Origin of the sequence: Yoonia ponticola, from assembly GCF_014199395.1 — a bacterium.
Taxonomy (GTDB): Bacteria; Pseudomonadota; Alphaproteobacteria; order Rhodobacterales; family Rhodobacteraceae; genus Yoonia; species Yoonia ponticola.
In genome coordinates, this window is sequence record NZ_JACIJM010000006.1 from 110,874 (window position 1) to 226,216 (window position 115,343).

At 54.8% G+C, this 115,343-nt stretch carries 108 protein-coding genes, 3 tRNA genes and 2 pseudogenes (1 of these 113 only partly in view); 67 read left to right on the forward strand and 46 right to left on the reverse strand.

Annotated features, from left to right (window positions below; genetic code table 11):
• Positions 1–53: 53 nt before the first annotated feature.
• Positions 54–137: transfer RNA gene (locus tag FHS72_RS11840), tRNA-Tyr, on the reverse strand.
• A 123-nt stretch (positions 138–260) separates the two neighbouring features.
• Here FHS72_RS11840 and rlmB point away from each other — a divergent pair.
• The 3 genes from rlmB (at position 261) to FHS72_RS11855 (ending at position 2,037) form a co-directional block, all read left to right on the forward strand.
• Positions 261–1,052 (forward strand): 23S rRNA (guanosine(2251)-2'-O)-methyltransferase RlmB, encoded by a 792-nt coding sequence (gene rlmB / locus FHS72_RS11845; protein ID WP_183529354.1) that lies wholly within the window; start codon positions 261–263, stop codon positions 1,050–1,052.
• An 18-nt stretch (positions 1,053–1,070) separates the two neighbouring features.
• A complete protein-coding gene (locus FHS72_RS11850) occupies positions 1,071–1,382 on the forward strand; it encodes a hypothetical protein (RefSeq protein WP_183529357.1) in 312 nt (103 codons plus the stop codon).
• A gap of 187 nt (positions 1,383–1,569) precedes the next feature.
• Complete coding sequence (locus FHS72_RS11855; protein ID WP_183529359.1) at positions 1,570–2,037, forward strand: CoA-binding protein; 468 nt, start codon at positions 1,570–1,572, stop codon at positions 2,035–2,037.
• A gap of 58 nt (positions 2,038–2,095) precedes the next feature.
• On the opposite strand, the gene FHS72_RS11860 is transcribed toward FHS72_RS11855, so the two are convergent.
• The gene (locus tag FHS72_RS11860) at positions 2,096–2,401 is read right to left on the reverse strand and encodes a phosphoribosyl-ATP diphosphatase (protein WP_183529360.1); all 306 of its coding nucleotides are present in this window, start codon (positions 2,399–2,401) and stop codon (positions 2,096–2,098) included.
• Complete coding sequence (gene hisF, locus FHS72_RS11865) at positions 2,398–3,159, reverse strand: imidazole glycerol phosphate synthase subunit HisF (RefSeq protein ID WP_183529362.1); 762 nt, start codon at positions 3,157–3,159, stop codon at positions 2,398–2,400. Before hisF ends, FHS72_RS11860 begins: the two co-directional genes overlap by 4 nt.
• 78 nt (positions 3,160–3,237) lie before the next feature.
• Here hisF and FHS72_RS11870 point away from each other — a divergent pair, with 78 nt between their 5' ends.
• Positions 3,238–3,684, forward strand: a complete 447-nt coding sequence (locus tag FHS72_RS11870) for a DUF302 domain-containing protein (protein WP_183529364.1) — start codon at positions 3,238–3,240, stop codon at positions 3,682–3,684.
• Between the two features lie 63 nt (positions 3,685–3,747).
• Here the strand turns inward: FHS72_RS11870 and hisA are convergent, their stop codons facing one another.
• Positions 3,748–4,467, reverse strand: a complete 720-nt coding sequence (hisA, locus tag FHS72_RS11875) for a 1-(5-phosphoribosyl)-5-[(5-phosphoribosylamino)methylideneamino]imidazole-4-carboxamide isomerase (protein ID WP_183529366.1) — start codon at positions 4,465–4,467, stop codon at positions 3,748–3,750.
• Between the two features lie 135 nt (positions 4,468–4,602).
• On the opposite strand from hisA, the gene FHS72_RS11880 reads away from it, so the two are divergent.
• Positions 4,603–4,998 (forward strand): DUF2147 domain-containing protein, encoded by a 396-nt coding sequence (locus tag FHS72_RS11880; RefSeq protein ID WP_183529368.1) that lies wholly within the window; start codon positions 4,603–4,605, stop codon positions 4,996–4,998.
• Positions 4,999–5,001: 3 nt separating this feature from the next.
• On the opposite strand, the gene FHS72_RS11885 is transcribed toward FHS72_RS11880, so the two are convergent.
• The 8 genes from FHS72_RS11885 to FHS72_RS11920 form a co-directional block, all read right to left on the reverse strand.
• Positions 5,002–5,526 carry a transglycosylase SLT domain-containing protein gene (locus tag FHS72_RS11885; protein ID WP_183529370.1) on the reverse strand — a complete coding sequence of 175 codons (525 nt, stop codon included), beginning with the start codon at positions 5,524–5,526 and terminating at the stop codon, positions 5,002–5,004.
• A gap of 88 nt (positions 5,527–5,614) precedes the next feature.
• On the reverse strand, positions 5,615–6,253 hold the full coding sequence (gene hisH / locus FHS72_RS11890; protein WP_183529372.1) for an imidazole glycerol phosphate synthase subunit HisH: 639 nt from the start codon (positions 6,251–6,253) through the stop codon (positions 5,615–5,617).
• 24 nt (positions 6,254–6,277) lie between these two features.
• On the reverse strand, positions 6,278–6,865 hold the full coding sequence (gene hisB, locus FHS72_RS11895) for an imidazoleglycerol-phosphate dehydratase HisB (RefSeq protein ID WP_183529374.1): 588 nt from the start codon (positions 6,863–6,865) through the stop codon (positions 6,278–6,280).
• 167 nt (positions 6,866–7,032) lie between these two features.
• Positions 7,033–7,107 (reverse strand) — tRNA-Gly (locus tag FHS72_RS11900).
• A gap of 101 nt (positions 7,108–7,208) precedes the next feature.
• Positions 7,209–7,613 carry a VOC family protein gene (locus FHS72_RS11905; RefSeq protein WP_183529376.1) on the reverse strand — a complete coding sequence of 135 codons (405 nt, stop codon included), beginning with the start codon at positions 7,611–7,613 and terminating at the stop codon, positions 7,209–7,211.
• Positions 7,610–7,996: an MAPEG family protein gene (locus tag FHS72_RS11910; RefSeq protein WP_183529378.1), complete on the reverse strand. Its 387-nt coding sequence runs from the start codon at positions 7,994–7,996 to the stop codon at positions 7,610–7,612. The genes FHS72_RS11905 and FHS72_RS11910 overlap by 4 nt, the downstream gene beginning before the upstream one ends.
• A 120-nt stretch (positions 7,997–8,116) precedes the next feature.
• The gene (gene pyc, locus FHS72_RS11915; RefSeq protein ID WP_183529380.1) at positions 8,117–11,560 is read right to left on the reverse strand and encodes a pyruvate carboxylase; all 3,444 of its coding nucleotides are present in this window, start codon (positions 11,558–11,560) and stop codon (positions 8,117–8,119) included.
• Between the two features lie 138 nt (positions 11,561–11,698).
• Positions 11,699–12,448: an SDR family NAD(P)-dependent oxidoreductase gene (locus FHS72_RS11920; protein ID WP_183529383.1), complete on the reverse strand. Its 750-nt coding sequence runs from the start codon at positions 12,446–12,448 to the stop codon at positions 11,699–11,701.
• A 257-nt stretch (positions 12,449–12,705) separates the two neighbouring features.
• Here FHS72_RS11920 and FHS72_RS11925 point away from each other — a divergent pair, with 257 nt between their 5' ends.
• Positions 12,706–15,099, forward strand: a complete 2,394-nt coding sequence (locus FHS72_RS11925) for an ATP-dependent helicase (RefSeq protein WP_183529385.1) — start codon at positions 12,706–12,708, stop codon at positions 15,097–15,099.
• On the opposite strand, the gene FHS72_RS11930 is transcribed toward FHS72_RS11925, so the two are convergent.
• Both FHS72_RS11930 and FHS72_RS11935 read right to left on the reverse strand, forming a co-directional pair.
• A complete protein-coding gene (locus FHS72_RS11930) occupies positions 15,096–15,695 on the reverse strand; it encodes a LysE family translocator (RefSeq protein WP_183529387.1) in 600 nt (199 codons plus the stop codon). The genes FHS72_RS11925 and FHS72_RS11930 overlap by 4 nt on opposite strands.
• A 352-nt stretch (positions 15,696–16,047) precedes the next feature.
• Positions 16,048–16,260: a DUF1127 domain-containing protein gene (locus tag FHS72_RS11935; RefSeq protein WP_183529389.1), complete on the reverse strand. Its 213-nt coding sequence runs from the start codon at positions 16,258–16,260 to the stop codon at positions 16,048–16,050.
• 252 nt (positions 16,261–16,512) lie between these two features.
• On the opposite strand from FHS72_RS11935, the gene FHS72_RS11940 reads away from it, so the two are divergent.
• From FHS72_RS11940 to murD, 9 genes are all read left to right on the forward strand, one after another.
• The gene (locus FHS72_RS11940; RefSeq protein ID WP_183529391.1) at positions 16,513–17,595 is read left to right on the forward strand and encodes an Mrp/NBP35 family ATP-binding protein; all 1,083 of its coding nucleotides are present in this window, start codon (positions 16,513–16,515) and stop codon (positions 17,593–17,595) included.
• Between the two features lie 659 nt (positions 17,596–18,254).
• Positions 18,255–18,749, forward strand: coding sequence for a cell division/cell wall cluster transcriptional repressor MraZ (locus FHS72_RS11945; RefSeq protein ID WP_183529393.1), 495 nt, complete (start codon positions 18,255–18,257; stop codon positions 18,747–18,749).
• Between the two features lie 6 nt (positions 18,750–18,755).
• Entirely contained in the window at positions 18,756–19,739 is a 984-nt protein-coding gene (gene rsmH / locus FHS72_RS11950) for a 16S rRNA (cytosine(1402)-N(4))-methyltransferase RsmH (protein WP_183529395.1), read from the forward strand.
• On the forward strand, positions 19,739–20,101 hold the full coding sequence (ftsL, locus tag FHS72_RS11955; RefSeq protein ID WP_183529398.1) for a cell division protein FtsL: 363 nt from the start codon (positions 19,739–19,741) through the stop codon (positions 20,099–20,101). Before rsmH ends, ftsL begins: the two co-directional genes overlap by 1 nt.
• Complete coding sequence (locus tag FHS72_RS11960) at positions 20,098–21,882, forward strand: peptidoglycan D,D-transpeptidase FtsI family protein (protein ID WP_183529400.1); 1,785 nt, start codon at positions 20,098–20,100, stop codon at positions 21,880–21,882. Before ftsL ends, FHS72_RS11960 begins: the two co-directional genes overlap by 4 nt.
• Before the next feature lie 15 nt (positions 21,883–21,897).
• Entirely contained in the window at positions 21,898–23,406 is a 1,509-nt protein-coding gene (locus FHS72_RS11965) for a UDP-N-acetylmuramoyl-L-alanyl-D-glutamate--2,6-diaminopimelate ligase (RefSeq protein ID WP_183529402.1), read from the forward strand.
• A complete protein-coding gene (locus tag FHS72_RS11970) occupies positions 23,403–24,824 on the forward strand; it encodes a UDP-N-acetylmuramoyl-tripeptide--D-alanyl-D-alanine ligase (protein ID WP_183529404.1) in 1,422 nt (473 codons plus the stop codon). Before FHS72_RS11965 ends, FHS72_RS11970 begins: the two co-directional genes overlap by 4 nt.
• A 27-nt stretch (positions 24,825–24,851) precedes the next feature.
• Positions 24,852–25,934, forward strand: coding sequence for a phospho-N-acetylmuramoyl-pentapeptide-transferase (gene mraY / locus FHS72_RS11975; RefSeq protein WP_183529407.1), 1,083 nt, complete (start codon positions 24,852–24,854; stop codon positions 25,932–25,934).
• A gap of 182 nt (positions 25,935–26,116) precedes the next feature.
• The gene (murD, locus tag FHS72_RS11980) at positions 26,117–27,520 is read left to right on the forward strand and encodes a UDP-N-acetylmuramoyl-L-alanine--D-glutamate ligase (RefSeq protein WP_183529409.1); all 1,404 of its coding nucleotides are present in this window, start codon (positions 26,117–26,119) and stop codon (positions 27,518–27,520) included.
• On the opposite strand, the gene FHS72_RS11985 is transcribed toward murD, so the two are convergent.
• Positions 27,509–28,165: a hypothetical protein gene (locus FHS72_RS11985; RefSeq protein WP_183529411.1), complete on the reverse strand. Its 657-nt coding sequence runs from the start codon at positions 28,163–28,165 to the stop codon at positions 27,509–27,511. The two genes, murD and FHS72_RS11985, sit on opposite strands and share 12 nt — an antisense overlap.
• Complete coding sequence (locus FHS72_RS11990) at positions 28,162–29,346, reverse strand: BaiN/RdsA family NAD(P)/FAD-dependent oxidoreductase (RefSeq protein ID WP_183529580.1); 1,185 nt, start codon at positions 29,344–29,346, stop codon at positions 28,162–28,164. The genes FHS72_RS11985 and FHS72_RS11990 overlap by 4 nt, the downstream gene beginning before the upstream one ends.
• Before the next feature lie 190 nt (positions 29,347–29,536).
• Between FHS72_RS11990 and ftsW the strand changes: the two genes are divergently transcribed.
• From ftsW to FHS72_RS12065, 15 genes are all read left to right on the forward strand, one after another.
• Positions 29,537–30,703 carry a putative lipid II flippase FtsW gene (gene ftsW, locus FHS72_RS11995; RefSeq protein WP_183529413.1) on the forward strand — a complete coding sequence of 389 codons (1,167 nt, stop codon included), beginning with the start codon at positions 29,537–29,539 and terminating at the stop codon, positions 30,701–30,703.
• Entirely contained in the window at positions 30,703–31,800 is a 1,098-nt protein-coding gene (locus tag FHS72_RS12000; protein WP_183529415.1) for a UDP-N-acetylglucosamine--N-acetylmuramyl-(pentapeptide) pyrophosphoryl-undecaprenol N-acetylglucosamine transferase, read from the forward strand. Before ftsW ends, FHS72_RS12000 begins: the two co-directional genes overlap by 1 nt.
• A gap of 21 nt (positions 31,801–31,821) precedes the next feature.
• Complete coding sequence (murC, locus tag FHS72_RS12005; RefSeq protein WP_183529417.1) at positions 31,822–33,222, forward strand: UDP-N-acetylmuramate--L-alanine ligase; 1,401 nt, start codon at positions 31,822–31,824, stop codon at positions 33,220–33,222.
• Positions 33,223–33,322: 100 nt separating this feature from the next.
• Entirely contained in the window at positions 33,323–33,577 is a 255-nt protein-coding gene (locus FHS72_RS12010) for a DUF2484 family protein (RefSeq protein WP_183529419.1), read from the forward strand.
• The gene (locus FHS72_RS12015) at positions 33,574–33,825 is read left to right on the forward strand and encodes a DUF2484 family protein (RefSeq protein WP_183529422.1); all 252 of its coding nucleotides are present in this window, start codon (positions 33,574–33,576) and stop codon (positions 33,823–33,825) included. Before FHS72_RS12010 ends, FHS72_RS12015 begins: the two co-directional genes overlap by 4 nt.
• Positions 33,826–33,828: 3 nt before the next feature.
• Positions 33,829–34,125 carry a UDP-N-acetylmuramate--alanine ligase gene (locus tag FHS72_RS12020; RefSeq protein WP_183529424.1) on the forward strand — a complete coding sequence of 99 codons (297 nt, stop codon included), beginning with the start codon at positions 33,829–33,831 and terminating at the stop codon, positions 34,123–34,125.
• Positions 34,126–34,127: 2 nt separating this feature from the next.
• Positions 34,128–35,057, forward strand: a complete 930-nt coding sequence (murB, locus tag FHS72_RS12025) for a UDP-N-acetylmuramate dehydrogenase (protein ID WP_183529426.1) — start codon at positions 34,128–34,130, stop codon at positions 35,055–35,057.
• A 68-nt stretch (positions 35,058–35,125) separates the two neighbouring features.
• Positions 35,126–36,052 carry a D-alanine--D-alanine ligase gene (locus FHS72_RS12030; RefSeq protein ID WP_183529428.1) on the forward strand — a complete coding sequence of 309 codons (927 nt, stop codon included), beginning with the start codon at positions 35,126–35,128 and terminating at the stop codon, positions 36,050–36,052.
• The gene (locus tag FHS72_RS12035) at positions 36,040–36,951 is read left to right on the forward strand and encodes a cell division protein FtsQ/DivIB (RefSeq protein ID WP_183529430.1); all 912 of its coding nucleotides are present in this window, start codon (positions 36,040–36,042) and stop codon (positions 36,949–36,951) included. The genes FHS72_RS12030 and FHS72_RS12035 overlap by 13 nt, the downstream gene beginning before the upstream one ends.
• 3 nt (positions 36,952–36,954) lie before the next feature.
• On the forward strand, positions 36,955–38,286 hold the full coding sequence (gene ftsA, locus FHS72_RS12040) for a cell division protein FtsA (RefSeq protein ID WP_183529432.1): 1,332 nt from the start codon (positions 36,955–36,957) through the stop codon (positions 38,284–38,286).
• Between the two features lie 177 nt (positions 38,287–38,463).
• Positions 38,464–40,029 (forward strand): cell division protein FtsZ, encoded by a 1,566-nt coding sequence (ftsZ, locus tag FHS72_RS12045; RefSeq protein ID WP_183529434.1) that lies wholly within the window; start codon positions 38,464–38,466, stop codon positions 40,027–40,029.
• A 230-nt stretch (positions 40,030–40,259) separates the two neighbouring features.
• The gene (gene lpxC / locus FHS72_RS12050; RefSeq protein ID WP_183529435.1) at positions 40,260–41,180 is read left to right on the forward strand and encodes a UDP-3-O-acyl-N-acetylglucosamine deacetylase; all 921 of its coding nucleotides are present in this window, start codon (positions 40,260–40,262) and stop codon (positions 41,178–41,180) included.
• A 188-nt stretch (positions 41,181–41,368) separates the two neighbouring features.
• Positions 41,369–42,223, forward strand: coding sequence for an outer membrane protein assembly factor BamD (locus FHS72_RS12055; RefSeq protein ID WP_183529437.1), 855 nt, complete (start codon positions 41,369–41,371; stop codon positions 42,221–42,223).
• A gap of 23 nt (positions 42,224–42,246) precedes the next feature.
• Positions 42,247–43,908: a DNA repair protein RecN gene (gene recN / locus FHS72_RS12060; RefSeq protein WP_183529439.1), complete on the forward strand. Its 1,662-nt coding sequence runs from the start codon at positions 42,247–42,249 to the stop codon at positions 43,906–43,908.
• Between the two features lie 78 nt (positions 43,909–43,986).
• Positions 43,987–45,675, forward strand: coding sequence for a chloride channel protein (locus FHS72_RS12065; RefSeq protein ID WP_183529441.1), 1,689 nt, complete (start codon positions 43,987–43,989; stop codon positions 45,673–45,675).
• A gap of 80 nt (positions 45,676–45,755) precedes the next feature.
• Here the strand turns inward: FHS72_RS12065 and FHS72_RS12070 are convergent, their stop codons facing one another.
• From FHS72_RS12070 to cobS, 5 genes are all read right to left on the reverse strand, one after another.
• The gene (locus tag FHS72_RS12070; RefSeq protein ID WP_183529443.1) at positions 45,756–46,097 is read right to left on the reverse strand and encodes a DUF427 domain-containing protein; all 342 of its coding nucleotides are present in this window, start codon (positions 46,095–46,097) and stop codon (positions 45,756–45,758) included.
• A gap of 66 nt (positions 46,098–46,163) precedes the next feature.
• Positions 46,164–47,948 (reverse strand): aminopeptidase P family protein, encoded by a 1,785-nt coding sequence (locus FHS72_RS12075; protein WP_183529445.1) that lies wholly within the window; start codon positions 47,946–47,948, stop codon positions 46,164–46,166.
• Positions 47,949–48,056: 108 nt separating this feature from the next.
• Positions 48,057–49,937 (reverse strand): cobaltochelatase subunit CobT, encoded by a 1,881-nt coding sequence (gene cobT / locus FHS72_RS12080; protein ID WP_183529447.1) that lies wholly within the window; start codon positions 49,935–49,937, stop codon positions 48,057–48,059.
• A 66-nt stretch (positions 49,938–50,003) separates the two neighbouring features.
• A complete protein-coding gene (locus FHS72_RS12085; protein ID WP_183529449.1) occupies positions 50,004–50,366 on the reverse strand; it encodes a hypothetical protein in 363 nt (120 codons plus the stop codon).
• A gap of 136 nt (positions 50,367–50,502) precedes the next feature.
• Entirely contained in the window at positions 50,503–51,489 is a 987-nt protein-coding gene (cobS, locus tag FHS72_RS12090) for a cobaltochelatase subunit CobS (RefSeq protein ID WP_183529451.1), read from the reverse strand.
• Between the two features lie 208 nt (positions 51,490–51,697).
• On the opposite strand from cobS, the gene FHS72_RS12095 reads away from it, so the two are divergent.
• Positions 51,698–52,183: a hypothetical protein gene (locus FHS72_RS12095; RefSeq protein WP_183529453.1), complete on the forward strand. Its 486-nt coding sequence runs from the start codon at positions 51,698–51,700 to the stop codon at positions 52,181–52,183.
• Between the two features lie 65 nt (positions 52,184–52,248).
• On the opposite strand, the gene FHS72_RS12100 is transcribed toward FHS72_RS12095, so the two are convergent.
• Positions 52,249–52,890 carry a DnaJ domain-containing protein gene (locus FHS72_RS12100; RefSeq protein WP_183529455.1) on the reverse strand — a complete coding sequence of 214 codons (642 nt, stop codon included), beginning with the start codon at positions 52,888–52,890 and terminating at the stop codon, positions 52,249–52,251.
• 78 nt (positions 52,891–52,968) lie between these two features.
• On the opposite strand from FHS72_RS12100, the gene FHS72_RS12105 reads away from it, so the two are divergent.
• Positions 52,969–53,223 (forward strand): BolA family protein, encoded by a 255-nt coding sequence (locus FHS72_RS12105; protein WP_183529457.1) that lies wholly within the window; start codon positions 52,969–52,971, stop codon positions 53,221–53,223.
• Positions 53,224–53,228: 5 nt separating this feature from the next.
• Here the strand turns inward: FHS72_RS12105 and FHS72_RS12110 are convergent, their stop codons facing one another.
• The 5 genes from FHS72_RS12110 to gatB form a co-directional block, all read right to left on the reverse strand.
• Positions 53,229–53,678, reverse strand: a complete 450-nt coding sequence (locus FHS72_RS12110) for a DUF4177 domain-containing protein (RefSeq protein ID WP_183529459.1) — start codon at positions 53,676–53,678, stop codon at positions 53,229–53,231.
• 113 nt (positions 53,679–53,791) lie between these two features.
• Positions 53,792–54,100: a hypothetical protein gene (locus FHS72_RS12115; protein ID WP_183529461.1), complete on the reverse strand. Its 309-nt coding sequence runs from the start codon at positions 54,098–54,100 to the stop codon at positions 53,792–53,794.
• Positions 54,097–54,408: a helix-turn-helix domain-containing protein gene (locus FHS72_RS12120; protein ID WP_183529463.1), complete on the reverse strand. Its 312-nt coding sequence runs from the start codon at positions 54,406–54,408 to the stop codon at positions 54,097–54,099. Before FHS72_RS12120 ends, FHS72_RS12115 begins: the two co-directional genes overlap by 4 nt.
• Before the next feature lies 1 nt (position 54,409).
• The gene (locus FHS72_RS12125) at positions 54,410–54,667 is read right to left on the reverse strand and encodes a hypothetical protein (RefSeq protein WP_183529465.1); all 258 of its coding nucleotides are present in this window, start codon (positions 54,665–54,667) and stop codon (positions 54,410–54,412) included.
• Positions 54,668–54,834: 167 nt separating this feature from the next.
• Positions 54,835–56,346, reverse strand: coding sequence for an Asp-tRNA(Asn)/Glu-tRNA(Gln) amidotransferase subunit GatB (gatB, locus tag FHS72_RS12130; protein ID WP_183529467.1), 1,512 nt, complete (start codon positions 56,344–56,346; stop codon positions 54,835–54,837).
• A 130-nt stretch (positions 56,347–56,476) separates the two neighbouring features.
• Here gatB and FHS72_RS12135 point away from each other — a divergent pair, with 130 nt between their 5' ends.
• Positions 56,477–57,304, forward strand: coding sequence for a transglycosylase SLT domain-containing protein (locus FHS72_RS12135; protein WP_183529469.1), 828 nt, complete (start codon positions 56,477–56,479; stop codon positions 57,302–57,304).
• 80 nt (positions 57,305–57,384) lie between these two features.
• Here the strand turns inward: FHS72_RS12135 and FHS72_RS12140 are convergent, their stop codons facing one another.
• Positions 57,385–58,248: a 1-acyl-sn-glycerol-3-phosphate acyltransferase gene (locus tag FHS72_RS12140; RefSeq protein ID WP_183529471.1), complete on the reverse strand. Its 864-nt coding sequence runs from the start codon at positions 58,246–58,248 to the stop codon at positions 57,385–57,387.
• Between the two features lie 59 nt (positions 58,249–58,307).
• A pseudogene (pepN, locus tag FHS72_RS12145) lies at positions 58,308–60,865 on the reverse strand (aminopeptidase N).
• Between the two features lie 79 nt (positions 60,866–60,944).
• Here pepN and FHS72_RS12150 point away from each other — a divergent pair.
• The 5 genes from FHS72_RS12150 to FHS72_RS12170 all read left to right on the forward strand — a co-directional run bounded on the left by FHS72_RS12150 (position 60,945) and on the right by FHS72_RS12170 (position 65,669).
• Entirely contained in the window at positions 60,945–61,196 is a 252-nt protein-coding gene (locus tag FHS72_RS12150; RefSeq protein ID WP_183529473.1) for a hypothetical protein, read from the forward strand.
• Between the two features lie 166 nt (positions 61,197–61,362).
• Positions 61,363–63,495 (forward strand): malate synthase G, encoded by a 2,133-nt coding sequence (locus FHS72_RS12155; RefSeq protein ID WP_183529475.1) that lies wholly within the window; start codon positions 61,363–61,365, stop codon positions 63,493–63,495.
• Positions 63,496–63,521: 26 nt separating this feature from the next.
• Positions 63,522–63,950, forward strand: coding sequence for a heme-binding protein (locus FHS72_RS12160; RefSeq protein WP_183529477.1), 429 nt, complete (start codon positions 63,522–63,524; stop codon positions 63,948–63,950).
• Between the two features lie 259 nt (positions 63,951–64,209).
• On the forward strand, positions 64,210–64,986 hold the full coding sequence (locus FHS72_RS12165; RefSeq protein ID WP_183529479.1) for a gamma-glutamyl-gamma-aminobutyrate hydrolase family protein: 777 nt from the start codon (positions 64,210–64,212) through the stop codon (positions 64,984–64,986).
• Positions 64,987–65,345: 359 nt separating this feature from the next.
• Positions 65,346–65,669, forward strand: a complete 324-nt coding sequence (locus tag FHS72_RS12170) for a DMT family transporter (protein WP_183529481.1) — start codon at positions 65,346–65,348, stop codon at positions 65,667–65,669.
• Between the two features lie 71 nt (positions 65,670–65,740).
• Here FHS72_RS12170 and FHS72_RS12175 read toward each other — a convergent pair whose 3' ends face one another.
• From FHS72_RS12175 to FHS72_RS12190, 4 genes are all read right to left on the reverse strand, one after another.
• Positions 65,741–69,406 carry a Hint domain-containing protein gene (locus FHS72_RS12175; RefSeq protein WP_183529482.1) on the reverse strand — a complete coding sequence of 1,222 codons (3,666 nt, stop codon included), beginning with the start codon at positions 69,404–69,406 and terminating at the stop codon, positions 65,741–65,743.
• Between the two features lie 70 nt (positions 69,407–69,476).
• A complete protein-coding gene (locus FHS72_RS12180) occupies positions 69,477–69,704 on the reverse strand; it encodes a hypothetical protein (RefSeq protein WP_183529484.1) in 228 nt (75 codons plus the stop codon).
• 213 nt (positions 69,705–69,917) lie between these two features.
• Positions 69,918–72,152, reverse strand: a complete 2,235-nt coding sequence (locus tag FHS72_RS12185; protein WP_183529486.1) for a xanthine dehydrogenase family protein molybdopterin-binding subunit — start codon at positions 72,150–72,152, stop codon at positions 69,918–69,920.
• A gap of 3 nt (positions 72,153–72,155) precedes the next feature.
• Positions 72,156–72,620: a (2Fe-2S)-binding protein gene (locus FHS72_RS12190; protein WP_183529488.1), complete on the reverse strand. Its 465-nt coding sequence runs from the start codon at positions 72,618–72,620 to the stop codon at positions 72,156–72,158.
• A 237-nt stretch (positions 72,621–72,857) separates the two neighbouring features.
• On the opposite strand from FHS72_RS12190, the gene FHS72_RS12195 reads away from it, so the two are divergent.
• From FHS72_RS12195 to FHS72_RS12220, 6 genes are all read left to right on the forward strand, one after another.
• The gene (locus FHS72_RS12195; protein WP_183529490.1) at positions 72,858–73,487 is read left to right on the forward strand and encodes an ATP-dependent Clp protease proteolytic subunit; all 630 of its coding nucleotides are present in this window, start codon (positions 72,858–72,860) and stop codon (positions 73,485–73,487) included.
• A 148-nt stretch (positions 73,488–73,635) separates the two neighbouring features.
• Positions 73,636–74,907, forward strand: coding sequence for an ATP-dependent Clp protease ATP-binding subunit ClpX (gene clpX, locus FHS72_RS12200; RefSeq protein WP_183529492.1), 1,272 nt, complete (start codon positions 73,636–73,638; stop codon positions 74,905–74,907).
• 3 nt (positions 74,908–74,910) lie between these two features.
• Positions 74,911–75,282, forward strand: a complete 372-nt coding sequence (locus tag FHS72_RS12205; RefSeq protein WP_183529494.1) for a RidA family protein — start codon at positions 74,911–74,913, stop codon at positions 75,280–75,282.
• A 125-nt stretch (positions 75,283–75,407) separates the two neighbouring features.
• Positions 75,408–75,791, forward strand: coding sequence for an NADH:ubiquinone oxidoreductase subunit NDUFA12 (locus FHS72_RS12210; protein WP_183529582.1), 384 nt, complete (start codon positions 75,408–75,410; stop codon positions 75,789–75,791).
• Between the two features lie 24 nt (positions 75,792–75,815).
• Positions 75,816–76,268 carry an outer membrane lipid asymmetry maintenance protein MlaD gene (mlaD, locus tag FHS72_RS12215; protein ID WP_183529496.1) on the forward strand — a complete coding sequence of 151 codons (453 nt, stop codon included), beginning with the start codon at positions 75,816–75,818 and terminating at the stop codon, positions 76,266–76,268.
• The gene (locus tag FHS72_RS12220; RefSeq protein ID WP_183529498.1) at positions 76,265–76,624 is read left to right on the forward strand and encodes a DUF2155 domain-containing protein; all 360 of its coding nucleotides are present in this window, start codon (positions 76,265–76,267) and stop codon (positions 76,622–76,624) included. Before mlaD ends, FHS72_RS12220 begins: the two co-directional genes overlap by 4 nt.
• Here FHS72_RS12220 and aat read toward each other — a convergent pair.
• The 9 genes from aat to FHS72_RS12265 form a co-directional block, all read right to left on the reverse strand.
• A complete protein-coding gene (aat, locus tag FHS72_RS12225; protein ID WP_183529500.1) occupies positions 76,588–77,235 on the reverse strand; it encodes a leucyl/phenylalanyl-tRNA--protein transferase in 648 nt (215 codons plus the stop codon). The two genes, FHS72_RS12220 and aat, sit on opposite strands and share 37 nt — an antisense overlap.
• Positions 77,236–77,244: 9 nt before the next feature.
• Entirely contained in the window at positions 77,245–78,591 is a 1,347-nt protein-coding gene (gene accC, locus FHS72_RS12230) for an acetyl-CoA carboxylase biotin carboxylase subunit (protein ID WP_183529502.1), read from the reverse strand.
• 10 nt (positions 78,592–78,601) lie between these two features.
• Positions 78,602–79,090, reverse strand: coding sequence for an acetyl-CoA carboxylase biotin carboxyl carrier protein (gene accB, locus FHS72_RS12235; RefSeq protein WP_183529504.1), 489 nt, complete (start codon positions 79,088–79,090; stop codon positions 78,602–78,604).
• Between the two features lie 137 nt (positions 79,091–79,227).
• Positions 79,228–79,500 carry a hypothetical protein gene (locus FHS72_RS12240; protein WP_183529506.1) on the reverse strand — a complete coding sequence of 91 codons (273 nt, stop codon included), beginning with the start codon at positions 79,498–79,500 and terminating at the stop codon, positions 79,228–79,230.
• Positions 79,501–79,598: 98 nt separating this feature from the next.
• The gene (locus tag FHS72_RS12245) at positions 79,599–80,348 is read right to left on the reverse strand and encodes an ABC transporter ATP-binding protein (RefSeq protein WP_183529508.1); all 750 of its coding nucleotides are present in this window, start codon (positions 80,346–80,348) and stop codon (positions 79,599–79,601) included.
• Between the two features lie 42 nt (positions 80,349–80,390).
• Positions 80,391–81,149, reverse strand: coding sequence for an ABC transporter ATP-binding protein (locus FHS72_RS12250; protein ID WP_183529510.1), 759 nt, complete (start codon positions 81,147–81,149; stop codon positions 80,391–80,393).
• Positions 81,149–82,354, reverse strand: coding sequence for a branched-chain amino acid ABC transporter permease (locus FHS72_RS12255; protein ID WP_183529512.1), 1,206 nt, complete (start codon positions 82,352–82,354; stop codon positions 81,149–81,151). Before FHS72_RS12255 ends, FHS72_RS12250 begins: the two co-directional genes overlap by 1 nt.
• A gap of 2 nt (positions 82,355–82,356) precedes the next feature.
• A complete protein-coding gene (locus tag FHS72_RS12260) occupies positions 82,357–83,388 on the reverse strand; it encodes a branched-chain amino acid ABC transporter permease (RefSeq protein ID WP_183529513.1) in 1,032 nt (343 codons plus the stop codon).
• Positions 83,389–83,509: 121 nt separating this feature from the next.
• On the reverse strand, positions 83,510–84,859 hold the full coding sequence (locus FHS72_RS12265) for a substrate-binding protein (RefSeq protein ID WP_183529515.1): 1,350 nt from the start codon (positions 84,857–84,859) through the stop codon (positions 83,510–83,512).
• Positions 84,860–85,091: 232 nt separating this feature from the next.
• On the opposite strand from FHS72_RS12265, the gene FHS72_RS12270 reads away from it, so the two are divergent.
• From FHS72_RS12270 to FHS72_RS12290, 5 genes are all read left to right on the forward strand, one after another.
• Complete coding sequence (locus FHS72_RS12270; protein WP_221235411.1) at positions 85,092–86,387, forward strand: helix-turn-helix transcriptional regulator; 1,296 nt, start codon at positions 85,092–85,094, stop codon at positions 86,385–86,387.
• Between the two features lie 213 nt (positions 86,388–86,600).
• On the forward strand, positions 86,601–86,975 hold the full coding sequence (locus tag FHS72_RS12275; RefSeq protein WP_183529519.1) for a response regulator transcription factor: 375 nt from the start codon (positions 86,601–86,603) through the stop codon (positions 86,973–86,975).
• Positions 86,976–87,260 (forward strand): hypothetical protein, encoded by a 285-nt coding sequence (locus FHS72_RS12280; protein ID WP_183529521.1) that lies wholly within the window; start codon positions 86,976–86,978, stop codon positions 87,258–87,260.
• A gap of 11 nt (positions 87,261–87,271) precedes the next feature.
• Positions 87,272–89,974, forward strand: coding sequence for an ATP-binding protein (locus tag FHS72_RS12285; protein ID WP_183529523.1), 2,703 nt, complete (start codon positions 87,272–87,274; stop codon positions 89,972–89,974).
• An 80-nt stretch (positions 89,975–90,054) separates the two neighbouring features.
• Positions 90,055–91,149: a FliM/FliN family flagellar motor switch protein gene (locus tag FHS72_RS12290; RefSeq protein WP_183529525.1), complete on the forward strand. Its 1,095-nt coding sequence runs from the start codon at positions 90,055–90,057 to the stop codon at positions 91,147–91,149.
• Between the two features lies 1 nt (position 91,150).
• Here the strand turns inward: FHS72_RS12290 and FHS72_RS12295 are convergent, their stop codons facing one another.
• Together FHS72_RS12295 and FHS72_RS12300 are read right to left on the reverse strand one after the other, a co-directional pair.
• Positions 91,151–91,582 (reverse strand): protein tyrosine phosphatase family protein, encoded by a 432-nt coding sequence (locus tag FHS72_RS12295; protein ID WP_183529527.1) that lies wholly within the window; start codon positions 91,580–91,582, stop codon positions 91,151–91,153.
• A 52-nt stretch (positions 91,583–91,634) separates the two neighbouring features.
• Positions 91,635–91,850, reverse strand: a complete 216-nt coding sequence (locus tag FHS72_RS12300) for a hypothetical protein (RefSeq protein ID WP_183529529.1) — start codon at positions 91,848–91,850, stop codon at positions 91,635–91,637.
• A 116-nt stretch (positions 91,851–91,966) separates the two neighbouring features.
• On the opposite strand from FHS72_RS12300, the gene FHS72_RS12305 reads away from it, so the two are divergent.
• Positions 91,967–92,224 carry a DUF2312 domain-containing protein gene (locus tag FHS72_RS12305; protein WP_183529531.1) on the forward strand — a complete coding sequence of 86 codons (258 nt, stop codon included), beginning with the start codon at positions 91,967–91,969 and terminating at the stop codon, positions 92,222–92,224.
• Positions 92,225–92,278: 54 nt separating this feature from the next.
• Here the strand turns inward: FHS72_RS12305 and FHS72_RS12310 are convergent, their stop codons facing one another.
• A complete protein-coding gene (locus FHS72_RS12310; RefSeq protein WP_183529534.1) occupies positions 92,279–93,154 on the reverse strand; it encodes a hypothetical protein in 876 nt (291 codons plus the stop codon).
• An 83-nt stretch (positions 93,155–93,237) separates the two neighbouring features.
• Between FHS72_RS12310 and FHS72_RS12315 the strand changes: the two genes are divergently transcribed.
• The 17 genes and pseudogenes from FHS72_RS12315 to FHS72_RS18660 form a co-directional block, all read left to right on the forward strand.
• The gene (locus tag FHS72_RS12315; protein ID WP_183529535.1) at positions 93,238–94,908 is read left to right on the forward strand and encodes an ABC transporter permease; all 1,671 of its coding nucleotides are present in this window, start codon (positions 93,238–93,240) and stop codon (positions 94,906–94,908) included.
• A gap of 27 nt (positions 94,909–94,935) precedes the next feature.
• Positions 94,936–95,011: transfer RNA gene (locus FHS72_RS12320), tRNA-Thr, on the forward strand.
• A 165-nt stretch (positions 95,012–95,176) separates the two neighbouring features.
• On the forward strand, positions 95,177–96,364 hold the full coding sequence (locus FHS72_RS12325; RefSeq protein WP_183529537.1) for a tyrosine-type recombinase/integrase: 1,188 nt from the start codon (positions 95,177–95,179) through the stop codon (positions 96,362–96,364).
• Between the two features lie 19 nt (positions 96,365–96,383).
• Positions 96,384–97,319 (forward strand): hypothetical protein, encoded by a 936-nt coding sequence (locus FHS72_RS12330; RefSeq protein WP_183529540.1) that lies wholly within the window; start codon positions 96,384–96,386, stop codon positions 97,317–97,319.
• Positions 97,320–97,421: 102 nt separating this feature from the next.
• Positions 97,422–97,628 (forward strand): helix-turn-helix transcriptional regulator, encoded by a 207-nt coding sequence (locus FHS72_RS12335; protein WP_183529542.1) that lies wholly within the window; start codon positions 97,422–97,424, stop codon positions 97,626–97,628.
• Positions 97,621–98,025 (forward strand): helix-turn-helix domain-containing protein, encoded by a 405-nt coding sequence (locus FHS72_RS12340; protein ID WP_183529543.1) that lies wholly within the window; start codon positions 97,621–97,623, stop codon positions 98,023–98,025. The genes FHS72_RS12335 and FHS72_RS12340 overlap by 8 nt, the downstream gene beginning before the upstream one ends.
• Before the next feature lie 73 nt (positions 98,026–98,098).
• Positions 98,099–99,112 (forward strand): site-specific integrase, encoded by a 1,014-nt coding sequence (locus tag FHS72_RS12345; RefSeq protein ID WP_183529544.1) that lies wholly within the window; start codon positions 98,099–98,101, stop codon positions 99,110–99,112.
• 60 nt (positions 99,113–99,172) lie between these two features.
• Positions 99,173–100,729, forward strand: a complete 1,557-nt coding sequence (locus tag FHS72_RS12350) for a type I restriction-modification system subunit M (protein ID WP_183529546.1) — start codon at positions 99,173–99,175, stop codon at positions 100,727–100,729.
• The gene (locus FHS72_RS12355) at positions 100,726–101,943 is read left to right on the forward strand and encodes a restriction endonuclease subunit S (RefSeq protein ID WP_183529548.1); all 1,218 of its coding nucleotides are present in this window, start codon (positions 100,726–100,728) and stop codon (positions 101,941–101,943) included. Before FHS72_RS12350 ends, FHS72_RS12355 begins: the two co-directional genes overlap by 4 nt.
• 2 nt (positions 101,944–101,945) lie before the next feature.
• Positions 101,946–102,227 carry a hypothetical protein gene (locus tag FHS72_RS12360; protein WP_183529550.1) on the forward strand — a complete coding sequence of 94 codons (282 nt, stop codon included), beginning with the start codon at positions 101,946–101,948 and terminating at the stop codon, positions 102,225–102,227.
• Positions 102,224–105,097 carry a type I restriction endonuclease subunit R gene (locus FHS72_RS12365; RefSeq protein ID WP_183529552.1) on the forward strand — a complete coding sequence of 958 codons (2,874 nt, stop codon included), beginning with the start codon at positions 102,224–102,226 and terminating at the stop codon, positions 105,095–105,097. The genes FHS72_RS12360 and FHS72_RS12365 overlap by 4 nt, the downstream gene beginning before the upstream one ends.
• 186 nt (positions 105,098–105,283) lie before the next feature.
• The gene (locus tag FHS72_RS12370; protein ID WP_183529554.1) at positions 105,284–106,684 is read left to right on the forward strand and encodes a DUF6538 domain-containing protein; all 1,401 of its coding nucleotides are present in this window, start codon (positions 105,284–105,286) and stop codon (positions 106,682–106,684) included.
• A 609-nt stretch (positions 106,685–107,293) separates the two neighbouring features.
• A complete protein-coding gene (locus tag FHS72_RS12375; protein WP_183529556.1) occupies positions 107,294–108,619 on the forward strand; it encodes a DEAD/DEAH box helicase family protein in 1,326 nt (441 codons plus the stop codon).
• Positions 108,620–108,870: 251 nt separating this feature from the next.
• Complete coding sequence (locus FHS72_RS12380) at positions 108,871–109,506, forward strand: recombinase family protein (RefSeq protein WP_183529558.1); 636 nt, start codon at positions 108,871–108,873, stop codon at positions 109,504–109,506.
• A 396-nt stretch (positions 109,507–109,902) separates the two neighbouring features.
• Positions 109,903–111,543, forward strand: coding sequence for a HamA C-terminal domain-containing protein (locus FHS72_RS12385; protein ID WP_183529560.1), 1,641 nt, complete (start codon positions 109,903–109,905; stop codon positions 111,541–111,543).
• Between the two features lie 2 nt (positions 111,544–111,545).
• Positions 111,546–113,708, forward strand: a complete 2,163-nt coding sequence (locus FHS72_RS12390) for a DEAD/DEAH box helicase (protein WP_183529562.1) — start codon at positions 111,546–111,548, stop codon at positions 113,706–113,708.
• Positions 113,709–114,247: 539 nt separating this feature from the next.
• Positions 114,248–114,515 (forward strand): annotated as a pseudogene (locus FHS72_RS18660) (IS110 family RNA-guided transposase); the annotation flags it as partial.
• Positions 114,516–114,878: 363 nt separating this feature from the next.
• Here FHS72_RS18660 and FHS72_RS12400 read toward each other — a convergent pair.
• Positions 114,879–115,343 carry the end of a hypothetical protein gene (locus FHS72_RS12400; RefSeq protein ID WP_183529566.1) on the reverse strand. It continues 1,008 nt past the right edge of the window, so the window shows 465 of its 1,473 coding nt (coding positions 1,009–1,473); its start codon lies beyond the right edge, outside the window; its stop codon occupies positions 114,879–114,881.

Here is a 115,343-nt window from a genome sequence, read left to right on the forward strand (position 1 = left end):
ATGAAAAACTGATTTTCTTAAGGGCATCTTTAGATGCAATCACTCTGCGTGAATGGTGGGCGACCCTGGAATCGAACCAGGCGTGAGTCGCCTCGAGGGAGTTACAGTCCCCTGCCACACCTTGCGGCCTGTCGCCCACTAGGCGGCTGATTACCTATGCCTCATCATGCCGTCAACCGCAAAACGCCACTCTTTTGCACCCCTTCACAGTTTGTTTGGAACGCGGTAGGCAGCGGGGTCTCAAAGCGTCAGGAAAACAGATGAAAAAGCCAAAGTGGGTCGTCGCAAAAGAACAAGCCAAAAGGGTGGCGGCGAATGAAACCGTTTGGCTTTTTGGCCTACATGCGGTGCGTGATGCGTTGGAAAACCCGAAACGCGAAAAATTGCGGCTCGTTGTGACGCGTAACGCGATGGACAAATTGGCCGAAGCGATTGCTGGCGCTGATATCGAGCCTGAAATCTCTGATCCACGCAAATTCGCGGCCCCCCTTGATCCGCAATCGGTTCACCAAGGTGCTGCGCTCGAAGTGAAGCCGTTGGATTGGGGTTCAATCGAAGAAATCGCCGTAGGTGATGGCCAAAATAACGCATCTTCGGGCCCACCGCGTATTGTTTTGCTCGACCGTGTCACCGACCCCCATAATGTGGGTGCGATTCTGCGGTCTGCCGAAGTCTTTGGTGCACGTGCCGTCGTGGCCATGAACCGTCATGCGGCCCCTGAAACGGGCGCTCTGGCCAAGACTGCCAGTGGTGCGCTGGAACGCCAGCCTTATGTGCGGGTACGCAATCTGGCGGACACGATGGTCGCGCTCAAGGACATGGGCTACCTCGTGCTCGGATTGGACGAGACGGCCGAGCAGACAATTGCGCAAGCTGTCGAAGGTAAACGTGACCGCGCAATCGCGCTCGTTATGGGCGCCGAAGGGCCGGGCTTGCGTGAAAAGACGCTAGAGACCTGCGACGCATTGGTCAAAATCGACTTTGCAGGTGGATTTGGGTCGCTTAACGTCTCAAATGCGGCAGCCGTCGCCCTATATGCATCTAAGGGATAAACATTCAGGGGCGGCGCGATGACGATCACAAAAGTTGCAACTTGCTGTTATTGCGGGACAAGAGCGGCGCTGGTTTTGCGCGGCAAGGACCGGCACGAGCTAAGTTGCAGCAGCTGTGGCGCGCCGCTTCATGCGTTGAAAATCCTACCGTCACAACCTGTCGCGGCGTCGCCCAAAAAGGCGGTGTCGCATCGGCCAAAGTCAAAGCACGTTGCGAAATACGAGCAAGGTAAACACCGCGTTAAACCGGGAAAGCGCCGTAAATCCAAAAGCCTAGGGCGCAAGATCTGGTCAGAGGTCTGGGACGTCGTCGAAGACATCTTTGACTGACGCCTACCGTTAAGGCGGTGTTCACATTTTCATGATCAACTCTTGCATAGGCGAATGTGACCCCCAGATTCGTTACAGAGACACGCACTTGGAACCTGCCTGTCTGTCTTCTGTCCCTCGTTCCAAACTTGCGCTCGGGTTTGACCTGAGCGCTTTTTTCTTGAGAAATCGCAGCGTAGGGTAGGGCATGACCTATCCAGACGATTTCTTACGCACAATCCTGCGCCGCACTAAGACCATCGCAATTGTGGGCATTTCGGCAAACGAAGTGCGACCCAGCTATTACGTCGCACGGTATCTGCGGCTGAAGGGCTATCGTGTGATTCCGGTCAATCCGGGGCTGGCAGGGCAGGAGTTATTCGGCGAAACGGTTTATGCGGATCTGAATAGCATTCCCGATACCGTTGATATGGTTGATATTTTCCGTAAACCCGACGCGGTTCCGGCAATCGTAGACGCTGCACTGGCGCGCTGGCCTGAATTACAGACAATCTGGATGCAGATTGGCGTGGAACATGCCGAGGCAGCCAAAATAGCCGAGGCACGTGGCGTCGATGTCATACAGAATCGGTGTCCGAAGGTCGAATATCAGCGGTTGTTCGGTGAATTGCGGATGGGCGGGTTCAACACTGGAATAATGTCTGCGAAATTATGAGGGGGCGCTGCCCCCTGACCCCCGGGATTTAGAAGAAGTCAAAGAAACAGGGGCGTTGTTAGCGTGATGCTTTTTCTGCGATGCCGGATTGTTTGGTGCGCGATGCAAGTTCGGATTCGATATCCGCGAGCGTCACGTCTCGGGCGGCGCACATCACGAGTAGGTGGTAGATCGCGTCGGCTGCTTCTGATGTGAGCTTTGCGCGGTCGCCTTTGACGGCCTCGATGATCGCCTCAATGGCCTCTTCACCGAATTTTTCAGCGCATTTTTCAGGGCCTTTCGCGAGCAGTTTTGCGGTCCAACTGCTGTCAGGATCGGCGGCTTTGCGGGCGGCGATGGTTGCGGCGAGGTCGTGGATGCTCATGCGGTTCTCATCGGGATGCCGGCGTGTTCCATGTGGGCCTTGGCCTCGCCGATGGAATAGGTGCCGAAGTGGAAGATCGAGGCGGCAAGCACGGCGGACGCACCGCCTTCGGTGACGCCTTCGACCAGATGATCCAGAGTGCCGACGCCGCCGGATGCGATGACAGGCACGTTGACCGCGTCGCTGACCGCGCGGGTCAGGGGCAGGTTAAAGCCTGATTTGGTGCCGTCGCGGTCCATTGAGGTGAGCAGGATTTCTCCGGCCCCTTTTTCGACCACGGTGCGGGCAAATTCGACGGCATCAATGCCAGTGGCGCGCCGACCACCGTGGGTGAAGATTTCCCAACGGCCCGGTGCGACGGTTTTAGCGTCGATGGCGACAACGATGCATTGGCTGCCGAATCGCAGGGCTGCTTCGGCCACAACGTCGGGGTTGGCTACGGCCGCGGAGTTAAAGCTGACCTTGTCGGCACCAGCAAGCAGCAGGTTACGCACATCGTGATGCGTACGCACACCGCCACCAATCGTGAGCGGCATAAAACATTGCTCGGCTGTGCGCGTCGCAAGATCGAACATCGTGCCGCGATTCTCTTCGGTGGCCATAATGTCCAGAAAGCAAAGCTCGTCCGCACCAGCCGCGTTATATGCAATCGCCGCATCCACGGGATCGCCCGCGTCGATGAGATCTACAAAATTCACGCCTTTGACGACACGCCCTTCGGCGACATCTAGGCAGGGGATGATCCGTGTTTTCAACATGCCGTGAGGTTTAGGCCGAAAACTAGCGCTTGGAAAGATGGTGTGTCATGTCTTGGGGGAACTAATGAGGAGAAAACGATGAAACGCATGATGACCGCCCTTGCGGCGACCGCGACATTCGCAGCGGCCCCACTTATGGCCGAAACAATCACACAGGCGTCACCGCATTCGGTGCCTGCGACGATGGACGCATTGCAGGCGGCTGTTGAAGGCGCAGGGGCTACGATATTCGCCCGTGTGGACCACGCAGCAGGGGCCGCATCTGTGGACATGGAACTGGCGGACGCCGAACTGCTGATCTTTGGCAACCCGATGCTGGGCACGCCAGCGATGCAGGCTGATATCCACGCAGGGCTGCAACTGCCGCTGCGGGTTCTCGTCTACGCAGGCGATGACGGCACGGTTGTTGCCTATGAGACTGTCGAGACGTTGTTTGGCGGGCTTGATGTCCCGTTGGACGCGGAATTTGCGCAGAAGATGACAGGGGCTTTGGCCGCATTAACGGGCAAGGCAGTGGCTGAATAATACGTTGATTGAGTTGTTTTGGCGAAATGAAGGGGCGGCGGTGTGGGAAACGCCGCCGTCTTTTCATGTGTTGAGCAGGTGCATCGCTTCTTGCAGGTCGATGGCCCCGTCATAAAGCGCGCGGCCTGAAATTGCGCCTGAGATCACGTTTGTGTCTTTCAGCGCTTTGAGATCGGCAAGTGATGATACGCCGCCGGATGCGATCACCGGAATATCGACGGCGCGGGCGAGGGCGGCGGTCGCGTCGATGTTCGGCCCTTTCATCGCACCATCGCGCAGGATGTCGGTGTAAATGATCGCGGCGATGCCTGCGTCCTCAAATGATTTGGCAAGGTCAGTCACCATCACATCGGTTTCTTCGGCCCAGCCGCGCGTGGCGACGCGCCCATTGCGGGCATCAAGGCCAACGGCGACTTGGTTCGGGAACGCTTTGGCAGCTTGGCGCACCAGATCGGGGTTTTCTACTGCCACAGTGCCAAGGATCACGCGGGTCAGACCGCGGTCAAGCCAGCGTTCGATGGTCGCCATGTCGCGGATACCGCCGCCAAGCTGCGTGGGCACTTTGCAGGCTTTCAAAATTGCCTCAACGGGGGCCGCATTCACCGGCTCACCCGCAAACGCCCCGTTCAGGTCAACCAAGTGCAGCCATTCGCAACCTGCCGCGACAAAGCTCAGCGCTTGCGCTGCCGGATCGTCGTTGAAAACTGTCGTCTGCTCCATGTCCCCATGCACAAGCCGCACGGCGTTTCCGTCTTTGAGGTCAATGGCTGGGTACAGGATCATGGCGCTACTCCGGTTGCTTGGCCGCTTTCTACATTGGGCGGCGTGGATTGCAATGCGCAGTGGACCCAACGTCAGTGTTGATTTGGAACGCGGCTGGCGCTCAAGCTGGAGCATCACTTACGGGAGGAAGATGAAATGAAGAAAATACTACTCGCAGCCGTGGCTGCAATGGCGATGGCAACCACCGCGACAGCCCAAGAGGCGGTTTACGGCGAATGGAAATCACAGCCGGGCGAGACGGGCGGGTATATCCATGTGCGCCTTGGGCCGTGCGGCGCGAATGTTTGTGGCGAGATCACAGAAGTCGTGGGCAACGACAACACGTCCATTGTTGGTCGTACGATCATCCAGAACATGGCCCCACAGGGTGGTGGCGCTTATTCCGGCGGCACGATCTGGGCACCTGACACGGACAAGACCTACAAGGCTGACATGACCATGAACGGGAATAGTTCGTTGGTTGTGCGCGGGTGCGTCGGGATCTGTACGGGTCTGACCAGCCGTTCGCAGACATGGTCGCGAATCCGCTAAACCTTAGCGAAGTTGCGCTTCAGCTGCGCAGCTTCGCACGCCACCGGGGCGTAATCCGGTTTCTACCAGAAGGTTCTGACGCTTGGCCTCGTAGTAATAGCCGCGTGCGTACCAGCTGACGGCTGTGGCCTCGTCACCGTCCGACAGCAACCAAGCCCCGCGCAAATAACGTCCAGCATAAAGCAAATTGGTTTCCGCATCGAGAAGGCTATCCGGCGTGCCGCGATGCCCCATGGTCCGTGCAGTCTGCGGCAAAACCTGCATCAAGCCCCAGTAAGGACCGTTGCGCGCACCAGCCCGATAATCGCTCTCGCGTTGGATCACGCGGTGCAGCAGGCTTTCTGGAATGGCGTGACAGGCCGCATATTTCCGCACCAACTGCCGCATGTGCCGCGTTTCACCCGGATGCAGCCCGATATCTGTGCGCGTACCTTGCGATTCGGCGGCGACCTCGGGGGACCGGATCGGAACCCACCCGCAACTGGCGACAGAAAAAGCGAGTGCGAGGCAGATCAGGCGGTTCAACATGGGACGCTTTCCATTGGAATTTGCGGAAAGCTACCCCATTCACATGGGCTGCGGTAGTCTGCGAAATCGCGCAGGCGGTAGGCCGCCGCTACGGTGTCCAGCCTAGGAAGTTCGCAATCATCCGCAGGCCTGCGGCTTGGCTTTTCTCGGGGTGGAATTGCATCCCGATGATATTGTCGCGCCCGATGATGGCGGTGATATCGCCCGCGTAATCGACATGGGCCAGACGCTCAGCCGGATTGGTCACGGTCATCGCATAAGAATGCACGAAATAAGCGTGTTCGCCGGTTTCAATGCCAGCAAACACCGGATGCGGGTTGTCGATCACCAGATCATTCCAGCCCATATGCGGGATTTTCAGTTTTGGGTCAGCAGGTGTGATCTTGCGAATGTCACCCGCGATCCAGCCGAAACCAGCGGTGGGCTCGTATTCGTGCCCCGTGGTCGCCAGCATCTGCATACCGACGCAAATCCCCATGAACGGCACGGCGCGGGTCATGACGGCCTCGGTGATGGCCTCGCCAAGGCCCGTGCGGCTAAGCAATTCGGTGCGGCAATGCGGGAACGCACCGTCACCGGGCAGCACGATGCGGTCAGCTTTGGCCACGACGTCGGGATCAGCGGTCACATGTATCGCGCCGCTGCCGACTTCGGTTGCCATGCGCTCGAATGCTTTTTGGGCAGAGTGCAAATTGCCGCTGTCATAGTCGATTAAGACGGTCGTCATATCATTTCACCTTCGCGATTACGCTTACAGCGCGCCTTTGGTCGATGGAATCGCATCCGACTTGCGCGGATCGGTTTCCAACGCGTCACGCAACGCACGGGCGACAGCCTTGAACGCAGCTTCTGCGATGTGGTGCGCGTTAAAGCCGTGCAGTTTGTCGATGTGCAGCGTGATGCCGCCGTGGGTGCTGATCGCTTGGAAAAACTCGCGGACGAGTTCGGTGTCAAACGTGCCGATTTTGCCGAAAGGCAGATCAAGATTGCAAATCAGGTAAGGTCGCGCGGACAGGTCCAACGCACAACGCACCTGCGCGTCATCCATCGCAAGGTGGCACGAACCATAACGGACGATCCCCTTTTTGTCGCCCATGGCTTGGGTCAAGGCTTGGCCAATCGCGATTCCCACATCTTCGACGGTGTGGTGGTCGTCGATGTGCAAATCACCCGATGCCCGCACAGTCATATCAATCAACGCATGGCGCGACAGCTGGTCCAGCATGTGGTCGAAGAAACCGACGCCAGTTTGATTGTCATAAATCCCAGTCCCATCAAGGTTCAGGGTGACAGTGATGTCCGTTTCAGCCGTTTTGCGCGTGATTGTAGCAGTCCGCATGGGAACCTCCGTAGGCATTGCATGGACGCTTATAGGGACGTGCGGGGCAGGGGCCAAGGTGGTCGGCGACGATTGTGCGCGGATGTGGCGAACAGGCTGTACCCGAAAACGACGAAAGGCCGCCCGAAGGCGACCCTGTCGTAACGAATTGAATTCGTTAGACTAACTGGAGCGGGCGAAGAGATTCGAACTCTCGACCCTAACCTTGGCAAGGTTATGCTCTACCCCTGAGCTACGCCCGCATCCCGTTAGTAAGGGGGGATTTAGAGTGAGTTGATGATGGCCGCAAGACCAAAATTGCAGGTTTTTGAATTTTTTTACATTTAAGGATCGGACCGCCGTTTTAGACGTGGGTTCGATCCGTATGTGTGAATTGGATCAGGTCCCAACGGTTACCAAATGGGTCTTGGAATACGACCACCGTGCCATAAGGCTCGTCGCGTGGGGCATGTTCAAAAAACACGCCCTTGGCGGCCATATCCGCGTAATCGCGTGCAAAATCATCGGTTTCCAAAAACAGCCAAACGCGGCCACCGCCTTGGTTTCCGATAGCCTCGCGTTGCGCACCGACAGCACGCGCGAGTAGAAACTCGGTCCCGCTGCCGGCATGGCCAACCCGCACCCAGCGTTTTTCGGCGCTGATCGGTTCGTCCTGCAGTAGGTCAAACCCAAGCGTATCCACAAAAAATGCAATGCCTGCGTCGTACTCAGGGACAAGAATTGCAACGAGGGCCAGACGTTTGCTCATAGGATGCTGTGCACAATCAGACCCATCGCGCCAACGGCCTGCATGATCAAAGTCAAAATCATGCCCCAGAACCGGAATTTAAAGATCATCGGATGTACCCAGAACGCAATCGCATGCAGCAAACGCCCGACGAGCAACATCAGCCCAAGCACATGAACCGCGCTAGCAGGCGCGCCTTGCAACTCGACACAGGCCAGAATGATCAGACCAATTGGGGTGTATTCGGCAAAGTTGGCTTGCCCACGCACGCGCTGGCGCATGTCTTTGCTATCTGCATCGCCCAGCGACACGCTATTAGCGCGACGAAAAGCGATAACGCGGAACGATAGCGCCAGAAAAACGAGCGCCAGTAGGCCGACATAAAGAGAGGTGATGGGAAGCATGGTGTGTATCCTGTGATATGAAACCTCAGGCTACAGACGGAATGGCGGCACCGCTAGGGCTATCGCTACAACAGTCAGGGTGGGCAAGGGCGGCGAGACTGATCCCGCCGCCCGATTGCGTTAGGACAATTCGATCAGCAAGTCTTTGGCGTCGATTTGCGCACCGATGCCGACATGCACCGCCTTGATCGTGGCGTCGCGGTCGGCGTGGATGCCGGTTTCCATTTTCATCGCCTCGATGGTCAGCAGCAGATCGCCCGCTTTGACCCTTTGACCGACAGACATGGCAACCGAGGCCACAACACCCGGCATTGGCGCGCCGATGTGATCCGGATTGCCGATTTCGGCTTTCGGGCGTGTCACTTTGTCAGCGGCGGCCAAACGGTTCAGCACGCGAATTGTCCGTGGTTGACCGTTCAGTTCAAAGAACACCTTCACTTCGCCGTCTTCGTTCATGTCAGACACAGCCTGCATCCGAATTTCCAACGTCTTGCCCGGATCGATTTCAGCCGAAATTTCTTCACCCGGCTCCATGCCGTAAAAGAACGTCTTGGTCGGCAAGGTTCGCACAGGCCCGTAAGTCCGGTGACGGCCCATGTAATCAAGGAACACCTTCGGGTACATCAAGTAGCCATTCAGGTCTTCGTCATCGATTTTACGACCGTCCAGCAGATCAGTCAGCTCTTTGCGGGTCGCATCCAGATCAACGGCTGGCAAATGCTGGCCGGGGCGATCGGTGGACGGTTTTTCGCCTTTGAGAACCTTTTTCTGGATCGCAGCAGGCCAGCCACCTGGGGGTTGTCCAAGCGAGCCTTTCATCATGTCCACAACGGAATCAGGGAACACCACATCGGTCTTGGGGTCTTCGACATCCGCACGAGTCAGGTTCTGGGACACCATCATCAGCGCCATGTCGCCCACAACTTTGGACGACGGCGTCACCTTTACGATATCGCCAAACATCTGGTTCACGTCCGCATAAGTCTGCGCAACCTCGTGCCAGCGTTCCTCTAGACCCAATGACCGCGCTTGCGATTTCAGGTTGGTAAACTGACCACCGGGCATTTCGTGCAGATAGACTTCGGATGCAGGGGCCTGCAGACCGGATTCGAACGCAAGGTAATGTTCGCGGACCTGTTCAAAGTAGTTGGAAATCTCGCGGATCGCGGTGACGTCCAAACCAGTATCGCGGTCGGTGCCTTTCAGCGCCTCAACAATAGAGCCAAGCGTCGGCTGCGACGTGTTGCCAGAGAAACTGTCCATCGCGGCGTCTACAACGTCAACACCCGCCTCAGAAACGGCCAGAACCGTCGCAATCGCAGCGCCCGACGTGTCATGCGTGTGGAAGTGGATCGGCAGGCCGACCTCTTCTTTCAGCGCCTTCACCAGCACCCGACCAGCGCCGGGTTTCAACAACCCAGCCATGTCTTTCAGACCCAGAACATGGGCACCAGCGGCCTCTAGTTCCTTGGCCATGCCGACATAATACTTCAGGTCATATTTCGCGCGGGCAGGGTCCAGCAGATCGCCAGTGTAGCAGATCGTGCCTTCGATCACTTTGCCGGATTCGCCCACCGCGTCCATCGCGACGCGCATGTTCTCAACCCAGTTCAGGCTGTCAAATACACGGAACACATCAACACCGGACACGGCGGCCTGACGGACAAATTCCTGCACCACGTTGTCAGGGTAGTTGGTGTAACCCACGCCATTAGACGCCCGCAAAAGCATCTGTGTCATGATGTTCGGCATCACCGCACGGATATCGCGCAGACGCTGCCACGGACATTCCTGCAGGAACCGATACGCCACATCAAACGTCGCACCGCCCCAGCATTCAACCGAGAACAGTTGGTTCATCTTGGCAGCATAAGCAGGGGCCGCGTTAATCATATCCAGCGACCGCATCCGCGTGGCCAGCAAAGACTGGTGGCCGTCGCGCATTGTGGTGTCTGTGATCAGCAACTGCGGCTGATCATGCATCCAGTTTGCGACCGCTTCTGGTCCGAATTCTTCGAGAATGTTACGCGTGCCGGGGATGACTTCGCTGGTGCGTTTCACGGGCGGTTTCGGCGGTTTCACATCGGCCGCAGGACGCGGACGTCCCGCGGTTTCAGGATGCCCGTTCACCGTAATATCCGCGATATACGTCAGGATTTTCGTCGCACGGTCACGGCGCTTTGAGAAGTTGAACAGCTCTGGCGTCTGGTCGATGAATTTCGTGTGGTATTCATTGTTCAGGAACGTCGGATGCTTCAGCAGGTTTTCGACAAAGGCAATGTTGGTCGACACACCGCGAATACGGAATTCCCGCAAAGCACGATCCATCCGCGCAATCGCCATTTCAGGCGTCGGTGCGCGCGCGGTCACTTTGGTCAGCAGGCTGTCGTAATAGCGCGTGATCACAGCGCCAGAATATGCGGTGCCACCATCCAGCCGGATACCCGGACCAGTGGCCGTGCGGTACATCTGAATCCGACCGTAATCAGGGATAAAGTTGTTCTGCGGGTCTTCAGTCGTGACGCGACACTGCAACGCGTGGCCATCAAGGTGAACGTCATATTGCGACGCACAGCCCGTGGCCTCGACCAGCGATTTGCCTTCAGCGATCAGCACCTGAGCGCGGACAATATCAATGCCTGTGACTTCTTCGGTGACAGTATGCTCAACCTGAACGCGCGGGTTCACTTCGATAAAATAGAACTCGCCGCTGTCCATATCCATCAGGAATTCGACGGTGCCAGCGCATTCGTAATTCACGAACTGGCAAATTTTCTTGCCCAAGTTGCAAATCTGTTCGCGCTGCGTGCCAGACAAATAAGGGGCAGGGGCGCGTTCCACGACTTTTTGGTTGCGGCGTTGGACAGAACAATCACGCTCCCAAAGGTGGTAAATCGCACCATGGCTGTCGCCCAAAATCTGGACCTCAACATGCCGCGCGCGCACAATCATCTTTTCAAGGAAGCCAGCGCCGTTGCCGAACGCAGCCTCAGCTTCGCGGCGACCTTCCAGCACTTTTTCTTCAAGCTCTTCTTCGTTGTTAATCGCCCGCATCCCGCGACCACCGCCGCCCCATGAGGCTTTGAGCATCAACGGATAGCCAACCTCGGCGGCTTGCTTTTTCACCAACGCCATGTCGTCGCCCAGCACATCGGTGGCCGGAATAACGGGAACGCCCGCCTCAACAGCGACATTTCTGGCAGAGGCTTTGTCGCCCAACATGCGCATCGTTTCAGCCTTTGGGCCGATGAATGTGATGCCATTTTCGGTGCAAGCGTCAACAAAATCGGGGTTCTCAGACAATAGCCCATAGCCCGGGTGGATCGCATCAGCGCCAGACATCTTGGCGACGCGGATAATTTCTTCGATCGAAAGGTAAGCAGCAACAGGACCAAGGCCCTCGCCGATGCGGTAAGCTTCGTCCGCCTTAAAGCGGTGCAGGCCCAACTTGTCTTCTTCGGCGTACACGGCAACCGTCTTTTTTCCCATCTCATTCGCAGCACGCATGATTCGAATCGCGATTTCCCCGCGGTTCGCAATGAGAATTTTCTTGAAATTAGCCATGTTCGTCCCTTTCGCAGTTGCGGCAACTGTTAGTTACAAAACCGCCATTGTAAAGTTCGTATACGTAAGTTGATTGCGCTAACGCCGCGATGCGGCGATTTTCCGGACCCGCCAAACAGGGGGCAAATCGACGATCCGCTAGATCGAGCCGGCTTCGACCATATAGTTGTTCGCGGTACACATCGCGGCGTCGTCTGACGCCAAAAACAACACCATCCGCGCGATATAAACGGGATCAATCAGATCGGGTAAACATTGGGAAAGCTTCTGCTTTTCCAAGGCTTCGGGCGTGGTCCACAGCTCTTTCTGGCGGTCCGTCATGACCCAACCGGGGACAACGGTGTTCACACGAATCCTGTCGCGTCCAAGGTCACGGGCCATGGTGCGTGTCAGGCCGTGAACAGCAGCTTTCGCAGTGGCATAGGCGGGAAAATTCCCAACGGCCTCCCACCAGCTGTTTGAACCAAGGTTAATAATCGACCCGCCACCTGCAGCAATCATCGCGGGGGCCACGGCTCGCATGGCAAAGAACATATGGCGCAGATTGGTGTCCATACGGTCGTCCCAATAGTCAGGCGTGACGTCTTTCCAATCATGGCGATCGTCGCGGGCCGCGTTATTTACAAGCACCAGAAAATCGCCGGTCTTGGCTGCAAGTTCCTTAATCGCAGCCTGTGTCGCTTCAATATCGCGCAAATCGCACAAGGCATATGCAGCACCTGTTTCCGCGGCGACCGCAGCGCTGGCCTGTGCATCACGATCCAAAAACGCAACCTTTGCACCTTGTTCCGCGAAGGCTGCAACCATGCTCGCACCAATGCCGCTCGCACCGCCGGTGACAAGAACAGGTTTGCCGTGAAGGCTGGGATATGTGGCGAAACGGGACATTTGGTTTCCTTTTGTTGCGGCGGACGGTAAAAATTTTCGCGAAAATTTTACGTCTAGATCAACCGATTTCGAAATTCCGTCAATGTTTGAGTGCTGTGTTGGCCAGATTTGCCGACCAAACCTTGGGGCTGGATTTTGCAGGCGTTGCAATGAGTTGTTTTGGCGAAATGAAATTAGGACACGCGAAACACGCATGGCGCGAAACATAACATGAACATAAGGGTTTTCTCGCGTTTGAATTCGGGGTATTGGAGCGCATGAGTGATTTTTCTGATGAAGACGCCTTTGAGGCCGCAAGTGTTCCATTGTCCCAGCGTGCCATGGTGGGGCGGTCTGCGCCCTATTTGGATGGGTTGAACCCTGCGCAGCGCGAGGCTGTCGAGGCATTGGAAGGTCCTGTCTTGATGCTTGCAGGTGCGGGCACGGGAAAAACCAAGGCGTTAACCACGCGGATCGGGCATTTGTTGGCCACGGGCACGGCGCGTCCGCACGAAATTTTGGCGGTGACATTCACCAATAAAGCCGCGCGCGAGATGAAGAACCGCGTGGGCGCGATGATGGGCGAGGCAGTCGAGGGCATGCCTTGGTTAGGGACGTTTCATTCGGTCTGTGCCAAGTTGCTGCGGCGTCATGCAGAACTTGTCGGGTTAAAGTCGAACTTTACGATTTTGGACACCGACGACCAAATCCGACTGCTGAAACAATTGATCCGTGCCGATGACATCGACGAAAAACGCTGGCCGCCGCGGATGCTGTCAGGGATCATTGATAACTGGAAAAACAAGGCGCTGACGCCTGACAATATTCCGGTCAGCGATAGCGGTGTGTTCGACCACAAAGGTGTCGCGCTATACGCGGCATACCAGCAGCGGTTGAAGGACCTGAATGCCGTCGATTTTGGCGACATTCTGCTGCATATGGTCGTGATTTTTCAGCAAAATCAGGATATTCTAGATCAGTATCAACGTTGGTTCCGCTACATCCTTGTGGACGAATATCAAGATACCAACGTCGCCCAATATTTGTGGCTACGGCTGCTCGCGGGTAAGCACAAAAACATCTGTTGTGTTGGCGATGACGACCAATCGATCTATGGCTGGCGCGGTGCTGAGGTCGGCAATATCCTGCGGTTTGAAAAGGATTTTCCGGGGGCTGTCGTGGTCCGGCTTGAGCAAAATTACCGCTCGACGCCGCATATTCTGGCGGCCGCATCCGGCGTGATTTCTGGGAACAAAGGGCGGCTTGGCAAGGAGCTTTGGACCGCTGAAGAAGACGGCGAAAAGGTTCGGTTGATCGGCCATTGGGACGGCGAAGAAGAGGCGCGTTGGATCGGTGAAGAGATCGAAGCGTTGCAGCGCGGCACCCGTGGCCTCGACAAAATTAGCCCTGATCATATGGCGATTTTGGTCCGTGCATCGCATCAAATGCGGGCCTTCGAGGACCGGTTCTTAACCATTGGTCTGCCGTATCGCGTCATCGGCGGGCCGCGATTCTATGAACGTCTCGAAATCCGTGATGCGATGGGATATTTCCGTCTTGCCGTGTCGCAAGACGATGATCTGGCGTTCGAGCGGATCGTGAATACCCCCAAGCGCGGGCTGGGTGATAAGGCTGTGCAAACGATCCAAATGGCCGCGCGTGATAATGGTGTATCGCTGTTGGAAGGCGCGCGGATTTGTTGTCAGGAAAAACGCCTTGGCGGTAAGGGGCTGAAAGAGCTGACTATTCTCGTTGATGGGTTGGATCGCTGGCACTCTCAAGTCATGAATGAATCCGACACGCATGTTGAGCTTGCCGAGATGATTCTCGACGAATCCGGCTACACTGGATTTTGGCAAAACGACAAAACGCCCGAGGCTCCGGGGCGGTTGGAAAACCTCAAAGAACTGGTCAAGGCACTTGAGAATTTTGAGAACCTGCAAGGGTTTCTCGAACACGTCAGCCTAATTATGGATAACGAGACCGAAGAGCAGGGCGAGAAGGTCAGCATTATGACGCTTCACGCGGCTAAGGGTTTGGAATTCCCCGCTGTTTTCTTGCCCGGTTGGGAAGACGGATTGTTCCCATCGCAGCGGTCGATGGACGAAAGTGGTGTCAAAGGCCTCGAGGAAGAGCGTCGTTTGGCGTACGTCGGCATCACACGCGCAGAGCGGATTTGCACGATTTCCTTTGCCGCGAACCGTCGCGTTTATGGCCAATGGCAGTCCGCGATGCCGTCGCGTTTCATTGACGAATTGCCCGAAGATCATGTCGAAGTGTTAACCCCTCCCGGTCTATATGGCGGTGGATTTGGTGCGGCTGGCATGGCGGCAAGCGCGTCACCTGCGGTTCAGGCCGAGATGGGATCGGATTTGCATGGCAAAGCGGCGAATGCCGACGTTTATAATTCCCCCGGTTGGCGTCGTTTGCAAACGCGTAGCCAGCAACGCGGCATCGCGACACCTGCCGCTGCGAAAAATATCACGATTGATCTCGACGCCATCAGCACGTTCACGACGGGCGACCGCGTGTTCCATCAGAAATTCGGTTACGGCGAGGTGATGGGGATCGAAGGCGACAAGCTTGAGATCGAATTTGACAAGGCCGGATCGAAACATGTTGTCGCGCGGTTTGTGGTGAATGCAGAGCAGGCGGATGATATGCCGTTTTAATGGGTCAATACGGGATAGAGCGACAATATAAGAAGTGCGGCCATCGTGATGTTAAAGATTCGCAAGCTGCGCGGTGTGCTGAGGACGCGGCGCACTTGTACGCCGAGCCATGCCCAGATTGATACCGACGGCAAATTTACCACGGCAAAAACCGCAGCAACCGTTAACGCGCCAATTAAAACGCCGTTATCCTGCGGCGCATAGTTGGTGATTGCGGTGATCGCCATGAACCACGCCTTGGGGTTAACCCATTGAAACGCGGCCGCCTGTAAAAACGTAAATGGCGTACCGGTCACTTTCTTCGCATCGGGCGGCACTGCGTTTGCAATTTTCCATGCCAGCCACAGCATATAGACCACGCTGAGCACAGTTAGAATCGTGTTCAAGACCGGATATGTCTCGAATATCCGCAGTAAAATAACGCCAACCAGCGTCACCATAAACGCATGGCCTAAAGAAATGCCTAACATATGCGGAATCGTGCGACGTAATCCGAAATTCGCACCAGATGCCATCAGCATCAGGTTGTTCGGGCCGGGGGTGACGGAACTTACAAATGAAAATGCGACCAGCGCGAACAGGATATCTTGGGTCATGCGCGCAGGTTACGCAGATATGCGCGGCGTTGACGAGGCTTCGCACATAAAAAAACCGCAGCGCCCGGGAGGAGGTGGGCACTGCGGTTCTCTATATGTGCCCACTACCACGGGAGGAGGTGTGGCGCGGGCGACGAGAGCGATTTCAACCCGGGAGGAGGTGGGTCTGATCGCTCTTTCTCGGCTCGTCGGGAGGAGGTGACGAGACCGAAACTCTTGTAGAGGTGTCCGGCGACACCCGGGAGGAGGTGGATGTCGCCGGTCCTTCTGATAACCTGGTCGTTTCTGGGAGGAAGATGACCAGGTCGATCGGATCATTCATTCTGGGAGGAGTTAAATGATCCGAATTCTATTATTTCTTTACTGCGTCCAGTGCGATTGATTTAATCATTGAACGGTGAATTCCAAGGTCTGCAAGGTCACGATTTGAAAGTGACTGCAATTCGTTGAATGTTGTGTTGTACAACTTGCGCTGTGCAATGATGCCGCTAACCTGTGCGAACAGCGCGGACGCGCGTTCTGCGAAAGAGTTTGTTGCGGTGTGGTTTGCTGTAATAAATGCCATCGTCTTCGTCTTTCGTTTGCGTATATCGGCGGGAGGCGCCGTGTTCTGTTGTGTCCTACAATTATGGTTTTGCTGCAGTTGCACAATGCCCAATGAATCATTGCTGCTATGCAGAAATTGCATAAGCAAAGCTGACCTATTGTCTTGATCCTGTTACAATTGTCCCTAAGGCCGCTCCGGTTGACTTGCGATTTGCCATTATTAGGTAAAAAACGCATGCAGATTGTGCAAATTGAAAAAAGAGGCAGACCAATGTCAGTGACACGTGACCAAGTTTTGGGCGCACTAGAGCAGATTACCTTGCCGGGCGGTGAATCAATCGTGGCGCGTGACATGGTGCGCGCGCTTACGATTGACGGCGGTACGGTGCGTTTCGTGATCGAAGCCCCGACACCGGAAGAGGCCAGCCGCATGGGTAGTGTGCGTACCGCGGCGCAAACCGTTGTGTCGCATCTGAGTGGTGTAGATAGTGTGTCTGTCGTTTTGACGGCGCACGGTCCTGCGACGCCCGCCGCACCAAAAGGTGAACCGCCCGCATTAAAGGTGGGGCGTCACCCGACCCCGCAAGCCGGTCCAGCCCGTGTCGCAGGTGTTGATCGGATTATTGCAGTTGGGTCTGGCAAGGGTGGCGTCGGGAAATCAACCGTCTCGTCCAACCTCGCTGTTGCACTTGCAAAGGAAGGGCGGCGCGTTGGTCTGCTGGATGCGGATATCTACGGGCCTAGCCAGCCGCGCATGATGGGCGTGAACCAACGCCCCGGTTCGCCCGATGGCAAGACTATTATACCACTCAAAGCGCACGGCGTCACAATGATGTCGATTGGTCTGATGGTTGACCCTGATAAGGCCGTGGTTTGGCGTGGCCCTATGTTGATGGGGGCGTTGCAGCAAATGCTGGGGCAAGTCGAATGGGGCGAGCTTGATGTGTTGATCGTCGATCTGCCGCCGGGGACGGGCGATGTGCAGCTGACGCTCTGTCAGAAAACTGAACTGACGGGTGCGGTTGTTGTCAGCACACCGCAGGACGTCGCCTTGATTGATGCGCGCAAGGCGCTCGACATGTTCAAGTCGCTGAAAACGCCAGTGCTGGGCCTGATCGAGAATATGTCGACCTTCCATTGCCCAAGCTGCGGGTACGAGACGCAGATCTTTGGTCATGGCGGTGTCGCGGCTGAGGCAGAGAAGATCGGCGTGCCAATGCTGGGCAGCTTGCCGATTGATCTCGACACGCGCCTTGCTGGCGATGCGGGCACGCCGATTGCGGCGGGGGACAGCCCGATGGCCGATGCCTACCGACAGCTCGCGCGACGCTTTATCGACGGTGGCATGGCTTAAACGTCACCATATTGCCACACACCCGACAGAACCCTCGCCCAAAGGCGGGGGTTTTGTGATTCTGGGAATTCATGGGGCGTCTGGGAATTTATGGAATCAAACTGAACCGTGCCCTGGAGAATCGGAATACACATCAAAAACAGAACAAAACTGATACAAATTGGCGAACGTGCGAAAGCGATAAGAAAGAAAAACAAAAAATGTGGGATTTTTGTGCCCCACAATATGTGCCACTGTGGATAACTTTCAGACTGAATTTATTGTTTATTAACTAACAAGCCCGTGATCAGCCGTGACGAGAGGCATACCATATATAGTTCTGCGTGACTCTCTGAAACACAATGTGGTTCCATGAATTCCCAAAAAGGTATTGATCGGACGGGGAACTTAAGTCACAAGAGTTACACGGTAACGACGAGAACATGACAACAAGGGGCGAAAAAGAACCCCACCGGCAAAAGCAGGTTTCATACAGGCCTCCGGTTTACCGCAACGAAGAGATCCGGCGCGCGAGCGAGCAGACATCCCCCCAGGTGGCGCGCGCAGCTGGACGAGCCCGATAAGGGCAGAAATTGGCGACTTGAGCAGTGGCAGCAGCTCAAGTCGCCATTTTCACATCTAACAGATTTTCCGGGGGCATCAGAGAGGGCCAGAGGACAGTGGTCTTGAGTTTTACAGGCGAACACACCCAAAAGGTGGACAGCAAGGGACGCATGTCGATCCCGGCTGATTTTCGTCGTGTGCTTGAGGCTGGCGATCCTGAATGGAACTCTGGTCAGTCCCCCCGCATGTACCTGCTTTATGGCGATCACCTGAAAAACGAACTGCACGGCTATACCGTTGAAGAGTTCGATAAGGTCGTCGATCAAATCAACGCATTGCCACGTGGTTCTGATGCGAAAAAGCGTCTGTCGCGCCTGATTATCGGTCAGTCGATCAAGCTGGACGTTGATAAAGATGGCCGCACAGTGATGCCGATCAAACAGCGCCAGAAACTGGGCCTGAAAGACGGCGAGCTGTATTTCAGCGGCCTTGGCGATCACTTCGAGATTTGGAAGGCCGAAACCTTTACCGAGGAAGTCGGCGATAACATGGCCGATTGGCTTGAAGAGCAGGGCGATGACTTTGATCCGCTCAGCCTGTTGGACGGATAGTATATTATGTCAGCTGCCGCAGACCAAAATGACCCACATATTCCAGTCCTGATCCGGCCGCTGATTGCAGCGGTCGCACCCGTTCAGGGTGTATGGCTGGATGGCACGTTTGGGGCAGGGGGCTACACACGCGAATTGCTGGCGGCGGGCGCAGATAAAGTGATCGGCGTGGACCGTGATCCATTGGCGTTTGAAATGGCAGCACCTTGGACCAAAGATTTCGGCGACCGGATTGAGTTGGTCGAGGGCGTGTTTTCCCGTCTTGACGAATATGCGTCGGATTTGGACGGCATCGTTTTGGATTTGGGCGTCTCGTCCATGCAGCTTGATTTGGCAGAGCGCGGCTTTTCCTTCATGCGCGAAGGACCGCTAGACATGCGGATGTCGCAAGACGGACTATCTGCGGCGGACATCTGCAACGACTACGACGAAGAAGAAATCGCCAGCATCATCTATCTTTACGGTGAAGAACGGGCATCGCGCCGCATCGCCAAGGCGATTGTTGCAGCGCGTCCATTAACCACGACGTTAGAGCTGGCAACAATCGTTGCAGGCTGCTTGCCGCGCTCAAAACCCGGCCAATCGCATCCCGCCACACGGACGTTCCAAGCACTACGCATCGCCGTGAACAACGAATACGGCGAACTCGCACAGGGTCTTATGGCCGCCGAACGTGCGCTGAAACCGGGCGGACAACTGGCCGTTGTGACCTTCCATTCCGTAGAAGACCGCATGGTTAAACGGTTCCTGCAAGCACGCGGCGGCGGCATGGCAAACGCCAACCGCTACGCCCCTGCAGCCGAAGAAGTGGCCGCGGCTTTCCGCGTCGAGAAACGCAAAGCCATCGGTCCTGACGAGCAAGAATTGTCCGAAAATCCTCGCTCACGCTCCGCGAAATTGCGCGTGGCGATCCGCACCGACGCGCCAGCAGTGGACGTCGATCCGGCTGACCTCGGGATGCCAATGAAAAAGAAAAAGGGGAAGCGGTGATGCGCGGCCTGATGTTGTTTTTAGGGGCTATCATGGTGATGGGACTGGGTTTCTGGTCCTACCAAGAGAACTACAAAACCCGTGACGCAATCTCTGATGTGCGCAAACAACACCGCCAAATCGGCGCTGCTCACGAACGTCTGCGCATGCTGCAGGCCGAATGGGCCTACCTGAACCGTCCTGACCGTCTGCGTGATCTGGCTGAATTGAACTACGAACGTCTTGGCCTGTTGCCGCTGATGCCCGACGCCTTTGGGCAGGTCGATCACATCATCTATCCGATCCCCGAAATCCTGCCGATCACCAACCCGATCGACGTCAATAATTATGTGCCTGAAACAACCGACGAGGATCCATTATGATCCGCACACCGCTGCGCCCGCTTGCCCGTATCCTTCAAGCCCGTGATCGTGGCGAAGACACCAAGGCAATCGAAAAAGAGAACATTCGTCTGCGTCACGAAGAAATGGCGGACCAAGCACGTATGCGTGCCGAAGGTCGCCTTCTCGTGCTTGGCGCTGCGTTTTTCGTCGCTTTCTTAACCATTGGAATGCGCATGGGGGCGCTTGCAGGCACCGTCGCAGAAGAGCCGCGCGCAGTTGCAAATGGCAACCCGATCATCGGTCAACGGTCGGATATCGTGGACCGTAACGGGCGGATCATGGCGACGAACCTTGATACATTCAGCCTCTATGCGCACCCGCAAGAAATGGTTGATCCGACAAATGCGGCGACGCAACTTGCGGGGATTTTCCCAGAACTCGATGCAAATGAACTGCTCGAAGACTTCACTGGTACGCGGAAATTCCTATGGATTCGCAGGCAGTTAAGCCCCGAGCAAATGCAAAAGGTTCACGACATCGGCTCGCCGGGTTTGCTGTTCGGTCCGCGTGAAATGCGGCTTTATCCAAACGGCCCCATCGCGTCACACATCCTTGGTGGCGCATCTTATGGCCGCGAAGGGGTGGCCAGCGCCGAGGTGATCGGCGTGGCTGGCGTTGAGCGTCAGTTCGACAATTTCCTGCGTGATCCGGCCAGCGAAGGCGCACCGCTCGAATTGTCCCTCGATCTGACCGTGCAAGCCGCGACCGAAGAAGTATTATCCGGCGGCATGGCGCTGATGAATGCCAAAGGTGCGGCGTCCGTTTTGATGGACGTACACACTGGCGAAATCATCGCGATGGCGTCCTTGCCAGACTTCGATCCGAACAATCGCCCCCAAGTTTTGCTGACAGGCGACCAGTCCGACAGCCCGCTGTTCAACCGTGCGGTGCAGGGGGTCTATGAGCTGGGCTCGACCTTCAAAATCTTCGCAATCGCACAGGCGATGGAGCTCGGCTTGCTGAACGCCGACACCATGATCGACACCAAAGGGCCGCTGACATGGGGCCGTTTCCGTATCCGCGATTTCAGCAATTACGGCGATACATTGTCCGCGACTGACATCATCGTCAAATCCTCGAACATCGGCACGGCGCGGATCGCCATGCAGATCGGTGGGGCGCGTCAACGCGACTTTCTCGGGCAGCTTGGTTTCCTCGAAGCCACGCCCGTCGAGATGATCGAAGCGCCATCTGGCGCGCCGCTTTTGCCGCGCCAGTGGTCGGAAATCTCAACAATGACAATCTCTTACGGGCACGGCATATCGACGTCACCGCTGCACCTTGCGGCTGGCTATGCATCGTTGTTGAACGGTGGCACGCGCGTCGAACCTACGCTTCTTCGTCAACACCAGCCACAAAGCGGCGAACGAATCGTCAGTGAACGGGTCTCGCGGTCATCACGTGAAATGTTGCGCGCAGTGGTCGAACGCGGCACCGCGTCTTTCGGTGAAGTGGACGGGTATAATGTCGGCGGTAAAACCGGCACCGCTGATAAACCACGTGAAAACGGCGGCGGTTATTACGACGACAAGGTGATTTCGACTTTCGCCAGCGTCTTTCCCGCCGATAACCCGCAATATGTGCTGATCGTCACGCTGGACGAACCTTCTGAGAACTCCAGCGATAAACCGCGCCGCACTGCAGGTTGGACCGCCGTACCTGTCGCCGCTGAAATGATCCGTCGCGTCGCACCGCTGCTTGGTCTGCGGCCAGAGATTGAAACCCTTGAACCCGTTGGTGTAACACTGACCTCAAATTAGAACTGGGGTTCAGTTATGGGCAGTCAACAAGATCAGGTGTCATCGCTATCACGTTTGGGGCTGCGTGCCGCGGGCGGGCGCGAGGCCAATATCACTGGGCTTTGCGTCGATAGTCGCGATGTGTCGCAAGGCGTATTATTCGCGGCATTGCCCGGTGCAAAAATCCACGGCGGGACCTTTATCGCAAAGGCAATCGCTGACGGTGCAACTGCCATTTTGACCGATCAGCAGGGCGCTGCAATCGCCGCCGACGCGCTATCAAAATCCGATGTCGCTTTGATCGTCGCTCAAGATCCGCGCCAAACGCTGGCTCAAACCGCGTCGCTTTGGTTCGGACCGCATCCTGCGAATGTGGTGGCTGTGACGGGCACCAATGGCAAGACGTCCGTGTCCACATTCTGTCGCCAAATCTGGGAAATCATGGGCTGCGCTGCCGTGAACCTTGGCACGACTGGGGTTGAGGGCGCGTGGAACTACCCGCTGCACCACACGACCCCTGAACCGATCACATTGCACCGCGTTTTGGCCGAAGCGACGCGTCAGGGAATCACCCACACCGCGATGGAAGCATCGTCGCATGGGCTGGATCAACGTCGCTTGGACGGGGTGATGTTGTCGGCTGCGGGCTTTACCAATTTCACGCAAGACCACCTAGATTATCACGAAACATTCGAAGCTTATTTCGACGCCAAAATGGGTCTGTTCACACGGGTTCTCGGCGAAGATGGCGTGGCTGTTGTTAACCTTGATGATCCGCGTGGCGAAGAAGTGGCGAGCATCTGCCTGTCGCGCGGCCAAGAGGTGATCGGCGTCGGACGTCACGCAGACGCACAACTGCAACTGACCGGACAACGCTTTGATTCCGTTGGACAAGACGTGTTGTTCAAGTGGCAGGGCACACGCTACCAAACCCGCCTCGATCTGATCGGCGGCTTCCAAGCCGAGAACGTTTTGCTGGCCGCTGGACTGTGCATCGCGTCGGGGTCAGAGCCCCATGACGTCATCGACGCTCTACAAGAATTAACCACGGTACGTGGCCGGATGGAACTCGCCGCGACCCGCGATAATGGTGCTGCGGTCTTCGTCGATTACGCCCATACACCCGACGCCGTAGCAACCGCGCTCAAGGCGATGCGCCCGCATGTGATGGGTCGGATCGTGGTGATCGTGGGGGCAGGCGGCGACCGCGACACGTCCAAACGTCCGCTCATGGGGGACGCCGCCGCGCAACACGCTGACGTTGTAATCGTGACCGACGACAACCCCCGTTCCGAAGACCCCGGAAGCATCCGCGCCGCTGTCATGGCCGGTGCGTTGAACGGCATCGGAACACCGTCCGTCACCGAAATTGGCGACCGCGCCGAAGCCATCCTGCGCGGCGTTGATTCGCTTGCACCGGGGGACGCATTATTAATCGCAGGTAAAGGCCACGAAAGCGGCCAAACCGTCGGCGACACCGTGCTGCCGTTTGATGATGTCGAACAAGCCAGCGTCGCTGTCGCCGCACTTGAGGGCCGGATATGACCTTATGGACCTCTGCCGACGCGGTCGCTGCCACTAACGGTAAAACCACCTGCGATTGGGTGGTCACGGGCGTCTCAATTGACACCCGCACGATCCAAGTTGGCGACCTTTTTGTGGCGCTGACCGATGTGCGCGACGGGCATGATTTCGTGGCAATGGCGCTGGAAAAAGGCGCCGCCGCGGCGCTTGTGTCGCGCAGACCTGAGGGTTTGCCAGAAGACGCGCCGCTATTGATCGTGCCAGATGTTCTGGTCGCCTTGGAACAGCTCGGCGCCGCTGCGCGTGCCAGAACCAACGCTCGTGTGATTGGCATCACCGGCTCTGTCGGGAAAACATCAACCAAAGAAATGATGCGTAGCGTGTTGGAAATGCAGGGAAAAACCCATGCGTCCATCGCATCTTACAACAACCATTGGGGCGTGCCGTTAACCTTGGCACGGATGCCTGCTGACACCGAATATGCGATCATTGAGATCGGGATGAGCAATCCTGGCGAAATTGCACCGCTCGCCAAACTCGCCAAACCGCACGTCGCAATGATCACGACCGTCGCACCCGCGCATCTCGAAGCATTCAACGACCTTGCCGGCATCACAGCCGAAAAAGCGTCGATCATGGACGGCTTGGAAACTGGCGGCATTGCGGTGCTGAACGGCGACATAGATACCGCCTCTGTCTTGCGCGACCACTTGGGCGATACCACGCCGATCTGGTTTGGACACGCCGACGGAAATGACTGGAAAATCAAAGACGTGCGCATCACGCCTGACGCGACTGTCATCCAAACGCACGGCGCGGGCGAAGACTACCTATTCAAGCTCGCCGTTCCGGGACGCCATTTTGCGATGAATGCCGTGGGCGTGTTGGCAGCTGTTCAGGCGTTGGGCGCTGACCCCGTGCGTGCAGCGCTTGATATCTTCCAGTGGTTGCCGCCAGCGGGGCGCGGAACACGCGAAGTGCTTGTGATTGATGGCGGCATTGACGACGGCACAATCGATTTGATCGACGATGCATTTAATGCAAATCCGACGTCCATGGCCGCCTCGTTAGAGGTGTTATCCGCCGTGCAACCCATTGATGATATTGGACGAATTGGCAAGGGGCGGCGCGTCGCGGTGCTGGGGGATATGCTGGAATTGGGAGCTGACGAGGTGGCCACGCACCGTGATCTCAGCCGCAATGAACATCTGCAAAAAGTAGACGTCGTGCACTGCGCTGGTCCGCGCATGAAACACCTTTGGGACGCGCTGCCCGACAATCAACGCGGCATGTGGCGCGAGACCGCCGAAGAGCTTGCGGCCCTTGCAAACAAGATGATTGACGCAGGCGATGTGGTGCTTGTGAAGGGCTCAAAAGGCAGCAAGGTCAGCCTAGTCGTTGACGCGATACGCAAACTGGGGCATCGGCATGCTCTCTAGGAAACCGGTCACAAAGGACTTGTGTACATGTTATATTGGCTAACGGCGCTGTCCGATGGTGGCGACTTTTTCAACCTGTTTCGCTACATCACTTTCCGCGCTGGCGGTGCGTTTCTGACGGCGCTGACCTTTGGTTTCCTGTTTGGTTTGCCACTGATCAACGTGCTGCGCAGACGGCAAGGCAAAGGACAACCTATCCGCGAAGACGGGCCTGAAGGACATTTTGCCAAAGCGGGCACACCGACGATGGGCGGACTGCTGATCGTGGGCGCGCTTACCACGTCCACGTTGCTCTGGGCGCGGTTGGATAACCCCTACGTCTGGATGGTCCTGTTCGTGACGTTGTCCTATGCGGCGATTGGTTTCGCAGACGATTACGCCAAAGTGTCCAAGCAGAACACTGCAGGCGTTTCTGGTCGTGTGCGGTTAGGGCTTGGCTTTATTATTGCAGCAATGGCAGGGCTTTGGGCCGCGTATTTCCATCCTGCGGATCTGACAAATCAACTCGCGGTTCCGATTTTCAAAGACGTTTTGTTCAACCTGTCGTTCATGTTTGTGCCATTCTCGGTGATCGTGATCGTGGGTGCAGCAAACGCTGTGAACCTGACAGACGGGCTGGACGGCTTGGCGATTATGCCGGTTATGATCGCGGCTGGTACGTTCGGTATTATCGCCTATTTCGTCGGTCGCGTCGATTTCTCGGAAAGCTTAGGGTTGCATTATGTGCCTGACTCTGGCGAGATTTTGATCTTTGCGGCGGGGCTTATTGGCGGCGGTTTGGGCTTCCTTTGGTACAACGCGCCACCTGCTGCCGTGTTCATGGGCGACACCGGATCGCTGGCGCTTGGTGGCGCATTGGGCGCGATTGCTGTGGCGACGAAACACGAGATCGTTTTGGCGATTGTCGGCGGCTTGTTTGTCGTCGAGGCGCTGTCGGTGATCATTCAGGTGTTCTACTTTAAGGCGACAGGCAAGCGCGTGTTCCTGATGGCACCGATCCACCACCACTACGAGAAAAAAGGCTGGGCAGAATCAACAATTGTGATCCGGTTCTGGATCATTTCATTGATCCTCGCGATGATTGGTCTTGCGACGTTGAAGGTCCGCTAAAGACTGCAAAAGCGTTAACGCGGGATAAGCCGCGTTAACCTTTGGGCGGAATTTTACCCATTTTCGAAAGTCACAAGCCGTGCACAAGGCGTGCACAACCCGTGCACAACCCGTGCACCGCCCTTGCACCTCGTGGCCGTTTGGTGGCACGACGTTCAGACAACAAGATTTAGGGGTGCAACATGATTCCAGTACAAGGGTTTCGCGGCCAAAAGGTCGCTGTTTTGGGCCTTGGTCGATCCGGAAAAACCGCCGCATTGGCGTTGCGCGCCGGTGGCGCAGAACCGATCGTTTGGGATGACGGCCAGCCAGCACGTGACGCCGCCCATGACGAAGGTTTCGATGTCGTTGACTTGACTAAATCGGTCGCGTTTGACGGTGTCTCGGCCTTGATCGTCAGCCCCGGCATTCCGCATTTGTACCCGAAACCACACCCCGTGATTTCCGCCGCATGGGACGCTGGCGTGCCTGTGGACAATGATATCGGCTTGTTTTTTCGGTCATTCGCGACCTCTGAGTGGGACGGTTTTGACACTGCGCCGCGCGTGATCGCGATTACCGGATCGAACGGAAAATCGACGACGTCTGCTTTGGTTCACCATATTTTGGTCGAAAACGGGCGGTCTGCGCAGCTTGCCGGGAATATCGGGCGGGGCGTTTTGGACATTGATCCGCCGTCCGATGGTGACATTGTCGTGCTGGAATTGTCGTCATACCAGACCGATTTGGCGCGTGCGTTGACGCCGGATATCGCGGTATTAACCAACCTTAGCCCTGACCATCTGGACCGTCATGCGGGGCCGGGCGGGTATTTTGCTGCCAAACGTCGACTGTTCGCAGAAGGTGGACCGGACCGTGCGGTGATCGGCGTGGACGAGGACGAAGGGCGCTATTTGGCGAACCAATTGGCGGACCATTTGGCTGATGATCGGGTGATCCGCGTGTCGTCTGGTCAGAAATTGGACCAAGGCGGTTGGACCGTTTTCGCGAAAAAAGGGTTCTTGTCAGAGTATCGCAAGGGCCGTCAGGTGGCCTCTGTCGATCTACGTGAGGTTGCAGGATTACCGGGCGCGCATAACCATCAGAATGCCTGCGCGGCCTACGCCGCTTGCCGGACATTGGGGTTAAGTCCAAAGGGGATCGAGGCCGCGATGCGGACTTATCCGGGGTTGCCGCATCGCAGCCAAGTGATCGCACAGGTCGGCGGCGTGACCTATGTGAACGATAGTAAAGCGACCAATGTTGATAGCGCTGCCAAAGCGTTAGCCGCGTTCCCGAAGGTGCGTTGGATTTGCGGGGGCTTGCAAAAAGAAGGCGGCTTGGCCGGATTGCATGCGTCGTTGGATCATGTGGTTCGCGCCTATGTTATCGGCCGCGAGGCGGATGCATTTGCGCGTGATTTGCCAGGTGTTGATGCCGCAATTTGCACAACGATGCAGGCCGCAGTTGCAGCGGCCGTCGCGGATGCGTTGCCCGGTGAAGTTGTGCTGTTGGCGCCTGCTGCCGCGTCGTTTGATCAATACGATAACTTCGAGCAGCGTGGCGATGATTTCACCGCGCAGGTCAAGACCGCTTTAGCGGTTTAATAGGGTTGTGAAGCTGCCGCTTGAGACGGCTTGCGGATGGACCACGCCGATGACGCAGGTGATTTGCGGGATGTCGGCGAGTTGTGCGATGGCTAGGCGGTGAAACCCTTGGTTGCCGAATAGCGGTGCGCCGTTGCGGTCGATGTGCACGAGGATACCTGTGCGGGCGTTTGCCGTTTCGGACAGCGGCGCGGGCAGGGCGCCTGCCGATTTGGTTTTGTCCCACAGATCGTCGAGGCGGGCGTAGCGGGCGACGAGATCCGCTTTGGTCCGGCAGGCGTCGTATTTACCCTGTGATGCGATTTTTTCAAACCCGTAGGTCATGGCTCGGGTTTGGTCCCAAGGGGTGCCGTCGTGAAAATGCTTCAAACAAGATTGAAATTTTAAGGATGATCGGAACGGGCGGGTCGCAAGGTCCCAATCGCCGTCTAGGATTTGGCCGGTTTGCCAGTGTCCGATCCGCATGTTGTCGTTTTTCGCGCGGTGGTAACGGTTCGTTAACTCCGAGGGTGTAAATGTGATGCGCGTGTTGGGCCGTGGCGCGTCGGGGCCGTGGCGTAGACGATTTGCAACACTGCGGACGCCGGAATGAACCAGCGCTGTGTGCCATGCGCGTGTGATCAGGTCCGACGCGGCGTGGCTCATTTATGCGCGGCCTTGATTGCTTGCCCCGCTGCCCAGCCGGATGACCATGCCCATTGGAAATTGTAACCGCCGAGCCAGCCCGTGACGTCGACCGCCTCGCCGATGAAATAAAGACCGGGCACGGATTTTACGCCCATGGTTTTGGAGGAAAGCGCGTCTGTATTGACGCCGCCAAGCGTGACTTCGGCGGTGCGATACCCTTCGGAACCGGAGGGCAGCAGATCCCACGACGCGAGGTCGGCACAAATGGCTTGCAGGCGTACATCGCTGTGGTCGGCGATGTTGCCGTGCAGCGCGAATTCGTCTTTGATATAGTCGATCAAACGCGCGGGCAGGTGCTGTGACATGATAGTCGTCAGCGCCTTTTTCGGGGATGTCGTGCGGGCGCTGCGCAGTTTGTCGTAAAGGTCAGCGGTGGGGATCAGGTTGACGGTGATCGCATCGCCTTCGGTCCAGTAACTAGAGGCTTGCAGGATCGCAGGGCCGGACAATCCACGGTGGGTGAACAGCAGCGCCTCTGAAAATGTTGTATCGTTTGTCGTGACATTTGAAGGGGTTGCGACGCCCGCCAGCAGTTTGAACCTGTCGTCGCTAAAGGTCAGCGGCACCAGACCGGGGCGCGGCGTGATCACATCGACGTCGAATTGCGCAGCGATTTGATAGGCGAGGCCAGTTGCCCCCATTTTCGGGATGGATTTGCCGCCAGTCGCCACAATTAGGTTCGTCGCGGTCACGGCGGTCTCTGTGCCGTCGCGGGTCAGGGTCGCGATGAAATGTGTGCCATCATGTGCGATATCACTGATGGATGTGTTCAGCATCAGCTGTGCGCCAGCCTTGTCCATTTCGGCGCGCAGCATGGCGACGACGTCTTTGGCGGTATCGTCGCAAAACAATTGGCCCAGCGTTTTCTCGTGCCATGCGATTTTGTAATCCGATACCAGATTGATGAAATCCCACTGCGTGTACCGCTTGAGCGCGGATTTCGCGAAATGTCGGTTCTGGCTGATAAATTGTGCGGGTGTGGTGCCGATATTGGTGAAATTACAGCGCCCACCGCCGGAAATACGAATTTTTTCGCCAGCAGCTTTAGCGTGGTCGATAATGACAACGCCGGGACCGGAATGAGCGGCAGCCATCATGCCAGCGGCACCTGCGCCAAGGATAAGTGTTTGGATATGCATCATCAGTGGGTGGCCTGAAACGGGCGGCAGTTCAAGAGGCAGCGGGCGTATGAGTTGTTTTGGCGAAATGAAGTTGGGGGGCGTGGCCAAAAAGGGCGTTATTTTTAGTGGCATGATGTGTCTGATCGGGTTATGGTCGCAAAATATAGACCCGCAAAAGCGGGCGCAGAGGCAGTAAGAGCGGTGATCCATGACGGAAATGGTCTATGGCACGGTCCCGGTTCGCACCGGAGACCCTATTCTTCCACGTTGGTGGCGCACGATCGATCGGTGGACGATGTCGTGTATTTTGATCCTGTTCGGGATTGGATTGATGCTAGGGCTGGCGTCTTCGCCGCCTTTGGCAGCCAAAAACGGGCTTGATCCGTTCCATTATGTGTCGCGTCAGGCAGTCTTTGGCGGCATGGCGATGTTTGTGATGGTGGGCGTCTCGATGATGCCGCCGCAACTGGTACGTCGCTGGGCCGTTGTTGGTTTCGCGCTGTCCTTTGTGGCCTTGGCGTTGCTGCCCGTGCTGGGAACCGACTTTGGTAAAGGTGCTGTGCGCTGGTATTCCTTGGGGTTCGCATCCGTGCAGCCGTCCGAATTTTTGAAGCCCGGCTTTGTCGTTGTTGCCGCATGGATGCTGGCCGCAGGACAGGCGGTTGGTGGCCCACCGGGCAAGATGTATTCGTTCGGATTGACTGTGATTATCTGCACATTCCTCGCGTTGCAGCCTGACTTTGGCCAAGCGTGTCTGGTTTTGTTCTCATGGGGTGTCATGTATTTTGTCGGCGGCGCGCCGATGTTTTTGCTGCTGGGCCTCGCCGGAATTGTCGTTGCTGCGGGCACATTTGCGTATGCAAATTCAGAGCACTTTGCCCGTCGGATTGATGGTTTTCTGTCGCCTGACGTGGACCCGACAACCCAGCTTGGCTATGCCACGAATGCTATCCGTGAAGGTGGTTTCTTTGGCGTAGGTGTGGGCGAAGGTCAGGTGAAATGGTCGCTGCCCGATGCGCATACCGACTTTATTATTGCTGTGGCCGCCGAGGAATACGGGCTGATTTGCGTCGCTGTGATCCTAGCACTTTATGCGACAATCGTTGTCCGGTCGTTGACCCGTTTGATGAAAGAACGTGATCCGTTTATTCGTCTTGCTGGGACCGGTTTGGCGTGTGCCTTTGGCGTGCAGGCGATGATTAACATGGGTGTGGCCGTGCGTCTGTTGCCTGCTAAGGGCATGACGTTGCCGTTTGTATCTTACGGCGGCTCTTCCTTGATTGCGGGGGGCATTGCTGTGGGCATGTTGCTTGCATTTACGCGGTCACGTCCGCAGGGCGAATTGGCTGATATGTTGGGCCGGAGGCAAGGTTAATGGCGGCACCATTACTGATTATCGCGGCAGGCGGGACGGGCGGACATATGTTCCCTGCCCAAGCTTTGGCCGAAGCTATGTTGGCGAATGGCTGGCGTGTGCGCTTGTCCACGGACGCCCGTGGCGCACGGTATACGGCTGGTTTTCCTGACGCGGTTGATGTGTCTGTTGTCGGCTCTGCGACGTTTGCGCGGGGCGGTATTGGCGCGAAACTGGCGGTGCCGTTCCGGATCATTGTCGGCGCAGTTTCCGCAATTGGCCGCATGATTAAGGATCGGCCCGTCGTGGTTGTGGGCTTTGGCGGCTACCCCGCGATCCCTGCAATGACGGCTGCTTGGGTGTTGCGGGTGCCGCGGATGATCCACGAACAAAATGGTGTTTTGGGGCGTGTGAACCAGCTCTTTGCAAAGCGTGTGGACAAGATTGCGTGCGGCACGTGGCCGACCGAATTGCCTGCGGGTGTTGAGGGTATTCATACCGGAAACCCCGTGCGTGCCGCGATTTTAGACCGTGCGGCTGCCCCTTATATCCCGCCCGGCGATTACCCGATGTCGATTGTCGTGATGGGTGGGTCGCAAGGCGCGCGCATCCTGTCGGACGTGGTGCCGCCTGCGATTGCGAACCTGCCAATGGCGATGCGCAAGAATATCCGTGTGGCGCAACAAGCCCGCGAAGAGGATTTAGACCGCGTCGCTGATTTTTACGCGGCTGAAGGCATCAAGGCCGATGTGCAGACGTTTTTCACGGATGTGCCGGAACGTCTCGCGGATGCGCAACTGGTGATTGCCCGCTCTGGCGCGTCCACGGTTGCAGACGTCAGCGTGATCGGCCGCCCTGCGATTTGGGTGCCGCTTGCGTCTGCGATCCGCAACGAACAGGCCGCAAATGCCCGCGAATTGGTCGAAGCGGGCGCTGCCGTGATGATGGAAGAAACGGTGTTTGAGGTGGACGCATTGTCGGCCCAGATCGCCGCGATATTAAGCGATACAGACGGGGCGATGCGGATGTCACATGCGGCGGTGCGATGCGCCGTGCCTGATGCGACCGACCGCCTACAAGCTCTTGTTGAAACGCTGGCCAATGGGTCAGAAACCTAAGTTATGAGAAAGCCTAAGACGATGAAATCTGCGACAAAACTGCCTCTTGATATCGGTCCGATCCACTTTGTTGGGATTGGCGGTATTGGTATGTCGGGGATCGCAGAAGTCCTGCTGGAACACGGCTATACCGTGCAAGGATCGGACCTGAAGGCGTCGAAAATTACCGACCGTCTGGTCACGCTGGGAGCCAAGGTTTTTGTCGGCCAAGCTGCTGAAAATCTGGAAGGCGCTGAGGTCATTGTGATCTCAAGTGCGATCAAAACGGGCAATCCGGAACTGGATACTGCCCGCGCCCAAGGGCTGCCCGTTGTGCGCCGTGCTGAAATGCTGGCCGAGTTGATGCGGCTCAAGTCGAATATCGCCGTCGCAGGCACCCACGGCAAGACGACGACCACCACGATGGTTGCCGCGTTGCTGGACGAAGGCGGGATTGATCCGACGGTGATTAACGGCGGGATTATTCACGCTTACGACTCGAATGCCCGTATGGGGCAGGGCGAGTGGATGGTGGTCGAAGCCGACGAATCTGACGGGACTTTCAACCGCTTACCAGCCACGATTGCGATTGTGACGAACATTGATCCAGAGCACATGGATCACTGGGGCACGATTGAAAACCTGCGCCAAGGCTTCATCGATTTTACATCAAATATTCCGTTTTACGGGCTTGCTGTTTGCTGCACGGATCATCCCGAGGTCCAGTCGCTTGTCGGCAAAATCCGTGACCGCCGCGTGACGACATTCGGGTTCAACGCCCAAGCGGACGTGCGGGCGATAAATCTGACCTACAAAGCGGGCGTCGCGCATTTCGACATCGCGTTGCAGGCCGAAGATATCGTGATCGAAGGCTGCGAATTGCCGATGCCGGGCGATCATAACGTGTCGAACGCCTTGTCCGCTGTCGCCGTGGCGCGGCATTTGGGCATGTCAGCGGACGCGATTAAATCAGCACTTAAAGGCTTCGGCGGGGTGAACCGCCGCTTTACCAAGGTTGGCGAAGTGGACGGTGTGACGATCATCGACGACTACGGCCACCATCCCGTTGAAATCGCCGCCGTGCTGAAAGCCGCACGCCAAGCCACAGAGGGCCGCGTGATCGCCGTGCATCAGCCGCACCGCTTTTCACGGCTTCACCATCACTTTGCCGAATTCTGTGCCTGTTTCAACGACGCCGATGTAGTTGGTATTGCTGATATTTTTGCCGCTGGCGAAGATCCTATTCCCGGTGCAGGCCGCGACGATCTGGTGCAAGGTCTGATCGCCCACGGCCACCGCCACGTGCGCGCTGTGGAAAGCGAAGACGACCTGATGCGTCTGGTCAAAGAACAAGCGCGACCGGGCGATATGGTTGTCTGCCTCGGGGCTGGTACGATTTCAGCTTGGGCGAACGCGCTGCCCGCACGGCTAAAGGGTGCGTGATGTCCGGTGCGGGCATCGGTTGGTTTGACACCGTGAAAATCGGATTTGGGTTGGCTGGATTTACGCGGCCACATGTCACGAGAATAAAGGTCGAAAGATCATGAATATGGCCGCGTTTGCCGCCTGCATTTGGGTGATTGCCTCTGCGATCGTCGCGTTTTTACCGATGAGACGGCAGTATTTTCCGGGCATTCTGCTGTTGATCGCGGCACCCGTGATTATTGTCTGGCTCGGCTACGCTTATGGTTGGTTGATTGCTGTCGTGGGGTTGTTTGGGTTTGTATCGATGTTCCGTAATCCGTTAATTTATATTTACCGTCGCTTGCGCGGCGAAACCCCGGAGGTGCCGAAATGACTTGGTCTTTGACGTGTGCGTTGCTGTGGTTGGTCGCTGCAAATGTGATGGCTTTGATGCCGTCAAAAGATAACCACTGGCGTCGCGCATATGTGTTGATCGCGATTGGCGTTCCATTGCTGGGCTGGGTGACGGCGCAGCATGGCCCTTGGGTCGCGTTGGTGTTTCTTGCCGCTGGCATGTCCGTGTTGCGCTGGCCTGTGATATACTTGTCCCGTTGGGTGCGCTCGACCATGGTAAAGGACTAAATAGTGGCTAATTTTCTGGTGCTTGTGGTGATGTCTGCAGCGGGTTTGATCCCATGCATAACCGCCGCTGTGTGGATGAAGGCCGGAAAAGTCGGCTGGACGTTAACTTTGTTTGCGATATTGGGCGCGTGTTTGGCGTTGTCGGTCCAAGCATCGACCCGTTTGATGGGCGTGGACCCGATCAAAGCGATTGCCGCCGCGTCATTGGTGTTTTTGCCCGCGACGATTGGATGTGCGGTTGGCGCATTGCTGGGCTGGATGATAGAGCGGCAGCGCGTGAAGAAGTTTCAAGGAAAATAACCATGTTTGATCTGCCAGACGTTCGCGGCACCCTGACCAAGGACCGTGCCTTGGATAGTTTGACGTGGATGCGGGTTGGTGGACCAGCCGACGTGCTGTTCCAGCCTGCGGATGTGGATGATCTGGCTGCGTTTTTGGCTGCACTTGACCCAAGCGTACCTGTGTTTGTGATGGGCGTCGGGTCGAACCTGATCGTGCGTGACGGCGGTATTCGCGGCGTTGTGATCCGCATGGGGCGCGGGTTTAACGGCATCGAGATTGGCGAACAGGTTGTCGCGGGTGCGGCTGCATTGGACGCCCATGTGGCGCGTAAAGCGGCGGCGGAGGGGCTAGATCTGACGTTCCTGCGCACCATCCCCGGCACCATTGGCGGTGCTGTTCGGATGAACGCGGGCTGTTATGGCACCTATGTCGCGGATGTTTTGCAAAGTGTGGATGTTGTTTACCGTGATGGGTCGCGCGGCACGATTGCTGCGGCTGATCTGGATTTACAATATCGGCAAAGCACATTGGCCGAAGGTGCCGTCATCGTCAGTGCCACGTTGAACGCCCCCAAGGGCGACGCGGACCTGCTGGAACAACGCATGGCGGATCAGCTCGCCAAACGCGACGAAACCCAACCCACAAAGGACCGCACGGCTGGGTCCACGTTCCGCAATCCCGCTGGTTTTTCATCAACGGGGCAGGCCGATGACAGCCACGAATTGAAAGCGTGGAAGGTTATCGACGACGCTGGCATGCGTGGTGCGACCGTCGGCGGGGCCGTGATGAACGTGATGCATTCCAACTTTTTGACCAATGCGGGGGGGGCTACGGCGGCGGACCTCGAAGAATTGGGCGAACAGGTGCGAAAAAAGGTTTACGCCGACTCAGGCATCACGTTACAATGGGAAATCAAGCGGGTCGGCAACCCCAAGGTTTCAGACACGTAAGATAAGGTCCAACAACGGACCAAATGGCGAACGACGGGGCGCAAAGTCCCGCGAATAAGGCGGTGGGTATGTCGAGCAGGGCAAACCCGAAAGTTGTTGTTTTGATGGGCGGACCATCGGCAGAGCGTGATGTATCGCTCTCTACCGGTCGTGAATGTGCAGCAGCTTTGCGGGTATCGGGATGTGACGTGATTGAAGTAGACGCAGGTGAAGTCACCAGCGCCGCTTTGGCCGTTCAACTACAAGATATAGCGCCGGATGCGGTTTTCAATGCCTTGCACGGTCGGTGGGGTGAAGACGGCTGTATTCAGGGTATGCTGGAATGGTTACGCATTCCTTACACGCACTCGGGTGTGTTGGCGTCGGCTATTACGATGGACAAGCAACGCACCAAAGAAATTTACGCCGCAAATGACTTGCCGTTCATGCATTCCGTCATCGCAAAACGCGCTGATGTTGAGGCAGCACATGTCTTGAAGCCACCGTATGTGGTGAAGCCTTTTAACGAAGGCTCGTCAGTTGGCATATATATAGTAGACGAAATGGCGAATAGCCCGCCCAAACTGGCGGACGACATGCCTGATCTGGTGATGGTAGAGACCTATGCACCGGGCCGCGAATTAACCACGGCAGTGATGGGCGACCGCGCCTTGACCGTCACAGATATCGTGACGGACGGCTGGTACGATTACGCCGCAAAGTACGAAGCAGGCGGGTCGCGCCACGTGATCCCCGCAGAGTTGCCGCAAGAGATTTTTGATGCCTGTATGGCGTACGCCTTGCGCGCCCATCAGGTTCTGGGGTGTCGCGGTCTGTCGCGCACTGATTTCCGCTGGGACGAAAGCCGCGGGTTGGACGGGCTGATCTTGCTCGAAACAAACACCCAACCGGGGATGACGCCGACATCGCTGGCCCCAGAGCAAGCCGACAAGATGGGCGTCTCGTTCCCTGATCTGTGCCGCTGGTTAGTCGAGGATGCATCATGCGATCGTTAATCCGCAGACACCCGTTAGAACGCAAAGCCGCCGCGCAGTCGAAAAACCTGCGTGCGCCGCGTGATCCTGCACCGTCAAAATGGCATTACCGCTACCAACGCTGGATGTTGACGCCGGGTGTGCGTACCGCCGTGCGTGTTGGATCGCCCGTTGCTGTGATCGCGATCATCGCGTCCTTGTGGCTGTCGAGCGATAACAACCGCGCGCTGATTGGCGAAAAATATGCGTCTGTTAAGGCAAGCCTGCAGCAGCGCCCCGAATTTATCATGACCGAGTTCAACATCATCGGCGCTGACCCACAGACGACCGCTGACATTGCTGGCATTCTTCCTGTCGAGTTTCCTGTGTCGTCGTTTGATCTGGATATGGAAGAGCTGCGCGAGACGGTTGAACAACTGTACGCGATTAAATCCGCTCGTGTCCGTGTTGGCGAGAACGGCATGCTGGACGTTGACGTGACGCCGCGCATTGCAGTCGCTGTCTGGCGGGACCGCAATACGCTGCGCTTGATTGATGCCGACGGGATTATCGCGGGCATTATCGAGGAACGCGCAGAGCGCCGCGATTTGCCGTTGATTGCGGGTGATGGCGCATTTGAGAATATCGACGAGGCATTAACCCTGTTCCAGACGGCTGAGCCGCTTCGTGAACGGGTGCGGGGCCTTGTGCGGATGGGTGATCGGCGTTGGGATTTGGTATTGGATCGGGGGCAACGTCTGTTGTTGCCAGCTGACAATCCGATCACGGCACTTGATCGGATGATTGTATTAAACGACGCGCAAGACATGCTCGACCGGGACGTGGCGGTGGTCGATATGCGTAATCCAAAAAGAGCTGTTCTAAGAATGACAGCCGAGGCAGCAAATGCTTACCGCAGAGTAAGCGACACAGGGAACTAACGAATGCGGGACTTATATGAGAGCCAACGCGCGATGCGCAACATGCGCAAAGCGGCGATGCAACGCGGTGTGGTGGCGATTTTGGACGTGGGCACATCCAAGATTGCATGCCTCGTGCTGCGCTTTGACGAGGCAAAACCGCTGGACGCCGAAGGTGTCGGGTCGATGGCCGGGCAATCGTCGTTCCGCGTGATTGGTGCGGCGACCACCCGTTCGCGCGGTGTGCGCTTTGGTGAAGTTGACGCGATGCAAGAAACCGAACGTGCCATTCGCACGGCGGTCAATGCGGCGCAAAAGATGGCGCAGGTCCGTGTGGATCACGTGATTGCCTGTCTGTCCGGTGCGCGGCCACGGTCATACGGCCTTGATGGTGCGCTTGATCTCGAAGGCGGCATGGTCACGGAACAAGACATCGCACAGGTCATGGCGTCTTGTGATGTGCCTGATTACGGCGAAGATCGCGAAGTGCTGCACGCGCAGCCTGTGAACTTTGCTTTGGATAATCGGTCAGGAATGGCCGATCCGCGTGGTCTTGTTGGTAATATGTTAACCACTGACATGCATATGTTGACCGTAGATGCGGTGGCTGTGCAGAATATTTTCTTCTGTATCAAACGCTGCGATCTGGAATTGGCGGGCCTTGCGTCCTCTGCTTATGTGTCGGGAATGTCGTCGCTGGTCGAGGATGAACAAGAACTTGGTGCGGCCTGCATTGATATGGGGGGCGGTGCGACGGGGATTTCGGTCTTCATGCGCAAACACATGATCTACACCGACGCTGTCCGTATGGGCGGCGACCACATCACGTCTGATATTTCGATGGGCCTGCAGGTTCCATTGGCAACGGCAGAGCGGATCAAGACATTTTACGGCGGCGTCATGGCCACCGGCATGGATGACCGCGAAATGATCGAGATCGGCGGTAACACCGGCGATTGGGAACACGACCGCCGGACTGTATCGCGTGCCGAGTTGATTGGCATCATGCGTCCACGTGTCGAAGAAATTCTGGAAGAGGTGCGGGCGCGTTTGGATGCGGCCGGATTTGAGCATCTGCCGTCACAAAAGATCGTGTTGACAGGCGGCGCCAGCCAAATTCCAGGGCTAGATGGATTGGCCACCAAGATACTTGGCCAGCAGGTGCGCCTTGGGCGTCCGCTACGTGTGCAGGGCTTGCCTCAGGCAGCAACGGGTCCGGCATTTGCAGCGGCTGTGGGCATGACTTTGTTCGCGGCGAATCCACAAGACGAATGGTGGGACTTTGAAATCCCCGCAGATCGTAATGCGTCAAGGTCGTTCAGGCGGGCCGTAAAGTGGTTCAAAGACAACTGGTAGTACGCAAGATTTCGCCGGTTACGCTAGATCGGGGTTAAATGCTGCTAAAATCGGCCATATTTTGTGGCCATTGCGCGTTTTTTCCGTGACCTCAGAGCTTCTGAGGTCTAAGATCGGCGTAATTATTTGACGACTGCCCGGTGGGACGGGCCCAGCAAACACAGGCGGACAGGACACATGACATTGAATCTCTCGATTCCCGGACAAGACGAATTGAAGCCACGCATCACCGTATTTGGTGTAGGTGGGGCAGGCGGTAACGCCGTCAACAACATGATCGAGCAACAGCTTGAGGGTGTTGAATTCGTTGTGGCCAACACTGATGCGCAAGCTTTGCAGCAGTCTAAGTCGCCTGCGAAAATCCAGATGGGCATTAAAGTCACCGAAGGTCTGGGTGCTGGTGCACGCGCGACTGTTGGTGCTGCCGCCGCTGAAGAAAGCATCGAACAGATCGTGGATCACCTTGCTGGTGCGCACATGTGTTTCATCACGGCCGGTATGGGCGGGGGCACTGGTACTGGTGCCGCGCCGATCATTGCACAGGCTGCCCGCGAAATGGGTGTTCTGACTGTTGGCGTTGTGACAAAGCCGTTCCAGTTCGAAGGCGCCAAGCGCATGAAACAAGCCGATGACGGCATCGAAGCTTTGCAAAAAGTTGTCGACACGCTGATCATCATCCCGAACCAGAACCTGTTCCGTCTGGCCAATGAAAACACCACATTTACCGAAGCATTCGCACTTGCAGACGACGTTCTGTACCAAGGTGTGAAAGGCGTGACCGACCTGATGGTCCGTCCGGGCCTGATCAACCTCGACTTTGCTGACGTTCGCGCCGTAATGGACGAAATGGGCAAGGCGATGATGGGCACAGGCGAAGCAGAGGGTGAAAACCGCGCTGTTGAAGCCGCTGAAAAAGCCATCGCAAACCCACTGCTCGACGAGATTTCTCTCGAAGGTGCGAAGGGCGTTTTGATCAACATCACAGGGTCTTACGACCTGACATTGTTCGAACTCGACGAAGCGGCGAACAAAATTCGCGAAAAAGTCGATCCAGAAGCAAACATCATTGTTGGGTCCACGCTGGACACAGCCATGGAAGGCAAAATGCGCGTGTCCGTTGTGGCCACAGGCATCGACGCCGTTGCGCGTCACATGGAAGCGCCCGTCCCACGGCGTTCCATGTCACAGCCGTTGACGCAAACACCTGCGGTTGAAGAAGCAGCTGCCGCACCTGCGCCAGTTGCAGCACCAGTCGCTGCGGTTGCAGCAGCACCAGTGGCCGCGCCAGAACAGCGCACGATGTTTGAACAGCCTGCACGCGCTGCAGAGCCAACATTCGCACCGCGCCGTGATGAAGTGACGGACGATCTGCCGCCGCCTGCTTACCAGCCTGCGCCAGAGCCAACTTTGGAAGCGCCAGAAGAATTCGTCGCACCACGCGCCGCTGGCACACCAACACCAGAAGCGATGGCACGTTTGCAAGCCGCTGTTGGCCGCGCGCCAGGTGGTCAAGTGGCGCGTCCTGCAGCCGCTGGTCCAGCACCAGTGTCCGCAGATGCAGCAGAAGAAAAACGCGGCTTCGGGATCAATTCTTTGATCAACCGCATGACTGGGTCCGGCGCAGAGCCACAACAATCTGCACGTCGCGCACCAGAAGTGACTGCGATTCACGATGAAGCAGACGTTGATCCAGACCAAGAACGCATCGAAATTCCAGCGTTCCTGCGTCGCCAAGCGAACTGAAACTGTCATAAATCTGTGACGTGGGCGTTATGACGCCCCGTCACGATCACGAATGAAAGCCACCTTCGGGTGGCTTTTTTCGTTTTGGGACAGGTGTTTGTCGGATTTTACTGCTGATTGCTGCATCGCAGCGTGAACATGTTTCAGTCCGTCGCAATTGGTGAATTGAGCCGTAGGCCCACTGGCATTAAGTTAACATCACAATAAGAAACAATCGTGGTAGAGGCCCGGTGCAAGCAACGTTGAAATCATCTGTGACCTTCAAAGGGGTTGGCCTGCACGCAGGACAGCCTGCAACCATGGTCGTGCGTCCGGCATTGCCCGGCAGCGGTATCGTTTTCCGCCGCATGGACATCTTGGGCGAAGCAGGGCGTTTGCCCGCACGCTGGGACACGGTTGAAGTCTCGCCGTTGAACACCCGCCTGCGCAATGCCGCTGGCGTCACACTTTCGACGATTGAACATGTGATGGCCGCGCTTTCAGGCTGCGGTATTCACAACGCCTATATCGAACTTGATGGCCCAGAAATTCCGATCATGGACGGATCATCTGCTGCATTCGTGCGTGAATTTGTGTCTGCTGGTTTGGCGCAACTCGACGCACCCATGCGTGCGATCAAGATTTTGGACACCGTGACAGTCACCGAAGGCGACGCCACGGCAACGCTTTCGCCTGCGACGTCACTGCAAATCGCATTCGACATTGATTTTGCGGATGCTGCGATTGGTACGCAACAAAAAACATTGAACATGGCAAATGGTGCATTCGTGCGTGAACTCTGCGATAGCCGCACATTCTGCCGCGCGGTGGACGTGGACACGATGCGGGCCAACGGCTTGGCGCTTGGTGGAACCATGGAAAACGCGGTTGTCGTTGATGGGGACAAGGTTCTTAGCCCCGGTGGTTTGCGCCATTCCGACGAGGCCGTGCGCCATAAAATGCTTGACGCATTGGGCGATCTTTATACTGCCGGCGCGCCGATTTTGGGCCGCTACACAGGTCACAAAGCTGGCCATGCGCTGACGAATAAGCTGCTGCGTGCGCTTTTTGCACAGCCGAAAGCATGGCGCTGGGTCGATGTGGATCACAGCATCGCCGCCCGTTTGCCCGGTGTTGGGGTTTCCCCCGCTGATCTGGACGCTGTTGCCTAGTTTCTTTGGTCTTTTTGGATTACGGGGGCGTGGGTGCTGGCCCCGAAATCACCTTAAACACGTGTCTTATGCGCGGAAGTGATCACCATGCTTGGAAAAGGCATTTTGCACCCCAAACTTTTCTGCTAGACCCTTCTACAAATGGGGCATAACCCCCTGAGCAGAATTTGCGTTGCACGAGGACATCTATGTCAGGCATTTCCAGTCAATCCGGCCGTGTGGCCCGCCGTTTGGGGCCCGTGCTGGCGCTGTATCTTTTGGCAAGCTGCGGCGTGTTCGCCACAGAGCCGCCAGTTGATCTTGAAACACTGTCCGCCCAACAGATTTTCGCAATGGGCGAAATGGAGTTGGAGCAGGGCAAGGCCGACGAGGCCGCGATCACCTTTGGTGAGATCGAACGCTTGTATCCGTATTCGGGTTTTGCCCAACGTGCGTTGATTATGCAGGCGTTTTCGTATCACAAAAACGAAGACTATCCGAACAGTCGTGCCAGCGCGCAGCGCTACATCGATTTCTACCCTGTGGAAGAAGATGCCGCCTACGCACACTACTTGCTCGCGCTGTCTTACTACGACCAAATCGACGATATTGGCCGCGACCAAGGGTTAACGTTTCAAGCGTTGCAGGCCCTGCGCATCGTGATTGAAAAGTATCCAGGTACTGAATACGCAAGCGCTGCGATTCCTAAATTTGACCTTGCGTTCAGCCACTTGGCTGCCAAGGAAATGGAAATTGGCCGTTATTATCTGAAACGCAACAACTATGCGGCTGCGGTTAACCGTTTCCGTATCGTGGTCGAGGATTTCCAAACGACGCCACACACCGCAGAGGCTTTGCACCGTTTGGTGGAAAGCTACCTGTCGCTTGGTTTGACTGCCGAAGCACAGACCGCTGGCGCGATTTTGGGCCACAATTATCAGTCCACGGAATGGTATCAGGACAGCTACGCGCTGCTGACCGGACAGGGGCTGGAAATGCGCTCGGAGGGGGACAACTGGTTGTCCTCGATTTACCGTCAGGTGTTGCTGGGCGAATGGCTCTGACAGCTTTGGAAAGGCGCGTTTAGATGCTGCGCGGCTTAGACATACGCGACATGTTAATCATTGACCGGTTGGAGCTTTCGTTTCAGCCGGGGTTGAATGTGCTGACGGGTGAAACCGGTGCGGGCAAGTCTATCCTTTTGGATTCATTGGGTTTTGTTCTTGGCTGGCGAGGACGTGCCGAACTCGTGCGAGCAGGGGCCGAGCAAGGTGAAGTCACCGCCGCATTTGATCTGCCCATCGATCACGCGGGCCGCGCGGTGCTTGCTGATGCTGGGATCGAGGTCGAAGACGGCGAAGTTATTTTGCGCCGGATCAACACCCGTGACGGTCGCAAAACTGCATGGATTAATGACCGTCGCGTGAGCGGTGAAGTGCTGCGCAAGCTTTCAGAAACGCTCGTGGAATTGCATGGTCAACATGATGATCGCGGCCTGTTAAACCCGCGTGGACATCGGTTGATGTTGGACGAATACGCTGATTTGGACGCTGATATCGCAAAGGCGCGGTCGTCGTGGAAGGCGTTGTCAGAGGCCCAGAAGCGACTGGATGAAACACACGCCAAAATTGCAGAAGCCAAGGCCGAAGAAGAATATTTGCGCCATGCGGTTGCTGAACTCGACGCGCTTGATCCGCAGGCTGGCGAAGAGGCGACGCTGGATACCCAGCGCCGCACGATGCAAGCTGCCGAGAAAATTCGGGCTGATATTGCCAAGGCTGGTGATGCGATTGGTTTGTCCGGTGCTGAAGGCATGGTCAATGATGCGAACCGTTGGTTGATCAATGCGGCCGACAAAGCAGACGGACGTTTGGACGAGCCACTGTTGGCATTGGAACGCGCAGCATTGGCTTTGGATCAGGCGCAACAAGGCGTGGCAAGCTGTCTTGATGCGCTGACATTTAATCCGTCAGAGCTTGAAGACGCCGAGGAACGGCTGTTCGCGATCCGTGGATTGGCACGCAAACACAATGTCTTGGCGGATGATCTGGGACCATTTGCGGACGACTTGCGCACACGGCTTGCTGTGCTCGACGGTGGGGCAAAAGACCTTGCCACGTGCGAAGCCGATTTGATGACGGCACAGGCCGCATATAACGCCGCAGCAGATCGGTTAACCACGAAACGGACCAAAGCAGCCAAGGTGTTGGACAAGGCGATGGCGGCTGAACTCGCTCCGCTGAAAATGGAACGCGCGGTTTTTGTGACCATGGTGACGCCAGTCGACGCGGGCCCCGAGGGCCGCGATAGTGTTGCATTCACGGTTGCTACAAACCCCGGCGCGCCTGCTGGACCGCTCAATAAAATTGCCTCGGGCGGCGAATTATCGCGGTTCTTGCTCGCGCTAAAGGTGTGTTTGACCCAAGCGGGGGCCGGTGGCCTGACGATCATTTTCGACGAAATCGACCGTGGGGTTGGCGGTGCGACGGCTGATGCGGTGGGCAGACGTCTGTCGGAATTAGCCCGCGACGGTCAGGTGCTCGTGGTCACGCATTCGCCGCAGGTTGCGGCCCTCGGTCAGCATCATTGGCGCGTTGAAAAACGCCAGACCAAAAACGAGACCACATCAACCGTGGTCCCGTTGCTGAACGACGACCGCATCGACGAGATCGCACGCATGTTGTCGGGCGATACTGTGACCGATGCGGCACGCGCCGCCGCCGAAGCATTGATGTCGCCGACCGTATAGCTGCCCGCACTTGGACAGTTGGGCCTAATCGCCTAGGGTCTTGGCAACGCTGACACTTTGGCCTTGAAAGTCCCGACCATGGCTTCGCCCGTCTCACAGTTTCTGTCCGAAAGCTGGACCAAAGGGTGCGGCATGACATCGCGTGGTTTGCTGACGATCAAGCAAAAAGGCCCGTCGCAGGTTCAGTTCTGGTTCATCGCCCTTTTCATCGGTATCGCGGCGGGGTTCGCCGCACTTGGGTTCCGGTTGGGCGTCGATTGGTTGCAATCGGCGTTGTATCAGGCCGAAGACGTCAGCCGATTACACACGCTCGCGACACGGTTAAGCTGGTATCACATCGTATTGATCCCGACATTTGGCGGGTTGTTGGTGGGCCTGATTTTGCATTTCTTCACCGAAGATAATCGCGCGCGATCAGTGGCAGACGTGATCGAAGGGGCCGCATTGAAAGAAGGTCGCGTGCAGGTCCGGCGCGGTTTGGCGTCAACTGCGGCCAGCTTTGTGACCTTGTCTTCGGGCGGGTCGACGGGGCGTGAGGGGCCGGTTGTGCATTTGGCCTCAGTGCTATCAACCATGGTTTGCCGCGTCATTCGGGCGGACGGGATAACAGGCCGCGACCTGCTGGGCTGTGCTGTTGCGGCGGCGGTTTCGGCCAGCTTTAACACGCCAATTGCGGGGGCATTATTTGCGCTTGAAATCGTGCTGCGCCACTTTGCTGTGCATGCTTTCGCACCGATCGTGATTGCCTCTGTCGCGGGAACGGTGATTAACCGCATGGCCTTTGGCGATGTGACCGAATTTGTCTTACCGACCCAAAATGCGCTGAATTTCTATGTTGAATTGCCAGCGTTCCTGCTGCTGGGCCTGTTGTGCGGTGTGATCGCCGTCGTCCTGATGCGGGCGATTTTCTGGACCGAAGACCTTGCCAATCATTTACAAAAACAAACCGGATTACCTGGATATTTACGCCCCGCCATCGCTGGCGTTTTGCTCGGCCTCTTAGCTGTTAAATTCCCGCAAATCATCGGCGTAGGCTACGAGACAACGACCGAAGCGCTATCCGGTAACCTGACCTTCACAGCGGCGGTGATGATCGCTGTGGTCAAGGTGGTGGCGGTTGCAATTACGATGGGTGGGCGCATGGGCGGCGGTGTCTTTTCGCCTGCTTTGATGGTGGGGGCCTTGGCTGGCCTCGCGTTTGGGATCATCGCCACCAGCATTTTCCCTGACGTGTCTGGGGAAGGATCGCTCTACGCGCTCGCGGGCATGGGGGCGGTCGCGGCCGCTGTGCTTGGCGCACCGATCTCTACATCGTTGATTGTGTTTGAGCTAACAGGCGACTGGCAAACCGGTTTGGCCGTGATGGTCGCCGTGTCAATGTCTACGGCGATTGCCTCGAAAATGGTCGATCGGTCGTTCTTCCTGACGCAATTGGAACGCCGGAATGTCCACCTTGCCGCAGGCCCGCAGACGTATTTGCTCGCCACTTTCCGCGTGGCGAGTGTGATGCGCAAAGCCGACACACCGGGCAGCGCAGATATTGAGAACTGCTGGGAATTGATCCGCGACGGTATCTACATCGACGGCAATGCGACGCTCGAACAGGCGATGCCAATCTTTGAAGCGGGCAATCAGGTCTTCATCCCTGTGGTCACAATCGCAGACGAAGATGCCCCGCCAGAATTGTGGGGGGCATTATTTCAGGTGGATGCGCTCAAGGCGATGAACAAGGCGCTTGCGGCAACAGCGGCCGAAGAACACTCGTAAGAGTTCCACGCGGCGCCTTGCTTCTTTGACTTTCTTCAAATCCTCGCCGAAGGCTTGGGATCTGCAAGATCCCAATTCAGCTAAACTTGCTCAATCGCTACTTTTTCGCCGTAGAACGCCAGATATCCTGCGATGTCTTTGGCCACATCATTGGGTGTCTCGTAGGTCCAAACCGCGTCGGTCAACGTGCCGCTTTTCGCTTCGATCGAGAAATAAGTCGCAGTGCCTTTGTGCGGACAGGTCGTCGTCGTGTCGGTTGGTTCCAGAAAAGCCATCGCAATGTCAGAGCGTGGGAAATAGATCACCTCTGGATTGTCGCCTTCTTTCACAGCCAAGGCTTGCGTGGTTTCGCCCAATACGGCGCCCGCCACGCGAACAACCCAAGTCCCCTCGGCGGGGGAAACGGTGATTTGTGGTGCCATGACATAGTCCTTTCAAAACAATCATAAGGTGCCCCAAACGGGCGCCAATAGTCGATTGCAGTCTGCTTATAATGGGGCGCAGGCCGCGATCAGCCAGTCTTTGGTCGTACTGTCGATACGGTCCGCCAGCAGGCGCAATGTATCAGCATGGTATTGATCAATCCAGTCTCGTTCGGCGTCCGATAGTTCATCCGCAATGATGAGGCGGCGATCAAGCGGGACGTGTGTTAAGGTCTCGAAATCCAGCATATCGCGGGCATCCGCGCCGGGCAGCGGGCTGGCCTGTTTCACAACAATCAGGTTCTCGATGCGAATCCCGAATGCGCCTTCGCGATAATAACCCGGCTCGTTCGATAGGATCATACCCGCCTCAAGCGGTGTGGTTGCGCGGCGGGAAATGCCTTGCGGACCTTCATGCACACTCAAATAACTGCCAACACCGTGGCCGGTGCCGTGGTCGTAATCCTGCCCAGCTTGCCAAAGTGGGGTACGCGCCAGCGCGTCCAGATGCGATCCTGCAACGCCTTTGGGGAACCGCGCCATCGACACGGCGATCATCCCGCGCAACACGCGGGTGTAGCAGACGCGGTGCTCGTCGCTTGGTTCACCCACGATCATGGTGCGGGTGATGTCGGTGGTGCCGTCTTGATACTGACCACCCGAATCAACCAACAACAGCTCGCCGGTCTTCACCTCACGGTTGCTGTCTTCGCTCACACGGTAATGCACAATCGCGCCATTTGGACCCGCGCCGGAAATTGTCTCGAACGAGATATCGCGCAGGGCGTTGGTGTCGCGGCGAAAGCCTTCTAGCGATTTGACCACGTCGATTTCAGTCAGATTGCCGCTAGGGGCCTCTGCATCGACCCACGCCAAAAACCGCACCATCGCGACAGCATCGCGGATATGGGCGTCACGCGAGCCTTGGATTTCAACAGGGTTTTTACACGCCTTGGGCAAGGAACACGGATCGGCAGCCTCAATCAGCTTTGCATTCGTGATCAGTGGTTTAATGGCGTAAGGGCATGATTTCGGATCAATCTGAACCGATCCTTTCAACGCCGCGACATAGCCGTCAAACGCATCCCAGCCATGCACCTGTACGTCAGCGCCAAGATGCTCTGCAATCGCATCGGCCTTACCAGCGCGGGCAAACAATGCGACGCGACCAGACTTTTCCAAGATTGCAAAAGCGTGCGGCACCGGATTACGTTTAATGTCCGTACCACGGATGTTCAACAGCCATGCGATGCTGTCAGGCAGGGTCAGGATACACGCATCAGCTTTCAAATCCTTGGCGAGGCGCGCACGTTTGCGCGCATGTTCTTCGCCTGATAGTTGCAGGGGATGCGCCGTAAACGGGGCCATCGGGGCAGGGGGCTGATCGGTCCAGATCTGGTCAACGGCATTGGCGATAGGGGCCAGCGTGATCTGTGTGTCTGACAGGGCCTCGCGATGGGCGTCGATGTCAGCGACGGTATGCAACCAAGGATCAAACCCGATCACAGCCTTGGCCGCGGCATTTTCACGCAACCAGTCACCCAGTTGCACCTCTGGCCAATGCACGGGCGTAAACACATCGGCAACTTGGCTACGCACCTGAAGCCGATACCGCCCGTCAATGAACATGCCCGCAACATCCGGCAAAACCGCACAAAAGCCAGCCGAGCCGGAAAACCCTGTTAACCATTCCAGCCGCGCATCACGTGGGGCCACATATTCGCCCTGATGCACATCGGCACGCGGCACCAGAAATCCGTCCACTCCGATATCCTTCAACTCAGGGCGCAATGCGCTGAGCCGCGCAGGGCCCTGTTCAGGTGTCGATGATACGTCAAACGTCTGAAACATTTTGCAAGTCCTTAGCTTCTTTGACTTCTTTTATATCCCGGGGGATTGGGGGCTGGCCCCCAACACCGATTTTTCTAGAAAAATCGTATGAATTTTCGCGAAAATTCGTCACCCGGATTTGCGCATACCCATCACACGGGCGCGTTTGCGCGGGTCGCTGTCGAAGAGGCTGGCAAGCTGTTCTGTCATCGCACCAGCCAGTTGTTCCACGTCCGTGATCGTGACCGCGCGTTCATAATAGCGCGTCACGTCATGGCCGATCCCGACGGCGATCAGTTCAACTTCTTTGCGTTTTTCGACCATCGCGATCACGTCGCGCAGGTGCTTTTCAAGGTAATTCGCTGGGTTCACCGACAAGGTACTGTCGTCCACAGGTGCACCGTCTGAGATCACCATCAAGATTTTGCGCTGCTCGTGCCGTGCTTGCATCCGGCGGTAGGCCCATTCGAGCGCCTCGCCGTCGATATTCTCTTTCAGCAGCCCTTCTTTCATCATCAGCCCAAGGTTTGGCCGCGCGCGCCGCCATGGCGCATCGGCCCCTTTGTAGATAATGTGGCGCAGGTCATTCAGACGACCCGGCGTGGCAGGACGTCCGTCGTTTAGCCATTTTTCACGGGCGAGTCCGCCCTTCCAAGCTTTTGTTGTAAAACCTAAAATCTCGACTTTAACCTGACAGCGTTCCAATGTCCGTGCCATCACATCCGCACAAATCGCGGCGATTGAGATCGGACGCCCGCGCATCGATCCAGAATTATCTAGCAGCAGGGTCACGCAGGTATCGCGGAATTCGGTGTCTTTTTCCTGCTTGAACGACAAGGGCGTGGTCGGGTTGGCCACGACACGCGCAAGGCGGCCCGCATCCAATGTGCCTTCTTCAAGGTCGAATTCCCAAGACCGGTTTTGCTGCGCTTGCAGGCGGCGTTGCAATTTGTTCGCCAGCCGCGACACAGCGCCTTTCAGCGGATCAAGCTGCTGATCCAGATAGGCCCGCAGACGTTCCAACTCGATCGGTTCGGCCAAATCTTCGGCACGGATTTCTTCGTCGTCGGCGTCGGAATACACGCGATAATCGGGGTCGGCGGCGGACACAGACTGCGGCGGCGGTGGATCAAGCGGTGCCTCCCCGTCGGGCATTTCGGTTTCTTCGCCCATTTCAGGATCAGCCTGATCATCCATCGAGACTTCGGCTTGCGATGCGTCTTGCTGGTCGTCTTGGGTCTGCTCTGGCGATGCTTCGGCCTCTTCGCCTTCGCTTTCATCGTCGCCGGTGCTGTCTGGCTCGTCCTGATTGTCGTCGCTGCCCTCTTCAGCCTCATCGTCTTGATCATCGTCAAGGCTGTCGGGATCTTCGCCAAGCTGATCGGCATAGCCCAAATCGGCAATCATCTGCCGCGCGAATTTTGCAAAGGCCTGCTGATCTTCAAGCATATCGGTCAGGTGCTCAAGCGTGCCGCCCGCCTGTTCCTCGATAAAGCCGCGCCAGTGGTTCATCACGTTGTCCGCCCCTTCGGGCAGATCGCGGCCAGTGGCGAGGTGACGGATCAAGTAGCCAGCCGCGACCGCAAGCGGCGCGTTTGCACTGTCTTTGACCTGATCGTAGCCTTTGCGCATGGCTTCATTGGCGATTTTCGCGTCGATGTTACCAGCCGTGCCAGGCATGTGTTGTGCGCCGACGGCTTCGATCCGTGAGGTTTCCATCGCCTCATAGAGGTCACGCGCCATCTGGCCTTGCGGCATGTAGCGCGCGGATGTTTTCGGATTGTGGAATTTGTGGCGCAACGCAAATGCGTCGGCGGTGCCACGCGCCAGCAAGACTTCGTCGCGTGTCATACGGCGCGAAACCTGCGGCAATCGGATCGTTTCAGCCGTTTGGCCCGCCGGATCAACCGAATAGGTCACAGACAATTCAGCGTCGCCAGCGATGACTTTTGTAGCCTCAGCGAGCGCCTTTTTGAACGGATCAGCAGGGTTGTCGTTTGGTTTACTCATGGCAGCGGCTCGTCCGAATTTAGGTTAACCTAAGGATATCGGAAATAGTCGCCGGATGCTATGGGGTCATTCGTCGAAGTCGGGTTCTTCAAAGGTGATTTTCGCCTCTGGAGCCAGATTAAATGGCTCGGATGCGAGATCGTGCATCGTGGTTAATTCAGCGACGCCGGGCAGGGTGTTGCCCGCTTCGTCCACAAACGCCAAACGGGGGCGGTAGGTTTTGCCGCCCATCTCAATCGCGCCGTCATCAAACAGATACGCAAGCTCGGTGACGATGCCTTCGACGTTCGCTTTTGCAGCGTCTTCGGGCATGTTTTCGGTGAAGAGGGGCAGTAATGCGTGGGCCATCAGGCTGGCTGATGTCGCGGCCAAATCGTTATGACCGGGTGCGTAACCGTCGGGTAATTCAGCGCCGATAATCATTTTCATTTTATGTGCCTCATTAGATCGTCTGCTTTTGTTGCGGACAGCCTATCGGCAAAAAGGGACAATTTTATGGAAATAGAAGGGCGAATGAAAAAAGGCGAGGCTGGTGCCTCGCCTTTGATCGATAAACTTCGGAAACTTAGCCCAGTGACAGGCTTGCCGCTGATTCAGGCAGTTCTTCGTCAAAGCAGCGCTGGTAGAATTCAGCGACTGTTTGGCGTTCCAGCTCGTCGCATTTGTTGAGGAATGACAGGCGGAAGGCATAGCCCACGTCTTGGAAAATCCGTGCGTTTTCGGCCCATGCCAGCACGGTCCGTGGCGACATCACCGTGGACAGATCGCCGTTCATGAAGGCAGTCCGCGTCAGATCCGCAACAGTCACCATCTGGGAAATCGTCTTGCGACCAGCAGCGGTGTTAAAGTGCGGCGATTTGGACAGAACGATTGCTGTTTCGGCGTCGTGCGACAGATAGTTCAGGGTCGCGACGAGCGACCAGCGGTCCATCTGCGCTTGGTTAATCTGCTGGGTGCCGTGGTACAGGCCAGTGGTGTCGCCCAAACCAACAGTGTTGGCTGTCGCGAACAGGCGGAACGACGGGTGCGGTGTGATGATTTTGTTCTGATCCATCAGCGTCAGTTTGCCGTCAGTTTCCAACACACGTTGGATCACAAACATCACGTCAGCGCGGCCCGCGTCATATTCATCAAACACAATCGCAACCGGATTGCGCAGCGCCCATGGCAGGATGCCTTCGTGGAATTCAGTGACCTGAACGCCGTCGCGCAGTTTGATCGCGTCTTTGCCGATCAGGTCGATCCGGCTGATGTGGCTATCAAGGTTAACACGCACGGCAGGCCAGTTCAGACGGGCCGCAACCTGTTCGATGTGCGTTGATTTACCTGTACCGTGATACCCTTGGATCATCACGCGGCGGTTGTAGCCGAAACCCGCGAGAATCGCCAAAGTCGTGTCAGGATCGAATTTGTAAGTGCTGTCGATTTCAGGCACGCGGTCAGTCTTCTCGGCAAAGCCTTTGACCTTCATGTCAGAATCAATGCCAAACACCTCGCGAACAGAAATATCTTCGGTTGGTTTTGCTGGGATATCCAAGTTGTCGTCGGCCATAGACTTCTGCTTTCCAAAATCGCGCTTTTATCCGTGTTTGGATGCAACATTCCGCGCACGGCTGCAAGGGGAACGGTCCCGACTTTGATCCAGTAAAAAATGCTGACCATTCTCGATAAATGCGATGGGTGCTGGTTTAGCGCATAGTTTTGCCACGATTAAGTCGCATTTGTGGGGTCTGAGGCAGTGACAGCCTTGGAGGATCCGATTGGCCCGTCAGTCCATATTCCCCCAGATTAGTCGTGGGGAACGCAGTTTCATATGCGCGATGCTTGGCACCTCTGTTTTGGGGGCCATGCTCGCATGCGTGGCGGTCCTTAGCCTGTCTAACCGGACGGGCGGCACATCAATGGTGATCACTTATTGGACGTTGTTTTCAGGATGTATCGGCGGCGCTGCTGGGCTTTGGACCAGTTGCGAGCGCTGGTTTGGTCATGCAGGCGTTGGCGGTTGGTTGTCGGCGCTGTGCGGCACGCTGGTCGCAACTGGCGTTGGATCGGTGATCGGGGGCACGCTGATTTTGCCATTCTACGGCACGATGTTTGCCCCGTTCCAGCTGGTGCTGATTATCGTTCAGGACCCGATTTTGGGGTTTATCTGGCTGGGAATGCTGCTGTGCTCGCATGTTTTGCTGAAGCAATGGCGCATCGAGCGTGACAGCATTTTTGCGACGGGCAGTTCCGCCGCATATTGATCCGCAACGGTTTCACGCAAAACGCATTTCCTACAAAAAAGGGCCGCATAACGCGGCCCCATTGATTAGTCTTTTTCGCGGAAGTGTTTGCTGGCCTTGATCTGATCCCAGGCCCACACAACTTCGGACAATTGTTCTTCTTGGCTGCGGTCCCCACCGTTCATGTCGGGGTGCAGAACCTTGATCAACACTTTGTATTGCTTGCGAATCTGCGGCTTGGACATCGTATCCTTCGCCTCAAGAATCTCGATTGCACGACGTTCGGTCGGGGGCAAGCGGCGCGTATTGCCGGCCTTGGCGTTACGGCCGGGGTTCTGGGTGGCATTCTGGCCCAAGACCTGATGCGGATCATCAACGCCCAAGCGCGCCCAAGCCCGTTCTTCCTCGGACCGTTTGAACGGCTTTGTCGGACGTTCCCAGACCTTGTCTTTGGCTTGCTGCGCCATCAGTTCGGCTTCTGATGTACCGTCAAAGAAATTCCACTTGAGGTTGTATTCACGCACGTGTGCCTGACAGAACCACAAATAATCATCCATCGTATCCGGCGATTTCGGCGCACGGAATTTTGCTTCTTCTTGGCAGCCATCATGCTCGCACACGCGTTGCGAGGTCTCTGATGCGCCTGACATGCCCCGTCGGCCGCGCGGATTTTTCTTCTTCGCGCTGGAGACGGACATATCAAAACCAAAGGGATCGTCTTTTTTCACGTCACAGGACTCCTTGTCGACTCGAGGTGCAGACAATAGACCTTTGAGTTCAAGATAGAAGAGGTTGAAGGTAAAATAATGGGGCTTGAAGTCGAAATAGTTGAGGCGATCAAAACGAAACTCAAACCAGTTGATTTTCAGGTAATCAACGAAAGCCACCTGCACGCAGGGCATTCCGGCGATGACGGGTCCGGTGAAAGCCACTGGAAGATCGTGCTGGATGCCCCTGATTTAGCAGACAAATCACGGCTAGCGCGGCACCGCGCAGTGCACGCAGCATTAGGGCCCGACATCATCGGGCGTCTACACGCACTGGCGATAACGTTTCGTTAATCAGTCTACTTTAATGTAGGCTCTGTCCGGCCATGTGGTGAGGGTGTGTTCACCCGCATCATGTGATCGGGCTTTGGCATTGGTGCTGCAGGCGGTGGTGCGACGGGTGCAACAGCGGGGGCGTGTGCGGCCACAGGCATTGGTGCGACGGGCGTCGGTGCAATCGGCGTTTCCATGACTGGGGCGGCGGTTGTATGCTCTGGCGCGGCGACAGGCGATGTTGTCACGACCTGTTTGCGGAACACCATCATGTTCTGGAACACGGTTGTGCGTCCGGTAAATCCGGTGCGTTCCTCTGAAGGCAGTGTGTCGGTGCGAACATATTCCCAGCCGTCAGCGCCATATTCGTTCATGATGCTTTGCAGCGCATGGGCAAAACGGTCTTCGGCGGTTTTCACCCCCTTCGCCTTGATCCCTTTTTTTGGTGCAGGCACCACAGCGTATTCATATGACATTAACCGACCTCTGATGTGTTTGTGGCCCTATAGCAGTGGCGATGCGAACCGCCAAGGGGACCGCAGGGCATCGGCGCCATCGTGCCCCAGATGCCGTGACGGAAGATCGCGTTTTAGGTAAATATACGGATAATCGCCGAGCCAAGCAGCAGAAAATAGCCAATGCGCAGGCAAATGTCGTCAATCAGACGCCAGTTCGAGACGCGGGTTTCAGCATTTTGCCGCAGTTCTTTGGCAATATCGCTCAGCGCGCTTTGCCGACCGTCGTGCGATTGGCGCTGCGTGATGCCTTCGATCCGCGACAGGGTTTTCTTGCGCAGATTCATTGAAAACGTCGGGACTGCCAGAATGGCGATTCCGAGGGTCGATGCGATATTCAGGCATCGCGCGAGTGTGAAAAAGGTGTCGGCGGTCTCGTTCAAATCAAGACGCAAAGTTCGTCGTCAGGCCGATCTGCTGCGTCGTAAGGGGTGATTTTCACCCGTTTGCCGCAAGCATGAAAGTACCGTGACCAGGATTCGACCTCTGGCAATGCGCCTGTTGCCGCTTCCATTTTCGAGATGTGGGATTGCGATAATCCCGACCGCGCAGCCAGTTCGATCTGGGTTAATCCGGCCTGTTTGCGCAGTGACCGGAACAATAACGCGAGTTCACGTTTGGTGTCGTTCCGGCTGTAAGACGTTGCCAGATCAGGGTTTTCTGCGAGAAGAATGTCTTTGAGGACGGTCATGTCATGTCTCCCGAGTTGGATTAACAAGCTTGCGGTGACGGATCGTGAGGCGCATCGCATTGTTGCATTTACCGGTGGTCGTAATCGCCCCATGCAGCATCACAGGGGGCGGGGTGGCAGATTTCAGGTCGCTGGACACCACCAGCGCGAAACCCCGACAGGACGGGATCGTAATCGCGAAAACTTCATATCTGTCGGCCACAAGACCGCACCGTTCGCTAAGGTAGGGGTCATTGAAACCCAACTCCTCTTCCAGCATCAGAACGTTCTCTTTACAGGTGTCAGAGAGCCGCCGGATACTATCTATTAACTCAGTTTCAAAACCCGGTGGGGCGATGACGAGTCTGTCCTTATGCTTTCGATATATATCTGGGTGCATATGAAGTCAAGTATATATTGCGGGCCGGCTGGCGGGCACGAGGCCCGTCACAGCCCCAATTTCGCGGCAACCAGCTTGTTCACTGCCGCCGGATTCGCCTTGCCGCCCGTCGCTTTCATAACCTGTCCCACGAAGAAACCGATCAGTTTCGGGTTCACCTTGGCCTTTTCGACCTGCGCGGGGTTGGCGGCGATGATCTCGTCCACCGCGGCCTCGATGGCACCTGTGTCGGTGACCTGCTCCATGCCTTCGGTCGCGACAATTTCCTCGGGATCGCGGTCTGAGGTGTAGGCGATTTCAAAGACATCCTTGGCAATCTTGCCGCTGATTTTGTCGGATTTGATCAAGCCGACGATCTGGCCCAAACGCGCCGCTGAAATCGGGCTATCAGTCACGTCTTTGTCGTCTTTCTTAAGACGTCCGAACAATTCGTTAATAACCCAGTTCGCGGCCAATTTACCGTCGCGGCCTTCGGCCACAGCCTCAAAGAACGCGGCATTATCGACGTCAGCAGTCAGCACAGAGGCGTCATATTCGGACAGGCCAAAGTCAGCCATGAAACGGGTCTTCTTGGCGTCTGGCAGTTCTGGCAATTTCGAGGCTAGATCATCCACCCAATCCTGTTCAATCACCAACGGCAGCAAGTCTGGATCAGGGAAGTAACGGTAATCATGCGCTTCTTCCTTCGACCGCATCGACCGCGTTTCGTTCTTGTCCGGATCGTACAGACGTGTTTCCTGAACAACCTCTTTGCCGTCCTCGACCAGCGCAATCTGACGCCGCGCTTCGACGTCAATCGCAGCTTGGATGAACCGCATCGAGTTCATGTTCTTGATCTCGCAACGGGTGCCGAGATGGGAAAAGTCCTGTGTTTCCTGATACTTCTCGTATTGACCCGGGCGACAGATCGACACGTTCACGTCAGCCCGCAGGTTGCCGTTTTGCATGTTGCCGTCGCATGTGCCGAGGTAGCGCAGGATTTGACGCAGCTTAGACACATAGGCGGCGGCCTCTTCGGGGCCACGAATATCGGGGCGCGATACGATTTCCATCAGCGCCACACCAGTGCGGTTCAGGTCCACAAAGGACATGTTCGGGTCCATGTCATGGACGGACTTCCCAGCGTCTTGTTCAAGGTGAATACGCTCGATCCGCACGTTACGGGCAACACCATTGCCAAGCTCGACCAGCACCTCGCCTTCGCCGACAATCGGGTGGTAAAGTTGCGAGATCTGATAACCCTGCGGCAAGTCAGGGTAGAAATAGTTTTTGCGGTCAAATGCAGAGAACAAATTGATCTCGGCCTTCAGCCCCAGACCCGTGCGGACCGCCTGTGCGACGCATTCTTCGTTAATGACCGGTAGCATGCCGGGCATGCCCGCATCCACAAACGCCACGTTGCTGTTTGGCTCTGCACCGAACAAGGTCGAGGCGCCTGAAAACAGCTTGGCCTTGGTCGCGACCTGCGCGTGGACCTCTAACCCGATGACAAGTTCCCAGTCATGTTTCGCACCAGCGATCACTTTGGGGGCAGGGGTCGTATAAGTCAGGTCCAACATGGGGTCTCTCCGTCAGGGTCTATGCGCGTTCTAAGTCAGGGGGCAGTCAGGGACAAGAGCGGGCGCACATTCGCGTAGCTTTGTAAAAGGCACTTGCCAAGATACGGCTTGGCGGGGCAAATTTTGGCGCATGATGAAAGCCACGACAATTCTGGGGGGAATTCTGGCGATATGTGTGGGGGCCGCTGCGGTGGCCGAAACGCCTGTCAGGCCGACTTCCCGCGACGATGTAGCCACAATGCAGGCAGAGGCCGCGACTATGCGCCTCGCCGGGTTTCGTGTCCGCGAGCGCCCCGACTACATGATCCGGTATCCGGCTCTAGTGGAATCGGGTGATCCGTCTGTGCGTCCCGTGGCGCGTTCGCGATTTTTACCAAACACCCGTTGGGACCACAAAGCAGGATCCGATCTATGGACACGTGCGGCGATGACAGCCGTGAGCGGTCATGGCGAAGGCCTCGATTCGCTTGTGCCGCGTGACATCGACAAGTGGTGTCCCGCCTACGAAGACAACGGCCCCGCAAAAAGACAGGCGTTCTGGGTTGGCGTCATGTCCGCACTCGCCAAACACGAAAGCACCTATAATCCGCGTGCGGTCGGCGGCGGTGATCGGTGGTACGGTTTGCTGCAAATTTACCCAGACACGGCGCGGCGCTACGGCTGTTTTGCGCGGACTGGCGAAGCACTTAAAGACCCCGAAGACAACCTGTCCTGTGCCGCCCGGATCATGAACGTGACAGTCGCCCGCGATAATGCAATCGCATTGCGCGACGGACGGTGGCGTGGGATCGCAGCCGATTGGGGGCCGATGTCGAACCGTGCCAAAACGTCAGAAATGATCGCATGGATCAACCGCCAAAGCTATTGCCAGCCAACGGTTAACATCCGCCCGCAATCCCGTCCCGAAACAAATTTGCTGGCCACGGTGTCAACAATGACGGTCCCAACGGCAGATTGAATCGCAACACTCGGGCTTCTTTGACTTCTTCCAAATCCCCGCCGGAGGCTCCCGCACTCTCACTGCACGCGACGGTGATGTTATCCCAGCCGTGGCAAAAGTGGCCGTGATACCGCCCGCATATCAATCTCGGGCCTTTGCGTTTCACCTAGTAACAGCGTCGCCTCGCGCAAAATCACGATCCCGTCTTCTGCTGACTTCGGCAGATCGCGCCCTGCAATATGAGGTCCGACGGTGATTTGAAACGGCTGTCGATCTTTGTTCAGGGTCTCGTGGAACAGTGTGATGTCGCGTAGCGTCGGGTGAATCTTATCGAAAAGATAAAACAGGGCAGAGTTCCGCGCACGGATATTAACCGGAATTACCGGTAGATCGAATTTACGGGCAAGCATTGCGGCGGACGCCATCCAAGGCCGTTCCCACAACCGCAAGCCACGACGTTTCGCCAATCTACCAGAGGGGAAAATGACGCCCAAGCGGCCCTCGTCCGTCGCTTTGCGCACAAATTGCATGGTCTCGCGCGCCGACTCTCGGCTGCGCTTTTCAGGCCGCCATTCCACGGGGCAAATCATATCTGACATCTGCGGCAAAATCCGTAGAATGTCTTTGTCTGCAAAGAAGTAGGCGTCCGGACGCCGCTGCGCTATCACGTGGTTCAGGATAATTCCGTCCGCGATCCCTGTCGGGTGGTTTGCGACGATCAAGGCGGGATCGTCGGTTGGCAGGTGCCCTAGGCCTGCGACCTCGACATGCTGTGCAAGGCGTCGGCCCATTGCCGTCATGATCTCGCGCGAGGTCGCATGCTGCATCGTTTCGGCCAGTGCCACCGTCTTTTCGTAGCTCAAAGCGTGGTCGAGGGTGCGTTGCGCAACGCGCGTCAGGGCCGTCTGGTTGGTTAACCATGGCGCGCGTTCATGAATCAGCGGATCAATACGGTGTCTCATGTCATTATAGATGTGATGCAACCGTAACGTTTAAATGACATCACGCGATTTGATGGCGATTATCCGCTGGCCAAGATGCGCGTCACCATTTCCATCGTATCGCGTGACAAGTTCGGCGTCGCAGCGATCCGATCCAACGCGGCCCGCATTTTGGCTTGGCGGTCCGTGTCGTAGCGGCGGAAGCTGTCGAATGCCGTCACAACACGCGCGGTTGTTTGCGGGTTGATCGGGTCCAGCTTGATCAGCCAATCCGCTAGCAATTCATAGCCGCTGCCGTCCGCGCGGTGGAAGCCTGCGGCATGGCGCGAGAATGCGCCGAACACGGCCCTGAAACGGTTCGGGTTCTTGAGGTTGAAATCGGGATGTTGGCTTAGCTTTTTCACAATCGCGACTGTGTTTTCTGGCGCGCTCAACGCCACTTGAAGGCCGAACCATTTGTCCATCACCAAGCGATCATCGCGCCATTGCGCTGCGAAATCCGCTGATGCCTTTTCACCGTGACCATTCCAAAGCAGGGCAGACAGAGCGCCTATTTGTTGGGTCATGTTGTCCGCAGTTTCAAACAAAGCTGTCGCTTGTTTACCCGCATCAACGCGCGTCAGTAGTCCCAAAATCGCATTCGCGAGGCTGCGTTTTCCTGCGGATATTGCGTCCGGCGAATACGGCCCAGACACGGACATTGCGGCATAAAGACTGGCAAGGTGATCTTGCAAATGCAGCGCCAGCGCATGTTTCAACGTCTGATGCGCCAAGTGGATCGCATCGGGATCAGGCACATGACCTGCGCTGTGTAGCGATTGCGCCGTTTCGCCTTGCGACGGGAACGACAGCAAAAACGCGCGAAAGGCGGGGTCCAGTGTGTTGTCGCGCACCGCTGTTAACATCGCGTCCAGATATGCTGTGTCCGGTGGGGTGCCGTCCGTCACCATGCGGCACAATAATTCCGACACCAAAACGCGGCCCGCGTCCCAGCGGTTAAACGGGTCACTGTCGTGTCCCAGCAAAATCGCCCGATCCGCATTGGATAAGGGCTGGGTCAGGATGATTGGCGCAGTAAAGCCGCGGTTGATCGACAGGATTGGGCGATCAGCCAATCCCGTGACGGTGATCGACGCGCCGGAGGCATCAAGCACGAACAGTTGTTCCGCCTGCACCTTACAGCCATCACGACCAATCAAAGCATAGCGCAGCGGGATCACACGCGCAGGCCAATCATCACGGCCAGCAGCGCGGATCGTTTGGGCGAGGTGTATCGTCAGCGTACCATTGTCGTTCCAATCCTCTGTTACAGTCACATGTGGCGTACCTGGATCAGTCCACCAGCGGGCGAACTGGGTCAGGTCCGTGTCCATCACAGCCTCAAAACACGCACGGAAATTCTCGATCGTGGCCGCATCCCCATCATGGCGGTCGAAATACAGATCTAGCGCTGCCTTATATACCGCATCACCCGCGAGGGTGTGCAGCATGCCGATGATCTCGGCTCCTTTTTCATATACCGTAGAGGTGTAGAAATTGTTAATCTCGGAAAAACTTGACGGACGCGGCGGATGGGCCAAGGGGCCAGCGTCTTCGCGGAATTGCGCGGCGCGCAGGGTAATCGCGTCGTCGATCCGTTTGACGGGGGCAGATCGCATGTCGGATGTGAACTGCTGATCACGGTAAACGGTCAGCCCTTCTTTCAGGCATAGCTGGAACCAATCACGGCAGGTAATCCGGTTGCCTGTCCAGTTATGAAAATACTCGTGGGCAATGATCGCCTCGATGCGTTCAAAGTCCGCATCGGTCGATGTCTCGGGTGACGCCAAAACGCAGCTTGAGTTGAAAATGTTCAAGCCTTTGTTCTCCATCGCGCCCATATTAAAGTCATCGACAGCGACGATGTTGAAAATGTCCAAGTCGTATTCGCGCCCGTAGGTCTGTTCGTCCCACGTCATAGACCGCTGCAACGCGCCCATGCCAAAGGCGCATTTCGTCTCGTAGGACCGGGGCGGACATAGATGTTCAGGTCCACTTGGCGGCCTGACATTGTGGTAAACGAACCGGGGTGCGCGACCAGATTTCCGGCGACTAGCGCGAACAAATACGCGGGCTTTGGCCATGGGTCGTGCCATTCCGCCCAGCCGTCGCCTGATGCTTGCGGATTACCGTTGGACAATAGCACGGGGTAGTCGCCCTCAACACGCACGGTGAAGACGGCCATCACGTCGGGGCGGTCGGGGTAATAAGTGATCTTGCGAAACCCTTCGGCCTCGCATTGGGTGCAGAACATGCCGCCGGACATGTATAACCCTTCGAGTGCGGTGTTGGTTTGCGGCGAAATCACCACTTCGGCTTCCCAAATAAACGGCGCGTCAGGGACGGGGCAGGTCAAGCCATCGTCCGTGAGGGTCGGCGTCACGCTGGTCCCGTCGATTTTCGCCGCGATCAATGTCAATTCAGCGCCGTGTAAAAAGAACGTCTTGTCCTGCGCATCAGGGTTCGGTCGAAACGCAATCCGGCTGATGACGCGCGTCTCGGTCGGGTGCAGGTGGAACGTGAGATGCACATCGTCGATCAGATACGCAGGAGGCGTGTAATCCGCGAGATAGATCGTTTGCGGGGCGGAATGTGTCATCACGTAGCCTTTTATTGAACCAATGGCGGTGCCAAACGTTGATTAACCAATCGTCGTGTTGAAAACGAAAGGAAATCCCATGTCTGCACCTGAAACCAATATCGAGAAGCAAGCCAAAAAGCACAAGGGACCACTGGCCGGAATGGCGGGTGTACTGGTGTTCGTTGGGGTGCTTTTGGCGGCCTTCGTTATCTGGACCGTGTATAACGCCGACACACCAGAAGGCGCTGAAACGCAGATCGACAGTCGTACCGGAACCGAAGTCGAAGTGGATGACGGCCCCGAGATCGAGACCGGTCTCGAAGGTATCGTCGCGCCGGTCGAGCAATAATAACTGTCATAAAACGGTGGTACGGCGAAAGTGCAGGGCGGGAATTGCTGCCCTCAACATTGGTCAATAGATTTGACCGCTCTTGTTGCCTATAGGAAACTTTTGCCGTACCCGTGTCCTAACGTATTGCTACGGCGTCGCGCCGCATACAAAGAAGGGACCACACATGACTGCTTATATTGACCGTGATGGATTGCAGGTAGACCCTGTACTCGCTGATTTCATTGAACAAAAAGCGTTGCCTGATACAGGCATTGCGCCGGATGTGTTTTGGGCGGGCCTGTCTGAATTGATCCATGACCTCGGGCCGAAAAACCGTGCGCTGTTGGAAAAGCGTGAAGCGCTGCAAGAGCAAATTGACGGTTGGCACGTCGCAAATCGTGGTCAAGATCATGATCCTGTCGCTTATAAGGCTTTCTTAACGGATATCGGATATCTGGTTCCTGAAGGGCCTGCTTTCGCGATTGAAACCAAAGACGTTGACCCTGAAATTGCCGCGATTCCCGGCCCGCAACTTGTTGTGCCGATCATGAATGCGCGGTTCGCTCTGAACGCGGCAAATGCCCGTTGGGGTAGCCTGTACGATGCGCTTTACGGCACCGATGCGCTGGGCAGCACGGCGCCAAAGGGTGGCTACGACGCGGAACACGGCGCTAAAGCGATTGCTTGGGGCCGTAAACATTTGGACGACGTCGCGCCGCTGACCGACGGGTCTTGGGCTGACATCACGGACCTGTCTGTTGAAGACGGCGTTTTGGTGCCTGCGTTGAAAGATCCAAAGCAGTTCGTTGGCGGCAATGCTGACGAGGCTGGCCTGACTGACGTCTTCTTGCGGGCAAATGGCTTGCTGATAGGTGTCATTATCGATCCGACTTCCGACATCGGTAAAACCGACAAGGCTGGCATCGCGGATATCATGCTGGAAAGCGCGATCTCGGTGATTATGGACTGCGAAGATTCCGTCGCCGCCGTTGATGGCGAAGACAAGGTTATCGCCTATACTAACTGGCTGGGGCTGATGAACGGCACGCTGTCCGAAACTGTGACCAAGGGCGGTGAAACCTTCGAGCGCGTGTTGAACGACGATATCGGTTTCACGGGCACAAAAGGCCATGAAATCCGTTACAAAGGCCGCGCGCTGATGTTGATCCGGAACGTTGGCCACCTGATGACAAATCCGGCAATTCTGGACCGCGACGGCAACGAAGCGGGCGAGGGGCTGATGGACGCGATGATCACCACAATGATCGCGATCCACGACCTGAAACGTCAAGGCGGCAACACCGTCACTGGCTCTGTTTACGTCGTGAAACCTAAAATGCACGGCCCAGAAGAAGTCGCCTTCGCAGACGAGATTTTCACAGCCGTCGAAAAAGCGCTAAGCCTGCCACAGAACACCGTAAAGCTCGGCATCATGGACGAGGAGCGCCGCACGTCCGCGAACCTCAAGGAATGTATCCGCGCTGCAAAATCGCGGGTCGCTTTCATCAACACAGGCTTCCTTGACCGGACGGGTGATGAAATTCACACATCCATGGAAGCTGGCGCAATGGTGCCAAAAGGTGAAATGAAATCATCGGCTTGGATCACGTCTTACGAAGATCGTAACGTTGATATCGGTCTTGCGTGCGGGCTTCAGGGCAAGGCGCAGATCGGTAAGGGCATGTGGGCGATGCCGGATCGCATGGCTGAAATGCTCGAAGCTAAGGTCGGTCATCCGCTGTCCGGTGCAAACTGCGCGTGGGTGCCGTCGCCGACTGCCGCGACATTGCACGCGACGCATTACCACAAAATCGACGTTTTGGCGAAGCAACGCGAGCTAAAGGCTGGCGGCCCGCGTGGTACGCTGGACGATCTTCTGACGATCCCTGTAGCACGTGGCGCGAATTGGTCCGAAGACGAAATTACCCGCGAAATCGAGAACAACGCCCAAGGGATCCTTGGTTACGTTGTGCGCTGGATTGATGCGGGCGTCGGCTGTTCCAAGGTGCCTGACATCAACGATGTAGGCCTGATGGAAGACCGCGCGACGTGCCGGATTTCGTCGCAAGCTTTGGCAAATTGGCTGCATCACGACGTAATCACCCAAGAGCAGGTGATGGCAGGCATGCAGAAAATGGCCGCTGTTGTTGACCGCCAAAACGCCAGTGATGCGACCTACATTCCTATGGCGCCGAACTTTGACACAGTGGCCTTCCAAGCTGCCTGTGATCTGGTGTTCCAAGGCCGCGTGCAGCCATCCGGCTACACCGAACCTGTCCTGCACCGCCGCCGTCAGGAATTCAAAGCACAATCTTAATGTGATACATAAAGAGGAGGCCGCAAGTGGCTGAAATTACTATTGATAACGCCCGCACGATCATCGCATCGACCATCGCCAAAGGACAGGAAATGGGGCTCAAGCCTTTGTCCGTTGTGGTGCTTGATGCGGGTGGTCATGTCAAAGCGTTTGAACGCGAAGATGGTGCCGCACCGGGACGTTTCGCGATTGCCCACGGCAAGGCCTATGGCTGCGTGATGCTGGGTATGACCGGCACTGCGCAAATGGCGCGTGCCGAGCAGCAAGCGTATTTTATGAACGCGGTGAACGGCGCGTTTGGCGGCCAAGTTGTGCCAGTGCCAGGTGGCGTGATTGTGCGTGACAACGATGGAGCCGTGATCGGCGCTGTTGGCGTGACGGGCGACACCAGCGACAACGATCTCGAAGCCGCACTGGCTGGGATCGCGGCAGCTGGGCTTAAAGGCGACGGATAACGCATAACATTACCCTCGTCCGTTTATAGTGGGCGGGGGGCACCGAGAGCGTCCAACATGATGCTCAAGATACGGGTTAAAACGCGAGTTGATCGCGACACTGTAAAGGCCCAGTTCGTGGCCTGCTTAATCAATGATCTTAACGCCTATCTTTTGCAGTTGTGCGATTTTGACATCGGCACTGTGTATCCGTGAGGGTTTTCAAGGATCGTGGCCACGCTATACTTGGCGCGACCCCGAAATTACTTGAAAGCCTATCATGTCTCGCCCCGTTATCGGCATCATTGCCAACGCACATACCATTAACGAAGATTACCACGTGCAAGCAGCGGGCGACTTAAACCTCCAAGCAGTCTGCGAAGCCGCTGGTGGCATCCCGATGATTGTCCCCGCGAACCCTGACTTGTTCGAGGTCCAAGAGCTGCAAGCGTGCTGTGCGGGCTTTGTGTTCACAGGGGGCCGCCCAAACGTGCATCCCGAAGAATACGGCGAAGTCGAAACCGCCGCTCACGGTACATTTGATCGCCAGCGCGACCGTCTTGTGTTGCCGCTGATCCGCGCTTGCGTTGATGCGGGCCAGCCGATTATGGGGATCTGTCGTGGTTTCCAAGAAGTGAACGTCGCTTTTGGTGGCTCGCTTTATCCCGAAATCCGCGATTTGCCGGGCCGTGATAACCACCGGATGCCCCCTGACGGGACCATCGAGGAAAAGTTCGCGCTGCGCCACGAAATCACATTTGGCGAGAACGGTCCGTTCCACAAATTGATGGGCGCGCAAAAAGTCATGACCAATTCGCTGCACGGGCAGGGAATCAAGCGGGCAGGTGATCGCATTGTGGTTGATGGCTACGCTCCAGACGGCACGCCAGAGGCGATTTTTGTCAAAGACGCGCCCGGATTTACCTATTCTGTGCAGTGGCATCCTGAATGGCGGGCGTCTGATGATCCTGTTTCGCGACCCCTGTTTTCGGCTTTTGGCGACGCATGTCGCGCTTGGGTTGCGGGTCGTCAGGAATTTCTTTTGAAATCAGCCTAGAGTTGCGAGCAGGTGCTGCGAAAAAATCATTTTTCCCCCTAGTTAGACTTTAGTCATAGTGTTCAAATAGTATCAGCGCTCCCTTCCTATGTGTATGTTATTGAGTGAATTGTTGGGGGAGCGCGTAACCTGTTGAGTAATTTTTAGCGTGTATGCGCTGAAACTTCGGACAGGTGTGCATCAGTTGGCGGTCCCTAACACCAACAGCTGATGCACGCTTGGATCTGACACCAAATGGTTTGCCCCAATTCCCCGTCTTGATCATCACCTGCGCCCACGTTACTTGGGGTTTGCGGGACGACCTGCGCTTTCCTTTTTATTCCGGGACGACCCGGACGTGAGCTAAGGAGGTCTAAGCCATGGCTTGGATCCAACTCGTTATCGCCGGATTTTTGGAAATCGTCTGGGCGTACTTCATGAAGAAATCCGCAGGCTTCACGTTGCTGGTGCCGAGTACCATCACGATGATCACGATGGCTGCCAGTTTTGTATTACTGTCGCTTGCGATGCGGTCGTTGCCGTTGGGCACGGCCTACACGATCTGGACGGGTATCGGGGCTGTTGGAGCGTTCGTCGTTGGCGTCGTACTGCTGGGCGAATCCGCATCGCCGCTGCGTATTCTTGCGGCCCTGTTGATCATCGCGGGCATCGTGTTGATGAAAGTTTCCAGCCCATCCGCCTAAATCATCTGCATCCATAAAAAAGGCCGCCCCCGAGCAGAAGGGCGGCCTTTGATTTGCGAATGCAGGGACGTTTATTTCGTCCGCAGCATCTGCGATTCATGTTTCTTCAGCGAACGGCGCGCCGTGCGGCCATAGCCGTTTGGTGCGCTGCGCAATGCTGGGAACAACGTGAACAACTCTTCGCGGGCAACGTCTGTCACACCGTTGAGACCTAACTCGCCCGGGTGGAAACTTTCCGATGCCGCACCTTCCGCATAGATCACTTCGTGTTCGTCGAACATCATGTGAATGTATGTGACCATGCCGCCTTCTTCACGTGTGACCATTTTGTCATCGATCAGGTGGATCGCTGGCATCAGGACTTCGCTTTCGCCGAACAACAGTTCCGCACGGTAGCCTTGGAACAGCATGCGGTGCTGTGGGGATACCAACAGATCGCGTTCCAGACCCGTCACAACACCCGGACGCAAGCGCACTGGCGCAAAGCGGTCGGTCGCAGGTACGGTGCGTTCCTGAATCCAGCGGATCGGCTGCATGCCGTGGTCGCGCGTCAGAACCATGTCGCCAATGCCAAGGGTCTCGATCGGGCGTGACCCTTGCGGTGTGGCGATGTTGGTGCCCGGGGTGAAACAGATGACCTGCTCGATACCCGAAAAGTTCAGGATTGTGCCGTCGTCCAGTGTCACCGAGCCAGAAAACGTTTCGTTGCCGCTGGCGTTGATGCCGTCGGACACTTTGACCAGTGAGGACAGATCAGCCTGATCGCCCATGCGGAGAATGTCGCCGCCAGTACCAGCAGCACCGTTCACGGGCGTTTCATCGTCGTCGCCGCCGACGATGGTGATTACACCATTTGTCGTCTCGCCAAGGTCGATGAACGAAAAGATATCGTCGCCCGCGCCGCCGTCCACACTATCGCCTTCAGCGAAATAGATGGTGTCATTGCCCGCACCTGCGTCAATCGTATCAGCACCGTCGTTGCCAAAGATGAAGTCGTTGCCAGCGCCCGTCGACACAGAATCGTCACCTACGCCGCCAAAGATCACGTCGTCACCAGCGCCTGTGATGATTTCTTCGACGCCTGTGAACGACAGGGTGTCCGCACCTTGTGCGATGGTGCCAGCCTCGTCGCCCGAGAACACCACAGTCACATCATCGGTCAGACCAGAGCCGTCGAGGATGTCCGTATCGGCGCCGCCAGTATCTTCGCCCGCGTCGATGGTGTCGTTTCCGAAACCGTCGTTCAGGATGATTGTATCGTCGTCTTGACCCGCGTTGATCACGTCGTCGCCAGCGCCGCTAGTGATCACGTCTTTGCCAGCGCCTGAATTCACGGTGATGCCAGCAGAATCGCCGGACAGGTCAATCGCGTCCGCTTTATCAGTGCCGACCACGGCTTCGATTTCGCTGAACGTGCCGTCAGAGCCGGCAGTGCCAACCTGATACGTTGCCGCTTCGTCGCCTGTGAACGTCACGTTGACGCCAGTTGCCGAGACACCACCGCCAAGCACAGCCGAACTGAAGTCAACGGTGTCAGTGTCGCCATTGCCCGTGTCTTCGCCGCCGATGATTGTGTCGGTGCCGTCAGCTTGGCCGATTGTGAAGACGTCGTCGCCTGCTTCGCCATAAAGCGTGTCGTCGCCGCTGCCACCGTTGATGGTGTCATTGCCTGTGCCGCCGTAGACAACATCGTCCCCGTCTGCTGCAAAGATATTATCATTGCCGCCGTGCGCTTCGATCAAGTCGTCATTGCCAGTGTCACCAGCTAAAATAGCGTCGTCGTTGTCAACGATATCGCCGTCTGGGTCGCCAGTGTAAGCGCCGTTGATCAGGTCGTCGCCTGCGGTGCCGGACACCGTGCCATCGGGCAGGGGGATGCCGAGGGCTTGCAGGTAGAACGGATCGTTCGCGGCGGATGCGGAAATCCCGTCCAGCGTGATGCTTTCGCCATTCGGGAACGTCAGAACCGCGTTACCGTTACCATCGGCGGACACAACCACGTCGTTTGTGTTCACGGGCGTGCGTGTCGCGTCGCCTTCTGGCGCGTCGTATAAGTCAGTCACGTCCAGCGTGTCGCCGCTTGTGTACGTGCCGTCAGAGTTCAGCGTCGGCGCGTCAAAGTTTTTGACGATGTCGTCGCCAAAGTCGTCCTGCAGGACAACAACGTCGTCAAAGCCGTCAGGATTGCCCGCGCTGTTGCTACCAAGGTCGATCTGGTCGTTACCAGCGCCCGCGTTGATCGTATCGGCACCAGTGCCCAAGTCAACGATATCGTCGCCGCTAGAGCCCGTGACGCTATCCGCGCCCGCACCCAGAACGAACTCTTCGATCTCGCTAAAGGTCGCGGTGTCGGTGCCGTTGGAAATCGTACCGGATTCCGGTGTGGACAGGTTCAACGTCACGTCCTGCGTCATCTGCGATGCGTCCAGCACGTCAACGTCTGCGTTGCCTGTGTCCGCGCCACCGTTGATGGTGTCGTCGCCAAAGTTGTTGTTCAGACCTATGGTGTCATTGCCAGTACCCGCATCGATGGTGTCATCGCCGCTGCCGCCGATGATCACGTCATTGCCCGCGCCTGTGTTCACAGACACGCCAGCGGTATCGAGCGTTGCGTCGATCTTGTCCGCATTTGCGGTGCCGACGATGGCCTCGATCTCGTTGAATTTGCCGTTCGATCCGGTTGAACCGACTTGGTAAGTCGCAGCCTCGTCGCCAGAATACGTGACAGTGACGCCGCTACTGCCAGACACGCCCGCGAAGTCCACCGTATCAAAGTCAGTGCCGCCTTCGCCGCCGGAAATGCGATCGGTGCCATCAGAATCGCCAACAAAGAATGTGTCTTTGTCATCGCCGCCATAAAGCGCGTCATCGCCTTGGCCTGCAAAAATAGTATCAGCGCCCGCACCACCGTAAACGGTGTCGTCGCCCGCGTCGCCGTAAAGCGTATCAACACCTGCATCACCGTACAAAGTGTCATTGCCTGTGCCGCCGAACAACGTGTCGCGGCCATTGCCACCGTATACTTCGTCATGTCCGTCGCCGGCATAGACAGTGTCAGAGCCACCGTTTGCTTCGATCAAGTCATCGTTGGCACTGTCGCCGGTCAGGAATGCGTCATCGTTGTCAACGTAGTCGCCATTCGGATCGCCTTCGTAATCGCTATCGATCAGATCACCGCCATTGGTGCCGGAAACCGTGCCGTCACGCGCGATCACATCGCCGAAGGACATGTTATCAATGCCGATGATGCCGTTGTTGTTTGTCGTATTCGATCCGTCTTCGTAATAGATTTTGAACGAGCCGACAGGACCCGCAATCTTTACAAAAATAGAGGACTGGTTATCGCCGTTAGTATTGTTGTTGCTTGCCTCGATAACAAGAACACCATTCGATCCATTGCTTTCTACGACATGGCCGCGGCTTGTGGTCGTATATGTAATCGCAATTGGATTGCCCGCCGGATCAAACGCTTCGACGCGAATTTGGTCGTCCCAATTGCCAGAGGCTTGGTCGATGTCGAATAGGGTAAACGCCACATCTTCGACGGAGTTGGAAAATTCAACTTCAAGCGCGGATTCGCCGAACGGATCAAAGTCGCTACCTTTAAGGCCCACGCCATCGCGGCCCCATGATGAGGCCCCCAATGAATTTGCGGTAAACGTCGCTTGAGTTTGGACGCCGTTGTCGCCTGTTAACGTTTGGGTGGTAGAGCTTCGTGGGATTGTAATATTTGTCATGGTTTAATCTCTAGGTCTGAATGCATTGGCGCTATGCCGGCGGGGGGCTGAAAATGGCTATGCGGTAATCCTAGAACGCTCCCTTTGTGAGATCGCGGCGTGCGCTGACGAAATCAACGACGTTGTTTTTCAAAAATTGGCTATTCAAATGTGGGGAAACTAAGGTGCGGTCGGCTGACGCATCGGAAACTGGTTCGTCGAGATTAACTGCGTCGCGGCGGACGTGTTGTGCGCTAACAGACAAAACGGTCGCACCCCAAAAAGTACCACCTAACCCTTTATAAACACTGTCTAACATTGAAACACTCCAGCCGCATAAAATCGGACAATTGTCCTTGTGCCGGACCCGATAATAATTCGGATTTCGACTTCGTTGAAGTTTAGTAACCACAACGCATGGCAAAACTGAGTGTGAACAGCGGCGTAAATAAGAAAGACTTAGACAACTTTGTGTCAAATTTCTTATTTACGCGCTTTGTCAGGTCGTCGGTGAAGACGACGGGTCGCGACGTTACAAGATCAGGTTAAAAGTCTTGATCAGGGGCAGGGATGTGGCACGTGTGCCGGTCAGGTCGAACAAGGCGTTGCCCAAGGCTGGCATTGATGGTGGCGTGCCCGGTTCGCCCGCGCCGCCAATCGCGTGACCCGTTTCCAAAATCGCGACTTCGAAGTCAGGCGTGTTGTGCATCCGCAGCGCGTCGTAGTCAGGGAAATTCCACTGATCCGCCGCCCCATCCACAAAACTGATCTCGCCCTGTGCCGCCGCTGACATGCCGTAAATCGCGCCAGAAATCATCTGCGCCTCGATGATGCTTGGGTCTAACGCCGTGCCGACATCGCAAGCGATCCAGCATTTGTTAATCCGGATAGCGCCGTCTTCGTCCACTACTTCGACGATTTCCGCGACAGGCGTGCCGAATGAATAGGTGAACCCGATACCGCGCCCGACACCGTCCGGCGTTTGTCCGGTCCAGTTCGCCATTTCACCGACTTTGGCGATCACAGCGGCCGAGGCTGCATGTTCTTTCGCCGCCAAATTCAGGCGGAATTTCAACGGGTCAGCACCCGCAGCATTTGCCATTTCGTCAATGAAGGTATCGAAAAAGAACCCGTTGAATGACGCGCTCACGGACCGCCAGAAGCCGATCGGCACGTCCAGATCAGTCAAATGTCCGGTCAGGCGAAAGTTTTCGATTCCGTAAGGTTGGTCTGCCGCCCCTTCAACATGCGCGCGATCAGGGCCGGGGGGGACTTGGCCGACCATGCGGAATGTGGATTGATGCGTGACCGACGGGGCTGCGATTTTGCCGTGCAGGAGAACCGCTTCGCCATCTTTGACCACGCCACGAAAAGACGCCGCCGCTGCGGGGCGGTAAAAGTCGTGGCGCATGTCTTCTTCGCGGGTCCACGTCAGTTTTATCGGGGTGTCGGGGTATTGCTTTGCGATTTGGGCGGCTTGCACGGCGGCATCCGATTCAGTGCGTCTGCCAAAACCGCCGCCCATATACATGGTGTTCACCGTGACTTGCTCCGGCGTCAGACCGACAACAGCCGCGCATTTTTCCTGCATCAAGATCGGCGCTTGAGCGCCCGACCAGATGGTTAACGCGTCATTTGCATAGAGGGCTGTCGTGGTCATCGGCTCCATCGTGGCGTGGGCCAGCCATGGCACGCTATAGCCTGCGGTGATTTCTGTGCCGTCGATTGCGGCATCCACATCGCCGTCATCGCGGGTCGTGCTATTGGGTTCAGACGAGAGTGACGCGGTGATCGCATCGCGCATTGCGTCAGATGTCGCGGGGTAGCTCGCTGCTTCCCACGCGATCTCGACCATCTCGGCGGCTTGAAACGCCAGCCAAGTATTCGACGCCACAACTGCGATCCCGTCACCGAGGTCAAGCACGTTATCCACGCCGTCCATCTCTAACGCGGCGGATGCGTCAAACGACACCATACCGCTGCGGGCAGGGTTAAACCGGACCGTCGCGAATTTCGCGCCTTCCAGTGGCACGTCGGTCGCATAGGTCGCGGTGCCTGTGGATTTCGCAACCATGTCGGTGCGCGGCATCGGGGTGCCTAGTTTGGTCCATTCAGACTTTGCGCGCAGGTCAACGCTGGGCGGATCAATCTGTGCGGCATCAGCGGCCAAATCAATATAAGACAGTTTTTCACCATCTGCGGCGATCACATGTCCGTTTTCCGTCGTCAACGTGCTGACATCAACATCCCAACGTTTCGCCGCCGCGAGTTTGAGCGTCTCACGCGCAGTCGCACCCGCTTCGCGCATGCGTGTGTACCCATCACGCGATGACGACGAGCCGCCGGTGACTTGTAGGTTCAGCAATTTGCCAACCTGACCAAGGTTATCGCGCACGCCTGTCATGAATTCAGAATCGGCGTAAATATGGTAGGGCAGGGCAACACCCAGAAGCGCACTGTTATAATACGCCTGCGCAGGTGGACCGTGCATCACGCGCACATCGTCCCAATTCAGATCCATTTCTTCGGCGACCAATGCGGCCAGCGTCGTTTGAATCCCCTGACCCATTTCAGCGCGGGGCGTGATGATCGTGACACCGTCAGCGTTAATCAAGATGAACGGGTTGAGCGTGCTTTCGCCGTTCGCTGTGACCAGCGGATTGGGGGCGTCTTGTTTCACTTTATAAACACCAAAGGCCACGCCACCAACAAGGGCAGCAGAGCCAATCAGGAACGTGCGACGGGCGATTTTACCAATGCTTGCCATGACTTATACCTTTTTCATCTTATCAGCAGCGTCGTGAATAGCGGCCCGAATACGGGGGTAGGTGCCACAGCGGCACAGGTTGCCTTGCATCGCATCGTCAATATCTTGGTCAGTAGGGGCCGGATTATTGCTGAGCAAATCAGCGGCCTGCATGATCTGGCCCGATTGGCAGTAACCACATTGTGCGACTTGGTTATCGACCCATGCCTGTTGGATAATCGCCATATCGCCCGGCTTTCCAAGACCTTCAATCGTGGTCACATCGCCCCACACGTCGCCCAACGCAATCTGACAAGACCGCACCGCTTCGCCGTCGATATGCACCGTGCAAGCCCCGCACGCCGCGACACCGCAGCCGAATTTGGTCCCGGTCAGGCCGACTTCATCGCGTAACACCCACAACAGCGGCACATTCTCCGGCAAATCGACATCATAAGAAGTCTCGTTGATTTTCAGCGTTGTCGACATGGGGAACCCTCGTTTGCACGTATTTAATCTGCTTTAGATAAGCGCTTAAACCACATTACAAGTAGTCGGGCGCAAATGAGGCCATTCAGATCGACGCCCATCGTCATCACGCTTTGCATCAAATCGGGTCACATCAAAGACCTGCCCTTGAAGCCCCTGTCTGGCACCACTAAGACTCTGTCAGGAATTTTGAAGTAATGATGGTGACGTAACCATCCCGGAAGTGAGGCACAGCCGATGCAAGATCCAGTAGAAACCTATATGAACCTCGTGCCTATGGTCGTCGAACAGACGGCGCGCGGCGAACGCGCTTACGATATTTTCTCGCGTTTGTTGAAAGAGCGGATCATCTTTTTGAGCGGCCCCGTGCATGACGGCATGTCACAACTGGTTGTGGCGCAGCTTTTGCACCTCGAAGCTGAGAACCCGAAAAAAGAAATCTCGATGTATATCAACAGCCCAGGTGGCGTTGTGACGTCTGGCCTGTCGATCTACGACACCATGCAGTACATCAAACCAAAGGTTTCGACGCTTGTCATCGGGCAGGCGGCGTCTATGGGGTCGTTGCTGTTGACTGCTGGCGAAAAAGGCATGCGGTTCTCGCTGCCGAACAGCCGCGTTATGGTGCACCAACCATCGGGTGGCTATCAGGGTCAGGCAACTGACATCATGATCCACGCGCAAGAGACCCAAAAGCTGAAAGATCGCTTGAACCAGATCTACGTCACACACACTGGCCAGACTTTGAAAAAAGTCGAAGCAGCGCTTGAGCGTGACAACTTCATGTCGCCGGAAGAGGCGAAAGACTGGGGTTTGATCGACGAAATCGTTGCAAACCGTGCCAAAGACGACGACAGCGCGGCATAATCTACCGTCGCACGGTGGATTGTTAACGCGTCGTTAACGCCACCGTGCGATGGGCATTTTGACATTGTGGACCGGTGCGTGCTGCCTTAGACTTGGCAAAACACGCAGTTCACGGCAGCAGTATGGCCAATTGGCCAAGGGGAAGATCATGGCGAATTCGTCCAACAGCGACAGCAAAAACACCCTCTATTGTAGCTTCTGTGGCAAGAGCCAACACGAAGTACGCAAACTGATCGCGGGCCCAACCGTCTTCATTTGTGATGAATGCGTTGAGCTATGCATGGACATTATCCGTGAAGAAACCAAATCCGCTGGCCTGAAAGCCGGTGAAGGCGTGCCGACGCCCTCCGAGATTTGTGGCGTTCTGGATGACTATGTGATCGGCCAAATGCACGCCAAACGCGTGCTGTCTGTGGCGGTGCATAACCACTACAAACGTCTGAACCATGCAGATAAATCCGACATCGAATTGTCGAAATCCAACATCATGCTGATCGGACCAACCGGTTGCGGTAAAACACTGCTCGCGCAGACACTTGCCCGTATTCTGGACGTGCCATTCACCATGGCGGATGCGACGACACTGACCGAAGCAGGTTATGTCGGCGAAGACGTCGAAAACATCATTCTCAAACTGTTGCAGGCGTCCGAATATAACGTCGAACGTGCGCAGCGCGGTATCGTTTACATCGACGAAGTAGATAAAATCACACGTAAATCTGATAACCCGTCCATCACGCGCGACGTGTCGGGCGAGGGCGTGCAGCAGGCGTTGCTGAAAATCATGGAAGGCACCGTGGCTTCTGTGCCGCCGCAAGGTGGGCGTAAGCATCCGCAGCAGGAATTCCTGCAAGTGGACACGACTAACATCCTGTTCATCTGTGGTGGCGCATTCGCGGGTCTCGACAAGATTATCTCACAACGTGGTAAAGGGTCCTCGATGGGCTTTGGCGCGGAAGTAAAAGACGTTGATGAACGCGGTGTGGGCGAGGTGTTTACCGATCTCGAACCAGAAGATCTGCTGAAATTCGGCCTGATCCCTGAATTTGTCGGTCGTTTGCCTGTGATCGCAACGCTGACTGATCTGGACGAGGATGCGCTGATCATCATCCTGACCAAACCGAAAAACGCGCTGGTCAAGCAGTACCAACGTCTGTTTGAGCTTGAAAACACCAAGCTGACGTTCACCGATGACGCGCTGACCGCAATTGCGAAACGTGCGATCGAACGGAAAACAGGTGCGCGTGGGCTGCGGTCCATCATGGAAGACATCTTGCTCGACACGATGTTTGACCTGCCAGGCATGGACACAGTGACTGAAGTAGTCGTGAACGAAGAGGCCGTTGGCCCCGACGCCTCACCATTGATGATCCACGACGACGCAAAATCATCGAAAAAAGAATCCGCAACTGCGAGCTAATCGATGAAACGCATAGCTTCAGGCGGCATATTCGAAGATAAAATCGGATATTGCCGCGCTGTTGTTGCGGGTGGTTTTGTCCACGTGTCCGGCTGCACATATCCGGGCGCGGATGTCCCCACAGACGTCGTTGCACAATGTGCAGGTGCGCTGGACGTCATCGGACAAGCGCTTGAAAAAGCGGGCGTTTCATTCGCTGATGTGATACGCGTGACCTACATGTTGCCTGATCCCGAAGACTTTGCACCATGCTGGCTGTTGCTACGCGAAACCTTTGGTGACAACCCACCGGCGGCCACAATGGTCAGCTGCGGCCTGATCGACCCAAAATACAAAATCGAAATTGAAGTCATGGCATTGGCCCCCGCCGCATAGTCTTTGCCCGTTCTCGAAAGCGTGCGACAAAGATTTTTCGGCTCACACCCGCCAGACCACATTGGACGGACTAGACGTTGCGCCGCATTTGGGGCATGACAAGACTGACGAATTGGAGACGCGCAATGGGCATCGGCTACACAATCAAACGGATTTTCACGTGGTGGGACGGTCAGTCCTTCGGCACGCAGTTTTGGACGTGGCGGAACGGCAAAAAAGTTGGCGAAGACGGCCAAGGTAACATTTTTTACCGCAACGCAGACGACAGCCGTCGCTGGGTCATCTTCAACGGTGCCATCGAAGCATCGCGCATCGACCCTGACTGGCACGGCTGGCTGCACCGGACATGGGACGAGCCGCCAACAGACAAACCATTGATCCACAAACCGTGGGAGCAGCCGCATCAGGTCAACCTGACAGGCACCGTTGACGCCTACGCGCCCGCGGGTTCTTTGCGTGCAGCAACGCCAAAATCCCGCAGCGATTACGAGGCATGGAGCCCCGAATAATCGGGCGCACCAGTGGAATTCATCATGCGCGAGAACCGCACAGAAACGCTTGTCGGTGCCGTGGTTTTAGCGGCAGCCCTTGGCTTTGGCATCTATGCGGCACAGGCTGCGGGCTTTGGATCAAATGCGCAAGGCTATGATTTAACAGCCAGTTTCCGCTCTGTCGAAGGCATCACATCTGGTACGGACATCCGGCTAGCTGGCGTGAAAATCGGCCAAATCAGCGATCTGACCTTGAACCCTGACACTTTTCGGGCCGACGTGACCTTGTCCTTTGCTGGCGGCGTCGCAATCCCGAATGACAGTGCCGTAGCCATCGCGTCAGAAGGTGTGCTTGGCGGTAGTTTCGTAGAAATCGTGCCCGGCGGGTCGCTGGATAACTTCGCACCGGGCGAAGAAATCGAAGACACCCAAGGCGCGATCAGCCTCATTTCGCTATTGTTGAAATTCGTCACCGGAGACAGTGATTCACAATGAAACACCTCGTTTTTGTCGCAGCACTCGCGCTATTTCCCTGCGTCGCAAGCGCCCAACAAGCGCAAACAGCCCAAGGCGGCGAATTGCGTGTGCTGGACAAACTGAACGGGACCGTCACCGACGTATCCCTATCAACCGGCGAATCCACACAGATCGGACACCTCAGCGTCACGCTCACCGAATGCCGCTACCCGCGCGACAACCCGTCAGGCGACGCTTATGCGAACCTGCTCGTGACCTACCGCGACCAAGTCGAACCCGCATTTGAAGGGTGGCTCATAGCGTCGGCACCCGCGCTCAACGCGATGGAACATCCGCGCTACGACGTCTGGGTATTGCGCTGTATCAGGTCCTGAGCGGCGGGAATGGCGGCGTCCGCAGGGAATGTCGCATTAACCTTTAACGCATCGCGCAATAGGGCATGATAGGCCGCACGCTTGATCTCTATCCCGCCAAGTGATGCCAAATGATCCGTGATGAACTGCGTATCAAACAGGGTAAATCCACCCAACCGCAACCGATCCGTCAAATACGCCAGCGCAACTTTTGATGCATCAGTCGCCGTGCTGAACATGCTTTCACCGAAAAACGCGCCGCCAATCGTCACGCCATACACGCCACCAACGAGCGTTTGATCGCGCCAAACCTCGCAGCAGGCGGCGTCTCCTTGGTCAAACAGGCCCGCATATAGATCAAAGATAGTGTCGTTGATCCACGTCTCGTCACGATCAGCGCAACCGCGCACAACGTCCTGAAAACACGTATTAAAGCTGATCCGGTATTCAGCCTTAATCAGCCGTTTCCGCAGGGATCGCGAGATGTGAAAACCATCTAACGGAAGCACGCCGCGAAACTTGGGATCAACCCAGAACACGTCGTCACTGTCGCGCGTTTCCGACATAGGAAAAACGCCAGCCCGATAGCCTTGCAGTAATAGGTCTGGCGTTAATTCGATTTCATCAGTCATTATGATGACTTAGGCAAGGTTTTCTTCGAGCCATTGTTCCAGCCAATGGATCGTATAATTGCCGTCTAACACGTCTTTTTCGGCCAACAGCGCGTGAAACAACGGGATCGTCGTGTCCACACCATCGACAATCAATTCTCCCAACGCGCGGGCCAAACGGGCCAGCGCTTCTGGTCGGTCACGACCATGGACGATCAATTTACCGATCAAGCTGTCGTAATATGGCGGGATTTTATAACCGTCATACAGCGCGGAATCCATCCGAACACCAAGCCCACCGGGCGCGTGATATTGCGTAATCGTACCGGGGCAGGGCGAGAAATTCGGTAGCTTTTCAGCGTTGATCCGCACTTCAATCGAATGCCCGTTGATCACCAAATCGTCCTGCGTGAACGACATAGGCAGACCGGACGCCACGCGCAGTTGTTCGCGCACCAGATCGACGCCAAAAATGCTCTCCGTGACGGGGTGTTCAACCTGCAAACGCGTGTTCATTTCGATGAAGTAGAACTCGTCGTTTTCGAACAGAAATTCGATCGTCCCCGCGCCAATATAGTTAATTTTTGCGACGGCATCCGCGCAAACTTTACCAATGCGGGCACGTAATTCAGGCGTGATGCAGGGGCCGGGGGCTTCTTCGAAAACCTTTTGGTGGCGCCGTTGCAAAGAACAATCACGTTCGCCCAAATGCACCGCGTTGCCTTTGCCGTCACCGAAAACTTGGATTTCGATGTGGCGCGGCGTGGTCAGGTATTTCTCGATGTAGACTTCGTCGTTGCCAAACGCGGCTTTGCCTTCCGCGCGGGCGGAATGGAACGCTTGTTCCATGTCAGCAGCCGTTTTCGCTACTTTCATGCCGCGTCCACCGCCGCCTGCCGTTGCTTTGATGATGACCGGATAGCCTACTTCAGCGCCGATTCGCTGCGCGTCTTCCAAAGTCGGAACACCGCCGTCAGAGCCGGGAACGCAGGGCACGCCGAGCGCTTTCATCGTGTCTTTGGCTGTGATTTTGTCGCCCATAACGCGGATATGTTCGGCTGTCGGGCCGATAAACGCGATATCGTGGTCCTGCAACGCCTGCACGAATGCGGCGTTCTCGGACAAGAAGCCATAGCCGGGGTGAATCGCTTGTGCGCCCGTGATTTCACATGCGGAAATCAACGCCGGAAACGACAAATACGACTGGGCGCTGGATGGCGGCCCGATGCAAATCGCCTCGTCAGCCATGCGCACATGCATCGCGTCGGAATCGGCGGTTGAATGCACGGCGACCGATTTCACGCCCATTTCGCGACAGGCGCGAACCACCCGCAAAGCGATTTCGCCGCGGTTGGCAATGAGGATTTTATCGAACATTATTCGCCCCTTATTCGATAATCACAAGCGGCGCACCGAACTCAACGGGGGCACCATCTTCGACGAGGATCCGTTTGATCGTGCCGGACCGTGGGGCAGGAATGTGGTTCATCGTTTTCATCGCTTCGATGATTAACAATGTTTCGCCTTCGGAAATCTGTTTTCCGACAGTCGCAAATGCTGCAGCACCTGGTTCTGCGGCCATATAGACAGTGCCGACCATCGGCGACGTCACCGCACCTGGGTGGCTTGCCGGATCGTCACCGCTGGTTGCGGCGGGCGCTGCTGCTGCAACGGGTGCCGCTGCGACAGGTGCCGGCGCTGCCGAAATCACCTGTTGTGGTGCTGGTTGCGTGTAGCGTCCAACCCGTACATCAAGGCTGTCGTTTTCCGCGTAGTCGCGTTTTACCCGCAGTTCGGTCAGGTCGTTTGCGCGTAGCAATTCAGCTAACGCCTGAATAAAGCTGACGTCGCTATCGTGAGAGGTTGTTTTGCTCATGTCGTCCTCGGCCCGTTGCCCACTGGTTTCGTTGCCTTGCGTCTATGGCAAGGCTGATCGGACCGCTTATAGGGTAACGGCGGCGCAGTGAAAAGCCAGAGCATCATGGAAAGTGACGAAGCGTCGGAATTGACAGTCTAAAACTTACGTGTCGTCGCCTCATCCTCTTCACGATAGGGTAACATTATCACGCCATACGGTTTCAACGTCTGTTCAATCGTTGGTGTGGGCTTTTCTGGTAAATCCACGCTTAACAATTGCGACCGATCGACCTGCGCAGTGCGCGGGGTGATTTCAGTCGTTTTTGCGATCTGCGTGGCGGGGGCGGCCGCGACAGTCGCAATCGCGGTGCTGATCACTGCTTCACTTTGGTATTGTGGTGCGGGGCGTTGCGCTAAGGAAACTTCCATTTCTGACCTCAATGTTAAAACTACATTGGTCTAGTTTCCGACAATTTCCTTAGCAAAGTGTGAACAACGGCCAGACATAGACAATTGTCCAAATATTTTTAGATCGCGAGGTACTGCGACCGCAACGCTTCGTCCTCTAAAACCTCTTGCGCGGACCCGTCGTAGACCACCGTTCCGGTGTCCAGAATCACCGCCCGATCCGCCAGCTTTAACGCAGCGACCGCGTTTTGCTCAACAATCACCGTGGTAATGCCTTGATCGCGAATTATATTTAACGTCTTGGCAATCTCTTGGACGATAACCGGTGCCAGACCTTCGTAAGGTTCGTCCAACAGAAGAACCTTAATATCGCGTGCAAGGGCGCGTGCAATCGCGAGCATTTGCTGTTCGCCACCAGATAGCGTCACACCCTCTTGTTTCTTGCGTTCCCCCAAGCGTGGGAACAGCTCGTAAATCCGCTCGAGCGACCACCCAATCGGCGGTGCGATCTGTGCAAGTTGCAGGTTTTCCTCAACCGTCAGGCCCGCAATGATGCGCCGATCTTCGGGCACAAGCGCAATGCCAGCCGCCGACGCCTGATGCGCCTTCATCTGGTGCAAAGGTTGACGGTCGAGCCAGATTTCCCCGTGCTTTAACGCCGGATCATCCAGCCGTGCAATCGCGCGCAGCGTTGACGTTTTACCAGCGCCGTTCCGCCCCAAAAGCGCAAGAATCTCGCCCTCGTGAATGTTAAAACTCACGTTCTGCACGATGTAGCTTTCGCCGTAATACGCCTCGATTTCCCACACGCTTAGAAAAGCAGGGTGGGTCGCCGCGTTATTCGCGTTTTTATTAAATGGTTGGTTCATAAAGTGTCTCCACGTCCCGATTTTTCTGGAAAAATCGAGGTTTTAAACTTGGGCTTCACCTAAGTACGCTTCACGCACTTTGGGATGACCTTTGATATTTTCAGGCGTTTCTTCGACCAGCGGTGTCCCCTGCGCCAGAACGGTGATCCGCTCGGCAAGGCTGAACACAACGTGCATATCGTGTTCGATAATCGCCATGGTGATGTCGCGTTTGGCTTTGATTTCCTTGAGCAAATCAATCGTGTTGTTGGTGTCCGCGCGGGCCATGCCAGCCGTCGGTTCGTCCAGCAACAAAAGTCGCGGTTCTTGCACCAGACACATCGCCATTTCCAACCGCCGTTTATCACCACGCGACAGCGACGACGCCACCATATGCCGTTTTTCCAGCATATTCACATCCATCAAAATCGCCTCGGCGGTCTCGTGAATATCGGTTTCGTGCCGCGTGCTACCAATAGCATGTAATCGAAACGCCCCGTCACGTTTGGCAAAACACGGGATCATTACGTTTTCAAAAACCGTTAAATCTGCAAATATTTCAGGTGTTTGAAAGACGCGGCTTATCCCCATCTGATTGATCTCATAGGGTTGCCGCCCCAACACAGATTGCCCGTCAAACATGACCGATCCGCTATCGGGAACCAATTTGCCGACCAGCACGTTTAACAGCGTCGATTTACCAGCCCCGTTCGGCCCAATAATCGCGTGTACCGTGTTCTCGGCAATGCTCAGGTTCACGTCGCCCAAGGCCTGCAACCCGCCAAAGCGTTTGTTGACGCCTTTTACTTCAAGGATACCCATTAGACCGTTCCTTTTTCAGCTGATGTCGCTGCGCTCTCGGGCGCTTTTTTGCGGCGGAATTTAGCGCCGATCCGTTGGCCAAGCTCGACCAAACCACCCGGCAGGAAGATCACAACAGCCATAAACACAAGTCCCAACGTCAGGTGCCAGCCTTTCCCGATAAACGGATGGATGATTGCCACGAAAAAGTTTTCGAGCCCATCCGGCATGAAAGCAACCCAGCCATGCACAACATTGTCGTTGATCGTCGAGACGATGTTTTCCATGTATTTGATCACGCCAGCGCCCAAAATCGGGCCGATCAGCGTGCCAACACCACCCAAAATCGACATGATCACGATCTCACCAGAGGCGGTCCAGAACATCCGTTCCGCACCCGTCAGCGGGTCCATCGCAGCCAGCAAACCACCAGCCAATCCGGCATACATGCCAGATATGACAAAGGCGGTTAGCATATAGGGCCGCGTCGAAATACCTGTGTAATTCAACCGGTTCTGGTTCGATTTGATCGACCGCAGGATCAGGCCAAACGGTGACCGAAAGATACGGATCGCCAGATAAAACGACGCGATCATCAAGATACCGGCGAGGTAATAACCGTTCTGGAAAACAAAGCTCCACCCGCCAACATCCCACGTAAACGAACTGTTCATTTCCAGCCCGAACAGATGCGGCGTCTTTGGCCCATCCCCCAGCAGAATCTGCGGATCGTCATTATAGACCTGCAAACCCGTCTCACCGTTGGTGATCGGGGTGCCGATGACTTTGCCCACAAGGTCCGAATAGGCGATCGAATACATCATCTGCGCAAAGGCCAGCGTCAGGATCGAAAAGTAGATCCCAGACCTGCGCAGCGACACATAGCCAATCACGACCGAAAACAATCCGGCCACGATGACAGACAACACAATCGCAGGGACGATGTTGTAAGACAGTAATTTGAACATCCACACGGCTGCAAATGATCCGACACCCAAGAAAGCGGCGTGCCCAAATGACAGATATCCGGTCAATCCAAACAAAATGTTAAAACCAATCACCAAAATCCCGAAAATCACAAACCGCTGCAACAAGGCGGGATAACCTGCATTAAACTGCGCAAAGGCGCTACCAGTGGGGAAGGGGTTCAGCAGGATCGGCGCTAGCAGCACCATCAAGCAGACCACAATAAAGAGTGTCGTATCTTTTCCGTTCATACCAAGCATGATTATTCCTCCATCACGCCCTTGCGTCCCATTAAGCCGCGAGGCCGGGTCAGCAAGATGATGATTGCAACAAGATAGATGATGATTTGGTCAATGCCGGGCAGGATGGATTTGACTTCGTTCATCGACGCAAACGACTGCAAAATTCCCAACATAAATCCGGCAAGCACCGCACCGGGCAGCGACCCCATGCCGCCAACAACAACGACCACAAACGACAGCACCAAAAAGTCCATACCGATGTTGTAATTCGGGCTAAGGATCGGCGTGTACATCACACCCGCCAGTCCCGCCACAGCCGCCGCAAGCCCGAACATAAAGGTGAAACGCTTGTCGATATCGATGCCTAACAGGCCCACAGTTTCGCGGTCGGCCATGCCCGCACGGACAACCATGCCGAACGTGGTGAACTGCAAAAACACAAACACAGCGGCGATAATGACCATTGAAAACAAGAAGTAAACCAGACGCCAGATGGGGTAGATAATCGCGTTCGGTTCAAACCCGAGCATCACACCAAAGTCCATCGCACCAGCAAAAGCGGCAGGGGCAGGGGTCGGGATCGGGTTCGCGCCAAAGTTGGCTTTCACGATCTCGCCGATCACAATCGCCAGCCCGAAAGTCACAAGGATCTGGTCCGCATGTGGGCGGTGGTAGAAGTGCTTAATCAGCCCGCGTTCCATCACAAACCCCACGAGGATCATGACCGGAATCGCGAATAGGATCGCAATTGGGACAGCCCAATCGATCAGAGACGCGCCCATTTCGGGGCCGAACCAGGCATGCACATAAGGCGTTTCGACCTTTAGCGGATTGCCCAAGAAATCTAATTGGGTCTCGTCAACCATTTCGAAACTAATCGATAATAGACGTGACACAGAAACAGAGCAGAACGCTCCGATGAGAAACAGGGCGCCGTGGGCGAAATTCACCACACCTAGCGTCCCAAAGATTAACGTCAGACCCAAGGCAATCAATGCGTAAGCAGAGCCTTTGTCTAAACCGTTGAGAATTTGTAGGATAATATCGTCCATCGACCCGCCTTTTTACCAGTCGTTACTGATACGGCGCATCTTATGTGATGGCCGTTTACGCCCCGTTCCCCCGAGGTGGGTAAGACCGGCACGGATGCCGGTCTTGGATGTCGTGATTGGCTTATGCGCCTGGGTTACATTCGCCCAAATCGCCGCCCGCGAACATCGGGTGGTCTGGCTCATATTCAACCTGCGCACGTGGCGTGACTTCTACGATTTCCAGCGTATCGAACTGGTTGGTCGGGTTATCTGTACCCTTCATGACCAACACGTCCTTAAAGCACTGGTGGTCCGCGCCGCGATACGTTGTTGGACCGTTGCCCATGCCGTCGAAATCAAAGTCTTCCAACGCTTCGGCAACGCCGCACGGGTTAAACGTGCCAGCCCGCGTGACCGCATCCGCATAGAGCAGCGTTTGCACGTAACATGTGTGCGCCGCACCTGATGGAGGGAAGCCGAACTTTTCGCCAAAGGATTTCACGAAGGCTTTGGTGCCTTCATCTTGCAACTGCCAATTCCAGTTCATCGACCCGAACACGCCCTGAATGTTGGAACCCGCACCTGCGGCCATCAATTCAGAATACAGCGGCACGATGATCGTGAAATCTTTGCCGTTAACCTGTTTGTCCTTCAGGCCAAACTGAACAGCCTGCGTCAAAGAGTTAACCATGTCCCCACCGTAGTGGTTCAGGATCAACGTATCCGCGCCAGAGTTCAGAACGGGGGCGATATAAGACGAGAAATCACCAGCGCCCACAGGGGTCAAAACGTTCTGGTTTGTGGTCCAACCCAAAGCTTCAGTAGATGCTTGGATCGATTCCTGCTGTGTCCAACCCCATGTGTAATCTGCGGTCAGGTGGTACGCATTCCGCTCGTTGCCATATTCTGCTTCCAGAACCGGACCAAGTGCCGCACCAGACATGTACCCGTTAAAGAAGTGACGGAAACCATTGGCTTTTTTGTCTTTACCAGTTGTGTCGTTCGAGTGCGTCAAGCCGGCCATAAAGATCACGCCAGCGTCTTGGCACAGACCTTGAACCGCAACAGCAACGCCCGACGACGAGCCGCCGTTAATCATGATGCAGCCGTCTTTCTGGATCATGGATTGTGCGGATGCACGGGCCACGTCAGATTTAGTTTGCGTGTCGCCTGTGACGAACTCGACTTTGTGACCTAAAATACCGGTCCCATCGAGGTTTTTCTCAGAAAATGTGTTCAGTAAACCACCGTCACCGATACCGTTCAGATGCTCAACGGCCAGTTCTTGGGCGCGTAATTCGTCAAGACCTTCTTCGGCATATGGACCCGTTTGCGGCACGTTAAACCCGAATTTGACAGGACCGCCGTCAGCAGGGGCGTTGGTGAAACCAGTGTGGCCATCCGCGCGTAGATACGTCGGAACGGCAAGACCGGCACTCGCAATAGCGCCTGTCTTCAACACGCCACGACGCGAGAAGTTAGAATTGGACATTAAAATCCTCCCTTTTAATTTCGCTGTTCGGGCCTCCTCACCCTTGCAGCTCGCATTTTACATGCTGCACGCATCTTGCGGGGCTGTTGTGAAGTTACCAACAGGGCATTGAAAAACGGTCACTTTTTTGTAAAGTAATGGACATATATTTTGTAAATCTTGTAAATTGATTATCGACAGGGTGCAGAAAACGTCTGATTTTAACTGGAGAATTCGCGTGGCGACACATGCAATGACAGGTTCTCGAATCCGCGAAAGGCGTCTGGATCAGGGCATCAGGCAGGCTGATGTGGCTGCCGCCGCAGGAATTTCCGCCAGTTATTTGAACCTGATCGAGCACAACAAACGCAGAATCGGCGGGAAGTTGCTGCAATCCTTGGCCCGCGCTTTGGACGTCGATCCGGCTAGCCTGTCGCAAGGGGCGGAACCTGCCATTGTCGACGGTATGCGGGCGGCTGCGGCACGTAGCGCGCACCCGATTGACACCAACCGCGCCGAAGACCTCGCCACCCGATTTCCGGGCTGGGCAGGGTTAATAGCGGCGCAGGAATCTCGCGTTGATGCGCTAGAGGCAGAGGTGCGCGTGCTGCGCGACCGCATGACCCACGATCCAGCCTTGGCAGGCGCGCTGCACAACGTGATTACCGCCGTGACATCGATCCGCGCCACGGCGGGCATTCTGGCCAGCGACGACACGATTGACGCGGATTGGCAGCGGCGTTTTCACGTTAACATCCACGACGATAGCCGTCGCCTTGCCGTGGAAAGCGAAGCGCTTGTCGCCTATCTCGATCCGCCCGCGCAGGATACCACATCGCGCGACTACCTCGTTGGATTTGAAGAGGTCGAAGCGTTTTTGACGCGTGAAACCAAATTGTTAGACTGGATAGAGGTGCACCCAACCGCCAACCCCGAAACCTTGCTAAACCAATATGACGCCCCCCATTTGTCACGCGAAGGCCGCGCACTACTCTTGGCACACATGGCACGTTTCGCCGCCGATGTGCGCCTGATGCCCAAGGCGACATTCAGCCCCGCTGCGATTGGCGCTCAGGGCGATCCTGCGGTCCTCGCGGCGCAATTTCATGCCGATTTACCCGCCGTATTGCGCCGCTTGGCCAGCTTACCGCCGAACGTCGATCTAGCCCCCATGGGCTTGGCTATTGCGGACCCGACAGGGGCGTTAACCTATCTTAAAACCATTCCCGGTTTCACGCCGTCGCGCTATACCGCTGGTTGCCCGCTTTGGCCGCTCTTCACCGCCCTGTCGCAGCCCATGCGCCCCGTCAAAGCCGAAGTCGTTTTGCCGGGACAGGCTGGCGCGCGCTTTATGTGCTACGCCATCGCGGTGCCCAAAACGGCCGCAGATTTCAGCAATGCGCCAGTGTTAGAAACCACGATGCTGGTTGTCTCTGACCCAGCTCCAGAACCCGTTGAGCCTATCAAGGCAGGAGTGTCGTGCCGCGTCTGTCCGCGTGCGCAATGTCCGGCACGCAGGGAACCGTCAGCCATCAACACGTTTTCTTAACTAAATCCGCTAAACGCTTCGTTTTGTTAATCTTTCGAAAACCCGCATTGCACATAAGATGTTTCGCGTGCGAAACAATCGTGGGTTGTTTTTGTCGAGATTTTGCAACGAAAGGCCGTGATATTCGACATTTCCGTCTTTGACAGAGCCATGCAATGTCGCAATACTCAGCGAAATTAAATTGCTATAATATTATTTGGGGGGAAATAATTTATGGGCAGACGTGTCCTATTGATCGAGGACGAACCGAATATCATTGAGGCGATCAGCTTTATTTTGTCCCGCGACGGGTGGACCGTGCATACCCACGAAGATGGGACCACCGCGATGGACAAAGTGCGGGCGACGCCGCCAGACCTGATTATTCTAGACGTGATGTTGCCCGGTCGCAGCGGTTTCGACATCCTGCGTGACATTCGAGCCGAGCCCGATTTTGCCAGATTACCCGTGATGATGCTGACCGCGCGAGGGCAAGCCAAAGACCGCGATCTCGCCCTACGTTTAGGCGCTAACCACTTCATGACAAAGCCATTTTCAAATCAAGACGTCAAAGATTACGTGCGCAAGTTGATGGAAGAAACCAGCTAGATGCGAAACGCGCTACAGGCCAGTCCGACGAGCAAAATGCCGGTCTATCTGGCCCGCGCATCCTATCGGCAACGGCGCTTGCGCGATGTCATGCGCGTACTGCCATTCGTCGGATTTCTGGCGTGGATCATGCCGACAATGGCGGGCATTTTACCGGCAAGCTCGACGGTCGGGCTGTACATTTTTGCTGTATGGATGATTTTAATCGCTTCATCCGCCCTGATCAATCGCCGCCTGATCCGCCAAGCTGACGACAGTTTGGTGGACACGTCCAGCACAGCCTAGGCGGTCGGTGAATGTCGTTTAACCTACTGATTTTTGTATCACTTACCTATGTGGCATTTCTTTTCGGTGTCGCATTCTGGGCCGAGAAAAAAGCGCAAACGACCTTGGCCGAATGGCTCAGCGGGCCCGTCATCTACACGCTATCCCTATCGATCTATTGCACGGCATGGACGTTCTACGGCGCGGTCGGTTACGCTGCGCGATCGGGATTGGAATACGTGACAATTTACCTTGGGCCGACGCTGGTTATGGTCGGGTGGTGGTGGATTTTGCGTCGCTTGGTCCGCATTGCACGGGCGCAACGGATCACCTCAATCGCCGATTTGATCTCTAGCCGCTTCGGTAAATCCGGCTGGTTGGGTATGATTGTCACCGTCATGGCGGTGACTGCAGCGACGCCCTATATCGCGTTACAGTTGAAATCCGTGACGCAATCGTTCTCGGTTTTTGCAACCACAAGTGGCGGGCCATGGGAACAAGCTGACCTGAATACATCGGCTCTTTGGGTCGCCGTCGGCCTTGCTATTTTCACCGTATTATTCGGCACGAGAAGCGTGGATGCGAATGAACGACACAGCGGGATTGTGATCGCTATCGCGGTCGAAGCCGTGGTCAAGCTCGTGGCGCTGGTCGCCGTCGGTGTGTTCGTGATCTGGGGGCTTGCGGGCGGGCCGTCCGCCGTATTGGCGCAGATAGATGCGTCGAAAATTGCCCATTTTGAACCCCAAGGCGGGCGTTGGGTTGCTATTATTTTCCTGTCTGCAGCAGCGTTTATCTGCCTGCCGCGCATGTTTCAGGTCTTGGTCGTCGAAAATCCAGACGAACGGAATCTGCACATGGCGAGCTGGGCATTCCCGGTCTATTTGATGCTGATGTCACTGTTCGTTTTGCCAATCGCCGTCGTCGGTTTGCAGCTGATGCCCGAAGGATCAAATCCCGATTTATTTGTGCTGACGCTGCCCATGTCACAGGGCGAAAACGGACTTGCGATGCTAGCATTTCTTGGCGGTTTTTCGTCTGCTACGTCGATGGTGATCGTGTCGACAATCGCGTTGGCAACGATGGTTTCAAACCACATTATTGTACCGCTTTGGTTGAAAGTGCGACCGCAGGGTGCATTGGTTTCGGGCGACATTCGCTACGTCAACGTGTTGGCCCGACGCTTGTCGATCGCGGGCATTTTAGCACTTGGTTATCTATATTTCCGCATCTCGGCAGGCGGGGCGGCGCTGGCCGCTATTGGCTTGGTGTCGTTCAGCGGCGCGGTCCAAGTATTACCTGCCTTACTAGGTGCTATTTTCTGGCGTGGGGCGACGCGAGTTGGCGCGGGATTGGGTCTTGTCACAGGGTTCGCAGTATGGATCTGGACCCTCTATATACCCAGTTTTGGCGCGGACGCACTGCTATCCCAAGATGTGCTGACTAACGGCCCATTCGGCTTATGGTGGTTACGTCCAAACGCGCTGTTCGGCTTAGAAGGCATGGACCAGTTGGTGCATGGCTTATTATGGTCGTTATTGCTAAACGCGCTCGTGTTTTTTGTGGGCTCGGTCTTCAGCTTTCCATTGCCGCTTGAACGGTTTCAAGGCGTGCAATTTGTGAATGTTTTCGAGATGTCGCCAGACACGACAACTTGGACGAACAGCGAAGCCCGAGCGGACGATCTGTTAATCATGGCGCAGCGCATTTTGGGGGGAACCGAGGCGCAGGCCTTGTTCCAAAAAGCGGCTGCTGAGCAAGGCAAAGAGGGCTATTTGCCAGACGTCACGCCCGATTTCGTCCTACGGTTAGAGCGCGAATTGGCGGGGTCCGTCGGGGCCGCAACCGCGCATGCGATGGTCGGGCAATTGACCCAAGGGGCGGCAATTTCGGTCGAAGATCTGATCGCCGTGGCGGATGAAGCCGCGCAGATTTTAGAGTACTCAAACGAGTTGGAAGCCAAGTCAGCAGAGCAAGATCGCACGGCGCGTGCTTTGCGCGAAGCAAACACGAAATTGACTGCGATTTCAATTCAGAAGGACGCGTTTTTAAGCCAGATTTCTCATGAATTACGCACGCCAATGACTTCCATTCGGTCCTTTTCAGAAATCTTGCGAGAAGCAGATCTATCGCCCAAAGAGCACGTGAAATACGCCGGAATTATTCATGACGAAGCGCTGCGTTTGACGCGGTTGCTCGACGACTTATTGGACCTGTCGGTGCTCGAAAACGGCCAAGTGACGCTGCATGTGCACACTGGGCAGCTGGACGATTTACTGGACCGTGCGATTGACGCGGCGGGGGGGCAAAACGGCGGTTTACGAATTTTGCGAAATCGCGATCGCGAGGACATTGCGTTAACCACAGATTTGGACCGTTTGGTGCAGGTTTTTGTAAATGTCATCGCCAACGCGCAAAAATATTGCACGCTCGATGACCCGACTTTGCGGATCAATGTACGTCAATTGAACGGGCGAAATGTGATCGATTTTGTCGATAACGGCAGCGGGATTAGTGTCGAAAATCAGTCGATGATATTCGAAAAATTCGCACGTTTTGAAGATGAAGGGCAGGCTGGTGGCGCGGGGCTAGGTCTTGCGATTTGCCGCGAGATTTTGGGGCGTTTGGGCGGCGAAATTAGTTACGATCCGCTGCAAAACGGGGCGGCGTTTCGGGTAACGTTGCCTGAAAATAGCGCGGTGGTAAAAGACGCGCCGCTGTTAGCGATTCAGTAATATATTCCGGTGTATTTTAGGTGAAATGCATTGGCATCGTTGGGTGCTGTATACGATTCGACGAGTCTGGTTCGGGGTTTATGACAAGACAGGTAGCACATGACGTCCTGCGCCGAATGGCGTCACCGCCGCCGCCGGCGCCTGAAGATGTACCCATTACGTCCTCGCGGGCGATCCGGCTTGCGATAACGCGGGCCGCGGACAAAACGCATGGTTTCGCGTTAAGCGTGAGTTCATTACGTGAGGAAGTGTTGGATTTAGATGCTTTGATCGAGGCGTTTGACCCCGCGTTGATGTTGATCGCGTTGATGTGCGATGGGCGGATTGCGGGCCTCGCAGCACTTGATTTAGACATGCGCGCGGCCTTGGTTGAAGTGCAGACCGTTGGTCAGATACTAGGCGACGCACCGGAAGATCGGACCCCGACCGGCACGGACGCAAGAATGGCACAGCCGATAATCGCAGCGTTTTTGGCACATTTACAAGAAACGGCAGAACGCACGGCACTAGATGCGTGGGGGGCGGGCGTCGCGGTAGGTGACAAAATCGCATCGGCACGCGCCGCAGGACTAATTTTAGACGATGGCAGGTATCGGTTGATCCGGTTGGCACTGAATTTGGGTAACGGCGACCGCACAGGGGAGTTCACGGTGGCCTTGCCATGCCGCGAAGAGGTCGTCGCGAAGGCAGTAGAACCAGAGGAAACGGTCGATTGGGATGATCAGTTTCGCCGCGTTATTGATGGATCTCCTGCGCGGTTAAACGCAGTTTTGCACAGCTTTAAACTGCAACTGCATCAGGCGGAATCATTGGCGGTGGGGCAGGTTGTGCCACTACCCGGCTGCACGGTGTCATCGGTGAAATTACTGGCGGGCGACGGACGCAAAGTTGCAACCGCGCGATTGGGGCAATCTGGTGGTATGCGTGCTGTGCGCATTGAGGCAGCACCGCATTTGCAGATGTCCGAGATAGCTTATCCGCAAGACAGTGAGGACGTCGACGAGAGATCTATGAAGGGTCAAGGATTTGATATCGAAGGTGCGCGTATGGAAACAGGCGGGTCGCAAAATGAGATCGTCTCGGCAAGCTTGCCAACCGGTGGCTCGCATGCCGACATGACGTTGGATACAACCAAACAGGAGGATGAACGACAAGAAGCGCCAGAAAATGCTTAGATCAAGACCTTTGTTGAGCCAGCATTTCAAGCTGCGGGTGCAGGCCGCGTAGATCATATCCGGCATTTGACGTCGCTTTGATGATGTCATCGCTCGGCATATCACCAGCTTGGCCAAGGGACCATGCAATCGACGACCGTGTGCCGGATGCGCAATAGGCCAGAACCGGCCCGTCTGCGGTATCAATAGCCGCGCGGTGTGCTGCGACGTTTTCGGCGTTCATCGTCTGATGGGTTAACGGAAGTTTTGTAAAGCCCAAACCGGCGGCTTTGGCGGCGGCGGCCACGGCCTCTGCATGGCAATCGGGGGTGATTTCGCTGTCGGGTCGGTTGCAAATAATCGCAACAAATCCAGCATCGGCGATGGCTTGGCAATCATCAGGCGCGATTTGCGGGCTGACGGCGTAGGTCGGTGTGATTTGACGAATTTCCATGGGTGTCTTTTAGAAGCCTGAATGTGAAACGTCTAGTCGCAAGCGGCGATGATTAACTTAACACGACACCAAAGACGACCATCATCAGGCCTAAGATCGAAAACAGCAGTGATCCGATGTTAATCGGGAAGATCGCGGTGAGTTTGAGCCGTAAGGCGTCGTCGTCTAGTCCGGCTTTGCGCGCGGAAGATACCGCCACGATACTATATACGATGCCAACAAGCCCAATCATGGAGATTGCAGCTCCGGTCCATACCATCCATTCCATCACAATCCCCTTTGTTGATCGCCGCAGGCCTAACGTCGGAAAGGCGTGTATGCAAGGGTTGCAGCCATGCGCGAGGCTCGCTACTGAAGGGAAAAAGACGCCCAAAGGAGACCACCATGAGCGACGTTATTTCCGACACCGCGAGCACAGTTGCCGGCCAAGAGTTGCGCCAGTTCATTGAACGGTACGAGCGCCTTGAGGCTGAGAAAAAAGACATCGCCGATGGTCAAAAAGAGATCATGGCCGAAGCCAAAGGGCGCGGCTACGACACCAAAGTGATCCGCAAATTGATCGCGATCCGCAAGCGTGACGCAAATGATTTGGCCGAAGAAGAGGCCGTGATGGAAATGTATATGGCCGCTTTGGGCATGTGATTTTAGCGGTCATATCCCGACGTTCGTCAGAGAATATGACCGTAAATCAAATTGTTAAGGCATGATGAAATTCACGCCGGGCATGGCGCGGATCAGATCAACGTCAGCATCGTAGTTATCGGTCAACTGCTCAACCAATTCTTGGGTGAAGTCCGGCAGATCGATATCTTCGTCCAGCGCATCATCCATGGCGTATTTGTTCAAGAACGCCATGATGATTTTAAGTTCATGCTGCGGCGTGGGTGGCGGATTATTTTTGAGGTAGCCTTTCATCCGCTGCATGCCTTCTTTTTCCATGATCGTCGTCAGCAAATCATAGGTCCCGACCAGCGGCACGGTATCAGGCACACCCGCGATTTCGCGCATCAAGCGCCCCCAAATCAGCGGCGTATCTTCGTTACACCAAACCGTCAGTTTGCAGTTCGGCGCCACGTGCTGAATGCGTTTGATAACGTCAGACCAGCGCACTTCGGCAGGGTACATGCCCCGCATAAAGCTGCCGAGATCGTCGAATTTCGACTTGGCAAAGGTTTCGGGGATGAACGTCGCCGGATTGCGCAGCGAGAGGCACAGTTCAACATCGTCACCTGGGAAAAGTTGTAAAAGCCCGCGCAGTTTCGGCTCGACCAGCGCATAGAACACGCCTTTGTCGAAAATTCGGTTCGGAATGCAGATGAAGTTGGAGTTCGACAAAACAAGCCGCTCCGTCGGCTCGTCGTCCAAAATCGCATCCAGCAAAATAGATCGCGTATCATCAGCAGGTGTTGCGCCATCAAGTCCTTGAATTGTTTCGCGAATAAGGCGTCTGTAGTTGCTTGGGCCTGGTACTTTGACCCCGTCTTCGGACAAAACGCCCGCATTGCGTAGCAATGATTTGAGCAGTCGGTCTTCGTCCGTGCAATTTGCGCCGATGTGATAAACGATTTCCATACGATCCTAACCTACTCGTTATGCGTCTTTTTATCATAGTCCAATTTCTGGACAGTTAAACTGCTTTCGGCTATCGGAATTTTATGTCCGATCAAATCCGTCAGTTATTGCCGTCGCAGGCAAGTCGCCCCAAAATTGATCGCTGGTCCATTGGTGCCATCGTGATTGCAACCCTTGTTGTGCTGCCGATTGCAGCGGTTTTGTGGTTCGCGTTGACCCCGACCGATAATATTTGGCCACATTTGATGGCCACGACGTTTCCCCGATACTTACGCAATACTGTTATCTTAATGTTAAGCGTCGGCATGTTAACTGCCATTGTCGGGACAACAACTGCGTGGCTTGTGGTGATGTATCGGTTTCCGGGCCGCAAGTGGGTGCAATGGGCGTTGCTGATGCCATTGGCGGTGCCGGCATATGTTGGCGCTTATGCGCTGGTTGATTTTTTGGAATATGCGGGACCCGTGCAGACTATGTTGCGCGGCCTCATGGGATGGGAGACCTCTGCCGATTACATTTTTCCCGCAATCCGTACGCGGTCATCCGCCGTCGTGGTCTTGTCCGCGTCGCTATATCCTTACGTTTATCTACTGGCCCGCGCTGCATTTCGCGAACAGTCGGGGGCAGGGTTCGAGGTCGCACGCGCCTTGGGCGTCGGTCCGTGGGGGCGTTTCTTTCGCGTAGGGCTGCCATTGGCGCGGCCTGCGATTGCGGCTGGCGTGGCTGTGGTCATGATGGAAACTGTCAACGATTTTGGCACTGTGGATTATTTCGCAGTGCAAACGCTGACGACCGGAATTTTTACCGTATGGTTGCAAGGCGGTAACCTCGGCGGGGCTGCACAATTGGCGACCTGCGTTCTGGGGATGATCGTGTTTTTGGTGGTGCTTGAGAAATTCAGCCGCCGCCGCAGTAAATTTTTCGCTTCAGCCCGTGGTCAGCGTCCGGTGTCCTTGACGCAGCTGAAAGCAGGGCAGGGCGCGATTGCGTTTGTCATCTGTCTGATTCCCGTTCTGGTGGGATTCTTTTTACCGGTAGGGGTCTTGGTCAGCCACGCGATGGACGCCGACCAATGGGTCGCACCGGGCCTGCGCAAGGCCCTGTTCCACACGATCACCGTAGCGGGGCTGGCGGCGTTCCTGACGGTCGTTGGCGGTTTGTTCATGGTTTATGGTGTACGGTTATCAAAGCGCCGCCTACCGCGCTTGTTGATGCCTGTGACGGCGATTGGCTACGCCGCACCAGGCGCGGTTCTGGGCTTGGGCATCTTGGTGCCGCTGGCTGCGTTGGACAACCGATTTGCCGATGGTGTCTTGGCGCTGACAGGCTACGATCCGGGCCTGCTGGTGACGGGAACGGCAGGCGTTTTGGTGATCGCATACGTCGTGCGATTCTTTGCAATCGCCCAAGGGACGGCCGATGCGGCGTTCGGACGGGTGTCACCAAGCCTTCCGATGGCCGCAAGGTCGCTTGGGCAGGGGGCAGGTGGCGTTTTAAAGAGAATTTATTTGCCTCTGATGCGGGCCTCTGTGGGCTCTGCGATGCTGCTGGTTTTCGTCGACGCGGTAAAGGAATTACCGGCCACTTTGCTCTTAAGACCCTTTAGTTACGATACTTTAGCGACACGGGTGCATGCCAAGGCATCGCTCGAAAACATCAGCGAAGCGGCACCTGCGGCGTTGATGATTACCTGCGTTGGACTGCTCGCCGTCATTTTTCTTGCGAAAGCGCATAAAGAGGGGTTGCAGAGGTGAGAATCCTTTTCTAAAAGCAGCCGCAGTGCCCCTATAGCTCAGCTGGTAGAGCAACTGATTTGTAATCAGTAGGTCCGCGGTTCGAGTCCGTGTGGGGGCACCATTTCATCATCCAGTTTTATCCAATGACATCCGATTAGCCCTTATCTATAAGGGGTTTATCGATATCGTTTGTCCGATGCTGTTTTATAACATCCAGCAGCGTACCCCCAGAAAAGGGGTATATTTGGGGGTACGATGAAATCTGGAAAAAGTGCGTACCCCCACCATGCCACTCAGCGATATAAAGATTCGGAATCTGAAATCTAGCGATAAAGCTTACAAAGTCAGCGACTTTGAAGGCCTGTTTGTACTCGTGAAGGTGAGCGGGGCGAAGTCTTGGCGGTTCAAGTATAGAATCGACGGCAAAGAGAAGTTGCTCGTGATTGGCGATTATCCGGCTGTGACGTTGGCTAAGGCGCGTCAGGCGCGTGATATGGCGAAAGCGCAACTGGCGGATGGGATTGATCCCAATGAAGCCAAGCAAGAAGACAAACGGATTCGCTTAGAAGCCAAGGGGCAGACTTTTGCCAAGATCGGCGAGACGTTTCTGGCTAAGCAGCGCAAAGAGGGAAAATCGGCGGCGACGCTATCGAAGACCGAATATCACCTCAAACTTGCGAACCAAGATTTTGGCCGCAAACCGATCACCGAGATCACCGCACCGATGATCCTCAAGACGCTGCGCAAGGTCGAGGCGAAGGGCAACTATGAGACAGCGCATCGCCTGCGTGCCCGTATCGGTTCCGTGTTTCGTTATGCCGTGGCCAGCGGCATTGCTGAGACTGATCCGACCTATGCGCTGCGTGACGCGCTGATCCGACCGACCCGGGTTCACCGTGCCGCTATCGTTGAGCCAAAGGCTTTGAGGCGCTTGATGGTGGAAATCGACGGGTTTGAGGGGCAGGCGACTACGCGGATTGGTTTGAAGCTGTTGGCAATCCTCGCACAAAGGCCGGGCGAGATCAGGAATGCGGTTTGGTCTGAGTTTGATCTTGAGGCGCGTGTCTGGTCGATCCCCGCCGCGAAGATGAAAATGCGCCGCGACCATAATGTGCCATTGCCGGAACAAGCGATTGCTTTGCTCAAAGAACTGAAGCTGATGAACAATCGCGGCGACTATCTCTTCCCGTCACTGCGCACATGGACGCGCCCGATGTCAGAAAACACCTTGAACGCGGCTTTGCGCAGGATGGGTTATGCGGGAGACGAAATGACGGCACATGGTTTCAGGGCGTCGTTCTCAACCTTGGCAAATGAAAGCGGCATATGGAACCCTGATGCGATTGAGCGAGCGTTGGCGCATGTAGAGAAGAATGAGGTACGACGGGCATATGCTCGTGGGGAGCATTGGGATGAGCGTGTGCGACTCGCCGATTGGTGGGCTGGTTTCTTGGAGGCACAGCAGTCAGGTTAATTGCGAACGATTCTAGCCAATGAGTTTTGATGTGACTGAAGAAGAGAAGCTTTTTGCCGATGTCCGTAGGGGAATGATTGAGGAGCTGTTGAGGCGAAAGTTAGGCCAGCTCGCGAGTTGGAAGAAGCCAACCTTACTGCATTCAATAGGCCCGACTGATCTCGATGTGTTTGACAGGATTGAAGCGGAACGTGACCGGCTTCGTGCATTGGTTCGGTCAAAACTTGATTCCATGTCTAATCGCGACATTGTGCATGTGGCGGGGCAACGCGATGACTTTGAAAAAGTGAGTGCCGAGGAATGGCAAGGTTTCTTGTTGAAAGAGATATTGCAGTTGCATCGAAATGTGCCCAATGCGCTGCGCCTTGGTCTAGGGCATCCAGATCTCGCGGCGGATATCGAGTATTGGGGGCAAATGGCTCACTATACGCTTCATGAGGCCTTGATGCTTTCGGTTGGTAACGATCCCGAAGTGATTACAGAAAAAAGCCTAGACCAAATGGTGAGACGGGGAAGCTTGCTGCCATCGGTAGAGTTTCTGGTCAAAAGGAGAGAACTGTTTCGCAGAAGCTTCCGGCGTAGCCCTGTCGGCTTCTACTCGGTTCGCCCTGATTGGCTTCTGGACTGGTTCAATAGTATTTCCCTTGAGGTCCACTCTGACTTCAAGGAGGTGCTGGTCAAACGAAGTGGTTCGCCCATGCCGCATGCCAAAGAAGCGGCAGCAGTTGCAGAAGCTTTCACAACGCAGGAACGTGATTCACTCCTGAAGCTAGTCGCTGCAATGGCCTGCGAACAGTATAGCTACAATCCTTTGGCTGAGCGAAGCCCAGCAGTGTCTAACATCCGCAGTGATATTGAACAGATTGGTGCCTCGATGGATGCGAAGACCATTCGTAAGTGGTTGAAAGAAGCGGCAACGTTGGTCGACCCTAAATATTGGGCTGACGATGTTTAGCGGGAAAGTTTAGCGTTCCTTCGGGAAAGTTGGGCTTTCCCCCTCAAATTAATAGGATCACTCAGGATGTAACTGAACGAAATCACGCTCAGGAACATCACGATGGACAACGCATCTTTTCCAACGACAGGCTTCGTCCGCCTGTCCCAAATACTCGCGCCTGCTGGCCCAATCCCCGTATCGAAATCGACATGGTGGCAGGGCGTTAAGGAGGGCCGCTTTCCTCAACCTCAAAAGCTCGGCCCTCGCACAACAGTTTGGAAGGCCGAAGACGTCCGCGCATTATTCGAGGGCGGAGCCAATGGGTAAGCGTGCAAACCCGATGGCTGTGAAGGTCTCGCTGACCTACGAGGTTGGTGAGGCTGCATTTGCACTGGGCAAGTCTGAGGCGACCATTCGCAACTGGATCAAAGACGGTTTGCCGATAATGGCGTCGAAAAAGCCGTTGCTGATTTCGGGTCAGGATTTGCGCGACTACATCCGCGCGAAATCAAAAGGTGCAAAGACAAGCCTCGGTCCTGATCAGCTCTTTTGTCTGTCATGTCGCGAAGGCCGTAAGCCGCTTCGCATGGCCGTCGCGGTCCTCCCCAACACCGACAAGACTGACCGCCTTGAGGGCCTGTGCGAGACCTGTGGTGGTGTTGCCAGCCGGATCATTTCTAAGGCTAAGTCACCCCATTTCGCGGCAACCTTCCGCTTCAAGTAGGGCGGTGGCAGCGATGCCTATTAGACACCACCATTCCCCGCTTAAATTAACACTTACAAAGGAGCGCTATGCCATGCGCAAACTCAACGAAGAGAACGAACGTATCAAGCGCCGTTACTTGCAATATCTCAAGGTCGCCAAACGTAAGGATGCCAGCACGGTTCAGAAGGCCGCTGAGGGCATTTTACGGTTCGAGGCCAGTACCAGCTACGGCAACTTCAAACGCTTCCACATCGAGCAAGCGATCAAGTTTCAGGACCGTCTGAACAGCGAGATCAGCAAGCAAACTGGCAAGCCGCTTTCGAAGTCCACGATCCGCACCATCCTCGCCGCGAACAAGGGGTTTGTTTTCTGGTTGGCTGATCAGTCGGGCTACAAAAGCCGTATCCGTCATTCCGATGCCGATTACTTCAATATGGACGCCAAAGGTGCGCGTGTTGCCAGTGCCGCCCGCGAAACGCCTTATCCTTCTATGCAGATGGCACGACATGCGTTCCAATATATGCCCGAGGTAACGGAGATCGACCGTCGCAACAAAGCGCTGTTTGCGTTCCTGATGCTGACTGGGGCACGTGATGGGGCGATTGCATCTTTGCGGATCAAGCATATCAACATGATCGACGGTTATGTGTATCAGGATGCGCGGGATGTGCGGACCAAGAATTCGAAAACTATCACAACTTACTTTTTGCCAGTGGATGCAGAATATTTGGCCTTCTTCAAAGAATGGATGAAACACCTGAGTGATGTGGCATTGTTCGGGCCGGATGATCCGTTGTTTCCGCCTGCGAAGATCGAACCTGTGGGTGGTGAGTTCAAAGTCGTGGGGTTGAAGCGCGAGGTCTACAAGAACGCCAATACGGTCCGCGCTGTGATCAAAGAAGCGTTTGTGCGTGCTGATCTTCCACCGTTTACACCTCATGCATTTCGCAAGACCTTGGTGAAATGGGCAGACACAGCCTATCCGACACGAGAGGCGTTCAAAGCGTTTTCGCAAAACATCGGCCATACCAGCGTCGTGACAACAATCAGCGCATATTGTCCGGTGTCGGTTGAACGGCAGGGAGAGTTGATACAGGGTGGTTAGCACTTTCGAATTTCAAACGAATGGGTCATCAAGGCACAGTGCAACTTATGGAAGACCCACATGACTGAAGAGCAAAAGAAGAAACTCGAACAGAAGCTCTGGGATATTGCCAATACCTTACGTGGCAAGATGAATGCCGACGAATTCCGCGACTACATCTTGGGGTTCATCTTCTATAAGTACCTGTCCGAACGCCTTTATATCTATGCAAATTCGATCCTGACAGCTGACGGGATTGATTTTGCCGAGGTTCAAGAAAACAGCGAAGATGGGGCTGCTATCCTTGAAGCCGTGGCAGAAGCGGCGATTGACGAATTGGGTTATTTTCTTAAGCCATCCGAGCTGTTCAGCGCCATCGCAAAGCGGGGCAGCATCGCGGGGAATTTCATTATTGAAGACCTTGCGCGAATTTTGAACAACATTGAACGCTCGACCATGGGCGCTGAATCCGAGGATGATTTCGACGATCTGTTCTCGGATATGGACCTGACATCGAACAAACTGGGCCGCACCGAAGAGGCAAAGAATACGCTGATTGCAAAGGTGCTGACCCACCTTGATGAAATCGACTTTGAGCTTGAGAAGTCCGATAGCGACGTTCTGGGCGACGCCTATGAATACCTGATCGGGCAGTTCGCCAGTGGCGCGGGTAAAAAGGCGGGCGAATTCTATACACCGCAAGAGGTGTCCACTATTCTGGCGCGTCTGGTCACGACTGGCAAAACGCGGATCAAGAACGTCTATGACCCCACCTGTGGCTCTGGATCGCTCCTGTTGCGCGTCGCCAAAGAGGTTGAGGTTGGTGACTTCAACGGCCAAGAAATGAACCGCACGACCTATAACCTTGCGCGGATGAACATGATTTTGCACGGGGTCCACTACCGCAACTTCGATCTGAAACAAGAAGACACGCTGGAACACCCGCAGCACGAAGACAAACGGTTCGAGGCTGTCGTTGCTAACCCGCCGTTCTCTGCAAAGTGGTCGTCTAACCCGCTGTTGCTGAATGATGACCGTTATAGCCAATACGGGCGGCTCGCGCCTGCGTCCAAGGCCGATTTTGCTTTTGTTCAGCACATGCTGCACCAATTGGACGACAACGGCACGATGGCGGTGATCCTACCGCATGGCGTGTTGTTTCGTGGCGCTGCCGAGGGGCATATCCGCGAATACATCATCAAGGAACGCAACTGGTTGGATGCGGTGATTGGACTGCCTGCGAATATCTTTTACGGCACGTCTATCCCGACTTGTATCCTTGTGTTCAAGAAATGCCGCGAACACCCCGAGGATATTCTGTTTGTCGATGCCTCGACCTGTTTCGAGAAAGCCAAAAACCAAAATTATCTGCGGACCGAAGACATCGCCAAGATCGTTGACACGTATCGGGGCAGGGCGGTTGAGGAGCGGTTCTCGCACCGCGCTGCACTGTCCGAAGTGGCCGAAAACGACTATAACCTGAATATTCCCCGTTATGTGGATACGTTCGAGCCGGAAGAGCCGATTGATCTGGCCGAAGTCGCGGCAGAGCTGAAAGCCAATGCGGCAGGCATGGCCGAACTGGACGCACAGATTGCGGCGTTCTGCGCACAACTTGGGATCGAGGCCCCGTTATGAACGTGCCTGCGCTGCGGTTTCCTGAGTTTTCGGGGGAGTGGGAAGAAAAACGCATTGGAGATATTGCGCGCTTCAAGAAGGGCAAAGGCATATCAAAAGCAGACATCGTAGAGAATGGAGCGCTGCCATGTGTTCGGTACGGCGAGCTTTACACAACTTATGGTCGGATGATCCAAGGCGTCGTTTCCTTTACGAATGTGCCGATTGACGAACTGGTCATGAGCGAAGGCGGTGAAATTTTAATTCCTGCATCAGGTGAAACTGCTAATGATATTGCGACCGCAACCGTTTTGCCATTTGGCGGCGTTGCGATTGGTGGCGATCTGAATATTGTTGAAACATTCGAAGACCGCTTTTTTGTTGCTACGCATTTGAGCGGCCAAGGGAAAAAACATCTTGCCCGAATGGCGCAGGGCAACTCGGTTGTTCACTTATACAAAGACCAGATTGCAAGCACTGCCATATCATTGCCCTCACTCCCCGAACAAAAGAAAATCGCGGCGTTTTTGGGGGTGGTGGATGCCAAGATTGCGGCGCTGCGGGATCGGCGGGCGGGGTTGGAGCGGTATAAGCGCGGGCTGATGCAGGCCCTTTTCAGTCAGACGCTTCGCTTTACCAAAGACGACGGCTCTGCCTTTCCTGATTGGGAAGAGAAGCGGTTGGGGGAGGTGTTTTCTGAGGTAACTGACAAAGTAGGACAGCGAGATCTAAAAACTTACAGTATATCCGCTGGTAAAGGGTGGGTGTCACAAGAAGAAAAATTTGGAAAAGATATCTCTGGACAGCAAAACGAAAAATACACAGCTCTTGGTGAAGGGGATTTCTCATATAACAAAGGAAATTCGAAAAGCTATAAGTACGGTTGCATTTACCCGAATGAAACAGGACTAACTATCGGAGTTCCCAGCGTTTTTATTAGCTTCCGCGCCCGTGAATTTGAAACTGTAAGAAAGTTCTACGCCAAATTGTTCGATAATCACTTTCTCGATAGGGGGTTACGCCGTTTGATTTCAAGTGGAGCTAGAATGGATGGACTCTTGAATGTTAATAAGCTGGAGTTCTTCAAATTGCACGTGCCGTACCCCCACCCAGACGAACAACAAAAGATCGCAGATGCTCTCTCTGCCGTGGACGCTAAAATCACCGCCGTCGCTGATCAACTCACGCAAATGGAAACCTTCAAAAAGGGACTGCTTCAGCAGATGTTTGTGTAACTATGCAATTTTGGCTCTTCCTCATTGGTTTACTGCTTTCAATTGCGGCGTTTTTCCTTTTGCCCGTCTTCGCTCTTTTTGCGGCGGTTGGTGACGTTGCGGGCACAGTGGGCACATTGGGGTATGTGACGGATGCCGGATCACGCTCCGCACCTATCGGGGGGCTGCGTGACAATTACGCGGTGTTGATGGCGCTTAGTGCGGCGTCGGCGGTGGGCTGTGTGGTGATGATGGCCCGCAGTGCGCAGACGACCAAAGCTGACGATCAGGATGCTGACGAATGAGCTATCAATCGGAAGCCCAGCTTGAAGGCGATTTGGTGAAACGCTTGACGAGTGGGCTTGGCTACGCGCCTGTCACGCTGCCCGACATGGCGGCGATGCACGCAAATTTGCGCAGCCAATTGGGTAAACACAACGGGGTCACGCTGTCGGATGCTGAATTCGCCAAGGTGCTGAACCATCTCGATAAAGGTAATGTGTTCGAACGCGCCAAGACGCTGCGTGGGCGGATGCAGCTGACCCGCGACGATGGCACACCGCTTTACCTGCGGTTTTTGAATACCCAGGAATGGTGTCAAAACGAATATCAGGTCACGACCCAAGTTACTGTGACCGGCCACCACAAAACCCGCTTTGACGTGACTTTGCTGATTAACGGCTTGCCGCTGGTTCAGATTGAGTTGAAACGGCGCGGGATTGAGCTGAAAGAGGCGTTCAACCAGATCAACCGCTATCAGCGACACAGTTATTGGTCCGAGAGTGGCTTGTTCAACTACGTCCAGTTGTTTGTGATCAGCAACGGCGTGAACACCAAATATTACGCCAACAACCGCAATCAGGACTTTAAGCAGACGTTCTTTTGGGCCGAAGAAGATAACACGCTGGTGACGCAGTTGGATGCTTTTGCCGATGTGTTTCTTGAGAAATGTCACCTCAGCAAGATGATCAGCAAATATATCGTCTTGCACGAAAGCGACAAGATTCTGATGGTGTTGCGTCCCTACCAATACTACGCGGTTGAGGCGATTGATAAGCGTGTGAAAGAGGGCCGCAAGAACGGCTATATCTGGCACACGACCGGATCGGGGAAGACGCTGACGTCGTTTAAGGCCGCGCAAGTGCTGATCGAGAACCCGAAGGTGGATAAGGTTGTGTTCGTGGTGGATCGCGCCGATCTGGATTATCAGACGACGAAAGAGTTCAACTTTTTCTCGGATGGTTCTGTTGATGGTACGGACAACACCAAGGCGCTGGTGGGGCAGTTGGGCGGCGACACGAAGTTGATCGTTACGACGATCCAAAAGCTGAACACCGCGATCAGTCGCGCCCGCTATGAGGGCGGGCTAGGGGACGTGAAAGATCAGCGCGTGGTGTTCATCTTTGATGAATGCCACCGGTCGCAGTTTGGGGATACGCACAAGAGGATTGTTGATTTCTTTAGCAAGGCGCAGATGTTCGGTTTTACGGGCACTCCGATCTTTGCTGTGAATGCCGTGGGCAAGCGGACGACAAAGACGTTGTTCGAGAAATGCCTGCATAAGTATGTGATCACCGATGCGATTGCGGATGAAAACGTGCTGCGGTTCTCGGTTGAATATTGGGGCAAGCTGAAGCGCAAAGATGGCAGTCTGATTGACGAAGATGTTGCTGGTATCAATGTCCAAGAGTTCTTTAATAGCCCCGAGCGGATTGATGGTGTCGTCGATTGGATCATCCAGAACCACGACAGCAAGACCCACAACAAGCAGTTCAGCGCGATGTTGTGTGTCAGTTCAGTGGATGCCCTGATTGCGTATTACGAAGCGTTCCAACGCAAGAAAGAGGCGGGTGAACATCACCTGCGTGTTGCCACGATCTTTACCTATGGTCCGAATGAGGCCGATCCAGATGCGGATGGTTTGATCGGTGATCCGGATTTAAACATGGCAGATGTCGCGGTTGATGTTCACAAGCGGGACCGTCTGGCGGCCTTTGTTGCCGACTACAACGCGATGTATCAGACCAAAGAAACCGTCAAAGATGGCAAGGGTTTCTACACGTATTACAACCACCTGAGCAAGCGCCTGAAGGATCGGGACCGGAAAGACGCCTTTGACAAAGATCGGTTGGACATCTTGTTAGTCGTAAACATGTTCCTGACTGGGTTTGATGCGAAGAAGCTGAACACGCTTTATGTTGATAAAAACCTGAAATACCACGGTTTGATCCAAGCATTTTCACGGACTAACCGCATTTTGGGTCAAGTGAAATCGCAGGGCAACATCGTGTGTTTCCGCAATCTAAAGCCAAACACCGATCAGGCCATCACATTGTTTTCGAACAAAGAAGCTATCGAGACGATCTTGATGGCACCCTACGGCGATTATCTTGATCAGTTTAATGAGGCTGTGGAGGCGCTGCGGGCCATCGCGCCCGATCCTGACAGCGTAAACGACCTGAAATCCGAAGATGATCAGCTTGCGTTTGTTCAAGCCTTCCGTGACTTGATCCGGTTGCGAAACGTGCTGACGAGTTTTACCGAACACGACCCGAGCAATTTGGATTTGGGTGTGCAGGAGTTTGAGGACTACAAAGGAAAGTATCTCGATATTCACGACAAGGTTAAGTCTGATAAACCAGATGAGGGTGCGTCGATTATCGACGAGGTCGACTTCGAGCTTGAGCTGATCCAGCGAGATGAAGTCAACGTCAAATATATCCTTAGCCTTCTGTCCGAAGCGCTAATTGGTCAGGACAGCCTTGATCCTAAAATTCGTGATGCGTCACAAGCGAAAAAGAAAATGGTCTACGATCTACTTGGATCGGAACGGCATCTGCGCAGTAAGCGGGAGCTGATCGAGCAGTTCATTGATCAACACATGGCTTCCATCCCAGCGGGGCAATCCGTCAATGATGCGTTTAATGGGTTTTGGGATGCAGAAAAGACCAAGGCCATTGCAGATGTTTGCAAGACGGAGGGACTTGATCCCGCTGCGTTTAAGGCGATGATAGAGCAATATCACTTCTCAGGTAAGAAACCGCTTCAAGGAGCTATCGTCGAAGCGCTTGCGGAGAAGCCTAAAATTCTCGAGCGGAAGTCGATAGTGGAGAGAATTGGAGCGCGTTTGCTGAAGCTGGTTTCAACGTTCGATGAGGGGATTGGATCGCTTTAAAAACCTATCTGGGGGTACGATTGGGGGTACGCTTGTATTTATAGTATTTTTAATTGTTACTTATCAAATCATTGAGGGTCCTTTGTGGGTCCGTGTGGGGCACCATTTACTCATTGATTTTGTTTTGTTTTTAAGGCTATGGCCTTGAAATCACTACACAAGCGCTACACATCGAGAGTGAAGCGTATGAAGCTGAGCATACAAGTGTCGAACCTTATCAGAGACAAAAAGTCTGGTATTTGGAAGTACCGTAGGAGAGTTCCTCAAGCCCTCAAGTTTGCTGTAGGCAAGGGTGAAATATGGGAATCCTTGAAGACCAAGGATGAGGCTGTGGCTATTGCAAGGTATCCTGCCGCACATGAACGGGCTGAAGCGGTGCTCAGGGCTGCTGGTGCCGTTCCGCGCGAGACACTTGTTTACGAGGCGACGCTCAACGACCTGAAGCAAGCAGGGCTGATTGATGGCAGTGCTACCGAGGTCCCGCCTATCCCGATTGATTACGATGCCAAGTTCAAAAAGTGGACCGACGCGATTCTCGAGGTGGCAGCGTCGCAGCCTGAGTCGCAAATGAATGGACCACTGCGGCGGGACAATCCAGTTCTACGCATGGCGGTTGCTCAATTTCGTGGCGTGAAAAAGCCTCAGGCAACGCTTTCAGAGGCTGTCGAGCACTATCTCTCCCAAAAGATAACGACCTTCAATGAACGCGATCTGAGGAAGCAAGTTGGCCTCGTGCAAAAGCTTCTTTCCGAGGTCTCCGGTACAGCTGATCCGCGTTTGGATGAAATCACCTTAGACGTCGCAGAAGCATTTCGGGAGCGAATGCTTGCTGCTGGAAATTCACCCGCGACAGTAAAGCGGCGGATCACGACCATCAAGGCTGTGCTGAATCGTTTCATCAAGGACAAGAGGTTAAAGCCTGAGGTTGAAAACTACTTTAATGGATTGGAGGTACGTGACGTGGGTGGGCCCGCTGACCGTGACCGCCGTGACGCGTTAAGCATCCCTGATCTTGCAGCTTGCGCAGTGCATTTTGAAAGGGGAAACGAAGACCTTAGGGATACTTGGCTCCTACAGATGTTCACTGGAGCTAGGCCAACTGAATTAAGCGGTCTGACTTGGGACGATGTGCGGCTTAACGGACAAGTTCCATATCTGGTTTTGCGTCATACTGAGACCCGTCGCGTGAAGGGCAAGTATTCCGTTCGCGAGGTTCCCATCGTTGGCAAGGCGCTAGAAATGATGCAGCGCAGAGATGCAGGTAGGGTTGCGCAGGAGCGATTTGTTTTTCCGCGCTATGCTAGTGCTAAAGGGCGAGCCGCGCTTTCTGCATCCCAAATCAAGAAAATGAAGGCGGCGAATGTGTGGGTCTTGGGACGCAAGGTGCCATATTCGTTACGGCACTCCATGAAAGATTGGATGACTAGAAGTGCAGGCCATGGTTGGGCAGAAATGTTGCTAGGACATACCGTGCAAAAGGTGTCGGGTGGCTATGGCAGCGATACATTTCTGGATTTACTGGCGGCAAAGGTGGAGCAATCGCTTAAGGATGCTGGTGTATGGGATTATCCGGACATAAAATTCTGACCCTAGTTCTGACTTTGACCAAGAGGTTTCGCAGTCTTCTAGGTTGACAAAAGTAAGTTGGTCTTGAGGTTGGGCGGGAACCGGCATCCGCGTACTTGCTTTTACAGTGGAGGGGAGTGGCGCTCGAAGTCAGAATATTTTGCTAGGATTATTTTTGGAGAAAAAATGTCTGACCAGAATATAATATATGGCACGGGACCAATCCCCCCCCTTACCCACCTTGCACAATAGCTCGCTGAAAATGGCCTCATGCTCAGTCATCACCAGCTGAATTAACATCAAATTGCAGAGGGGAGGGGTATTACCCCCACTCTATAGAGAGATGACCCGCAATCCACCAATCAGCCTGGAAACAAGCACACGGAATTGACGGATATGCTCTTGGTAATAACCGCAATTCATATCGGTTGTTCTCTCCACAATCTTACTCTTTTCCTTTAAGGATATTCGCTGGCTGTGCTGGTTAATCATCTGAAATTAAATGATTTTCTGTAAGATTGTCATTCTTTTGTCGTGTTTCTCAATCCGTAAAACGCGACAACTTTCCCCTTCAAAATTCAGCAGAACAGCCCCTAACAGGCACCTCTGCTTCAACATGAAAGAACTGGCATGACCAAAGTCACTGTCATCGACACCATTATGGGTGCAGGTAAGACATCCTACATCATCAACTTCATGAACAAGACTGGCGTACAGGAGACGTTTGATGCGCCAGAGCGACGTTTCATTTACGTCACCCCGCTGCTCAGTGAGGTTGAACGCGTTCAGACAGCATGTCCCGACCTACGCTTTAAAGACCCCAAACCAATCCACGGTCGCAAGTTTTACGGGTTACAACGGTTGATTGAGGATGGTCAGAACATTGCAACGACCCATGAACTTTTCAGGATGCTCACACCAGAAGTTTGTAAGCTAATCAATGACGCCAATTATACGCTTGTTATTGACGAGGTTCTTACGTGCTGCGACCATTTCAAAGAACTGACAGCACACGACCAAAGAGACCTTTTTGGGTCAGGTAAGCTGTACGTTGAGAACGATGGCTCTGGTCGACTTCGCTGGAACCATAAAGATCACGGCAACTACGTTGGCAAGTTTTCTTCCGTTAAGCATCTTTGTGATAACGGGAACTTGGCAGTCTATGCTGATAGGCGCGGTAAAAGGGGAGTGTTGCTCTGGCAGTTCCCCACAGAATTTTTGGGCTGCTTTGATGAGGTTTTTGTGCTGACATACCTATATCACGGTTCGGCAATGAGTTCTTACCTTGAAGCGAAAGGGGTTCCCGTGAGCCTCATGGCAGTCTCAGGTGATCGAGAGCAGGGGTACAGCTTGACCCGCTGGGATGAACATAGCGAGGCTTTGAAGAAGGCTGAAATAAGAAACCTCATCACTATCTATGAAGGCCCGGGAAACCGCATCGGAACCCCGAATGGCCGAGAGCAACCGTTGTCATCATCGTGGTTCAAACGTCAAAGTTCTAAAACACTTGCCAAATTAAGGGGAAGCACCGTTACTTTCTTCAAAAACCACGCAAAGACGTGCGCGGGGGAAAATGCATGGACTACCTTCAAGGATCATAGGGCGAAGTTGAAAGGAGCGGGTTATGCTGGCAAATCTTGTTGGATATCGCTTAACACAAAGTCCACCAATGACTATGCTCATAAGAGGTCAATGGCGTACCTTGCCAATATCTTCTGCTTGCCTGTTCTTCGAAACTACTTCGCCGCAAACGGTGTTGTGATGAATGATGACGCTTTTGCCATTTCAGAAATGGTTCAGGTGATCTGGAGAACCGCGATCCGTAATGGTGAACCTATTATGCTGTATATTCCAAGCGAGCGGATGCGGAATTTGTTTAAGCTCTGGCTCGAATGCGACAGCACTGCCGAGTTGATGCAGCGATTGCAGCCTGAGACAAAAGTACTTGCCGCATAAGAAAACTGTCCTCGCCTCTACTTTGGCGGGGACGGAGCAATGCCACCGCCGTTGAGCGCTTGGTTTGGCAATCGAGGCGCACAGTCAAAAATGTGTTTGGCTATTGAGCTAGAAACCAACAAGTGTGTCCGCAAGGGTATACCTTTGTGGTCACCTTGAGTGATCAGCTATTTTGTGTACGCAAGGCTTGACGTACATCAACGGACACCCTTACTAAGGGACACCAACCTAACGTACACCCAAAGGTCACCATGTCCCAAACCGTTCTCTATGCCCGTGTATCAACCAAAGACCAAAACATCACCCACCAGAAAGACCAAGCAGAGGCTGCAGGGTTCACAATCGACAGGGTAGTCAGTGACCACGGCGTCTCAGGCATCCACACGCGCCTCTCAGAGCGGGCTGAGGGCAAGAGGCTGTTCGACATCCTGAGGGCTGGAGATGTCCTCGTGGTGCGCTGGGTGGACCGCTTAGGCCGCAACTATGAAGACGTCACCGACACCATCCGAAACTTCATGCGGAGGGGGGTCATCATCAAGACTGTGATCAACAACATGACCTTCGATGGGGCAACCAAAGACCCCATGCAAGCGGCTGTGAGGGACGCTCTGATTGCGTTCATGGCGGCTACGGCACAAGCACAGGCAGAGGCTACGAAAGAGGCTCAGAGGGCCGGAATTGAGGCCGCTAGAGATGACCGGAAGAGGTATCGCGGTAAGAAGCCGAGCTATGATCGCGAGACGTACAATTTTGTCATTGATCAGCTTGGATTGGGAGAAGGTGCATCAAGCCTGTCGAAGGTTACGGGACTGACACGACAAACCATTCTACGCATCAGGGACAAGCCCGATCAAGCAGACGCGGCATTAATTAAGTGGGGTATGTAGGTGCAGTGGAGTGATTTTGCCTTTATCCGCTTAACTCACTTGGATCACGTCGATTAAAGTTGCGAGTGGTGTACGTAGGGTTCGGTTGAATACGTAAACCTACATTTGATATAGGTAATAGGCTAACACATCTATTCACGTGCGGACATGATTAAAGCATAAACGTGTGAACAGTATATAGCGCGAAAGTGTCACAGATCTGCGTTACATGCGATTGGGAAATCGGTGTAAAAGACTAAAAACACTCATAAGTTGTCGTTTTGTACTCGACAGCAAGAGTGCCCAAGCAATATGCTTGCTAAAGTATGCGATTTTTAAAGCTTTAGCGTGAGTTATATTTTGTACTTAATTTTTTAGTTTTTGCATCAATTAGTTACGGTTAGGTGAGTGAATACGATGACACAATTTAAAGAAATTAGTTCTACCGCTCCAAGTGTGTCTGATGCTGGTGGCGTGGCTGCAAGGCAGGGTTTCAAATATCAAGACCATTTGGCAGCTAAACAGTTTATTAAAATGCTTGCAAATTCACTGTGCGTCAGAATGGAGTGCGAAACAGCAGATGATATTCTTTTGGTGTGGCAGGATCAGGACGACGTTCTACATGAGTATATTCAAGTTAAATCCACTGAACACGATAGTAAGAAGTGGTCAAAGACAGAAATAACCAGTCGCTCGAACAAAAACACAGCGTCGTCGGTTGCTGAAGCTTCTTTGCTTTGCGACAAATACCCTGCAAAAGCAAGGTTTAGGCTCATTACTCTGAGGGCCGTTAGTAAGCCGTTACTACCACTTACGATCCCATTCTCTGAGCGTACAGATATCAGTGGTGTTAACGAGTTGGCCTCTGCAATCCTAAAAGCGCGGAAAACGACAAGATCTGCAAATGGCAACGACCTAGAGTTTTGGGCAAAAAATACATTTTGGGAAGTAACTGGAGATAAACTCTCGGTAGAAGCAAAAAATTTACTATCATTAAATGAAATATGTGACCGCTATGGAGCGGTGCCAGATCACGCCCAGCTCAAAGACCTGTATTCTAAGGTATTAAAATGGGTTGATGAAGCCGCTTCAGCTTCTCGCAAAACATCACCAAGCAAAAAAATAATCAGCAGAGTTTCTGCGGATAATTGGTTCAAAGCAGAAACCGCCGGTGTGATTGCAAAGAGATCTGAAAATTTCAACCCCTACAGAGCAATTACACCAAACTTTTTTACAACTCTTACTGAGCTGTCTGAAGATGATATAAAAAGATCTCTATCATCGTATGACGCTGAATTTGAACTGAGCACATGGAGATCACGAAAGTTGGCTGACTACCTTACTAATTGGGTGCCAGAGGTAAGTCTAAAAGCAAGCGAAATAGTCAGCACTGACCAAAATAGTTGGAATGAGAAGTTCAAATTTGCATTGAAGCGGATAAGCGACGATAGCGAATTGGACTTTCTCACGATTATGTCGGAGACACTACTTCATTCGATTATACGCAACTTCTTTGACAGCGAGCCAATCGCTTGTAAGATATTTTCAGGCAGCACCGATGGAATAAGGCACTTCGGAAACGCGCACGTAGTTCGGCGGAAGACGCATGATGAACTTTGGCTTGGACGTTCCTCGGTAATTGCTGCGTGTGAGTTTGAGGAGATCTGCAATTTTGTAATTCAGGATCTGAGCAGTTTGCTGCAACCAGAGATTTTACTGAAGGAAAAAGATATTATTATCTCTCTCCGTGAGCCTCAGCACCTTTTGCCGACAGACCTTGAACATGCCTTTGATAGAGGTGCGTCATTCGACCGCTTGTTGGAAAATATCTGTATTCCCATTTTAGTTGGGTACGACAGCGCAGTGCTAAAGGGTGGATTCTCAAAGGATTATAAAGACACACTCGCTCTTGAAGTCACAGAGTGCTATGAAAGGCTTAAATCAAAATTGCCTTCGAAGGTGGATGAATATTCGATAAATGTTCATGTAATCGCCATTCCTATCGAGTGCACCACAACACTACTAAATCAATTTGAAAACATACTTAAAAGTAAATGAATATGAATTACTTCGAAATAAAGGAAGCCCTTTCCAGCGTTGAGGAGATTCAAAATGATGAATTTGAAATTCTTAAGTTTATTACTTCCCTGACTAATAATGTGTCAACTCACTCTCAAGGTCGAGATTTAGTAATTCGTTCACTAGCGAACCTCGAAGTCTTTAGCGAGATGGGGCAACAGCTTTTGAAAAACCTTATTCGCGTTACTGGCCTACATCCGTACTCGGCAAAATTTCTACCTAAAGGTGACTTTGAGGATAGATTGGCATTTGAAATGCACAGCTCTCTAATAGCAGACCAGGTTGTCACCTTGCATAGTGAGCAGTCGAAGGTTCTTAACTTGCTGTTAACTGGGGCAAACGTCGTGTTTAGCGCGCCGACAAGTGTTGGGAAAAGCCTAATCGTTGATGCCTTCGTATCGCAAAAAAAGCCGAGAAAGGCCGTAATAATAGTTCCTACAATTGCATTAATTGATGAAACTAGGCGTCGCTTTTTGCGTAAATTTGGTGACGTTTGCAAAGTTATCACTCATCCCACTCAATATGCACAACCTGATTTATGTAACCTCTATGTTCTCACACAAGAGCGGGTCTTGGAACGCGATGATTTGGATGATGTAGAGTTTTTTGTCTTAGATGAGTTTTATAAATTAAATCTTCCCTCAGGAAAAAAAGACAGAGATCGCGCTGTTGACCTTAATTTAGCGTTTTCTCGTCTAGCAAGGACGGGCGCTCAATTTTATTTGCTAGGGCCAAACATACAATCCATCAACGGAATTGCGAGTTACGATTATTGCTTTATTCAGACAGATTTCGCAACCGTTGCAGTGGACATAAAAAATTTCAATTTAGCTACAAATGGTTCTGCTCGAAAAGAAAAATTAGTTGCCTTGTGTGCGAACTTTGCTGATCCGACAATAATATACTGTCAATCTCCTAATAAGGCAGCTGAGGTTGCAAACTACTTGATAGAAGAGCTCTCGCTCTCGGACGCTCCTGATACAAAAGATGCAGCAAATTGGATAGCAAAAGAGTATCACGAAGAGTGGGTTGTGCATCAAGCTATCAAAAAAGGTATAGGTGTGCATCACGGAGGTGTTCCTCGGTCTTTGCAGCAGTATTTTATCCAACTTTTTAATGATCGGAAAATTCAGTTTCTTGTCTGCACTTCAACAATTATCGAAGGTGTTAACACAGTAGCCAAAAACGTGGTCATATACGACAGAAGACAAAGCAACAATTTGGTGGATCATTTTACTTACAAAAATATTTCAGGTCGCGCTGGCCGAATGAATGAATATTTTGTGGGAAATGTATACGTGCTGGAAGAAGCGCCAGCAGAAAAAGAGTATTCAGTTGATATAGTAGTTGAAGATCAACCAGATGGGACGCCACTGAGCCTTCTTCTCGACCTGCCAGAGGAAAGATTGTCCTCTAAGTCCAAAGAAAAGATTTATCAAGTTCAATCGGATAGTATCTTGTCGATGGAAACTATTCGAGAAAACCGCCATGTTTCACCTGAGGTTCAAAACTGGATCGCTGGAGTTATTAGCGAGGATCTGTTTTTATATGAAGATATTCTCAACTGGAAAGGAGTGCCAAAGCAAAAGCAACTCGAGGCATTGGCGGTGCTTATATTTGACTATCTGTCTGAAAGTACGCTTCGATATTATGGGATCTTTTCCGGAAGACAGTTAGCTTGGCATCTCAACGAACTTAGGTCTGACAAGACGCTTAGCGCGTACGTACGCACATGTATCGCCAATAAGGGGCACGACGAAGAAGTCAGTGATGTAATTGAACGTGCACTTCGGTTCATCAGAAACGTCGTTTGCCATAGGCTTCCTAAAGAAATAAAGGTTATTGAGGTAATCCAAGCTGAAGTTCTCACACGGCACAAAGTAGAGTGTGGAGACTATTCTAAATATTGCGAACAACTGAAACACCTCTTTATTCCAACGAACCTTTTCGCTTTGGACGAATATGGGATTCCGTTACAAACTGCTGCTCGTTTGGAGGAGTTTATTGGTCAGCCTGAGAGCCTAGATAAGGCGTTGAGCCTAGTTTCAAAAATGACCGTTTCTAAACTGGACTTCATGCCATTTGAAGTTGATCTAATACGGTCTCTTCAAAGTTTAATGCTGGATCAGGCCGAATTTGACTAGGGGGTAGCCCACCATTATGGACGTTTCAAAATGTTAGCCCAGACGCTGACTATGCCTATCATTGGTGACAGCTTCGAGAAACAGAACAGATCAAAGAACGATGTCAAAACAGGATTTTTGAGTGCACAATCAGCTGATCTGTCATCTTAGGCCTGCTGGCAGTTTCGTATCTGCTGATTTCAAAATTAAAGTATGCTGACAGCTATTTTTGGCCCCATTATTTTTATGTGAGAAGTACTACACAATCACTACACACTTATTTAAGTATCCTCTAGCACAACATAGAAAAATAAGCGCTTTATGATGAGTTCGAGTCCGTGTGGGGGCACCATTTAACATTTTAAATCAGGTACTTATGGTTCAAAATGATTTAGTAACTTCAGTCTCTTTGAATTATTAGCCACATAGTAGCCAACTTAACGCGTCCTCTCACGAATTTGCGTTTGTATCTTTGAATAGGCGAGCTGGTCTTCAATAAGCTTACCCGGTTAGATGGACGCTGTTGGTCGCGTGAATGCCGGCAGCTGCGGGCTCGAATGCGCTTTCAGTTTGGAGAGCATGACAATCCCGGCAAAATATCAAAGGCTGGGGATAGAGATGTTCGCGCAACTCTTTACGCCGCTGCCAACGCATTACTTATGCGAACGATGGCAGGGGCGCAGATCAAATCATGGGTTATGCGATTGATGCGCACCAAAGGTCGTCGACGCGCTGTTGTTGCTGTCGCCCACAAGCTCGCCGTTCTGCTCCATCGTATGTGGATCGACGGCTGAATTCCGTCAGGAACAAGTTGGAGGCACGGCATGAGCAAGTAGCCTACCATCTATCCTGACGGGATCGTCCAATCCGGACGAGGTTCGTGGACGAAGCCAAAAATGTCTGCTGCGCAACTTGAAGCGCGCCGGAAAGTGGAGCTCTCCACTTCCAATCCGACACCTGTATGCAGCGGCGCACTTCGAACGCCAAACCAGACTGCGAAGAGAAGCGTGACCCGGATGGATATACGATCTCATCGACAAAATAGAAGGAAAACGAGCTTGACCCAGACACCCAATTAGAGAAGCGGACTTTCGCTGCGGACTGAACGAATGTCCGGTTTACAGTATTAGCTGGGATTTCGCCGTTGCACCCGCAGGCTGAAGAAGCGCGAAGCGGCAAACGATCCAATAGCTAGGAATAATCGATGCCTTTCACGACAATATGAAGTTCTGGATGTGAAGCCATAATCTCACTCGCTATTGTGTTCAAGTGGCTCACGACTTCCTGCAAATCCATATGCGCATGGGTAACGGGGTGAACCCAGCGCCTTTTCTTGGCCATGCAAATTAGCAAGCAACCGGCACGGCACCTTTCGTGCCGAAGATATTGGCCGACGAGTTGGGTCGTGAGTGCCTTTTCTAATTCTCGAATGGTCCAGGTTTCACGCTTTAGCTCTACTGTCCCATATGCTTTCATTGCCTTCGGGACGAAACGAATGTCCGGTCTTTTTTCTTCGATAACCACAGCTTCCTGAGGGAAATCGAATATGCCGCGATCTCGACCCCTTAGCCAATTTGTGATGAAGCGGCGTAAATCAGTTTCTTGATCCAACTTACGCAGTGCTTCGACAGGTGTATCTTCGGCATGTAAGACGTC

Coding starts and splice junctions, on each gene's coding strand:
- mraY (WP_183529407.1), top strand. CDS start 24,852: ATGTTATATTGGCTAACGGCGCTGTCCGATGGTGGCGACTTTTTCAAC.
- FHS72_RS12210 (WP_183529582.1), top strand. CDS start 75,408: ATGGGCATCGGCTACACAATCAAACGGATTTTCACGTGGTGGGACGGT.
- FHS72_RS12035 (WP_183529430.1), top strand. CDS start 36,040: ATGCGATCGTTAATCCGCAGACACCCGTTAGAACGCAAAGCCGCCGCG.
- FHS72_RS12325 (WP_183529537.1), top strand. CDS start 95,177: ATGCCACTCAGCGATATAAAGATTCGGAATCTGAAATCTAGCGATAAA.
- FHS72_RS12165 (WP_183529479.1), top strand. CDS start 64,210: ATGTCTCGCCCCGTTATCGGCATCATTGCCAACGCACATACCATTAAC.
- FHS72_RS12030 (WP_183529428.1), top strand. CDS start 35,126: ATGTCGAGCAGGGCAAACCCGAAAGTTGTTGTTTTGATGGGCGGACCA.
- hisB (WP_183529374.1), bottom strand. CDS start 6,865: ATGCGGACTGCTACAATCACGCGCAAAACGGCTGAAACGGACATCACT.
- FHS72_RS12350 (WP_183529546.1), top strand. CDS start 99,173: ATGACTGAAGAGCAAAAGAAGAAACTCGAACAGAAGCTCTGGGATATT.
- FHS72_RS11920 (WP_183529383.1), bottom strand. CDS start 12,448: ATGTCCCGTTTCGCCACATATCCCAGCCTTCACGGCAAACCTGTTCTT.
- cobS (WP_183529451.1), bottom strand. CDS start 51,489: ATGGCCGACGACAACTTGGATATCCCAGCAAAACCAACCGAAGATATT.
- murB (WP_183529426.1), top strand. CDS start 34,128: ATGTTTGATCTGCCAGACGTTCGCGGCACCCTGACCAAGGACCGTGCC.
- clpX (WP_183529492.1), top strand. CDS start 73,636: ATGGCGAATTCGTCCAACAGCGACAGCAAAAACACCCTCTATTGTAGC.
- FHS72_RS12175 (WP_183529482.1), bottom strand. CDS start 69,406: ATGACAAATATTACAATCCCACGAAGCTCTACCACCCAAACGTTAACA.
- murC (WP_183529417.1), top strand. CDS start 31,822: ATGAAATCTGCGACAAAACTGCCTCTTGATATCGGTCCGATCCACTTT.
- hisH (WP_183529372.1), bottom strand. CDS start 6,253: ATGACGACCGTCTTAATCGACTATGACAGCGGCAATTTGCACTCTGCC.
- cobT (WP_183529447.1), bottom strand. CDS start 49,937: ATGAGTAAACCAAACGACAACCCTGCTGATCCGTTCAAAAAGGCGCTC.
- FHS72_RS11855 (WP_183529359.1), top strand. CDS start 1,570: ATGACCTATCCAGACGATTTCTTACGCACAATCCTGCGCCGCACTAAG.
- FHS72_RS11960 (WP_183529400.1), top strand. CDS start 20,098: ATGATCCGCACACCGCTGCGCCCGCTTGCCCGTATCCTTCAAGCCCGT.
- FHS72_RS12055 (WP_183529437.1), top strand. CDS start 41,369: ATGTCAGGCATTTCCAGTCAATCCGGCCGTGTGGCCCGCCGTTTGGGG.
- FHS72_RS12265 (WP_183529515.1), bottom strand. CDS start 84,859: ATGTCCAATTCTAACTTCTCGCGTCGTGGCGTGTTGAAGACAGGCGCT.
- FHS72_RS11990 (WP_183529580.1), bottom strand. CDS start 29,346: ATGCATATCCAAACACTTATCCTTGGCGCAGGTGCCGCTGGCATGATG.
- FHS72_RS12275 (WP_183529519.1), top strand. CDS start 86,601: ATGGGCAGACGTGTCCTATTGATCGAGGACGAACCGAATATCATTGAG.
- pyc (WP_183529380.1), bottom strand. CDS start 11,560: ATGGCTAATTTCAAGAAAATTCTCATTGCGAACCGCGGGGAAATCGCG.
- FHS72_RS12300 (WP_183529529.1), bottom strand. CDS start 91,850: ATGGAATGGATGGTATGGACCGGAGCTGCAATCTCCATGATTGGGCTT.
- murD (WP_183529409.1), top strand. CDS start 26,117: ATGATTCCAGTACAAGGGTTTCGCGGCCAAAAGGTCGCTGTTTTGGGC.
- FHS72_RS12070 (WP_183529443.1), bottom strand. CDS start 46,097: ATGGCACCACAAATCACCGTTTCCCCCGCCGAGGGGACTTGGGTTGTT.
- FHS72_RS12375 (WP_183529556.1), top strand. CDS start 107,294: ATGACCAAAGTCACTGTCATCGACACCATTATGGGTGCAGGTAAGACA.
- rlmB (WP_183529354.1), top strand. CDS start 261: ATGAAAAAGCCAAAGTGGGTCGTCGCAAAAGAACAAGCCAAAAGGGTG.
- FHS72_RS12110 (WP_183529459.1), bottom strand. CDS start 53,678: ATGTCATATGAATACGCTGTGGTGCCTGCACCAAAAAAAGGGATCAAG.
- hisF (WP_183529362.1), bottom strand. CDS start 3,159: ATGTTGAAAACACGGATCATCCCCTGCCTAGATGTCGCCGAAGGGCGT.
- FHS72_RS12135 (WP_183529469.1), top strand. CDS start 56,477: ATGATGAAAGCCACGACAATTCTGGGGGGAATTCTGGCGATATGTGTG.
- FHS72_RS12105 (WP_183529457.1), top strand. CDS start 52,969: ATGGGGCTTGAAGTCGAAATAGTTGAGGCGATCAAAACGAAACTCAAA.
- FHS72_RS12285 (WP_183529523.1), top strand. CDS start 87,272: ATGTCGTTTAACCTACTGATTTTTGTATCACTTACCTATGTGGCATTT.
- recN (WP_183529439.1), top strand. CDS start 42,247: ATGCTGCGCGGCTTAGACATACGCGACATGTTAATCATTGACCGGTTG.
- FHS72_RS12355 (WP_183529548.1), top strand. CDS start 100,726: ATGAACGTGCCTGCGCTGCGGTTTCCTGAGTTTTCGGGGGAGTGGGAA.
- ftsW (WP_183529413.1), top strand. CDS start 29,537: ATGACGGAAATGGTCTATGGCACGGTCCCGGTTCGCACCGGAGACCCT.
- rsmH (WP_183529395.1), top strand. CDS start 18,756: ATGTCAGCTGCCGCAGACCAAAATGACCCACATATTCCAGTCCTGATC.
- FHS72_RS11965 (WP_183529402.1), top strand. CDS start 21,898: ATGGGCAGTCAACAAGATCAGGTGTCATCGCTATCACGTTTGGGGCTG.
- FHS72_RS12290 (WP_183529525.1), top strand. CDS start 90,055: ATGACAAGACAGGTAGCACATGACGTCCTGCGCCGAATGGCGTCACCG.
- FHS72_RS11870 (WP_183529364.1), top strand. CDS start 3,238: ATGAAACGCATGATGACCGCCCTTGCGGCGACCGCGACATTCGCAGCG.
- FHS72_RS12250 (WP_183529510.1), bottom strand. CDS start 81,149: ATGGGTATCCTTGAAGTAAAAGGCGTCAACAAACGCTTTGGCGGGTTG.
- FHS72_RS12065 (WP_183529441.1), top strand. CDS start 43,987: ATGGCTTCGCCCGTCTCACAGTTTCTGTCCGAAAGCTGGACCAAAGGG.
- ftsA (WP_183529432.1), top strand. CDS start 36,955: ATGCGGGACTTATATGAGAGCCAACGCGCGATGCGCAACATGCGCAAA.
- FHS72_RS12360 (WP_183529550.1), top strand. CDS start 101,946: ATGCAATTTTGGCTCTTCCTCATTGGTTTACTGCTTTCAATTGCGGCG.
- FHS72_RS12330 (WP_183529540.1), top strand. CDS start 96,384: ATGAGTTTTGATGTGACTGAAGAAGAGAAGCTTTTTGCCGATGTCCGT.
- FHS72_RS11940 (WP_183529391.1), top strand. CDS start 16,513: ATGTCAGTGACACGTGACCAAGTTTTGGGCGCACTAGAGCAGATTACC.
- FHS72_RS11905 (WP_183529376.1), bottom strand. CDS start 7,613: ATGAGCAAACGTCTGGCCCTCGTTGCAATTCTTGTCCCTGAGTACGAC.
- FHS72_RS12155 (WP_183529475.1), top strand. CDS start 61,363: ATGACTGCTTATATTGACCGTGATGGATTGCAGGTAGACCCTGTACTC.
- FHS72_RS12190 (WP_183529488.1), bottom strand. CDS start 72,620: ATGTCGACAACGCTGAAAATCAACGAGACTTCTTATGATGTCGATTTG.
- hisA (WP_183529366.1), bottom strand. CDS start 4,467: ATGATCCTGTACCCAGCCATTGACCTCAAAGACGGAAACGCCGTGCGG.
- FHS72_RS12220 (WP_183529498.1), top strand. CDS start 76,265: ATGAAACACCTCGTTTTTGTCGCAGCACTCGCGCTATTTCCCTGCGTC.
- FHS72_RS12345 (WP_183529544.1), top strand. CDS start 98,099: ATGCGCAAACTCAACGAAGAGAACGAACGTATCAAGCGCCGTTACTTG.
- FHS72_RS12180 (WP_183529484.1), bottom strand. CDS start 69,704: ATGTTAGACAGTGTTTATAAAGGGTTAGGTGGTACTTTTTGGGGTGCG.
- FHS72_RS12305 (WP_183529531.1), top strand. CDS start 91,967: ATGAGCGACGTTATTTCCGACACCGCGAGCACAGTTGCCGGCCAAGAG.
- FHS72_RS11910 (WP_183529378.1), bottom strand. CDS start 7,996: ATGCTTCCCATCACCTCTCTTTATGTCGGCCTACTGGCGCTCGTTTTT.
- mlaD (WP_183529496.1), top strand. CDS start 75,816: ATGCGCGAGAACCGCACAGAAACGCTTGTCGGTGCCGTGGTTTTAGCG.
- FHS72_RS12120 (WP_183529463.1), bottom strand. CDS start 54,408: ATGACCGTCCTCAAAGACATTCTTCTCGCAGAAAACCCTGATCTGGCA.
- ftsL (WP_183529398.1), top strand. CDS start 19,739: ATGCGCGGCCTGATGTTGTTTTTAGGGGCTATCATGGTGATGGGACTG.
- ftsZ (WP_183529434.1), top strand. CDS start 38,464: ATGACATTGAATCTCTCGATTCCCGGACAAGACGAATTGAAGCCACGC.
- FHS72_RS11935 (WP_183529389.1), bottom strand. CDS start 16,260: ATGGCATTTATTACAGCAAACCACACCGCAACAAACTCTTTCGCAGAA.
- FHS72_RS12340 (WP_183529543.1), top strand. CDS start 97,621: ATGGGTAAGCGTGCAAACCCGATGGCTGTGAAGGTCTCGCTGACCTAC.
- FHS72_RS12185 (WP_183529486.1), bottom strand. CDS start 72,152: ATGGCAAGCATTGGTAAAATCGCCCGTCGCACGTTCCTGATTGGCTCT.
- gatB (WP_183529467.1), bottom strand. CDS start 56,346: ATGTTGGACCTGACTTATACGACCCCTGCCCCCAAAGTGATCGCTGGT.
- FHS72_RS12075 (WP_183529445.1), bottom strand. CDS start 47,948: ATGTTTCAGACGTTTGACGTATCATCGACACCTGAACAGGGCCCTGCG.
- FHS72_RS12310 (WP_183529534.1), bottom strand. CDS start 93,154: ATGGAAATCGTTTATCACATCGGCGCAAATTGCACGGACGAAGACCGA.
- FHS72_RS12150 (WP_183529473.1), top strand. CDS start 60,945: ATGTCTGCACCTGAAACCAATATCGAGAAGCAAGCCAAAAAGCACAAG.
- FHS72_RS12240 (WP_183529506.1), bottom strand. CDS start 79,500: ATGGAAGTTTCCTTAGCGCAACGCCCCGCACCACAATACCAAAGTGAA.
- FHS72_RS12245 (WP_183529508.1), bottom strand. CDS start 80,348: ATGAACCAACCATTTAATAAAAACGCGAATAACGCGGCGACCCACCCT.
- FHS72_RS12335 (WP_183529542.1), top strand. CDS start 97,422: ATGGACAACGCATCTTTTCCAACGACAGGCTTCGTCCGCCTGTCCCAA.
- FHS72_RS12315 (WP_183529535.1), top strand. CDS start 93,238: ATGTCCGATCAAATCCGTCAGTTATTGCCGTCGCAGGCAAGTCGCCCC.
- aat (WP_183529500.1), bottom strand. CDS start 77,235: ATGACTGATGAAATCGAATTAACGCCAGACCTATTACTGCAAGGCTAT.
- FHS72_RS12085 (WP_183529449.1), bottom strand. CDS start 50,366: ATGAAAATGATTATCGGCGCTGAATTACCCGACGGTTACGCACCCGGT.
- FHS72_RS11985 (WP_183529411.1), bottom strand. CDS start 28,165: ATGAGCCACGCCGCGTCGGACCTGATCACACGCGCATGGCACACAGCG.
- FHS72_RS11885 (WP_183529370.1), bottom strand. CDS start 5,526: ATGTTGAACCGCCTGATCTGCCTCGCACTCGCTTTTTCTGTCGCCAGT.
- FHS72_RS12010 (WP_183529419.1), top strand. CDS start 33,323: ATGAATATGGCCGCGTTTGCCGCCTGCATTTGGGTGATTGCCTCTGCG.
- accB (WP_183529504.1), bottom strand. CDS start 79,090: ATGAGCAAAACAACCTCTCACGATAGCGACGTCAGCTTTATTCAGGCG.
- FHS72_RS12370 (WP_183529554.1), top strand. CDS start 105,284: ATGAAGCTGAGCATACAAGTGTCGAACCTTATCAGAGACAAAAAGTCT.
- FHS72_RS12380 (WP_183529558.1), top strand. CDS start 108,871: ATGTCCCAAACCGTTCTCTATGCCCGTGTATCAACCAAAGACCAAAAC.
- FHS72_RS12000 (WP_183529415.1), top strand. CDS start 30,703: ATGGCGGCACCATTACTGATTATCGCGGCAGGCGGGACGGGCGGACAT.
- FHS72_RS12140 (WP_183529471.1), bottom strand. CDS start 58,248: ATGAGACACCGTATTGATCCGCTGATTCATGAACGCGCGCCATGGTTA.
- FHS72_RS12195 (WP_183529490.1), top strand. CDS start 72,858: ATGCAAGATCCAGTAGAAACCTATATGAACCTCGTGCCTATGGTCGTC.
- FHS72_RS11930 (WP_183529387.1), bottom strand. CDS start 15,695: ATGACCCAAGATATCCTGTTCGCGCTGGTCGCATTTTCATTTGTAAGT.
- FHS72_RS12205 (WP_183529494.1), top strand. CDS start 74,911: ATGAAACGCATAGCTTCAGGCGGCATATTCGAAGATAAAATCGGATAT.
- FHS72_RS12365 (WP_183529552.1), top strand. CDS start 102,224: ATGAGCTATCAATCGGAAGCCCAGCTTGAAGGCGATTTGGTGAAACGC.
- accC (WP_183529502.1), bottom strand. CDS start 78,591: ATGTTCGATAAAATCCTCATTGCCAACCGCGGCGAAATCGCTTTGCGG.
- FHS72_RS12125 (WP_183529465.1), bottom strand. CDS start 54,667: ATGCTGGAAGAGGAGTTGGGTTTCAATGACCCCTACCTTAGCGAACGG.
- FHS72_RS11880 (WP_183529368.1), top strand. CDS start 4,603: ATGAAGAAAATACTACTCGCAGCCGTGGCTGCAATGGCGATGGCAACC.
- FHS72_RS11860 (WP_183529360.1), bottom strand. CDS start 2,401: ATGAGCATCCACGACCTCGCCGCAACCATCGCCGCCCGCAAAGCCGCC.
- FHS72_RS12295 (WP_183529527.1), bottom strand. CDS start 91,582: ATGGAAATTCGTCAAATCACACCGACCTACGCCGTCAGCCCGCAAATC.
- FHS72_RS11970 (WP_183529404.1), top strand. CDS start 23,403: ATGACCTTATGGACCTCTGCCGACGCGGTCGCTGCCACTAACGGTAAA.
- FHS72_RS12260 (WP_183529513.1), bottom strand. CDS start 83,388: ATGGACGATATTATCCTACAAATTCTCAACGGTTTAGACAAAGGCTCT.
- FHS72_RS11925 (WP_183529385.1), top strand. CDS start 12,706: ATGAGTGATTTTTCTGATGAAGACGCCTTTGAGGCCGCAAGTGTTCCA.
- FHS72_RS12390 (WP_183529562.1), top strand. CDS start 111,546: ATGAATTACTTCGAAATAAAGGAAGCCCTTTCCAGCGTTGAGGAGATT.
- FHS72_RS12255 (WP_183529512.1), bottom strand. CDS start 82,354: ATGCTTGGTATGAACGGAAAAGATACGACACTCTTTATTGTGGTCTGC.
- FHS72_RS12385 (WP_183529560.1), top strand. CDS start 109,903: ATGACACAATTTAAAGAAATTAGTTCTACCGCTCCAAGTGTGTCTGAT.
- FHS72_RS12015 (WP_183529422.1), top strand. CDS start 33,574: ATGACTTGGTCTTTGACGTGTGCGTTGCTGTGGTTGGTCGCTGCAAAT.
- FHS72_RS12280 (WP_183529521.1), top strand. CDS start 86,976: ATGCGAAACGCGCTACAGGCCAGTCCGACGAGCAAAATGCCGGTCTAT.
- FHS72_RS11850 (WP_183529357.1), top strand. CDS start 1,071: ATGACGATCACAAAAGTTGCAACTTGCTGTTATTGCGGGACAAGAGCG.
- FHS72_RS12170 (WP_183529481.1), top strand. CDS start 65,346: ATGGCTTGGATCCAACTCGTTATCGCCGGATTTTTGGAAATCGTCTGG.
- FHS72_RS12270 (WP_221235411.1), top strand. CDS start 85,092: ATGACAGGTTCTCGAATCCGCGAAAGGCGTCTGGATCAGGGCATCAGG.